104 protein-coding genes and 7 pseudogenes are annotated in these 114,175 nt (G+C 68.7%); 50 read left to right on the top strand and 61 right to left on the bottom strand.

All coding sequences use genetic code 11. The annotated features are described in order from the left end of the window. Nucleotides 1-12: 12 nt before the first annotated feature. Together AB0H42_RS15870 and AB0H42_RS15865 are read left to right on the top strand one after the other, a co-directional pair. Entirely contained in the window at nt 13-1,041 is a 1,029-nt protein-coding gene (locus AB0H42_RS15870) for an ABC transporter substrate-binding protein (RefSeq protein ID WP_357055868.1), read from the top strand. Nucleotides 1,042-1,077: 36 nt separating this feature from the next. Further along, entirely contained in the window at nt 1,078-1,845 is a 768-nt protein-coding gene (locus AB0H42_RS15865) for an ABC transporter ATP-binding protein (protein ID WP_357055865.1), read from the top strand. Between the two features lie 3 nt (nt 1,846-1,848). Here the strand turns inward: AB0H42_RS15865 and AB0H42_RS15860 are convergent, their stop codons facing one another. Next, complete coding sequence (locus AB0H42_RS15860; protein ID WP_357055862.1) at nt 1,849-2,559, bottom strand: SDR family oxidoreductase; 711 nt, start codon at nt 2,557-2,559, stop codon at nt 1,849-1,851. A gap of 116 nt (nt 2,560-2,675) precedes the next feature. On the opposite strand from AB0H42_RS15860, the gene AB0H42_RS15855 reads away from it, so the two are divergent. The 3 genes from AB0H42_RS15855 (at nt 2,676) to AB0H42_RS15845 (ending at nt 4,823) form a co-directional block, all read left to right on the top strand. After that, entirely contained in the window at nt 2,676-3,296 is a 621-nt protein-coding gene (locus AB0H42_RS15855) for a TetR/AcrR family transcriptional regulator (RefSeq protein ID WP_357055859.1), read from the top strand. Then, on the top strand, nt 3,293-3,826 hold the full coding sequence (locus AB0H42_RS15850) for a zinc-binding dehydrogenase (RefSeq protein ID WP_357055856.1): 534 nt from the start codon (nt 3,293-3,295) through the stop codon (nt 3,824-3,826). The genes AB0H42_RS15855 and AB0H42_RS15850 overlap by 4 nt, the downstream gene beginning before the upstream one ends. A 79-nt stretch (nt 3,827-3,905) precedes the next feature. Continuing rightward, nucleotides 3,906-4,823: an RNA polymerase sigma-70 factor gene (locus tag AB0H42_RS15845; protein WP_357055853.1), complete on the top strand. Its 918-nt coding sequence runs from the start codon at nt 3,906-3,908 to the stop codon at nt 4,821-4,823. Nucleotides 4,824-4,858: 35 nt separating this feature from the next. Here AB0H42_RS15845 and AB0H42_RS15840 read toward each other — a convergent pair whose 3' ends face one another. The 3 genes from AB0H42_RS15840 to AB0H42_RS15830 form a co-directional block, all read right to left on the bottom strand. After that, nucleotides 4,859-7,345 (bottom strand): DUF2156 domain-containing protein, encoded by a 2,487-nt coding sequence (locus tag AB0H42_RS15840; RefSeq protein ID WP_357055850.1) that lies wholly within the window; start codon nt 7,343-7,345, stop codon nt 4,859-4,861. Continuing rightward, nucleotides 7,342-8,673 carry an alpha/beta hydrolase-fold protein gene (locus AB0H42_RS15835; RefSeq protein WP_357055847.1) on the bottom strand — a complete coding sequence of 444 codons (1,332 nt, stop codon included), beginning with the start codon at nt 8,671-8,673 and terminating at the stop codon, nt 7,342-7,344. The genes AB0H42_RS15840 and AB0H42_RS15835 overlap by 4 nt, the downstream gene beginning before the upstream one ends. A 171-nt stretch (nt 8,674-8,844) precedes the next feature. Then, nucleotides 8,845-9,654: an AraC family transcriptional regulator gene (locus tag AB0H42_RS15830; RefSeq protein ID WP_357055844.1), complete on the bottom strand. Its 810-nt coding sequence runs from the start codon at nt 9,652-9,654 to the stop codon at nt 8,845-8,847. Nucleotides 9,655-9,704: 50 nt separating this feature from the next. Here AB0H42_RS15830 and AB0H42_RS15825 point away from each other — a divergent pair, with 50 nt between their 5' ends. Continuing rightward, nucleotides 9,705-10,136 carry a DUF2000 family protein gene (locus AB0H42_RS15825; RefSeq protein WP_357055842.1) on the top strand — a complete coding sequence of 144 codons (432 nt, stop codon included), beginning with the start codon at nt 9,705-9,707 and terminating at the stop codon, nt 10,134-10,136. Between the two features lie 383 nt (nt 10,137-10,519). On the opposite strand, the gene AB0H42_RS15820 is transcribed toward AB0H42_RS15825, so the two are convergent. Next, a complete protein-coding gene (locus tag AB0H42_RS15820) occupies nt 10,520-11,116 on the bottom strand; it encodes a hypothetical protein (protein WP_357055839.1) in 597 nt (198 codons plus the stop codon). A gap of 405 nt (nt 11,117-11,521) precedes the next feature. Here AB0H42_RS15820 and AB0H42_RS15815 point away from each other — a divergent pair, with 405 nt between their 5' ends. The 5 genes from AB0H42_RS15815 to AB0H42_RS15795 all read left to right on the top strand — a co-directional run bounded on the left by AB0H42_RS15815 (nt 11,522) and on the right by AB0H42_RS15795 (nt 14,876). Next, entirely contained in the window at nt 11,522-11,983 is a 462-nt protein-coding gene (locus AB0H42_RS15815; protein ID WP_357055836.1) for a VOC family protein, read from the top strand. A 280-nt stretch (nt 11,984-12,263) separates the two neighbouring features. Beyond that, on the top strand, nt 12,264-13,637 hold the full coding sequence (locus AB0H42_RS15810) for a glucose-6-phosphate dehydrogenase (protein WP_357055833.1): 1,374 nt from the start codon (nt 12,264-12,266) through the stop codon (nt 13,635-13,637). Beyond that, the gene (locus AB0H42_RS15805; protein ID WP_357055830.1) at nt 13,634-14,197 is read left to right on the top strand and encodes a gluconokinase; all 564 of its coding nucleotides are present in this window, start codon (nt 13,634-13,636) and stop codon (nt 14,195-14,197) included. Before AB0H42_RS15810 ends, AB0H42_RS15805 begins: the two co-directional genes overlap by 4 nt. Before the next feature lie 124 nt (nt 14,198-14,321). Next, nucleotides 14,322-14,612 (top strand): hypothetical protein, encoded by a 291-nt coding sequence (locus tag AB0H42_RS15800; protein WP_030519812.1) that lies wholly within the window; start codon nt 14,322-14,324, stop codon nt 14,610-14,612. Nucleotides 14,613-14,621: 9 nt separating this feature from the next. Further along, a complete protein-coding gene (locus tag AB0H42_RS15795) occupies nt 14,622-14,876 on the top strand; it encodes a hypothetical protein (protein ID WP_357055827.1) in 255 nt (84 codons plus the stop codon). A 172-nt stretch (nt 14,877-15,048) separates the two neighbouring features. Here AB0H42_RS15795 and AB0H42_RS15790 read toward each other — a convergent pair whose 3' ends face one another. Next, nucleotides 15,049-16,203 (bottom strand): lipase family protein, encoded by a 1,155-nt coding sequence (locus AB0H42_RS15790; RefSeq protein WP_357056034.1) that lies wholly within the window; start codon nt 16,201-16,203, stop codon nt 15,049-15,051. Between the two features lie 570 nt (nt 16,204-16,773). Continuing rightward, nucleotides 16,774-18,264 (bottom strand): NAD(P)/FAD-dependent oxidoreductase, encoded by a 1,491-nt coding sequence (locus AB0H42_RS15785; RefSeq protein ID WP_357055824.1) that lies wholly within the window; start codon nt 18,262-18,264, stop codon nt 16,774-16,776. Between the two features lie 40 nt (nt 18,265-18,304). On the opposite strand from AB0H42_RS15785, the gene AB0H42_RS15780 reads away from it, so the two are divergent. Continuing rightward, nucleotides 18,305-18,970: a TetR/AcrR family transcriptional regulator gene (locus tag AB0H42_RS15780; RefSeq protein ID WP_357055821.1), complete on the top strand. Its 666-nt coding sequence runs from the start codon at nt 18,305-18,307 to the stop codon at nt 18,968-18,970. Nucleotides 18,971-19,043: 73 nt separating this feature from the next. After that, nucleotides 19,044-20,210: an alpha/beta hydrolase gene (locus tag AB0H42_RS15775; RefSeq protein ID WP_357055818.1), complete on the top strand. Its 1,167-nt coding sequence runs from the start codon at nt 19,044-19,046 to the stop codon at nt 20,208-20,210. Between the two features lie 45 nt (nt 20,211-20,255). On the opposite strand, the gene AB0H42_RS15770 is transcribed toward AB0H42_RS15775, so the two are convergent. Continuing rightward, nucleotides 20,256-20,828, bottom strand: coding sequence for a TetR family transcriptional regulator (locus tag AB0H42_RS15770; protein ID WP_357055815.1), 573 nt, complete (start codon nt 20,826-20,828; stop codon nt 20,256-20,258). A gap of 95 nt (nt 20,829-20,923) precedes the next feature. Between AB0H42_RS15770 and AB0H42_RS15765 the strand changes: the two genes are divergently transcribed. After that, a complete protein-coding gene (locus AB0H42_RS15765) occupies nt 20,924-22,069 on the top strand; it encodes an NAD(P)/FAD-dependent oxidoreductase (protein ID WP_357055812.1) in 1,146 nt (381 codons plus the stop codon). Nucleotides 22,070-22,212: 143 nt separating this feature from the next. Here AB0H42_RS15765 and AB0H42_RS15760 read toward each other — a convergent pair whose 3' ends face one another. From AB0H42_RS15760 to AB0H42_RS15745, 4 genes are all read right to left on the bottom strand, one after another. Next, nucleotides 22,213-22,962, bottom strand: a complete 750-nt coding sequence (locus AB0H42_RS15760; RefSeq protein ID WP_357055809.1) for an SDR family oxidoreductase — start codon at nt 22,960-22,962, stop codon at nt 22,213-22,215. Nucleotides 22,963-23,086: 124 nt separating this feature from the next. Beyond that, nucleotides 23,087-25,810 (bottom strand): AAA family ATPase, encoded by a 2,724-nt coding sequence (locus tag AB0H42_RS15755; RefSeq protein ID WP_357055806.1) that lies wholly within the window; start codon nt 25,808-25,810, stop codon nt 23,087-23,089. Nucleotides 25,811-25,891: 81 nt separating this feature from the next. Then, nucleotides 25,892-27,349, bottom strand: a complete 1,458-nt coding sequence (locus AB0H42_RS15750) for an ATP-binding protein (protein WP_357055803.1) — start codon at nt 27,347-27,349, stop codon at nt 25,892-25,894. 12 nt (nt 27,350-27,361) lie between these two features. After that, the gene (locus AB0H42_RS15745; RefSeq protein WP_357055800.1) at nt 27,362-29,029 is read right to left on the bottom strand and encodes an FAD-dependent oxidoreductase; all 1,668 of its coding nucleotides are present in this window, start codon (nt 29,027-29,029) and stop codon (nt 27,362-27,364) included. 136 nt (nt 29,030-29,165) lie between these two features. On the opposite strand from AB0H42_RS15745, the pseudogene AB0H42_RS15740 reads away from it, so the two are divergent. Further along, nucleotides 29,166-29,417, top strand: a pseudogene (locus AB0H42_RS15740) (diaminopimelate decarboxylase); the annotation flags it as partial. A gap of 57 nt (nt 29,418-29,474) precedes the next feature. Here AB0H42_RS15740 and AB0H42_RS15735 read toward each other — a convergent pair. Beyond that, nucleotides 29,475-34,085, bottom strand: coding sequence for a cation-translocating P-type ATPase (locus tag AB0H42_RS15735; RefSeq protein WP_357055797.1), 4,611 nt, complete (start codon nt 34,083-34,085; stop codon nt 29,475-29,477). A gap of 325 nt (nt 34,086-34,410) precedes the next feature. Between AB0H42_RS15735 and AB0H42_RS15730 the strand changes: the two genes are divergently transcribed. The 3 genes from AB0H42_RS15730 to AB0H42_RS15720 all read left to right on the top strand — a co-directional run bounded on the left by AB0H42_RS15730 (nt 34,411) and on the right by AB0H42_RS15720 (nt 38,529). Next, a complete protein-coding gene (locus AB0H42_RS15730; RefSeq protein WP_357055794.1) occupies nt 34,411-35,919 on the top strand; it encodes an SDR family oxidoreductase in 1,509 nt (502 codons plus the stop codon). A gap of 84 nt (nt 35,920-36,003) precedes the next feature. Continuing rightward, nucleotides 36,004-37,074 carry a crosslink repair DNA glycosylase YcaQ family protein gene (locus tag AB0H42_RS15725; protein WP_357055791.1) on the top strand — a complete coding sequence of 357 codons (1,071 nt, stop codon included), beginning with the start codon at nt 36,004-36,006 and terminating at the stop codon, nt 37,072-37,074. A gap of 267 nt (nt 37,075-37,341) precedes the next feature. Then, entirely contained in the window at nt 37,342-38,529 is a 1,188-nt protein-coding gene (locus AB0H42_RS15720) for a zinc-dependent alcohol dehydrogenase (protein WP_357055789.1), read from the top strand. Between the two features lie 24 nt (nt 38,530-38,553). Here AB0H42_RS15720 and AB0H42_RS15715 read toward each other — a convergent pair whose 3' ends face one another. Further along, nucleotides 38,554-39,291, bottom strand: a complete 738-nt coding sequence (locus tag AB0H42_RS15715; RefSeq protein WP_357055786.1) for a sulfite exporter TauE/SafE family protein — start codon at nt 39,289-39,291, stop codon at nt 38,554-38,556. Nucleotides 39,292-39,627: 336 nt separating this feature from the next. Between AB0H42_RS15715 and AB0H42_RS15710 the strand changes: the two genes are divergently transcribed. Next, entirely contained in the window at nt 39,628-40,086 is a 459-nt protein-coding gene (locus AB0H42_RS15710) for a MaoC family dehydratase (protein WP_357055783.1), read from the top strand. 14 nt (nt 40,087-40,100) lie between these two features. Here AB0H42_RS15710 and AB0H42_RS15705 read toward each other — a convergent pair whose 3' ends face one another. The 6 genes from AB0H42_RS15705 to AB0H42_RS15680 form a co-directional block, all read right to left on the bottom strand. Further along, nucleotides 40,101-41,228, bottom strand: coding sequence for an NDMA-dependent alcohol dehydrogenase (locus AB0H42_RS15705; RefSeq protein WP_357055780.1), 1,128 nt, complete (start codon nt 41,226-41,228; stop codon nt 40,101-40,103). A 187-nt stretch (nt 41,229-41,415) separates the two neighbouring features. Then, complete coding sequence (locus AB0H42_RS15700) at nt 41,416-42,237, bottom strand: mycofactocin-coupled SDR family oxidoreductase (RefSeq protein ID WP_357055777.1); 822 nt, start codon at nt 42,235-42,237, stop codon at nt 41,416-41,418. 132 nt (nt 42,238-42,369) lie between these two features. Beyond that, nucleotides 42,370-43,083 (bottom strand): 3'(2'),5'-bisphosphate nucleotidase CysQ, encoded by a 714-nt coding sequence (locus AB0H42_RS15695; RefSeq protein ID WP_357055774.1) that lies wholly within the window; start codon nt 43,081-43,083, stop codon nt 42,370-42,372. A gap of 123 nt (nt 43,084-43,206) precedes the next feature. Beyond that, nucleotides 43,207-43,353 (bottom strand): DUF1059 domain-containing protein, encoded by a 147-nt coding sequence (locus tag AB0H42_RS15690; RefSeq protein ID WP_063814553.1) that lies wholly within the window; start codon nt 43,351-43,353, stop codon nt 43,207-43,209. Between the two features lie 458 nt (nt 43,354-43,811). Continuing rightward, nucleotides 43,812-45,086, bottom strand: coding sequence for a cytochrome P450 (locus tag AB0H42_RS15685; protein WP_357055771.1), 1,275 nt, complete (start codon nt 45,084-45,086; stop codon nt 43,812-43,814). Nucleotides 45,087-45,222: 136 nt separating this feature from the next. Continuing rightward, nucleotides 45,223-45,669, bottom strand: a complete 447-nt coding sequence (locus AB0H42_RS15680; protein ID WP_357055768.1) for a hypothetical protein — start codon at nt 45,667-45,669, stop codon at nt 45,223-45,225. A 140-nt stretch (nt 45,670-45,809) separates the two neighbouring features. Here AB0H42_RS15680 and AB0H42_RS15675 point away from each other — a divergent pair, with 140 nt between their 5' ends. From AB0H42_RS15675 to AB0H42_RS15660, 4 genes are read left to right on the top strand one after another with little or no spacing between them, the layout of a single operon-like run. Beyond that, complete coding sequence (locus tag AB0H42_RS15675) at nt 45,810-46,187, top strand: metalloregulator ArsR/SmtB family transcription factor (protein WP_357055765.1); 378 nt, start codon at nt 45,810-45,812, stop codon at nt 46,185-46,187. Then, nucleotides 46,184-47,275 carry an ACR3 family arsenite efflux transporter gene (gene arsB, locus AB0H42_RS15670; RefSeq protein WP_357055762.1) on the top strand — a complete coding sequence of 364 codons (1,092 nt, stop codon included), beginning with the start codon at nt 46,184-46,186 and terminating at the stop codon, nt 47,273-47,275. Before AB0H42_RS15675 ends, arsB begins: the two co-directional genes overlap by 4 nt. After that, the gene (locus AB0H42_RS15665; RefSeq protein WP_357055759.1) at nt 47,275-47,694 is read left to right on the top strand and encodes a low molecular weight phosphatase family protein; all 420 of its coding nucleotides are present in this window, start codon (nt 47,275-47,277) and stop codon (nt 47,692-47,694) included. The genes arsB and AB0H42_RS15665 overlap by 1 nt, the downstream gene beginning before the upstream one ends. Before the next feature lie 14 nt (nt 47,695-47,708). Next, a complete protein-coding gene (locus tag AB0H42_RS15660) occupies nt 47,709-48,116 on the top strand; it encodes an arsenate reductase ArsC (RefSeq protein ID WP_357055756.1) in 408 nt (135 codons plus the stop codon). A 50-nt stretch (nt 48,117-48,166) separates the two neighbouring features. On the opposite strand, the gene AB0H42_RS15655 is transcribed toward AB0H42_RS15660, so the two are convergent. The 3 genes and pseudogenes from AB0H42_RS15655 to AB0H42_RS15645 all read right to left on the bottom strand — a co-directional run bounded on the left by AB0H42_RS15655 (nt 48,167) and on the right by AB0H42_RS15645 (nt 50,992). After that, complete coding sequence (locus AB0H42_RS15655; RefSeq protein ID WP_357055753.1) at nt 48,167-49,252, bottom strand: NAD(P)/FAD-dependent oxidoreductase; 1,086 nt, start codon at nt 49,250-49,252, stop codon at nt 48,167-48,169. Continuing rightward, a pseudogene (locus tag AB0H42_RS15650) lies at nt 49,249-50,471 on the bottom strand (MFS transporter). The gene AB0H42_RS15655 and the pseudogene AB0H42_RS15650 overlap by 4 nt, the downstream one beginning before the upstream one ends. Then, nucleotides 50,468-50,992 (bottom strand): ArsI/CadI family heavy metal resistance metalloenzyme, encoded by a 525-nt coding sequence (locus AB0H42_RS15645; RefSeq protein WP_357056031.1) that lies wholly within the window; start codon nt 50,990-50,992, stop codon nt 50,468-50,470. The pseudogene AB0H42_RS15650 and the gene AB0H42_RS15645 overlap by 4 nt, the downstream one beginning before the upstream one ends. Nucleotides 50,993-51,088: 96 nt before the next feature. Here AB0H42_RS15645 and AB0H42_RS15640 point away from each other — a divergent pair, with 96 nt between their 5' ends. Both AB0H42_RS15640 and AB0H42_RS15635 read left to right on the top strand, forming a co-directional pair. Beyond that, nucleotides 51,089-51,448 (top strand): Rv2640c family ArsR-like transcriptional regulator, encoded by a 360-nt coding sequence (locus tag AB0H42_RS15640; RefSeq protein ID WP_357055750.1) that lies wholly within the window; start codon nt 51,089-51,091, stop codon nt 51,446-51,448. A gap of 250 nt (nt 51,449-51,698) precedes the next feature. Continuing rightward, nucleotides 51,699-52,727 carry an oxidoreductase gene (locus AB0H42_RS15635; RefSeq protein ID WP_357055747.1) on the top strand — a complete coding sequence of 343 codons (1,029 nt, stop codon included), beginning with the start codon at nt 51,699-51,701 and terminating at the stop codon, nt 52,725-52,727. A 21-nt stretch (nt 52,728-52,748) separates the two neighbouring features. Here the strand turns inward: AB0H42_RS15635 and AB0H42_RS15630 are convergent, their stop codons facing one another. From AB0H42_RS15630 to AB0H42_RS15610, 5 genes and pseudogenes are all read right to left on the bottom strand, one after another. Continuing rightward, nucleotides 52,749-53,630: an acyl-CoA thioesterase domain-containing protein gene (locus AB0H42_RS15630; RefSeq protein WP_357055744.1), complete on the bottom strand. Its 882-nt coding sequence runs from the start codon at nt 53,628-53,630 to the stop codon at nt 52,749-52,751. 166 nt (nt 53,631-53,796) lie between these two features. Continuing rightward, nucleotides 53,797-54,558, bottom strand: coding sequence for an SDR family NAD(P)-dependent oxidoreductase (locus AB0H42_RS15625; RefSeq protein WP_357055741.1), 762 nt, complete (start codon nt 54,556-54,558; stop codon nt 53,797-53,799). Nucleotides 54,559-54,807: 249 nt separating this feature from the next. Then, nucleotides 54,808-54,903, bottom strand: a pseudogene (locus AB0H42_RS15620) (ADP-ribosylglycohydrolase family protein); the annotation flags it as partial. A 62-nt stretch (nt 54,904-54,965) separates the two neighbouring features. Then, a pseudogene (locus AB0H42_RS15615) lies at nt 54,966-55,271 on the bottom strand (acyclic terpene utilization AtuA family protein); the annotation flags it as partial. A gap of 83 nt (nt 55,272-55,354) precedes the next feature. Next, complete coding sequence (locus tag AB0H42_RS15610; protein ID WP_357055738.1) at nt 55,355-56,581, bottom strand: oxygenase MpaB family protein; 1,227 nt, start codon at nt 56,579-56,581, stop codon at nt 55,355-55,357. 66 nt (nt 56,582-56,647) lie between these two features. Between AB0H42_RS15610 and hpnE the strand changes: the two genes are divergently transcribed. The 4 genes from hpnE (at nt 56,648) to AB0H42_RS15590 (ending at nt 62,598) form a co-directional block, all read left to right on the top strand. Then, nucleotides 56,648-58,024, top strand: coding sequence for a hydroxysqualene dehydroxylase HpnE (hpnE, locus tag AB0H42_RS15605; protein ID WP_357055735.1), 1,377 nt, complete (start codon nt 56,648-56,650; stop codon nt 58,022-58,024). Between the two features lie 248 nt (nt 58,025-58,272). Next, the gene (locus tag AB0H42_RS15600; RefSeq protein WP_357055732.1) at nt 58,273-58,791 is read left to right on the top strand and encodes an SRPBCC family protein; all 519 of its coding nucleotides are present in this window, start codon (nt 58,273-58,275) and stop codon (nt 58,789-58,791) included. A gap of 550 nt (nt 58,792-59,341) precedes the next feature. Beyond that, a complete protein-coding gene (locus AB0H42_RS15595) occupies nt 59,342-61,558 on the top strand; it encodes an acyl-CoA dehydrogenase (RefSeq protein WP_357055729.1) in 2,217 nt (738 codons plus the stop codon). An 83-nt stretch (nt 61,559-61,641) separates the two neighbouring features. Further along, a complete protein-coding gene (locus AB0H42_RS15590; RefSeq protein ID WP_357055726.1) occupies nt 61,642-62,598 on the top strand; it encodes a nitronate monooxygenase family protein in 957 nt (318 codons plus the stop codon). A gap of 6 nt (nt 62,599-62,604) precedes the next feature. Here the strand turns inward: AB0H42_RS15590 and AB0H42_RS15585 are convergent, their stop codons facing one another. From AB0H42_RS15585 to AB0H42_RS15575, 3 genes are all read right to left on the bottom strand, one after another. Further along, nucleotides 62,605-63,651 carry a hypothetical protein gene (locus tag AB0H42_RS15585; RefSeq protein WP_357055723.1) on the bottom strand — a complete coding sequence of 349 codons (1,047 nt, stop codon included), beginning with the start codon at nt 63,649-63,651 and terminating at the stop codon, nt 62,605-62,607. A 127-nt stretch (nt 63,652-63,778) separates the two neighbouring features. Continuing rightward, nucleotides 63,779-66,040 carry a glycoside hydrolase family 3 C-terminal domain-containing protein gene (locus AB0H42_RS15580; protein WP_357055720.1) on the bottom strand — a complete coding sequence of 754 codons (2,262 nt, stop codon included), beginning with the start codon at nt 66,038-66,040 and terminating at the stop codon, nt 63,779-63,781. 137 nt (nt 66,041-66,177) lie between these two features. After that, entirely contained in the window at nt 66,178-66,729 is a 552-nt protein-coding gene (locus tag AB0H42_RS15575) for a dihydrofolate reductase family protein (protein ID WP_357055717.1), read from the bottom strand. Nucleotides 66,730-66,948: 219 nt separating this feature from the next. On the opposite strand from AB0H42_RS15575, the gene AB0H42_RS15570 reads away from it, so the two are divergent. From AB0H42_RS15570 to AB0H42_RS15555, 4 genes are all read left to right on the top strand, one after another. Then, complete coding sequence (locus AB0H42_RS15570) at nt 66,949-67,983, top strand: phage tail tip lysozyme (protein WP_357055714.1); 1,035 nt, start codon at nt 66,949-66,951, stop codon at nt 67,981-67,983. A gap of 274 nt (nt 67,984-68,257) precedes the next feature. Continuing rightward, nucleotides 68,258-69,247, top strand: a complete 990-nt coding sequence (locus tag AB0H42_RS15565) for a transglycosylase SLT domain-containing protein (protein WP_357055711.1) — start codon at nt 68,258-68,260, stop codon at nt 69,245-69,247. A gap of 146 nt (nt 69,248-69,393) precedes the next feature. Further along, nucleotides 69,394-70,041 (top strand): hypothetical protein, encoded by a 648-nt coding sequence (locus tag AB0H42_RS15560; RefSeq protein WP_357055709.1) that lies wholly within the window; start codon nt 69,394-69,396, stop codon nt 70,039-70,041. A gap of 257 nt (nt 70,042-70,298) precedes the next feature. Then, nucleotides 70,299-71,024, top strand: a complete 726-nt coding sequence (locus AB0H42_RS15555) for an AraC family transcriptional regulator (protein WP_357055706.1) — start codon at nt 70,299-70,301, stop codon at nt 71,022-71,024. A 21-nt stretch (nt 71,025-71,045) separates the two neighbouring features. Here AB0H42_RS15555 and AB0H42_RS15550 read toward each other — a convergent pair whose 3' ends face one another. The 3 genes from AB0H42_RS15550 to AB0H42_RS15540 form a co-directional block, all read right to left on the bottom strand. Further along, complete coding sequence (locus AB0H42_RS15550) at nt 71,046-72,398, bottom strand: CoA transferase (protein ID WP_357055703.1); 1,353 nt, start codon at nt 72,396-72,398, stop codon at nt 71,046-71,048. Between the two features lie 90 nt (nt 72,399-72,488). Then, the gene (locus AB0H42_RS15545) at nt 72,489-72,872 is read right to left on the bottom strand and encodes a DUF2784 domain-containing protein (RefSeq protein ID WP_357055700.1); all 384 of its coding nucleotides are present in this window, start codon (nt 72,870-72,872) and stop codon (nt 72,489-72,491) included. Between the two features lie 40 nt (nt 72,873-72,912). After that, nucleotides 72,913-74,343, bottom strand: a complete 1,431-nt coding sequence (locus AB0H42_RS15540) for an SDR family NAD(P)-dependent oxidoreductase (RefSeq protein ID WP_357055697.1) — start codon at nt 74,341-74,343, stop codon at nt 72,913-72,915. A 231-nt stretch (nt 74,344-74,574) separates the two neighbouring features. Between AB0H42_RS15540 and AB0H42_RS15535 the strand changes: the two genes are divergently transcribed. The 3 genes from AB0H42_RS15535 to AB0H42_RS15525 all read left to right on the top strand — a co-directional run bounded on the left by AB0H42_RS15535 (nt 74,575) and on the right by AB0H42_RS15525 (nt 77,334). Continuing rightward, on the top strand, nt 74,575-75,720 hold the full coding sequence (locus AB0H42_RS15535) for an acyl-CoA dehydrogenase family protein (RefSeq protein ID WP_357055694.1): 1,146 nt from the start codon (nt 74,575-74,577) through the stop codon (nt 75,718-75,720). A 100-nt stretch (nt 75,721-75,820) separates the two neighbouring features. Further along, nucleotides 75,821-76,411: a TetR/AcrR family transcriptional regulator gene (locus tag AB0H42_RS15530; protein ID WP_030519867.1), complete on the top strand. Its 591-nt coding sequence runs from the start codon at nt 75,821-75,823 to the stop codon at nt 76,409-76,411. A gap of 170 nt (nt 76,412-76,581) precedes the next feature. Next, nucleotides 76,582-77,334, top strand: coding sequence for a hypothetical protein (locus tag AB0H42_RS15525; RefSeq protein ID WP_357055691.1), 753 nt, complete (start codon nt 76,582-76,584; stop codon nt 77,332-77,334). A gap of 26 nt (nt 77,335-77,360) precedes the next feature. On the opposite strand, the gene ligD is transcribed toward AB0H42_RS15525, so the two are convergent. From ligD to AB0H42_RS15490, 7 genes are all read right to left on the bottom strand, one after another. Continuing rightward, nucleotides 77,361-78,371 (bottom strand): non-homologous end-joining DNA ligase, encoded by a 1,011-nt coding sequence (gene ligD / locus AB0H42_RS15520; RefSeq protein ID WP_357055688.1) that lies wholly within the window; start codon nt 78,369-78,371, stop codon nt 77,361-77,363. Further along, complete coding sequence (locus AB0H42_RS15515; protein WP_357055685.1) at nt 78,368-79,453, bottom strand: ATP-dependent DNA ligase; 1,086 nt, start codon at nt 79,451-79,453, stop codon at nt 78,368-78,370. The genes ligD and AB0H42_RS15515 overlap by 4 nt, the downstream gene beginning before the upstream one ends. A gap of 106 nt (nt 79,454-79,559) precedes the next feature. Continuing rightward, nucleotides 79,560-79,940: a cold shock domain-containing protein gene (locus AB0H42_RS15510; RefSeq protein WP_357055682.1), complete on the bottom strand. Its 381-nt coding sequence runs from the start codon at nt 79,938-79,940 to the stop codon at nt 79,560-79,562. A 29-nt stretch (nt 79,941-79,969) separates the two neighbouring features. Beyond that, nucleotides 79,970-81,076, bottom strand: coding sequence for an SPFH domain-containing protein (locus tag AB0H42_RS15505; RefSeq protein WP_357055679.1), 1,107 nt, complete (start codon nt 81,074-81,076; stop codon nt 79,970-79,972). A gap of 23 nt (nt 81,077-81,099) precedes the next feature. Beyond that, nucleotides 81,100-81,327 (bottom strand): hypothetical protein, encoded by a 228-nt coding sequence (locus AB0H42_RS15500; RefSeq protein WP_357055676.1) that lies wholly within the window; start codon nt 81,325-81,327, stop codon nt 81,100-81,102. Nucleotides 81,328-81,393: 66 nt separating this feature from the next. Next, entirely contained in the window at nt 81,394-82,017 is a 624-nt protein-coding gene (locus AB0H42_RS15495) for a TetR/AcrR family transcriptional regulator (protein WP_357055674.1), read from the bottom strand. 72 nt (nt 82,018-82,089) lie between these two features. After that, nucleotides 82,090-82,410 carry a DUF6191 domain-containing protein gene (locus AB0H42_RS15490; protein ID WP_357055671.1) on the bottom strand — a complete coding sequence of 107 codons (321 nt, stop codon included), beginning with the start codon at nt 82,408-82,410 and terminating at the stop codon, nt 82,090-82,092. Nucleotides 82,411-82,504: 94 nt separating this feature from the next. Between AB0H42_RS15490 and AB0H42_RS15485 the strand changes: the two genes are divergently transcribed. Further along, nucleotides 82,505-83,188, top strand: a complete 684-nt coding sequence (locus AB0H42_RS15485; RefSeq protein WP_357055668.1) for a phosphatase PAP2 family protein — start codon at nt 82,505-82,507, stop codon at nt 83,186-83,188. A 9-nt stretch (nt 83,189-83,197) separates the two neighbouring features. Here the strand turns inward: AB0H42_RS15485 and AB0H42_RS15480 are convergent, their stop codons facing one another. Genes AB0H42_RS15480 through AB0H42_RS15465 form a run of 4 tightly spaced genes read right to left on the bottom strand, consistent with a single transcriptional unit; the run spans nt 83,198 to nt 88,579 of the window. Continuing rightward, on the bottom strand, nt 83,198-84,517 hold the full coding sequence (locus AB0H42_RS15480; RefSeq protein ID WP_357055665.1) for a pyridoxal-phosphate dependent enzyme: 1,320 nt from the start codon (nt 84,515-84,517) through the stop codon (nt 83,198-83,200). Further along, entirely contained in the window at nt 84,514-86,010 is a 1,497-nt protein-coding gene (locus tag AB0H42_RS15475) for a decarboxylase (RefSeq protein WP_357055662.1), read from the bottom strand. The genes AB0H42_RS15480 and AB0H42_RS15475 overlap by 4 nt, the downstream gene beginning before the upstream one ends. Next, entirely contained in the window at nt 86,007-87,284 is a 1,278-nt protein-coding gene (locus AB0H42_RS15470; protein ID WP_357055659.1) for a heavy-metal-associated domain-containing protein, read from the bottom strand. Before AB0H42_RS15470 ends, AB0H42_RS15475 begins: the two co-directional genes overlap by 4 nt. Continuing rightward, on the bottom strand, nt 87,281-88,579 hold the full coding sequence (locus tag AB0H42_RS15465; RefSeq protein ID WP_357055656.1) for an aminotransferase class V-fold PLP-dependent enzyme: 1,299 nt from the start codon (nt 88,577-88,579) through the stop codon (nt 87,281-87,283). Before AB0H42_RS15465 ends, AB0H42_RS15470 begins: the two co-directional genes overlap by 4 nt. Before the next feature lie 158 nt (nt 88,580-88,737). Between AB0H42_RS15465 and AB0H42_RS15460 the strand changes: the two genes are divergently transcribed. Continuing rightward, nucleotides 88,738-89,157 carry a pyridoxamine 5'-phosphate oxidase family protein gene (locus AB0H42_RS15460; protein WP_357055653.1) on the top strand — a complete coding sequence of 140 codons (420 nt, stop codon included), beginning with the start codon at nt 88,738-88,740 and terminating at the stop codon, nt 89,155-89,157. A gap of 4 nt (nt 89,158-89,161) precedes the next feature. On the opposite strand, the gene AB0H42_RS15455 is transcribed toward AB0H42_RS15460, so the two are convergent. The 3 genes from AB0H42_RS15455 to AB0H42_RS15445 all read right to left on the bottom strand — a co-directional run bounded on the left by AB0H42_RS15455 (nt 89,162) and on the right by AB0H42_RS15445 (nt 90,966). Continuing rightward, complete coding sequence (locus tag AB0H42_RS15455; protein ID WP_357056028.1) at nt 89,162-89,596, bottom strand: CBS domain-containing protein; 435 nt, start codon at nt 89,594-89,596, stop codon at nt 89,162-89,164. 120 nt (nt 89,597-89,716) lie between these two features. After that, nucleotides 89,717-89,938 (bottom strand): hypothetical protein, encoded by a 222-nt coding sequence (locus tag AB0H42_RS15450; RefSeq protein ID WP_357055650.1) that lies wholly within the window; start codon nt 89,936-89,938, stop codon nt 89,717-89,719. A 230-nt stretch (nt 89,939-90,168) separates the two neighbouring features. Further along, nucleotides 90,169-90,966, bottom strand: coding sequence for an SAM-dependent methyltransferase (locus AB0H42_RS15445; protein ID WP_357055647.1), 798 nt, complete (start codon nt 90,964-90,966; stop codon nt 90,169-90,171). Nucleotides 90,967-91,318: 352 nt separating this feature from the next. Here AB0H42_RS15445 and AB0H42_RS15440 point away from each other — a divergent pair, with 352 nt between their 5' ends. Both AB0H42_RS15440 and AB0H42_RS15435 read left to right on the top strand, forming a co-directional pair. After that, a complete protein-coding gene (locus AB0H42_RS15440) occupies nt 91,319-91,537 on the top strand; it encodes a DUF397 domain-containing protein (RefSeq protein WP_030519885.1) in 219 nt (72 codons plus the stop codon). 82 nt (nt 91,538-91,619) lie between these two features. Beyond that, a complete protein-coding gene (locus tag AB0H42_RS15435; protein ID WP_357055644.1) occupies nt 91,620-92,507 on the top strand; it encodes a helix-turn-helix transcriptional regulator in 888 nt (295 codons plus the stop codon). 77 nt (nt 92,508-92,584) lie between these two features. On the opposite strand, the gene AB0H42_RS15430 is transcribed toward AB0H42_RS15435, so the two are convergent. The 4 genes from AB0H42_RS15430 to AB0H42_RS15415 form a co-directional block, all read right to left on the bottom strand. Beyond that, on the bottom strand, nt 92,585-92,950 hold the full coding sequence (locus tag AB0H42_RS15430; protein ID WP_357055641.1) for a hypothetical protein: 366 nt from the start codon (nt 92,948-92,950) through the stop codon (nt 92,585-92,587). A 123-nt stretch (nt 92,951-93,073) separates the two neighbouring features. Next, entirely contained in the window at nt 93,074-93,733 is a 660-nt protein-coding gene (locus tag AB0H42_RS15425; RefSeq protein ID WP_357055638.1) for an SDR family oxidoreductase, read from the bottom strand. A gap of 17 nt (nt 93,734-93,750) precedes the next feature. Further along, nucleotides 93,751-94,257 carry a DUF2599 domain-containing protein gene (locus AB0H42_RS15420; RefSeq protein WP_357055635.1) on the bottom strand — a complete coding sequence of 169 codons (507 nt, stop codon included), beginning with the start codon at nt 94,255-94,257 and terminating at the stop codon, nt 93,751-93,753. 137 nt (nt 94,258-94,394) lie between these two features. Further along, the gene (locus tag AB0H42_RS15415) at nt 94,395-94,688 is read right to left on the bottom strand and encodes a hypothetical protein (protein ID WP_357055632.1); all 294 of its coding nucleotides are present in this window, start codon (nt 94,686-94,688) and stop codon (nt 94,395-94,397) included. A 353-nt stretch (nt 94,689-95,041) separates the two neighbouring features. Here AB0H42_RS15415 and AB0H42_RS15410 point away from each other — a divergent pair, with 353 nt between their 5' ends. From AB0H42_RS15410 to AB0H42_RS15400, 3 genes are all read left to right on the top strand, one after another. Beyond that, nucleotides 95,042-95,917, top strand: a complete 876-nt coding sequence (locus AB0H42_RS15410) for a helix-turn-helix transcriptional regulator (protein ID WP_357056025.1) — start codon at nt 95,042-95,044, stop codon at nt 95,915-95,917. Between the two features lie 216 nt (nt 95,918-96,133). Beyond that, nucleotides 96,134-97,165, top strand: a complete 1,032-nt coding sequence (locus tag AB0H42_RS15405; RefSeq protein WP_357055629.1) for a transcriptional regulator — start codon at nt 96,134-96,136, stop codon at nt 97,163-97,165. Then, nucleotides 97,162-98,193 carry an alpha/beta hydrolase family protein gene (locus tag AB0H42_RS15400; RefSeq protein ID WP_357055626.1) on the top strand — a complete coding sequence of 344 codons (1,032 nt, stop codon included), beginning with the start codon at nt 97,162-97,164 and terminating at the stop codon, nt 98,191-98,193. Before AB0H42_RS15405 ends, AB0H42_RS15400 begins: the two co-directional genes overlap by 4 nt. A 397-nt stretch (nt 98,194-98,590) precedes the next feature. Here the strand turns inward: AB0H42_RS15400 and AB0H42_RS15395 are convergent, their stop codons facing one another. Then, entirely contained in the window at nt 98,591-100,177 is a 1,587-nt protein-coding gene (locus tag AB0H42_RS15395) for a GMC family oxidoreductase N-terminal domain-containing protein (protein ID WP_357055623.1), read from the bottom strand. A 139-nt stretch (nt 100,178-100,316) separates the two neighbouring features. Here AB0H42_RS15395 and AB0H42_RS15390 point away from each other — a divergent pair, with 139 nt between their 5' ends. Next, nucleotides 100,317-100,958, top strand: a complete 642-nt coding sequence (locus AB0H42_RS15390; protein WP_357055620.1) for a hypothetical protein — start codon at nt 100,317-100,319, stop codon at nt 100,956-100,958. Between the two features lie 5 nt (nt 100,959-100,963). On the opposite strand, the gene AB0H42_RS15385 is transcribed toward AB0H42_RS15390, so the two are convergent. Beyond that, nucleotides 100,964-101,545 carry a TetR/AcrR family transcriptional regulator gene (locus AB0H42_RS15385; protein ID WP_357055617.1) on the bottom strand — a complete coding sequence of 194 codons (582 nt, stop codon included), beginning with the start codon at nt 101,543-101,545 and terminating at the stop codon, nt 100,964-100,966. 91 nt (nt 101,546-101,636) lie between these two features. Between AB0H42_RS15385 and AB0H42_RS15380 the strand changes: the two genes are divergently transcribed. Next, nucleotides 101,637-102,476: a thioesterase family protein gene (locus tag AB0H42_RS15380; protein ID WP_357055614.1), complete on the top strand. Its 840-nt coding sequence runs from the start codon at nt 101,637-101,639 to the stop codon at nt 102,474-102,476. Nucleotides 102,477-102,482: 6 nt separating this feature from the next. Here AB0H42_RS15380 and AB0H42_RS15375 read toward each other — a convergent pair whose 3' ends face one another. Next, nucleotides 102,483-104,201 (bottom strand): GMC family oxidoreductase, encoded by a 1,719-nt coding sequence (locus AB0H42_RS15375; RefSeq protein ID WP_357055611.1) that lies wholly within the window; start codon nt 104,199-104,201, stop codon nt 102,483-102,485. Nucleotides 104,202-104,318: 117 nt separating this feature from the next. Between AB0H42_RS15375 and AB0H42_RS15370 the strand changes: the two genes are divergently transcribed. Next, nucleotides 104,319-105,014, top strand: coding sequence for a WHG domain-containing protein (locus AB0H42_RS15370; protein ID WP_357055608.1), 696 nt, complete (start codon nt 104,319-104,321; stop codon nt 105,012-105,014). Between the two features lie 30 nt (nt 105,015-105,044). On the opposite strand, the gene AB0H42_RS15365 is transcribed toward AB0H42_RS15370, so the two are convergent. From AB0H42_RS15365 to AB0H42_RS15355, 3 genes are all read right to left on the bottom strand, one after another. Then, nucleotides 105,045-106,244, bottom strand: coding sequence for an AI-2E family transporter (locus tag AB0H42_RS15365; RefSeq protein WP_357055606.1), 1,200 nt, complete (start codon nt 106,242-106,244; stop codon nt 105,045-105,047). A gap of 85 nt (nt 106,245-106,329) precedes the next feature. Further along, nucleotides 106,330-107,655: a family 1 glycosylhydrolase gene (locus AB0H42_RS15360; protein WP_357055603.1), complete on the bottom strand. Its 1,326-nt coding sequence runs from the start codon at nt 107,653-107,655 to the stop codon at nt 106,330-106,332. Between the two features lie 625 nt (nt 107,656-108,280). Beyond that, nucleotides 108,281-108,778: a TetR/AcrR family transcriptional regulator C-terminal domain-containing protein gene (locus AB0H42_RS15355; RefSeq protein ID WP_357056022.1), complete on the bottom strand. Its 498-nt coding sequence runs from the start codon at nt 108,776-108,778 to the stop codon at nt 108,281-108,283. Here AB0H42_RS15355 and AB0H42_RS15350 point away from each other — a divergent pair. Further along, nucleotides 108,668-109,105: an SDR family oxidoreductase gene (locus AB0H42_RS15350; RefSeq protein ID WP_357056019.1), complete on the top strand. Its 438-nt coding sequence runs from the start codon at nt 108,668-108,670 to the stop codon at nt 109,103-109,105. The two genes, AB0H42_RS15355 and AB0H42_RS15350, sit on opposite strands and share 111 nt — an antisense overlap. Nucleotides 109,106-109,389: 284 nt before the next feature. Here the strand turns inward: AB0H42_RS15350 and AB0H42_RS15345 are convergent. Then, nucleotides 109,390-110,031, bottom strand: a pseudogene (locus AB0H42_RS15345) (phosphotransferase); the annotation flags it as partial. A gap of 141 nt (nt 110,032-110,172) precedes the next feature. On the opposite strand from AB0H42_RS15345, the pseudogene AB0H42_RS15340 reads away from it, so the two are divergent. Together AB0H42_RS15340 and AB0H42_RS15335 are read left to right on the top strand one after the other, a co-directional pair. Then, nucleotides 110,173-110,727 (top strand): annotated as a pseudogene (locus tag AB0H42_RS15340) (IS4 family transposase); the annotation flags it as partial. Between the two features lie 251 nt (nt 110,728-110,978). Further along, nucleotides 110,979-111,341 (top strand): annotated as a pseudogene (locus AB0H42_RS15335) (HTH domain-containing protein); the annotation flags it as partial. Between the two features lie 277 nt (nt 111,342-111,618). Here AB0H42_RS15335 and AB0H42_RS15330 read toward each other — a convergent pair. Together AB0H42_RS15330 and AB0H42_RS15325 are read right to left on the bottom strand one after the other, a co-directional pair. After that, a complete protein-coding gene (locus tag AB0H42_RS15330; protein WP_357055600.1) occupies nt 111,619-112,599 on the bottom strand; it encodes a class I SAM-dependent methyltransferase in 981 nt (326 codons plus the stop codon). 66 nt (nt 112,600-112,665) lie between these two features. Continuing rightward, complete coding sequence (locus tag AB0H42_RS15325; RefSeq protein WP_357055597.1) at nt 112,666-113,427, bottom strand: SDR family oxidoreductase; 762 nt, start codon at nt 113,425-113,427, stop codon at nt 112,666-112,668. Between the two features lie 60 nt (nt 113,428-113,487). Between AB0H42_RS15325 and AB0H42_RS15320 the strand changes: the two genes are divergently transcribed. Beyond that, nucleotides 113,488-113,841: a helix-turn-helix domain-containing protein gene (locus AB0H42_RS15320; protein ID WP_357055594.1), complete on the top strand. Its 354-nt coding sequence runs from the start codon at nt 113,488-113,490 to the stop codon at nt 113,839-113,841. The last annotated feature ends 334 nt before the right edge of the window (nt 113,842-114,175 follow it).

Genomic DNA, 114,175 nt, shown 5'->3' with positions numbered 1-114,175 from the left:
GAAGGAACAACTGTGTTCAAGAAGAGATCTCTGGCCGTTCTCGCCGGCGCGGTGGCGCTGGTCCTGGCGGCGACCGGCTGCTCCGGCACCGTCGAATCCCTCGCGGGTGAGGGCGGTGCCGCAGCCGACGGCCGCAGCGTGCTGACCCTGCAGGACAGCACCTCCTATACGCAGTTGCCGATCCGCTTCGGTGTGGAGAAGGGTTTCTTCGACGCCGAGAACCTCGACGTGCAATTCACCCAGGTCCAGGACGCGGTGACCGGTGTCGCGACCGGAGAGCTGACCTACGCCTTCGGCCCGACCAGCAACTATCTGCGGGCGGCGGAGAAAGGCGCACCGATCAAGATCATCAGTTCGGCGTTCCGGAGCAAGGGGCCGTTCTTCCTCATCGCGCGCCCCGAGATCAAATCCTTCGCCGATCTGCGCGGCAAGACCATCGGGATCGCCACGGCCGGTAGCAGTATGGAGACCTACACGCGCAAGATCCTCACCGCCAACGGTGTCGACCCCGACGAGGTGAGCTTTATCGCCAACGGCGTGAACGAGCAGGCCTACGGCACTCTCACCAGCGGTCAGGTGGACGCGACCATCATCCACCAGCCGTTCCCCGCGCTGGGCGAACTCCAGGGCAAATCGGTGACACTGGCCCGCGGCTGGGACTACCTGCCGACTTACCACACCGGCGTGCTGATCGCCGGAAACGATGTGATCGACAACGATCCGGACCTGCTGCGCCGCAGCCTGCGCGCCTACTTCAAGGCCTACACCTACGCGAAAGAGCACTACGACGAGTACCTGCCGTGGCTGAAATCCAAGCTCGGCACCATCGATCCGAAGGCGGTGGAACTCGCCCTGCGGCAGGAAGACGATATCTGGGACAACAACCCGGCCGTCGATCCGGTGGCCATCCGCGACACCCAGGACATCGAAATCGAAATGGGTCTGCAGGACGTGCGCTACGACGCCGACAAGTACATCGACACGCAGTTCATCCCGCAGGAGTACGTGCAGGATTTCACCTACCCCCGGCCGGCGCGCTGACCCGCGACAGCACGACACGATCAGCGAGGTATGTCCGTGGCAACCTTCGAAGTACGTGGTGTGGGCAAAGAATTTCCCACCGACCCGCCGGTCCGGGCGCTCGACGGAATCGACCTGACCATCGGCGAAGGTGAATTCGTCGTCCTCCTGGGTCCCAGCGGCTGCGGCAAGAGCACACTGCTCGACATCCTGTCGGGGCTCCAGGACACGACCGAGGGCGAGGTGCTCTTCGAGGGCGAGCCGGTCGCCGGTACGAACAGCCGGATCGGCGTGGTGTTCCAGGATGCCTCGCTGTATCCGTGGCGCACCGTGGCCCGCAATGTCGAACTCGGCCTGGAGTTCCGCGGGGTGCCGCGCGCCGAGCGCCGCGCGGCCGCCGCGGAATACCTGGCCCAGGTCGGGTTGGCCGGTTTCGAACGGAAGTATCCGCACCAACTGTCCGGTGGTATGCGGCAGCGGGCCGGGATCGCCCGGACGCTGGCGACCGAACCCGCGGTCCTGCTCATGGACGAACCGTTCGGCGCCGTCGACCATCTGACCCGGATCCAGCTGCAACGGGATCTGCTGGCGCTGTGGGAGAGCCGCCGCCGGACGGTCGTCTTCGTCACCCACGATGTGGGGGAGGCGGTGTACCTGGCCGACCGCGTGATCCTGTTGTCGCCGCGGCCGGGCCGGGTGTACCGGGAGTTCTCCATCGAGGTGCCGCGGCCGCGCCGCAAGGGCGGTATCGAACTGCTCGCGCTGGAGAGCGAGATCTATCAGGCGCTGAGCCGGATCGAGGAGCAGGCGGAGGCGGGGCTGTGAACTCTAGGCGTTGGCGCCGCCGTCGACCGTGAGGGTGCTGCCGGTGACGAAGGCACCCCCCTCGCCGGCCAGATAGGCGACGGCGGCGGCGATCTCGGTGGCCGCCGCGTACCGGCCGAGCGCGGTGGCCGCCCGCTGGGCGTCGGCAGGCGCACTGTCGGCGGGATTCATCTCGGTATCGGTCGAACCCGGCTGCACCACATTGACCGTGATACCGCGCGGGCCCAGATCGCGGGCGAGTCCTTTGGTGAAACCGATCAGCGCGGCCTTGCTCATCGAGTACAGGCTCAGGCCCGGGCGGGTGGCCCGTTCAGCGAGGTTGCTTCCGATACTGATGATGCGGCCGCCCGCACCGAGATGCGGGCTCGCCGCGCGCGCGGCCGCGAACGCGGCGCGGACGTGCAGGTTCATGGTTTCGTCGAACTGTTCCATGGTCAGCTCGTCGATAGTGCCGTAGGGGAAAATTCCCGCGTTGTTGACTACGATGTCGAGCCTGCCGAACTCGGCCACGGCCCGATCCACCGCGGCCGGGACCGCCGCCGGGTCCGTAGCGGGCGTGGGCACGGCCAGCGCGCGCCGGCCGGTATCGCGAATCCGTGCGACCACCTTGTCGGCGGGTCCGGCCGCGGTGTTGTAGGTGAGCACGATATCCGCGCCGTCGGCGGCCAGTCGCTGCGCGATCGCGGCGCCGATACCCCGGCTCCCCCCCGTCACCAATGCCACTTTTCCTTCTAGACCCATTTCAGCTCCCGATATTTATGCAGTGATCGTTGCACAAATAGGTACCGTGGATAGCATGGGCATGTCAACAGCGCAGAGTGGGAGGTGTGATGCCGGGTCCTGGCCGCCCGCGTGGCTTCGATCGGGACGCCGCGCTGCGCGCCGCCATGTACCTGTTCTGGGAACACGGGTACGAGGGCGTCTCGATCAGCGATCTCACCGCCGCGATGGGTATCGGCGCGCGTAGTCTCTACACCGCCTTCGGCTCCAAAGAGGAGCTGTTCCGCGAGGCCGTCGCGCTCTACGGGAGCGCGGCCCCGCGCCCTATGGACCGGATGCGCACCGCACGGGAAGCGGTAGAGGCGATGTTGCGGCAGAAGGTGGATGCCAACCTCGACCCGGCGACGCCGCTGGGCTGCATGGTGGTACTCGCGGCGACCAATGTCACCCCGGACAACACCCACGTTCGGGACTTGCTGGCGGAACTACGGGCCCGGGACCGTGCCGAACTGCTCGCCCGGCTCGAGCGCGGGCGCACCGACGGCGACCTACTCGCCGGTGCCGATATCGAAGCCGTGGCCTCGTTCTATCTGACCGTCCTGCACGGTCTGGCGATCCGCACCCGCGACGGCTGTTCGCGGGCGGATGCCCAGCAGGTGGTGGACCATGCGATGCACGCCTGGGACAGTGTCGCCGCCCCCGCTCCCGGCCCATCTATCGTGGCGAAGTGAGCACCGCTGACCGGCCGCAACGCGCGGCCGTCCGTGATCGGCGGCACACGGAACTCCGTGGGTTCCTACGCAGCCGCGGCGAACGGCCGACCCCCGCGGCGGCGGGGCTGCCCGATACGGGCCGGCACCGGACACCCGGGTTGCGCCGGGACGCCGCGGGCGAGTTCGATATGGTCGGCGGCCCCACGCGCCGGGCGAGCCTGGACCCGTTCGCGCCGATGAGCCGGGTGGTGGTGATGGGCAACGCGTCCGGCGCCGCCGATATGGGTCTGTTCCGCCAACAGGCTGTGGTTCACCAACAAGACGGTCTCCGGTTTCAACCCGGCCGCCTTCGCCGCCGCGCACCCCGTGGAAACCGGCGCCGCGCTGCGGCGGGCGGTCAACGCGGTGACCGCGGCGAACTGACTGCTCGGGTGGCCACACTGGGTTTGGACCGGGCGGTCGAGGCACACCGGCGCATCGAATCGGGTGCCACCACAGGGAGATTGGTTCTGGAGGTCGTGCCGTCCCGGCCCGGGGGTGTGGCGTGAACCACTGCGTCCCGGTGTTACGGCAGCGCTGTGCGCGGCGTCTGATGGTGACACTGTCGAGAGGAAGCAGGCGCCACCCATGGACGGTTCAGCGCAGACCACGCCCGGCGACGATCCGGCCGTCGGCGGGCCCGACCCCGCCACCGAACTCTTCGTAGCCCACCGCAACCTGCTGTTCACCGTCGCCTACGAAATGCTCGGCTCGGCCGCCGACGCCGAGGACGTGCTCCAGGAAACTTGGCTGCGATGGGCGGGCGTCGACCTCGGCGCGGTCCGGGATCACCGTGCCTACCTGGTGCGAATCACCACGCGGCAGGCGCTGGACCGCCTGCGTGCGCTCGGCCGGCGTCGGGAGTCCTATGTCGGCCCGTGGCTACCCGAGCCGCTGCTGACCGCACCCGATGTGGCCGAGGACGTCGAACTGGCCGACAGCGTATCGATGGCGATGCTGCTGGTGCTGGAGACACTCGCCCCCGTGGAACGCGCGGTGTTCGTACTGCACGAGGTGTTCGGACTGGACCACGCGGAGATCGCCGAGGCCGTCGACAAGACCCCGGCGGCGGTCCGCCAGATCGCCTACCGTGCCCGCGCCCATATCGCGGCGCGGCGTCCCCGCGGTGCGGTCTCGGCGGCCGAGACCCGCAGCGCCCTCACGGCCTTCCAGCGGGCGGTCGATACGGGTGACCTGCGGAACCTGCTCGATATCCTCGCCCCCGACGTAGTACTGCTGACCGACGGGGGCGGCGTCGTGCGGGCGGCGACGGCGCCGATGGTGGGCTCCGGACCGGTCGCCGAGGTCCTGGGCCGGATCGCGGGTGCCGCGGTGCTGCGTCCGGCCCGGATCAACGGTCATCCGGCGCTGATCGTCGAACTCGACGGTAAGGCCGACACCGTCGTGGCGATACGTATCGATGAGGGGCTGATCACCGGGCTGTACGCGGTCCGGAACCCGGTCAAGCTCGCGCGCCTGGATCGCGAGACCTCCCTGCGCCGCTGACAGCCGGGGTCCCTTCCCCGGACCACTGCGGTGGTTCAGCGGCGGAGCAGATGGGTCAGCAACTGCCCGCTCTCCTCCAGCGACAGATGCGGTAGGTACGCCCGGCCGACGGCGATCCCGATGGTCGGCAGTGCCGCGGCATCGGGGAACACCATGTACACGGGCCGGTGCCGCGGCTGGAACTTCTCCTTGAAGGCGAGCAGCGACCGGAAGCCGTAGACCGGTTCCAGGGTGCGGCCCAGCAGATCGAGCAAACTGTCGAGTGCACTGCGGTCGAGGTCGGGTTCGGTGCTGTCGGCGCCGGCCAGCGGTGCCCCGGACAGACCGAGGAACTCGAGTCCCTGCTCTTGGGCGGACAAGGCGGCCGAGGCGATGAGGAACTCCATCGCCACACGGAATCCGTCGGCGCGGCGCCGCATGAAATCCAGGGTGAGGCCGACGAGGGCGCCGTCCCGGTACACCGGCATCCAGGAGGTGACGGCGTGGACGTGGTCGTCGCGGTCCACGGCCAGCAGCAGCCGGACCTCGGGATCTTGCAGTTCGGCCAGACCCCCGAGGGTGAAACCCATCTCGGGCAGGCCCTTGTCCGCAACCCATTCCTCGGAGATCTCGACGATCTGCTCGGTGACCGCCAGCGGCGCCTCGGCGACTGTTGTCCACCGCGCCTCGATCCCCTCCTTGCCCGCTCGATTCAGGGCAGTCCGCACATCCTGGAACTTCTTGCCCTTGAACGCGAGATCTGCCAGGTCGACGATCGTCTCCTCGGCGACCTGCAGGCAACTCCAGCCGTGTTCCCGGGCGAGGGCCGCGGTATCGGGACCGACGGAGTAGAAGCACGGAGTCCACCCGTTGCCGAGACACCAGGTCGCGAACTCGTCGGCCGCCTCGGCCAGACCACATCGCTCACCGATCGGGTCCGTCGTGGTCAACGCGACACCGGAATGCACCCGATAGGCCACCGCGTGCCGGCCGTCCGCGCTGAACCAGTAGCTGTTGCCGGCCCAGGTGCTCATCCACGACAGAGAGCCCCCGCCCGGGTCGTGCAGCAGCTCCCGCACCCGGCGGACACTGCCGAGGTCGTATCCGGCCGGCGGGGTGCGGAAACTGCGCAGCATCAACAGACACAACGTCACCCAGACGAGCACGCCGATCCACTCGAACAGCAGGGTCGCCGCCGGGGTCAGCGGCAGGACCGGTGGTTCGAAGAGCTGGAGGTACACCGGCGGCAGCAGCCGCAACGGGGCATCGCGCAGCAGAGTGCCGATCCCGGGGTCGCGGTCGAAACCGCCGGCGAGCAGTGTCCCGGCCACCGCATAGACGGCGAGCGCGGCCCCGGCCGCGGCGAGTGTACCCAGCCAGACCCGGCGATACGTCCCGCGCGCGGCGCGCACATCGAAGAGCCACCGGGTGGCCAGTAACAGCACGAGGACCGCGATCAGGGCGAGCAGCGGAGCGAAATCGCGGTACACCGTGCTGTGCCGATGGAGGCCGTAGAGCACCCAGCGCGCCTCGTCCTGCTCGATGGTCCGCACGATCACACTGACGCCGGCGAGGCCGAGGAGCACGATATGCCCGCCGACCGAGAGCAGCCAGGCCGCTCGCCGGCCGCGACGCAGTCCCTCGGCCCCGACGAGCAGCAGCATCGTCGGCAAGATGTTCATGGTCAGCGGTCCGATACCGGACAGGCGCAGTGCCTGCTGCCCTTTTCGGCACTCGTCGTGCAGGGCCGGATCGGCACAGATGTCGAGGAGTTCGCGCGCACTGTAAGGCACCTGATCGAACAGTTCCCGCAGGGACGACAGGGGGCCGATGGCATGCGGGGAGAACGCGGCGAAGACCGGGCCCAGGACACTGGCCGCGACGACGAGAGCGACGAGGGTGCGGCGCTCCCGGATCGTTCCGCCGAGCACCGGGCTGCGTGCGGAGCGTCCGAACAACAGCGGTCCGATGAGCAGACCCGCCAGCGCGACACACAATCGCGTCATATCCGGCAGATGCCCGGCGAACAGGGCCGTGGTCACCAGGATCACCAGCAGCAGCGCGCGGATACGCCGGCGCCACAGAGTGTGCATCGCCGCGCTGGCGGCGAGCAGCGCCCCGAAGACCCAGGGCAGCGGGTCCGCCGTCAGATGGCCGTGCAGTTCCAGACCCCAGAAGTTCGGCACCGCCGACGCGAGCCGCGCCGCGGCGAGCGCCAGCGCGGCGCCCGCGCCCTGGGCGGCGAATACCGCGATCGCGAAACGCCGGCTGCCGATGCGCTGTTCCACCGGCACCGCGACAGCAAGGACGAGCACCGTCGCCAGCAGATAGCCGCCCGTCCCGGAGGCGAACAGTCCTGAGGTCCACAGGGTCCAGAAGTAGCCTTCGTCGAGGCTCGGGAGGCCGAGCGAGACGTGCGCGGCCAGCTCGTGCGACGGGCCCTTCGCCCACGCCCCGGTGATCACCGCGAGAACCCAGATCACCGCCAGCAACCCGAGGGATACAGGTGCGCGGGAGAGCCCCGTTACGACGCGGGTCGTCACGACGCGTCCAGACCGAGACGGTGGCCGAGCCACGGCAGCTCCTTCTCCAGACCGGCGGACCACACGGCGAAACTGTGCCCGCCGGGCAGTTCGGTGAGGTGGACTTCCATTCCGGCGGCGCGCGCGGCGTCGGCCAGCCGCTCGATCGCGGCGCGGTATTGGGTGTCGCCGAGACCCACGACGAACGCGCCGGCCGAGTCGGGGTAGCGATAGCGGGTCAGCAGATCGGCGGGGTTGTTCCGGGCGAAGGCGTCGGCGTCGCCGCCGAAGGCCTCCCGGATCGTGGTCGTGTGGTCCCCGAGTGTCGGTTCGGCCTGTCCGGAGAGATCGAGGAAGGTGGGATAGACCTCGGGGCGGGTGGTGGCGAGTTGTAGCGCGCAGGTGCCGCCGTAGGACAGCCCGCCCACCGCCCAGCCGCGCGGATCCGGGTTCACCTGCAGATGGGTGCGTACCCAATTCGGTACGTCCACGGCCAGGTAGGTCGCGGCGTTACCGAGCCGCGAGTCGGCACACAGTGGGTTGGCCAACCGGCCGCCGGTGCCGTCGGCGAGCACGACCACCGGCGCCAGCCCCCGGTGTTCGGCGGCATAGGCGTCCATGATGTGGGTGAGCCGGCCGCCGACGAGCCAGTCCTCGGTGCTGCCCGGTTGCCCGGCCAGCAGGACCAGCACCGGCAGGAAGGGCCGAGGCTCGGTGAAGTACGCCGGGGGCAGATAGATCCGCGCGTCACGGGCGGGGAACCGGGACACGGCACCAGGAACGGCGGCCCGGGTCACCGCGCCGGTCTCCGGCATATCGGCGGAGGGGGCCCAGTTCGCCGGTGACGGAGATCCGCCGGGCACCGATTGCGGTGCCAGCGCGGTATCGAACGGCACGGTCCGGTAGTCGGTCATGCCGAGCGCGGTCCGCACCGTCGGATACGCGTCGAATCCCGCGTTGATCCCGCCGGCGGCACAGAGCACGACCGCGACGGCCGCCGCGACGAGCCCGGCCGCGACCAGCGGCCGCGACCGGTCCCGGCGCCGGACGAACCCGCGGCCGACGGCCAGTGCCACCGCCAGCACCGCCAGCGCCGACCAGACGTAGACCGACCGGGGCAGGGGATCGGGAAAGGGCCGCCAGACCTTCTCGATGAGCACCGCGGCGAGTACCACCGACAGCCCGGCCGCCGCCACCACGACGGCGACCCCGGTGCGCATCCAGCGACGGTGCCGGCGGACCACCAGCGCCGCCAGGCACGCCGCCGTGACGGAGACGAAGACGAAGGTCGCCGCGGTCGTCGTCACGTGCAGGTCGAGTACCGCTTCGACGAGCCGGGACCACGACATGACGTCCAGTATGCAGGCCCGCCGGGCCGGTGAGCGGGACGCGCGCCCGCCCCGGAACACCGGAGGAAGTGGCAGGGGATAGGGGCCGTGGCCGCTGTGCGGAGTGTGCGCGCGAGGTCGTGTGATCGGGAGGTGGGCCGGCCGATCGCGCTTCCGCGCACCACATCGGGGTCAATGGTGGGGCGTTCCGGCCGGACGCGAGAAGGCGAACTGTTTCGGCGTCGTGCCGATCATTCGCTTGAAATGCCGGTTCAGATGGGATTGGTCGTGGAATCCGGCCGCGACCGCCACCTCGGCCGGTCGCCGGCCCGCGAGCAACAGCCGACGGGCCAGATCGATCCGGCGGCCGATCAGATACCGATGCGGTGCGATACTGAACTCGCGGGAGAAAACGCGAGCCAGATGTGCCGGGTCCGCGTAGAGAATATGGCCGGCCTGCGCCAGGGTGATCCCGGCGACCGAGTGTTCGTCGAGGAGCGCGCGCAGGTCACGGGCCAGGGCGGGGTCGCGGGGCGGCGGCGGGGCCGGATGCCGGCGGCGCAGCCGGCTCTGCAGGCGTTCGAGTACGAAGGTCAGGCGGGTCTCGGCTTCCAGCTCGTCACCGGGATACCGCAGCGTCTGGTGCAGCCGGTGGATCCGATCGCGCAGGATCGGGTCCCGGGTGCTCGGAGTGTCGACCGCCGGGCCGATACCCGAGAGCCGGGTGTCCTCGATGTAGAGCACGCGTTTGCGGAACCCCGCGGTCCCGGCCGCCCGGCCGTCGTGTGGCACATGCGGCGGCAGCAGCGTCACCCATTGCTCGACCGAGCCGTGTTCCCGGCCGTTCAACTCGTAGCTGATCGCGCCGGAGTCGACGATGAGCAGGGTCCACGCGTCGTGGGTGTGCGGGGGATAGGCGTGGTCGGTGAAGCGGGCGTGGAAGACTTCGTGGATGCCCGCGATCCGCGGGCGCCACGCGGTGATCTCCGGTAGGTGCACCACATCAAGAACGTACAAGACCAGCGGTGTGGGCGATCGGCAGGATCGGCGGAGTGGAGACAGACACCTCGCCCGTCCGATTCGAAACCAAGATCGCCGTACTGCTGCGCGAGGATCTCGCCGGCTGGCAACGCCTCAATGTCTCGGCGTTTCTCGTCAGCGGGATCGCCGCCGCGAATCCGGACCTCATCGGTGCGCCGTACGCCGACGCGGACGGCACCGGGTACCTGCCGATGTTCGGTCAGCCGGTCCTGGTGTTCGCCGGTACCAAGGAAACCTTGTGCACCGCACATACGCGGGCACTCGACCGCGGGCTCGCCCTCTCGATCTTCACCGCCGATCTCTTCGCCACCGGCAATGATCACGACAACCGCGCCGCGGTCGGGGCCGTGGGCCGAAACGACCTCGACCTGGTCGGTCTGGCGCTGCGCGCGGACCGCAAGCTCGTCGACAAAGTCGTGAAGGGTGCGCGTATGCACCCGTGACGATCCTGCCGTGCTCGCCTCACTCGTCTCACAGCGCAGCGAGGAAAGGATGCGGTGCGATCGTGCCCGGCCGGTCGCTGACCCGACCTCCACCCGGCTCCCCCGTGATATCCGGTCGGGCCGTGCGCGCGGATCTTCCGCAACGCGCTGTCCCTGCCGTCCGGTCGGCTCGGCGCGTCGTGGTCCACGAGGACCACGTCGAAGCCCGTGGCCCGGACGGCGTCGGCCCCGCCGGCGAAATGATCGCCGGCCTCGCAGGGCCGCAGTACATTGGCGGGAACGAGCAGGAACGAGTCCATACCTTGCTCGTCCCGCCGGGCCGGGCACCACGGATTGCCACGGTGGGGAAGCGCGGCCGGTCGACCGGCGAGCGGACTGCCGGTCTACCGGCTCGCGTACACGACGAGAAGGTCGCGCATGGCGCGGATCTCCCGGTTGGCCTCGTTCAACGCGGTGCGTAACCGGTGGTTCTCGTCGAGCAGGTCGTCGAGTTCGTGCACGGAGTCCACGGCGGTTCCCGCGGGACGTACCCGGACCAGTTCGGCCGTGGGCTCTGCGGTGGTCTCCGGTGCCGGCTCAGTGGTTTCGGCGGTGATTTCCGGTGCCGGTCCGGCGGTTTCCGATGCCGCCTCGGTGGGCTCGGCCACCACGGCCTCGGCCGTGTTCTCCGCCGGTTCCGTGGTAGCTTGCGCCGCCTCGGTCTCGGCGGCGGCGACCGGTTTCACGGTCACCTTGCCGGCACCGCGGGTGCGGCGCCGGGGTTTCGCGGGCGCCGGCGTGTCCGCGACCGGTGCGGTGGCGGCGCTTTCGGAAAGTCCCGCGGCGCGGACCCAATTGGCGAGTGTGTTCGTGGCGGGAAGCCCACCTTCACGTTCGGAGACCTGTGTGCACGCCGCATTGAGCGATTTACCCTGGGCGAGGAGTTTTTTCACTCGGTTGACGAGTTTGGTCTGTTCTCTTTTCGAGTAACGCATTGCCATTCGATTTCCTCCTGCACTCCGGGCCGTACGCCGGGAATTGAACCATTGCCCGGCCGTTCTGTCCTCATCGGGTGCGCCGGGCGTAACCGCAATACGCGCATCGAATCCGGCAGGAAACACGGAACTTGTTTCGCGCCAACGAATTCAGGGTGCGCGACCGATGGGTCGAAAACTCGGCGGGTGTTCGCGCCGCACCGACCGGATGCGGCGGCGCGCTCGAGACCGAACCCAAGGTGTGGGTGCGGTAGCCCCGGCAGAGGCACGCCGTTCCGGCCGGGCCCGGACCGGAAGAATCTGTCACGTCCCGCGCCCGGCCCGCACGGTATTGCGGACCGATTCTGTCCGCCCGCCCTGCCAGACTGGCCCCATGATGCACACTCATATCTCTGCGGACGGAGCAGTTCGATGAGCCGCGGTATCCAGATCACTTTCGATGCCCAAGACCCGCGGGCGCTGTCGTCCTTCTGGCGCGAGACCCTGGGCTATATCCATCCCGGTCCGCCGGGAGTCGAGCTACCGGCGGGAGCCGATCCGCTCGCCGCGTGGGACGACTTTCTCGCCGGGCTCGGCATCCCGGAGCAGCAGCGCAATTCGAGGTCGGCGCTCGAGGACCCGGACGGTAACGGTCCACGATTGTTCTTCCAAGAGGTTCCCGAGGACAAGGTCGCCAAGAACCGCGTCCATCTCGATGTCCGGGTGGCGCCGGAGCTGCAGGGAGAGGAACGGATGGCCGCGCTCGAGGCCGAATGCGATCGGCTCGTGGCGCTGGGCGGAACCCGGATCCGTCGCCACGAGCCCGCTCCTCCGTTGGAGACCGGCTTCATCGTGATGGCCGACCCCGAAGGGAACGAGTTCTGCCTGGACTGACCCGGACCGCCGGCCGGGTGCTCATGGGTAGGGACCGTCGGCGGGGCGTCGGGGCCGCATGCGTCCCGCCTCCCGGCCGTGATCCCATACGGCCCCTGGACCTCCTGTTACGTTGACACCGCTATCCGTCGGCAAGCCGTACCGATCATCCGAGCACGCGGGAAGGCAAAAGGATGCAGGTCTCGATGATTCACCGGCGATGCCCGGCCCGGCCGAAGCACTCGCGGCGGGACGGTACCCCCGCTGTTCGTGGTGACCGGAGTCGCGCGGAGGTGGCCCGGTGATCGACCGGCTGGTGATCTTCGGCGGCACCGGCGACCTGGCCGGCCGCTACCTGTTGCCGGCGCTGGCCGCGCTGCGCGTGGCCGGCGGTATCGACGACGATTTCGATCTGGTCTGTGTCGATCGGAAGGAGTGGGACGCCCGGCGATTCGGTGACTGGGCCCGCGACCAGCTCGATCGGCACGCCGGCGAGACCCCGCCGGAGGCGCGGCAGGCGATCGTCGCCGCGGCCCGCCACCGCCGCGCCGATATCCGCAATGCCGTCGATGTCGCGCAGGCGGTGCACGGCGATGCACCGGTCGCCGTGTATCTGGCCCTGGCACCGGCCCTGTTCCCGGCCGCCATCCAGACCCTGCACACCGCGAAGCTGCCCGCCGGTAGCCGGATCGTGCTGGAGAAACCCTTCGGCGAGGATCTGGCGAGCGCGCGGGAACTGAACCGGTTACTCGCGGATCTGCTGCCCGAGCAGGCGATCTTCCGGGTGGATCACTTCCTGGCGATGACCACGGTGCAGAACCTGCTGGGAAGCCGGCTGTCCAACCGCGTCCTGGAGTCGATCTGGAACAGCGCGCATATCGCGAAGGTCGAGATCGTCTGGGACGAAACACTGACCCTCGAGGATCGTGCCGGATACTACGACGGGGTGGGCGCGCTCAAGGATATGGTGCAAAACCATCTCCTGCAGTTGCTGTGCCTGGTGGCGATGGAACCCCCGATCAGTCTCTCCGAACGTGACCTGCGCGATCGGAAGGTCGATGTGCTGCGGTCGGTGCGTCCCCTTGCCGATGCCGATATCCCGGTGCGCACCAGGCGGGGACGATACTGCGCGGGGACCGTCGGGCAGCGGGCGGTGCCGTCCTATGTCGACGAAGCCGGGGTGGAGCCGCAGCGGCGGATCGAAACCTTCGCCGAGATCGAATTGGCCATCGACAACTGGCGATGGTCGGGTACCTCGTTCGTGTTGCGCAGCGGGAAGGCGCTCGCGCAGGACCGCAAGGAAGTGGCCGTCCATTTTCGTCCCGTACCCGCCATGCCGTTCGGCCACGACGGCACGACGGCGCCCAATGTCCTGCGCTTCGGCCTGGACCCCGAAAGCCTCACCCTCGCGTTGAACGCGGTCGGGACCAGCGTCGACACTCTCGCACCGCTCACCCTCACCGCGCGGATCGAGCCACCGGAACTGCCCGCCTACGGCATACTCCTGCGGAACGTCCTGCGGGGTGATCCCGCGCTGTCCCTTCGCGCCGACGAGGCGGAAGAGGCATGGCGGGTGCTGGAACCGGTACTGTCCGGGTGGGCGCGCGACCTCGTCCCGCTGGCGGAGTACCCGGCGGGCTCGCTCGGACCGCCCGGGATCGACAGGAATCGATGACGGTCGTGGAATCGACGCAACACCCCGTTTCCCGCGCCCCGTGCGTCGTGGTGATGGGGGTTTCGGGGACCGGAAAGACCACCACGGCCCGGCTGCTGGCCCTGCGACTCGGGGTGCCCTTCGCCGACGCGGACGATCTGCACCCCCGGGCCAATATCGACAAGATGGCGTCCGGGCTCCCGCTCGACGACAGCGACCGGGAGCCGTGGCTCGCCGGGGTCGGCGAGTGGCTGCGGGCACGCGCCGCCGAGGGGACCGGCGGCGTAATGGCCTGTTCGGCGCTCAAACGCCACTATCGCGACCTACTGAGGGCAGGGGCGCCCGGTACCTACTTCCTGCTTCTGACCGCCGACCGTGCGGAACTACTGGCACGGATAACGGGCCGGACCGGACATTTCATGCCGGCCGCACTGCTGGATTCCCAACTCGCCGCCCTCGAACCCTTGCAACCCGGAGAACAAGGCGTCGCCCTGCACGGCAGCCGCAATGCCCGGCACGCGGTGGAGGTGGCGATGCGGTCGCTTCGGGAGCACGCCGCGGAGCACCGCCCCGATCGATGAGCCGCGTTTTCCACCCGTGACAGCCGCCGCCCGGGTGGGTGATAATGGCCACGAACCGGTTCGACCTCGAAGTTCCGCCCGGGTGATGTGACGGCATTTTCGCCGATCTTTCCAGGGAGGCCTGATGGTCCAGGTTGTGCCACTGAACTGGCTCGGTTCATTCTGTAATTTCGGTGGTCCGCTGGCACCGGGGGAAACCGACCACTGGTGGACGGCCGGCGGCGATTGGGGCCGGGAGAACCGGCTCTACCTCTTCACCGCCTATTGCGACGGCGGCGCCGAGATCGCGGTCCGCAACATCACGCATTATCGCGGCGGTCACGACGAAACCCATTTCGAAATACACAACGACGGCGCGGGAGAACCGGTCTACTACTACTTCTACATAGCCTGGTCCGAGCCGATACCCGTCTGAGGGGGACCCGTGCGCGTGCAGATCGAATACGACCAGGACGGCCGGATCACCGCGGTATCGGGGGTCGTTACCGTCGTGCACCCCGACGGCGATCTCGGCCGTTCGGCGCGGTTCGTGCGGCCCGGGCACTTCATTCTCGATCTCGACACCGAGGTGATGGCCGATCGGATGGATCTGGCCGGATTACGCCGGCTCGCGACGCGGTACTCGATCGCCGGCCACCCCGATCATCCGCGGCTGGTGGAACGCGAAACCGACGGCTGAACCGGCGGTATCCCCACCGCCGGCGCCCCGGACACCGGTGCGGCCCGTCCGGTGAAGTGCACCGGACGGGCCGCATATCACCGGCGTGGCCGCATATCACCGGCGTGGCCGCATATCACCGGCGTGGCCGCTGATCACCGGCGTGGCCGCTGATCACCGGCGTGGCCGCTGATCAGCAGCCCTTGGCCAGTGGTTCACCGCGGAACCTGGCCTCCACGAAATTCCAGGCGTCGGCGAACCCCGCGGCGGCGGCGGTCATATGTTCGGCGATGTCGTAGGTGGTCAGTTTCACCGGCGCGCCCGCGCGGCAGTAGCGGTCGGCGAACTCGGCGACCCCGTCGTACGGGGTGAGCTCGTCGTAGCGGCCGTGCCACAGATAGGTCGGCGTGGTCGGCACCCCGTCGAAGTAGCGCAGGCTGTTCTCCCGCAGGACCTGGTGCGCTTCGGGGCTGTCCATCAGACTCTTCGACGCGGCCATCTGCTCCGCACTGCGGAAAGCGCCGTGGAACAGCAGGAACCGCCGGCAGGCGTCATGGGTGAACTCCCGGAACCACAGCCCGTTCTCGTTGAGCTGCTCCGAGATCGGCAGCCGGTCCGGGTACTCCCGTTCCAGACCCATTGCCGCGGCGAAGGCCAGGCCGAAACCCGGATGCGGGGCGAAACCGAGGCCCAGCGCCATCTGCTCCAGATCGGCCGGGATACCGCCCGCGGCGATGCCGGCGATCTTCAGCTCGGGTGCGTAGGAGGGTTGCAGTGCCGCGGCCCATCCGGTGGCCAGACCGCCCCCGGAGTAACCGGCCAGGGCGACGGGGGAGTCCGCGAGGCCGAGTTCGGCGGCCCGCTGGACGGCGCGGACGCTGTCGAGGGTGACCATTCCGCTGAGCCGCCCGGCGGCATAGGCGACATTCGGTCCGAGGTAATCGGGCACCGAGATGGCCCAGCCGCGCCCGATCGGCAGCATCGCGCCGACGGCGTCCTGTAGTTCACCGTTGAACAGCGACCGCGACGGATTGCATCGGGTGCCCAGCGAATTGATCAGCGCTTGATAGGAGACCAGTGGCGGATTCTTCACGCCGGCGGGCAGCAGCACCGTGGTCACACCCATGATCGGGTTGCCGAGGGAGTTGGTGGACCGGAAGGCTACCTGCCAGCCTTCGGTGCCCACGTACATACCGGTATCGATCTTGCGGGTGCGTACCACCTCGCCGGGCTGCAGTTCGGCGAGTTCGGGGGGTGCGGTGTAGAAGGGGTCCGGATCCGGTTGCGGGTACAGCGGTTCGGCGCTGGCGCCACCGCCGAGAATCCCGACCGAGACGAGGGTCAACAGCAGGACCAGGATGCGGGTGGAAACTCTGGACACGTTCTTCTTTCGGACAGCTGGAATCGACCGGCGCCCGGCCCGGCATTCGTGATGCCGCGACGGCCGTCGCCGTGGAGGGTGCGCGGTGGGGCAGCGAACGACATCGGTCGCTGTCACAGGTGAACCGCGGCGACGGCCCGCGAACGGCGGGTTATCGCTCGAAACGAACTGTCTGCGATGGCTTGTGGCCGCGCCCGGAGTTCGGCCCGACGAGCAACGATACGACGCTAGCGGGTGAAGCGGATGATCGTGTCCGAAGGGCCGAGAAAACTGCGCGAATTCATAATCATCGGCCGGTACGGCTGGACCGATCACAGGACTCGGGATCTTGCTTTCGGCCTCCGATGCCTGGATGCCCTGCCGAGTTCGGCGGACGGCGCGCGCGGTCCGATCGGGTGGTCCACAGGATGCCGGCAACGCGGTGGCCACGGGCCGGTGCGCTGAAGGTGCACGAGGCAGATGATCGAACCGCCCGGTCGCCGGTTTCCCCTGCCGTGATCCGGGGCGCGGCCGACGGGACGCGGTGGGGTAGTCGGATCAGCCGGCCCGGCCGTACAGATAGTCCCCGAGTGGGAACCGCACCGCCTCGCGATGCGCGTTGACCGTGCTGGTCGGGCGGAGCAGCGCCGCCTCGCCGTGCTGGTTGAAGTAGTAGCTGCGGGCAGTGGCGCAGTCGCCACCGTAGAACACCGAGGAGCCGAGCTTGCCGGTGACCCGGTCGAGGAATTCGGTGTTGGCGCGGGCACTGACCTCGAAGGTGGTCTCACCGCGGCGGGCCAGTTCCCCGAAGAGCCTGGCCATATGTTTCATCTGTGCCTCGATGGTGGTGAAGTAGGACAGGCCGCTGTAGGAGTAGGGGCTGTTGAGGCTGAGGAAATTCGGGAAATTCGGCACGGTGATGCCCTCGTAGGCCTGGAACCGGTTGTCCCGCCAGAATTTACCGAGGTTCACTCCGCCGCGGCCGATGATCTCGATCGCCGGGAAGTTCACATCCCAGAGGTTGAATCCGGTGGCCAGCACCAGGGTGTCGATCTCGGTCTTCGTCCCCGCGGCGGTGACGATCCCGTCGGGTTCGATCCGTTCGATACCGCCGGTCTCCAACCGGACGTGTGGTTCGTTGAAGGTCGCGAAGTAGCGGTTGGAGAAGGTCGGGCGTTTACAGCCGAAATCGTAGTCGGGGGTGAGCTGCTCCCGCGTCCGCTTGTCGCGGACCTGAGCGCGCAGGTGCGCCTTGGCCAGCAGGGCCGCCGCCTTGTTCAGGGGTTTGGCCTGCTTGTAGTGCAGGACACCGATCACCATGAGCGCTTCCAGCGCGGTGGTGTTGGCCAGCCGCGCGGCCTTCTGGGTGAGCGGGACCCGGGCGAACAGGCGCTGCACCGCGGGCGGGATCGGCATATCGACCTTGGGCACCACCCAGATCGGGGTGCGCTGGAACACGGTGAGTTCGCGGGCCCGGGCCGCGACCTCGGGGACGAGTTGCACGCTGGTGGCGCCGGTGCCGACGATCGCGACCCGGCGGTCGGTGAGGTCGTAGGTATCGTCCCAGGCCGTGGTGTGGATGATCTTGCCGGTAAAGGTACCGATACCGGGGAACGGTGGGGTGTAGGGCTGGGAGAGGAAACCGGTCGCGGTGAGCAGATAGCGCGCGGTCAGTGTTTCGCCGCCGGCGACGGTGACCACCCAGTACTGGTGCTCGGCGTCCCAGCGGGCGCTGTCGACGGAGGTGCCGAAACGCATCCGCTCGCGTAGGCCGTACTTGTCGGCGACGTGCTCGGCGTACTTCTTCAGCTCCGCGCCCGGTGCGAACAGGCGCGACCAGTTCGGGTTCGGTTCGAAGGAATAGGAGTAGGTCACCGAGGCGATATCGACGGCCAGGCCGGGATAGCGGTTGACGTGCCAGGTGCCCCCGAGATCGGATTCGCGTTCGAGGATCACGTAGTCGTGCAGACCGAGGCGGTCGAGCTGGATACCCGCCCCCATGCCGCCGAATCCCGCACCGACCACGACCGCGTCGTATCGAGGTGCCACGCCGAACCTCCTGCTGTTCCGCTGAACGATTCATCACAGAATGACACATCATTCCGATTGTGATGACAGTATCATCGGTGGCGTGACGAAGCCATCGACGCGGGCCGAACGCCGTAAGGCCGAGCTGCGCCAGGAGATCATCGATACCGCCTTCGTCTGTTTCGCCGAGAAGGGCTATCACGCGACCGGGATCGCCGATATCGCGACCCAGCTGGGCATCGGCCACGGCACCTTCTACCGCTACTTCAGCAACAAGCGCGACATCATCGACCATGTGATCGACGATCTGGCGGCCCGGATCATCGATGCGCTGGGGACCGACAACGCACCCGATGCCGCGACCTCCCTGGACCAATATCGGGAGCAGGTCGACCGGATCGGTGTCGCGCTCAGCCGCATCCTCCTCGAGGATCGGCGCGTGGCCCGGCTGTTGCTGTTCCACGCGACCGGTATCGACGACGAACTCACCAGGCGTCTCTACGGGCTGCTCGACACCGCCGACACGCTGACCGCCGGATATCTGGAGCACGGCGTCGAACTGGGTTATCTGCGCGCGGACCTCGACACGATCAACACCGCCCGGGCGGTGACGGGGATGCTGCTCGCCGGGGTGGCACACGGGCTGCGCGATCCGGACGAGGCGGCCATCGCCGCGTTGAACAAGGCGATCCGGCGGCTGCTGGTCGACGGGGTCCGCAAGGACTGATACCGCGCCGCTGCGGTGATTCTCACCGCCGCGCTACCCGGAGTACCGGCGCGGGTGCACATACAGTGGAGAGATGTCGCCGTTGGACGAATGGCATCCGTCCACCGTCGCGGACTGGAGTGACGAACGTCGCCGGGCCGGATTGCGCGAGACGCGTCCGGGCCACGGAGGGAAGACGTTACGCCGCACCAGACTGGCGTTGTTTCGGGTAGCCGCACTGCTGATGATCGTCGGGGTCGCGTTCGCGCAGTACTGGGAGCACGATGTCGAGCCGGAGCGCGTACGCCTCGCGCTGACCGAGCCCGCGCTGTTACCGATCGCCGAACCCGCGGACCCCGGTAAGCGCGATACCGCCGTCGTGGACCTGGTGGGTCTGGGCAATCTCAATGCCGGCGATACGGCCGCGGCGTTGCCGGCGCTGCGCGAGATGGGCGCGGTCTGGGCGATCCGCTACGACAATCGAGGTATCGACACCGAGGTGATCGCCGACCTGATCATCCGGGCCGCGACCATGGCGGGAGTGCGCGATATCGTGCTCACCGGGCACAGCATGGGCGGGGTGATCGCACTCGAGGTCGCCGAGCACATCCATATCGGCAGCGACCGCCGATTGGTGGGTGTGCTGCTGGACTGCACACCGCTGGACCTCGACGCGGTCCGTCCGGAGAGTCGCGGCCTGGGTGAGGACATGGTGCGCTGGATGGGCTGGCTCCCCGGTGCCCGGGAGAGCCGGGGATTGCGCACCGCAGTGGAAACCTATGCGCGCCGGGAGGGTTTCCTCGACCACAGCGGTGTCCCAGGTATCCGGTTCGCGGATTTCCGGAGAACGGTGGGACAGGTGTTGCACGACAAGATATTCAATGCCGACGCCGCCAGCAACGGCTTGATCGAGGCCCAGTTCCTGGCGATCGTGGCCGGTGGCGCGACCGACGATCTGCGGGCGGTGTCCGAGCCGGCGCACGGCAAACCACGGCCGGCCATCGTTTTCATCCGCCCGCACGATGGGAGCCGGGACCGGGTGGTGGATGTCGCGCGCACCCAGCAGGTCCTGATCGACAAGGTTGGGGGCGTGAACGGGAATCTGCTCGTCGTGAAACCGCGGGGCACCGGCCACGCGAATCCGCGGCAGTGTCCCGCCGAATACAACAAGGTGATCGCGCAGCAGGTGCTGCCGTTCGTGGAGCGGTACCAGGCGCGGATCAGCAGTGTCGCCGGCGCGGTGCCGGCCTGGCATCGGTAACGGCCCGCTCCGGTACCGGCCACTCGTCCGGAGCGCGACCGGCGATCACCGGGCCGGCCCGATTTCCGGAACCGGCCCGGTCAGATAGCGCTGGATAGTCGGCCCCAGCCAGGCGATGACCTCCGGTCCGGTCATGGCGGCCACCGGCGGAAAGGCGAGGACGAAACGGCACAGCGCCATACCCAGGATCTGGGAGGCCGCCAGACCGGCGCGCATGGGCGCTTCCCGGGGGTCGTCGTCGGCTTTTGCGAGCACCGGACCCAGCTGTGTCGCGAAGATCGATCGCATGCGGTCGGCCGCCGCCGGATTGGTGACCCCGGCCCGTAGCAGGATGAGCAGGGTTTCGTCGCGCTCCCAGCGATCCAGGAAGTGCGCCACCAGGGCCGGACCGATCCGGTCGCGTGGCACCTCCGTCAGATGCGGTAACTCCAGATCGAATTCGGCGGCTGCCGCGAACAGGCGTTCCTTGTTGCCGTAGTACCGCATCACCATGGCCGGGTCGATTCCGGCGTCGGCGGCGATCGCTCGGATCGTCGCCCGGTCGTACCCGTCGGCGGCGAAGCGCTCCCGGGCTGCGGTGAGGATGACCGCCTTCGTTTCTTCCGAGGTCCTTCTCATGTCAACAAGTGTAGGCCAACAACTGTTGACAATGTGCGCGGCTCGGCATAATCTTGATGCCAACAAGTGTTGACCTCCGGAGGGCAGGTAGAACGATGACCACCGAAATCGCAGATGTCCTGATCGTCGGCGCGGGCCCGGTCGGTCTCACCGCCGCCGTCGTACTGACCCGGCTCGGCCACGAGGTCGTGATCGTCGACAGCCAGGCCGAAGGTGCGAACACCTCCCGGGCGGCGGTGGTCCACCCGCACACCCTCGAGTTGCTGGAGCCCTACGGGGTGACGCGGCCGTTGGTCGGTCGCGGTCTGCACACTCCCGACTTCACCATCCGGGATCGGGATCAGGTGCTGATCGCCGTCCCCTTCGGCCGGCTCCCCACCGCCTACCCCTACACGCTGATGATCTCGCAGGCCGATACCGAGAAATTCATTCTGCAACGGCTCACCGAACTCGGCGTATCGGTGCGGCGCCCCGTCGAGGTGACCACGGTGGTCCAGGACGCCGATCTGGTGACGGTCACCCTCGCCGACGGAGAGCAGATCCGCGCCCGGTACCTGATCGGCGCCGACGGTCTGCACAGCACGGTGCGCGAACAGGTCGGTATCGGGTTCACCGGCGGCAGTTATGCCGAGTCGTTCACCCTGGCCGATGTGCGGGTCTCCGGTGGGGTCCCGAAGGACGAGGTGATCCTGTACTTCTCCCCGGCCGGGCTCGTCGTCGTGGCACCGCTGCCGGACGATATGTACCGGATCGTGGCCACCGTGGACGAGGCACCGCACGAGCCCGACGTCGCCTTCCTGCAACAGCTGCTGGACGAACGTGGTCCGAAAGCGCAACCGGCGGTGGTGGAGGAAGTGGTCTGGGGCTCACGTTTCCGCGTGCACCACCGGATCGCCGATCGTTTCCGGGACGGTCGCATCCTGCTGGCGGGCGACGCCGCCCATGTGCACTCGCCGGCGGGTGGACAGGGCATGAACCTGGGGATCGAGGACGCGGTCACTGCCGCGACGACCCTGTCCCGGGTGCTGCGCGGTGAATCACCGGACCTGCTCGACGAGCACGCGGCGGCCCAGCGGCGCGCTACGGAGTCGGTGGTCGCGATCGCCGGCCGGCTCACCTCGCTGGCGACGCTGCCGACCGCGGTGCGCCCGATCCGCAATATCGCCATGCGGCTCGCGGGCCGGACGGCACAGGTGCGCAACAAGCTGGCCTGGCGGTTGTCCGGTCTCGACCGTCGCTGATCGAGGGGCCCGCTCGAACAAGCGAACGTCGCCGCGCACGGCATCACCGCCCGGCCGATTATCTACCGCCGGTCGCATCGCGGTCCTCTCGCAGACAGAACAGTGCCGGTCCACTGCCTCGGCAGTGGACCGGCACAACCGGATCAGGCGCCGCTGGCGCCGCAGGAGATATTGATCTGGGTACCGGTGATCGAGCGGGCCCGGTCGGAGGCCATGAAGGCGGCGACATCGCCGATATCGGAAAGAGTCGCCGCCCGACCGAGCATGGTGGCGTCGATGATGCCCTGCCGGGCCGGTTCGGTCGCCGGAATATCGGGGAAGGTCTCCGGGATACCGCCGGTCAGCAGCGTGAGCACCCGGATACCGTGTGGCGCCAGTTCGCAGGCCCACTGGCGCCGCAGCCCCTCCAGAGCGTCGAAGCTGATCTGGACATTACCCAGCCCCGGGGCTTTGTTCGCGTGGTCCGACCCACCGAAGAAGAGGATCACGCCCGACTCCTGGCCGATCATATGGCGGGCCGCGGCCTTGGTCGTGATCAACTGGGACGTCAGGAATTCGGCCATGGTGCCGGCGAATTCGGGTACCGAGATATCGATGAGGGGACCGAAAACGCCGTTCAGGGTGATGACATTGACCGAGATATCGATACCGCCGTTCTCGCGCACCACCGAGTCGGCGTGGTCGTCGACCGCCGCCGCGTCGAGCGCGTCCACGACCGCGGTTTCGGCGCGGCCGCCGTCGGCACGGATCTTCTCGGCGGTGGCGTCGAGTGTGGCGGCGGTCCGGCCCACCAGATGGCAGTGGGCCCCCGCGGCCGCGAACCCGGCGGCCAATGCCGAACCGATGGCGCCCCCGGCGCCGTAGATGACGGCGGTTCTGTTCTCCAGCAGCATGATCGTCTCCTGTCGTGCGTGATCTGACAGGGAGAAAAGCTAGTGCGACGGTCGCGCCGGCCGCATCGGTCGGATGACCGGTGTCCCGGGCCGGCGGGGTACCGCCGAATCGGTCGCCGACTGCCTAGAGCTCGAGCTGGGCGAGCTCGATCCGGCGGGTGACCCCGAGTTTCGGGTAGGCCTTGTAGAGGTGGTGACCGATGGTGCGGGGGCTGAGGAACAACTGCGCGCCGATCTCCTTGTTGCTGTAGCCGGCCGCCGCCAGCCGTACCACCTGTGTCTCCTGGGGGGTGAGGCTCGCGAGAGGGTCGCGCCGCCGGGACACGGCCGGTTCACCGAGGGCGGCGAGTTCGGCGCGGACCCGTTCCGCCCAGAGCCGAGCATCGAGTTGATCGAAAATCTCCACCGCGGCCACCAGTTCGGTGCGGGCCTCTGCCCGGCGCCGCCGCCGTCGCAACCACTCGCCGAACAGGAGCCGGGTGCGGGCGAGATCGTAGGCGCCGCCGTGGTCCCGATGCCGGCGGATCGCGGCAAGGTAGTGGGTTTCGGCGTCCCCGGTATCGGCCAGCAGTGCCAGGCACCGCTGGAGTAGGGCCTCCGAGACGGGGTTCACCACGGCGGCGGCCCACTCCCGGAGGGGGCCGAGATGGTCGTGTGCGCGGGCTTTCTCACCGGCGCGGACAGCCGCCTCGATATGGTCCGGGATCGCCCGGACGAGGAAATCGTGGGCAGCCGGACCGCCGCAGACCCCGTCGAGCAGGGGGAGGGCGATATCGAATCGCCCCGCGGCCAGCTCACCGCCGGCCAGCCCCCATGCGGTGAGCGCGGCATGGGTTCGGTGGCGGGCGGTGAGGCCGGGCAGAATCTCTTCGGCGAGAGTTCGGGCGCCGGTGAGGTCGCCACCGGCCGCCGCCAGCCACACCTCGATCGCCCGGAGCACAGCGATTTCGGTGGTCATCTCGAGTTCCGTGGCGATCGCCAGTCCTTCGGCCACCGAGGTCCGGGCTCCGTGGAACCGGCCGCGCATAACCTGCGCGAGGGCGGCCACTTCGGCGGCGTACGGGATCCACTGCAGTGATCCGGTGGCGCGGGCCCGGGCCAGCGCTCTGTCCATGAGGACCAGTACCGTGTCGTCGTCGGCGAGCATCAGGCCGCTGAACGCCGCGACGATCTCGTAGAGATAGTCGGTTTCCGCGTCGCGCGCCTGGCGCAGTTGCCGCGCCATCGCGGCGACGGCTATATCGTAACGGCCGCTGAGGAATTCGGCCCAGGCCGCCTGGGCGTCGAGATGAGGGAGCAGCACGGAATCGGCCGGTAGCGGCAGCGCACGCGATATGGCCGCGACGCGGCCGAGCAGTCCGGCGTCGGCCGCGTCCCGGCCGGCGCATACCGCTTCGGCCAGCATCGAGACCGCCCGCTCGGGATCCGCGCCCGCGACCAGAGCCGCGGCCTCCAGCGCGAGTTCGCCGTCTGCCGCCGGTGAGGTGCGCTCGTACTCCACCTGGGCCCGGATATGGATCGCGTCGGCGGCGATACCCCGGTCGCCGGTGAGCGCGGCGGCTTCGGCGGCCAGCCGGGTCGCCCGGTCCGGTTTTCCGGCGTCGTAGGCGGCGCGGGCGGCGGCCAGGAAACGTCGCGCCCGGTGCTCCCGGTTCGTGCTCAGCCGCCCGGCCCGGTCGTAGGCCGCGGCGACGGCCATGGCGCCACCCCGGTGGGCGGCGCGTCGCGCGGTCCGTTCGAGCTCGGCGGCCACCTGCTCGTCCGGATCGCTGGTACCCGCCGCCAGATGCCAGGCGCGGCGATCGGCGTCCGCGCTCGCCACCAGGGTGCGGGCGAAGGCGAGATGGACCGCGGTGCGCAGATGATGGGGTGCGTGCTGGTAGGCGGCCGCGCGGATCAGCGGATGCCGGAACCGGAGACGGTCGGTGGACAGGGCGATGAGATCGGCCCGTTCGGCCGGTTCGAAATCGGCCGCAGTGAGCCCGAATCCGGATCCGACGCGCAGGATCGTTTCCAGCCCGGCACCAGTGTCGGTGGCCGCGACGGTCAGCAGGGTGCGGGTATCGGCGGGCAATCCGGCGATCTGGGTGCGGAAGGTTTCCTGGACCCGGCGGGTCACCGGCAGCGGGCCCACCTCGTGGCCGGGTTCGGTCCGGCCGGTGCGTTCGGAGCTGTGCCGGGCCGAGGCGAGTTCCAGGAGCGCGAGTGGATTCCCCGCCGACTCCGCGAGTACGCGGTCCCGGCCGGGGACGGTGAGGCCGGGGGCGTGCCGGCCGAGCAGTTCCGCTGCCGCGGCGGGCAAGAGGCCCGCCAGCGGCCTGATATCGATACCCGGTGTGGGGAACGGCACGGCCGAATCGCGGACCGCCAGCAGTACCGCGAGGGGATCGGCGTGGAAGCGCCGCGCCGCGAACAGCAGCGCATCGGAGGAACTCTGATCCAGCCACTGGGCATCGTCGACGACCAGCAGGGTCGGTATTTCGGACGCGAGTTCGGCCAGCAGGGTCAGGGTCGCCGCGCCCACCAGGAACCGATTGGTATCGGTCTCCTCGATATGGCCGAGCGCAGCCCGTAGCGCCCGCGCCTGCGGCGGCGGGAGTCCCGGCAGACGATCCAGATGTGGATACAGCAGCAGGTGCAGACCGCTGAACGCCAGTTCGGCCTCGGATTCGATACCCACACCGCGGATCACCCGCATACCGTCGGCGGCGGACACGGCGTAGTCCAGCAACGCCGACTTACCGATCCCCGCCTCGCCGCGCAACACCAGGGCGCGGCTGCGGCCCTCGCGCGCGTCCGCGAGCAGACCGTCTATCTCGGTGCGCTCGTCGTCGCGCCCCACCAACATGGCGTCAGCGTAACGACCGGCGGCCGGACTCCGCGGCCGACGCCCGGATCCCGTTGCCGGTAGTGGGTGACGGCCGCCGGTTCATGCGCCTTCCGCGTCGGCGGTGTCCGCGGGTTCGTCCTCGGCGCGGGTGAGCGGAAGCCACACCGTGAAACGGGTATCGCCCGGCCGCGAATCGACCCGGATGTCCCCGCCGTGCTTGTCGACGACGATGCGGAACGAGATATCGAGGCCGAGCCCGGTGCCCTCGCCGACCGGTTTGGTGGTGAAGAACGGCTCGAAGATGCGGCCCTGCACCTCGTCCGGGATACCGGGCCCGGTATCGGCGACCACGACGACCGCGCAGTCGTTCTCGAGCCGGGTGCTCAGGGTCAGCGTCCCGCTGCCCGCCATCGCGTACACCGCGTTGTCGATCAGGTTCGTCCACACCTGGTTGAGTTCGGCGGCGTAACAGGGCACCTGGGGCAGAGTGCGGTCGTAGTCCTTGACCACCTCGATCGAGTCACCGATCTTGCGGCTGAGCATCACCAGTGTGCTGTCCAGCAGTTCGTGCAGGTCCACCACCTGGAACGGAGCACGGTCCATCTGGGAGTACTGTTTGGCCGCGTCCACCAGGGTCGAGATGCGCGTGGTGGAATCGGCGATCTCGTTCATCAGTAACTCGGTCTCGATGGTGTAGTTCAGCCAGCGGAACGCCCCTTCGAGTACCTGGGGCGAACAGCCCTCGAGGGTGGCGGCCACGCGTTCGAGCCAATCCGTGTCGAAGCCCGCCTGGACGTAGTTCGGCGCCAGTTCCCAGCCGTCGCGGATCCCGTGGTCCTCGAGCCATTCGCCGAGCAGATCTTCCCGGTCGGCCGCCTCGAGCGCCGAGAGTTCCGGTGCCTTGGCGACCTGGGCGGCCGCCTCCTCTTGCAGCCGGACCAGTGTTTCCAGGACCGCGGTATCGAACTTTCCCTGCGCCATCATGGCGAGTTTGTGCCGCATTCCCGCGATCCGGTCGCGCAGGCCCGAGGTCGCCCGGACCGCGGCCGCGGCCGGATTGTTCAGTTCGTGGGTCAGCCCCGCCGACAGCGAACCGAGGGCGAGCAGTCGCTCCCGCTGGGCGATCCGCGCGTTGGTGTTGCGGTTACCGAAGAACGCGCCCTCGAGCAGATGGACCGCCATCGGGAACCAGCTGTGCATCATCCGGGCGAAGATTTGCGCGTCCAGCACGTAGAAACGCGATGTACGGGTCACGTAGAGCGAGGTGGCGTAGTGGGTTTCGGCCCGCTCGCCCAGATACGCCGTCCACGCTCCCGCGTAGGAGCCGCGATGGTCGGTGTGCACCATCTCGATCTCCCGCCCCCCGGACAGTTTGGTGAGTCGCACCTCACCGTCCATGAGCACATAGAAGCAGGTCGCCGGATCGCCCTCCTGGTACACCGGCCCTGGTTCGACGGTTTCGATGCGGCCGTCGGCGCACAACCAGTCCAGCTGCTGATCGTCGAGTTTCTCGAACAGGAACAGCGACCGCAGTTCGGCGGGATCGCAGATACTCATTCTCGGTCTCCTCTAGGCCAGGTAGCGGTGCACGAGCATGACGGCCATGGCGCCCTCTCCGACGGCCGAGGCCACCCGCTTGGCGGATTCGGCGTGGACGTCCCCGGCCACGAAAACCCCCGGCACGCTGGTTTCCAGATGGTGCGGCGGTCGCGGCAGCTCCCAGCCCTTCGGCCGGTCACCGTCGATCAGCAGATCCGGGCCCGCCAGGACGTAACCCGCGGCGTCACGGTGCACCACGCCGCCGAGCCACTCGGTCTGCGGGGCGGCGCCGATGAACAGGAACAGCCGTTCGGCGGGAACTTTCTCCTCGGCGCCGGTCCGGTTGTCGCGCAGGACCAGGGTGTCCAGATGGTCGTCACCGTCCACCGCGACCACCTCGGTCTCGGTGTGCACCTGGATATTGGGCACTTGGGCGATCTGCTGGATCAGATAGTGCGACATGGACTTCTCCAGCGCGTCACCACGCACCACCAGGTGCACCGTGCGCGCGTTGCGGGACAGGAACATCGCCGCCTGCCCGGCCGAATTCGCGCCGCCGACGATATAGACGTCGTGGCCCGCGCATTCGGCGGCCTCGGTCATGGCCGACCCGTAGTAGACCCCGCGACCGGTGTACTCGTGCACACCGGTCGCCGGATGGCGCCGGTAGTCCACGCCGGTCGCGATGATCACGGTATGGGCGGACAGAGCGCCGCCGTCGGCGAACCGCACGGTCCGGGCCGACCCGTTCACCTCCAGTCCGGCGACCTCGCGGGTGGTGACCACCTCGGCGCCGAACTTCGCTGCCTGGCGGCGCGCCCGGTCGGCCAGCTGTGCCCCGGACAACCCATCCGGGAATCCCAGGTAGTTCTCGATGCGCGAGCTCTGGCCCGCCTGGCCGCCGGTGGCCGTGCGTTCGACCAGGACGGTGCGCAATCCTTCGGAGGCGCCGTACACCGCGGCGCCCAGGCCGGCCGGCCCGCCGCCGACGACGATGAGGTCGTAGAAGTCGCCGGCCGGTTCGGTGCTCAGCCCCACGCCGGCGGCCAATTCCCCGTCACTGGGCTGGACCAGCGCCTGCCCGCCCTCGGTGATCACCACCGGGCAGCGGAGAGGGTCGGCGCCGGCGGCCTCGAGCAGGCGCGTGCCCTCGGGCTCGTCGGCCAGGAACCAGCGGTAGGGCAGCTGGTTACGAGCTAAAAACTCCCTGACCTGCGACGATCGGGGTGACCACCGGTTACCGATGACCTTGGTCCCGTGTACCGGCCGGTGCTCGCTGCTGCGCCAGGCATCCAGCAGGCTGTCCAGCACCGGGTACAGCTTCTCCTCCGGCGGATCCCACGGTTTGAGCAGGTAGTGGTCGAGATCGACGACATTGATCGCATCGATGGCGGCATTGGTATCGGCGTAGGCGGTGAGCAGTACCCGGCGGGCATAGGGGTCGAGGTCCATCGCCTGTTCGAGGAACTCGATACCGTCCATACCCGGCATCCGGAAATCGGCGATGAGTATCGCGATGGGCTGCCCCCGCAGTTTCATCTCCCGCAGCACCTCGAGCGCCTGCGGGCCGGACTCGGCGCGCAGGATCCGGTACTCGGCGCCGTACCGGCGCCGCAGATCACGCACGACGGCCCGGGACACCCCGGGGTCGTCGTCGACGCTGAGTATGGCGGGCTTGCTGGTAGCGGGAGAGCTCACCCGACGAGTATGCCGCGTCGGGGCACGGCCGTCGTCGGCGCGCGGTCAATGTCCGGTCAGGAACGGGTCGCGGGAGGTCAAGGTCACGTCAAGACCGCGTCCGGTACTCCGGCGGGCGCGTAGTCCTGGACCTGCCGTGGCCTACCGTCCCGGCGATGCCGAACTGAACCTGGCCGAACTGGCCGATATCGTCGACGACGCGCTCGACGCCGCCTGCGCCCGTCATCGTTTCCCGCGCCCGGCGATCGCGATGGAGCCGGACCGGGCCATCGTCGCGCGGGCCGGGGTCACGGTGTGCCGCGTGATGTCGGTCAAGCGGATCGAGGGCGGCACCACCTTCGTCACGGTCGACGGCGGGATGAACGGCGATCTGCGGGTCGCGCTGTTCTCCGGTGGGTCGACCCACCGGAGATCCGGGACCGTCCGGGTCCGGCGCCGCGAAACCTCAGGCGTACTGCGGCGACTCCGCTCGCGCCGGGGACTCATCGAGTTCGAGGGGAGCCGGGACCGCGTCGGCCTGTCCGTCCTGCTCCATCCCGGGCAGCAGTCGCGGCAGTACCGTCGCTCCCGCGGTCGCGGCCAGCGCCGAGGTGTTCGCGATCGTCCACCCGACCGGCCCCAGCGGAGTGCAACCGAAGTACGCCCCCAGACCGGGTGTCATCACGATCACCCCCAGCACCGCGCCGCTGGCGGCGGTGGTGAGCCAGACGAGCGGGCTGCGGTAGCCCGCTACCAGAGTCTGACCGAGCTGGGTGCCGATCAGCGCCACCAGACCGATGGTGTCCGCGCGACGCTGGGTACCGGTGTAGCGGCCGGCCATCCAGGCGACCGAGGCGCCGGTGGCCGTCGCGACCCCACGAACCCCGATGGTGCGCAGCAGATCGGCGCCGAGACTGGCCGGTGGAATCGCGGCCAGCTGATCCGCGCGCTGCTCGACCCAGCGCGGATCGCTGTCCGGCTCGGGGGTCTCCTGATCGCCGGCCAGGGCGAGCGCGAGCGCGGGGAACATATCGGTCAACAGGTTCACCAGCAAGAACTGGCGGGTCCCCAGTGGAGCGCGGCCGCCGACGGCGGTACCGAACAGCGTGAACGCGACCTCGCCCGCGTTACCGCCCACAAGGACGGCCACCGCGTCGGCCACCCGCTGCCACATACTGCGGCCCTCGACCAGCGCGTGCAGCAGTGCCCGCGGATCCGGTTCGGTGAGGACCAGGTCGGCGGCATTGCGGGCGGCGGCCGAACCGTGCGCGGCGATCCCGATCCCGATATCCGCGGTGCGGATCGCCGCGGCGTCGTTGCTGCCGTCGCCGGTCATACCCACCACATGTCCGGTCCGGCGCAGCGCGGCCACGATACGCACCTTCTGCTCGGGGTCGACGCGGGCGAACACGGTGCTGCGTTCGATGAGTGCGGTCTGCGCGGTGTCGTCGAGTTCGTCGAGGTCGGCGCCGGTGGTGACGGTGTCGACGGTAATACCCAGCCGGCGCGCGACGGCCGCCGCCGTGACCGGATGATCGCCGGTGATCATCCGGACCCCGACACCGTTGTCCTCGAGCGCACGGACCAGATACGGAGTCTGCGGCCGGGGCGTATCGGCGATCCCGAGGAATCCCATCAGGGTCAGCCCCTCGACCACGTCCTCGACATCGTCGGGCGGATCGGAGAGGTCGCGCCGGGCGACCACCAGCACCCGCAGACCCTGTTCCGCGAGATCGTGCACGGTGGCCTCGGCCCGTTCGCGCTGACCGTCGGTGAACGCCCCATCCGTCTTACCGGACGCGCCGCCGCGGACCCGGGTGCATCGGGGCAGTACGACCTCCGGCGCACCCTTGACCACCAGGCGCAGTTTGTGCGCGGTCCGGCCGAATGCCGCCGCGTACCCCCGGTTGGATTCGAACGGTATCTCGTCGATCGGGTCCCACCGGTGCGCGTCCTCGCCCAAGATGTCGGCGGCAGCGTCCAGCACGGCCCGATCCGTGGCGTGCAGGACCGGCCCGTTGTCCGGGTCGGGGCAGGCGCGCGCCGCGGCCCGCAGCAGCCGCCGGGCGGCATCGCTGTCGCTGCCGGGCTCCCACTGCTCGTCCAGATCGGCGAGCGCGGTCAGCCGCAGTCGGCCCTCGGTCAGAGTGCCGGTTTTGTCGAAGCACAGGGTGTCCACCCGGCCCAGGGCCTCGACCGCGCGGTTGGCGCGGACCAGAACGCCGTAGCGGGACAGCCGCCGTGCCGCGGCGAGCTGCGCCACGGTGGCGACCAGGGGTAGCCCTTCGGGTACCGCCGCGACCGCGACCCCGACCCCGTCGGCGATCGCCGCCCGCAGGGTGCGGCCGCGGAGACCGCCGAGCGCGGTCACGATCGCGCCGCCGGAGAGCGTGAGCGGCAGCGCGCGATCGGTGAGTGCCCGCAGCTGCGCCTGGACGCCGCCCTTCTCCGGCGGTACCGCGCCCGCGGTGGCGCGGCCCGCCTGGGTATCGGCACCGACCGCGACGACCACGGCCACCGCGGATCCGCTCACCACCGTCGTGCCCTCGAAAACGAGGCAGGCGCGGTCGCCGAGCGCCGCACCGGGCGTGGCCTCGACCTGTTTGGGTACCGTCACCGACTCGCCGGTGAGTCCGGACTCGTCCATTTCCAGATCCTCGGCGCGCAACAGCCGGGCGTCGGCGGGCACCACTTCACTGGCACGGATCGTGAACACATCGCCGACCAGCAGGCAGTCGGCGGGCAGATCCGCGCCGGCCGGGTCCTCCGCATCGATATCGGCGCGGTCGATCACCCGCCCGGACAATCGCTCGCCCTCTATGAGATCGAACAGCTCGTTCTCGGCGGCCTGGCGCTGGCGCGCGGAGATCATGGCGTTGACGGTGAGTACCGACGACAGCAGTACCGCGTCGGAGGGTGAGCCGAGAATCGCGGTCGCCGCGGCGCCGACACCCAGGATCGGCGTGAGCGGATCGGCCAGTTCCCGGCGCATATGGCCGAGGAAATCGCTCAGCGACGACAGCCGGGCCGCCACCGCGCCGCGGTCCGCCGGTTCGTCGGTGGCGCGGTCGGTCGCCGGTGCCGGTTCGGGCAGCCGGGCCAGCACCTCGTCCGGTTCCAGCGCGTGCCAGGGCAGCTGTGGCGCGTGCTCGGCGGACGGCCGGGCCCGGACCGCGCGCGCACCGGCCACCGCGCCGTTGAACAGGCCGGCGAAATTCGCGGCGATCATGGGTGCGGTCCGGGAGCGGGAGGCGGGCGAGGCCGCGAGCAGTAACCCGGTCAGACTGCACGCCGACAGCGCCAGCGTGCGGCCGCGTTCGCTGACCTGCCGGGCGGGCCCCACCAGGGCGAGGGCGCGCTGCACCTGGCCGAGGTCACGGCACAGCAGATCAGCCGTCCAGGGCACATGGATACCGCCGCCTTTGCCGCCGATGATGCCGACCGCGACGTCGGCGTGGTCGAGTGCCTTGTGCGCGCGGGTGGCCAGCACGGCGACCACATGCCCCTGCTTCTGGAGGCGGTGGACATGGGAGCTGATCGAACCGTGGGCGTTGACGAACTCGTCGGCGAGGCTGCGGAGTTCACCGGCGTCCCGGTGGCCGGCGAGCACCACCCGCAGCCCCGCCCGCCGCGCCGTACCGAGCACATCGTGTGCCCGCGGGTCGAGCTCCCGCCCGATCAGTACACGGCCGAGGATCCGTTTGCCCTCACGTAGCTCACGCCATACCGGGCGGCTGGTGGTACCGCGGTCGGGAGCTCCCGACTCGGGGCGGACCAGCCGCACCGCCTTCTTTTCCCCTGGATCGGCCTCGTCGGTGCCGGCCCACAGCAGCCGTTGCGCGGTGCTCCAGACCCGCGCCTCCGGCCAGCCCTCATCGGTCGTCTCCACCTCGAGCACCACTCGCCCGGATGTGGCCAGTGCTTCGCCGTCGACCACCAGAGCGGTGAGCCTGTCGAGCCGCCGCCACACCGCCGGATGCAGAGTGAGTACCCCGGCGCCGGCGAGCGCGGTGGATACCGTCGCAGCGAACACCTCCCGGCCGGCGCGGGCCGTTTTCGGTGCGCCCAGCAAGAGGGCGTCCGGCACGTCACCGATCCGGCCCAGACCGGCCAGCGTGGCGGCTCCCGCCAGCGAGGCGGCCGCCGTTTCGTCGGCGACCCGTTCCACCGGGCCCCGCGGCATGTCGGCGGGCCGGGTATGGGACGGGAGCGGTTCGGCGACCCCGAAATGCTCGGCGTCGACGATATCGGTCTCCCACTGCTGCCACTGCCCGCGCCGGGCCAGTGCCTCGGTGAGGATGAAGCCGCGCTGGACGGTATCGGCCAGCAGGTTGGTGACGCCACCGGCCGCGCCCTCACCCAGCGCGGCCCCCGCGGCGTTGGCGATGGCGAGGAGCAGGTCGGCGCGGGAGCGGCCCAGCCGCTGTTCCAGATGTGTGCGCAGCCGGGGCTGGGCGTCGATGAACGCCGCCACCGCGCGCACACTGTGCATCACACCGCGCAGTGGCGGAACCGTACCCGCGGCCGACACCGCGATGGCACACACGTCACCGGCCACTTCGATGGCCGCGGCCAGGACCGGTTCCCGGTCGGCCGGAAATTCGGCGGCGCGACTCCAGTCGGTGTCGGCGACAGCGGACTCCTCTTCGACCTCTTCCACCACCGCCAGCAGTTTCTCCAGGTCGGCGCCGCTGGACAGCGCGGTGACGATCCGGCCGGTGACCGCGTTGACCCGCCACCACTCCACGCCGCGTAGCCGGCCGAGGTGCTGTTCCAGCGAGCGGGTCACCGCCGACCCCTGACCGTTGTCCAGACCGCGCACCTCGATGGTCGCGTGATCCTCGGTCACCTCGACCCGGCGCTGGGCGCGGCGGTCACGCGGGTCGATCAATGCCGCCAGATCGTCGCGCAGACTCGCCGCCTCGTCGGATTCGAGCGTCGAGAGACCGGAGGCGACGGTCGTGACGATTTTCTCCGCCGCCCGCCACGGCACCTCGACCGCCCGGACACCGGTGTCGACGGCACGGCCGGTTCCGGTGCGCACCACCGCGGCCGCCGTGGAAACCGGAGCGGTCAACAAGCGGGGAGACAGCATGCTTCGCACAGAGGGACCCATAGGTGAGCGCCTACCCTGCGCAGGCCCGGTCAAACGCTGCCGACCGGCATATCCGCTGCTCGGAGCGCGGTCGCGGCGGCAGGTATCGAGTGCGAGTCGGTGCCCGGGTGCAGCGGTGTCGGCATGCCCGCAGCGCCGCCCCCGGGCTAGCCTGCAAGGGTGCGGTGGGCAGGACCCCCGTACTCGGCAGAGCACGGCGCGGCCGCGAGGCGGGCGGTCGCGGTGAGCGCTCAGCAGCGGTTCTCGCCGGGCCGCGATCACAGGCGACCCCGACGGAGGAGGTCCCATGCGCTGTGTGGTGTTCGGGGCCACCGGTTATCTCGGTGGTCGCCTGGTTCCGGAACTCCTGCGCGCCGGTCATACGGTGCGGGTGCTCGCGCGGACTCCGGGCAAGCTCACCGACGCGCCGTGGCGTGACCGGGTGGAGATCGTGCGCGGTGATGTCACGGTCGCCGCGGAGGTGCGTACGGCGCTGGCCGACCAGGAGGTCCTGTACTACCTGGTCCATTCGCTGACCCGCTCGGATTTCGACACCGTGGACCGCGAGGCGGCGACCATCGTCGCCCGGGAGGCCGCGGCGGTCGGGCTCGGCCGGATCGTCTACCTCGGTGGGATAGCGCCCGTCGGACAGGGCCTGTCCCGGCACCTGTCCTCGCGCGCGGAGGTCGGCCGAATCCTGCTCGACGGGGCCGTGCCCGCGCTGGTGCTCCAGGCGGCGGTGGTGATCGGCTCGGGTTCGGCCAGTTTCGAGATGCTGCGCTACCTCACCGAACGCCTGCCCGCGATGGTCACCCCGCGCTGGGTACGGTCGCGGATCCAGCCGATCGCCGTCCGGGATGTGCTGTACTACCTGACCCGGGCGGCGGAACTCCCGGCCACCGTGACCGGCGCCTTCGATATCGGGGGGCCGGATGTCCTCACCTACGAACAGATGATGCGGGTGTACGCGCAGGTGGCCGGGCTGCCGCGGCGGGTGATCGTCCCGGTGCCGGTGCTGACGCCGTGGTTGTCGGCACAGTGGGTGAACCTGGTGACGCCGGTACCCCGGGCGATCGCGGTTCCTCTGATGGAATCCCTGGTCCACGATGTTGTATGCGCCGAGCACGAGATCGCCGCACACATCCCCGACCCCGACGGAGGTCTCATCGGGGTCCGGCGCGCCGTGGAACTGGCGTTGACCCGCATCCGGGATGCGGATGTGCCGACCCGCTGGTCGGATGCCGGGCCCGCGCCCGCCGAACCGTTGCCCACGGATCCGGCGTGGTCCGGCGGATCTCTCTACCAGGACCTCCGGGAACGTCCGACAACCGCGGATCCGGCCGCGCTGTGGACGGTGATCGAGTCGATCGGCGGCGAACACGGCTGGTATTCGTTCCCGCTGGCCTGGTCGCTGCGCGGCTGGCTGGATCGCCTCGCCGGCGGGGTCGGACTGCGCCGCGGCCGGCGCGACCCGCACCGGCTCCACGAGGGGGAGGCCCTGGACTGGTGGCGGGTGGAACAGATAGAACGGCCTACCCTGCTGCGCCTGCGCGCGGAAATGCGGGTGCCGGGCCGGGCCTGGCTCGAGCTGGAAGTGCGGCCGGGCAACGGCGATACCGGCGCGATCTACCGGCAGCGAGCCGTATTCGAGCCGCATGGACTGGCCGGGCATCTGTACTGGAAGTCGATCGTCCCCTTCCACGCCCTGATCTTCGGTGGGATGACCCGCAACATCACCGGCGCGGCCGAGAAGACGGACGGTGGTCGCGGCGGCGTGCCGAGTTCGCTGCGCCGACCGGGCCGGGGAGAACGCTGAATCCTGCCTTTCACGACCTAGTTCGAGGCGGGCGGGCGCAAGCGGCGCGGCACGCTGTCGGAGAGCGCCGATACCCTCGGGCCCATGTCACTGGCATGGTTGCGTTCCCACGCCGTCGCCTGGTCACTGCCGCGCAGTCCGGGCTCACTCGCCACGGCCCTGGCCGAACTGGAGTTCGTGCAGGCCGACCCCATCCGTTCGCCCGCCCGGGCGCAGGACCTCATCCTGCGGCACCGGGTGCGCGGCTACCGGGCCGGCGATCTCGACCGTGCCTACCGCGCACTCGGAATCGACGAGGATCTCCTCTACGCCTACGGCTACACCGTCCCCCGGCTACGCCCCTACCTGCATCCCCGCCACCACCCGCGGGGAACCGACGGCGAGTTCCCGCACACCGGGCAGTCGTCGGCGGTACTCGATTTCGTCCGGGAACGCGGCGTAGTGCACCCGCGCGAGCTGCAAGCGCAATTCGGGCACCGCGGCGTGGTCAACGCGTGGGGCGGCACCTCGTCGGCCACCACCGTCGCGCTCGAGGAGCTGCACCGCTACGGGCTGCTACGGGTGGCCGACCGCGTTTCCGGTATCCGCCGCTACGAGATCGCCGAGCTCCCGGACGTCATCCTGGACCCGGCCGAGCGCCGGCGGGTCCTGGCGCTGCGGGTGGCGCGCACGCTCGCCCCCGCCACCGAATCGACCCTCGCCGCCACGGTCAATCGCATCGTCCGGCCGATCGGCGGCGCGACCGGTTCGGCGACTCTCCGCGAACTTTTGGCCACCGGCGAACTGTCCGCCCTGACCGTCGACGGAGTCCGCTACCTGTGGCCGTCGGATCTGGAGTCCGCCGACCGTGCGCCGCAGGCACGGGTCCGCTTCCTCGCGCCCTTCGATCCGCTCGTCTGGGACCGGAAACGTTTCGGCCGGATCTGGGGCTGGGATTACCGATTCGAGGCATATACCCCCGTCGCCCAGCGGGTCCGCGGGTACTACGCGATGCCCATGCTGTGGCGCGACCGCGTGATCGGCTGGGCGAACTGCGCGGGTCCGGGCAGCGCGGTCGAGGTCGGATACGTGGACAGCCCCCCGAAGGGCCGGGCCTTCGTCACCGCCCTGGACGCGGAAACCCAGCGCCTGCACACCTTCCTGGGCCCGAACTGATTCGGCGGCGAGTTCCATCACCAGCGTGACCTCCGCGGTCGAAGACTTCTACGGAAAGGTCGTACAGCCACTTCGGGAGTGGACCCGCGGCCCCGAAACAGGCCGAGCCGCTGCTGCCCGCGGCGGCCGGCGTCTGAGGCGTTGCGCGTTTGTCCCCGAAGGTCGCGGGTAGCCGCTGACGGATCGGCCCCGGCAGTCGCGGCCCGACCGGATCGCGGCCCACTCGTTCTGCCGGGGCGGCAGTACTCGAGTCCGGAGGTGGCGGAGATGAAGGCGGTGACCTGGCAGGGAAAGCGGAATATATCGGTCGAGGAGGTGCCGGATCCCGGGATCCGGGAGCCGGGCGATGCGGTAATCCGGGTGACCTCCACGGCGATCTGTGGCTCGGATCTGCACCTGTACGAACTGCTCGGTGCCTATATGACCCCGGGCGATGTGCTGGGCCACGAGCCGATCGGCATCGTGGAAGAGGTGGGGCCCGATGTGCGGAATCTGTCGGCGGGCGACCGGGTGGTGGTGCCGTTCCAGATCAGTTGCGGCCGGTGCGAGATGTGCCGGCAGGGTTTGATGACGCAGTGCGAGACCACTCAGGTCCGGGATCAGGGCTGCGGGGCGGCGCTGTTCGGCTACTCGAAGCTGTACGGCCAGGTGCCCGGCGGTCAGGCCGAATACCTGCGGGTACCGCACGCGGATTTCACCCATATCCGGGTGCCGTCCGACGCGGGCGATACGCGCTACCTGTTCCTGTCCGACGTGCTGCCGACGGCGTGGCAGGCCGTGGAGTACGCGGGCGTTCCGGAGGGCGGGTCGGTGACGGTGCTCGGGCTGGGGCCGATCGGCGATATGGCCGCCCGGGTGGCGCATCATCGCGGGTTCCGGGTGATCGGGGTGGACCTTGTTCCCGAGCGGCTGGACCGGGTCGCCGCCCGCGGTATCGAAACCATCGATCTGCGGGCGGTCGGTGACGGCCTGGCCGATGCCATTCGCGACCGCACCGAGGGCCGGGGCACCGATTCGGTGATCGAGGCGGTCGGGATGGAGGCGCACGGGTCGCCGCTGGCCGCTACGGCGCAGCGTGTGGCATCGTTTCTGCCGACGCGGTTGGCGCGGCCCGCGATGGAAACCGTCAGTGTGGACCGGCTCGCGGCGCTGCACACGGCGATCGATATCGTCCGGCGTGGGGGCACCATCTCGATCATCGGTGTCTACGGCGGAACGGTGGATCCGATGCCGATGCGGATCTTGTTCGACAAACAGATCCAGTTGCGGATGGGTCAGGCGAATGTGAAGCGCTGGGCCGACGACATCCTGCCGCTGCTCGACGACAGCGATCCGCTGGGCGTGGATTCGTTCACCACCCACCGGATGCCGTTGTCGGCGGCGCCGGAGGCCTATCGGATGTTCCAGGCCAAGCAGGACGGCGCGGTCAAAGTGGTGCTCGACCCCGCCGCGTGAGCCGGGCCCCGGCCACCGGCCCGGTCAGCTGATCGCGAGATAGCCGGCGAGCCCGAATCCGCACAGGGCGACACCGATGCGCATGGCGGTCGGCGGCAGGCGGGCGACCAGCGGTGGCCCGTACCATCCGCCGGCGAACGCGCCCAGGCCCATAGCCAGCGCGGCAAGCCAGTGCACCGGCCCGAAGACGGCGAAGCCCACGGCCGCGACCAGGTTGGCGACACCGGTCAGCACGCTCTTGAGCACACTGGCCCGCCAGATGGTCTCCGAGGTGCAGACGAGGATCAGGGCGAGGAACATGATGCCCACCCCCGCGCCGAAGTAGCCGCCGTAGAGGGCGACGACGGCGGTGGCGAGCGGGTAGAGCCGGGGAAAGGTCCGGCCGCCGGCGAGTTCGCGCAGTGTGGGCTGGAGCAGCAGGCTCGTCGAGGCCATGGCGATGAGGAAGGGGACGACGGCGGCGAAGACCTCCGCCGAGGTGGTGAGCAGCAGCGCGGCGCCGCCGAGCCCGCCGAGGGCGGCGCAACCGGCGTGGACCAGCAGCGCCCGGGAGTTGTCCTTGACCGCCGCGCCCGCCTTGGCGGTCGAGCCGACTCCGACGGCGACCATGGCGACGGTATTGGTCACATTGGCCGAGACCGGCGAGAGTCCGGCGGCGAGCAGGGCCGGATACGAGATCAGCGAGGCGATCCCGGTCACGTAGCCGACGAGCCCGGCGAAGAATCCGGCGACCGTGACGAGGCAGAAGGTGAGCACGGTCAAGGGTGGATCTCCTCGTGGAACGGAGGCCGGCGGGCGGCGCCGCCGAGGTCGGGGGTTGGACGGCCGGGGCACCCTCGGTGTGCCGGTCGTCGCGGCGCCGTTGCCGGATCGTGCCGGGGACGATCTGCCGCAGCATAACGGTCGTACGGGTTACCGGGGTGACGGCCCGCGGCTGTCCGATCGTCGGGGGCGGGGCGTATGGTGTCGCACCACGGAATTTGCGACGAATAGAGAAATTGTCTCTTAAAGGCTTGAACTCGTGCCCGAAGTGCGGAATACCTATTAGGGGAACAGGTGACGCCGCGACCGCGCGGCACAAATCCGAGGAGACGGACAGTGCGCACATTCACCGGCAAGGATGAGATTCTCGCCGCGGTAGGGGAGACCCTGGGCACGAGCGACTGGGTGGAGGTCACCCAGCGGATGGTCGACCAGTTCGCCGAGGCCACCGGAGACCATCAGTGGATCCATGTCGATCCCGAGCGCGCGAAACGGGAGAGTCCGTTCGGCGGGCCCATCGCGCACGGCTATCTGACGCTGTCGTTGCTGCCGCTGCTCGGCTCGCAGATCTTCGGCTTCGCGAACGCCAAGCTGGGCATCAACTACGGCTCGAACAAGGTCCGGTTCCCGAGTCCGGTGCCGGTCGGCGCGAAGGTGCGGTCCACGGCCGCGCTGGCCGATGCGACCGAGGTATCCGGCGGTGCGCTGCAGTTGGTCGTGCAGCACACGGTGGAGATCGAGGGTGGGTCGAAGCCGGCCTTGATCGCGGAGGCGGTGAGCCGGGTCGTGTTCTGACCCGGCGCCACGGGTCAGCGGTCCGCGTCGGTGAAGCGAATGATTCCGCGGATATTGCGGCCCTCGAGCATATCGGCGACACCCTCGTTGATCTGCTCGAGGGTGTATTCGCGGGTGATCATATCGCCGAGCCCGAGGTCGCCCAGTTTGTAGAGCGCGAGTACCTCGGGAATGAGGAGTTGCGGGTTTCCGCCACCGAACAACGTGCCGCACAGACTCTTCTGCTGGAAGGTGAGCGCCGAGAGGTTCATGCGCGGATTGGTCTCCGCGGCATCGCCGGTGGCGGCGAGGACGCAGCTGCCGCCCTTGGCGGTGATCCGCATCCATTTCGCCAGATCGTGGCCGTCGCACCGCCCGACCGCGACGATCACCGTACGGCACATCTGGCCGCCGGTGACCTCCTCGATGCCGCCGATCGCGCTGTCGATCGTCGGATAGATATGGGTGGCACCGAATTTCGCCGCCTGCGTCCGCTTCGATTCGATCGGGTCCACCGCGAAGATGCGGCGGGCGCCGGAGATGACCGCCGCCTGGATCGCCGCGGTGCCGACCGCGCCCGCGCCGACCACCGCGACGTCCTCGCCCGGGCGGACCGTCGCCGTATTGACCACCGCTCCGTACCCGGTGGTGACACTGCAGCTGGCGAGGCAGGCGATATCGAAGGGAATCGACGGGTCGATCTTGACGACCGAACTCTTGTGCACGACCGCATAGGGGGCGAACGCGCCGATCAGCGAGGTGGGGTGCACATTACGGTCGCGGGCACGGATGCGGAAGGTGCCGTCGGACACCGCGCCCCGGGTGAGCAGATCCTGGCCTCTGTCGCACAGATTGTGATGACCGGATAGGCAGGATTGGCATATCCCGCAGGCCGGGATGAAGGAGAACACCACGTGATCGCCCACGGCGAGCTGCTCCACCCCGGCGCCGACCTCGATGATCACACCCGCCCCCTCGTGCCCGCCCAGGATCGGGAATGCGGCGGTGGGCACATCGCCGCTGGCCAGGCGCTGATCGAACTGGCACAACCCGGCGGTCTCGACCCGGACCTTCACTTCGCCGTCCTGGGGGTCGCCGATCGCGATCTCCTCGACCGACCACGGCTGCGCGTAATCCCAGATCAATGCACCCTTGGATTTCATCGGCTTCCCTTACTGTCGTGGCGGTGTCGCGCGTCGGTTCGCGGCAGTACCCAGATTGCCCGATAATGGCGTTCTCGAAAAGTGTTATATCGAATTTTCCCTGCACGGTGTCCGCCGGGCCCGGGGTCACGGCCGCACCGCCCACGGGCCGCGCGGATCCGTGGGCGGTGCGCCGCGAACCGGCGGCTCAGTACTGCGCCGCGCCCAGATCGACCGAAATACTGGTAGCGGTGACGAACCGGGATTCGTCACTTGCCAGCCAGCACACCGCGTCGGAGATGTCCTCGGGCTGTGCGATACCTTCCGGCAGCAGGGGAGTGTTCATCCGCGCCAGGAGTTCGTTGGTCTCCGCGGCCCGGGTGAGCGCGCCGACCATGTCCCCGGAACCCATCGGCGTGGCGACCGGCCCGGGGGCGACACTGTTGACCCGGATCGAATGTTTGCCGAGTTCGGCCGCCAGGGCGCGGGCCATCCCGGTGACGGCGTGTTTACTGGCGGTGTAGTGCACCATGAACGGCTGCATCGCCACCCCCGAGGCGGAACTGATCAGGATGATCGAGCCACCCCGCCCACCCTCGATGATCCGGTGCGCACCGGCCGCCACGGTGTTCCAGGTGCCGGTGACATTGGTGTCGAGAACCGCCTGGAACGACTCCGGGGTGATGGCGTCCCAGGGTTCGGGGATGCAGATCCCGGCGTTGGCGACGATCACGTCGAGCCGGCCGAACGCGGCCATCCCGGCATCGACGGCGGCCCGCAGTGCGGCCGGGTCTCGGGTATCGGCCGCGTCGGCGACGATCTTGCGTCCGGTTTCCTCGACCAGTCCGACGGTCTCGTCGAGATCGCCGGGAGTCGCGGCGTCGTAGGGGACCGCGGGCGGCAGCGGACCGCACAGGTCCACCGCGATGATATCGGCGCCCTCGGCCGCCAGCCGGACCGCGTGGGCCCGGCCCTGACCGCGCGCCGCGCCGGTGACGAAAGCTACTCTGCCGGATAGTCGACCGCTCACTTGCCGTTCTCCTGTCGTTGCGAACACATCCGACCATTGTGTGCCGACCGGGACGCGCTGCGCACGCACCGGAATCACGTGCGGGCCAGGACCGTGCGGATGTGCGCGGCGGGCCGGGGGCCGTCGGGCGTGCTACTCCGACAGCGCCTTCAGGGCCAGTTCGGCCAGTTCGGGGCGGCAGATCAGCAGATCGGGGAGATAGGGATCGGGGCGGTTGTAGATCAGCGGGCTTCCGTCCAGACGGGAGACATGTAACCCCGCCGCGGCCGCCACCGCGACCGGTGCGCAGGAATCCCATTCGTACTGGCCGCCCGAGTGAGCGTAGATATCGGCGATGCCCCGGACCACCGCCATCGCCTTGGCGCCGGCCGAGCCCATCGGCACTTCGGTCGCCCCCAGCCGGGCCACCAATCGCCGGACCTCGAAGGACGGCCGGCTGCGCGAGAGCGCCACCCGCACGGTCCCGGGCGGCGGTGGTGGCGGGAGGACCGGCGGCCGGCCGGTGTGCAGCACCAGACCCTCGGCCGGGAGCGCGACCGCCCCCGCGGCGGGCTTTCCGTCCACCGCGAGCGCCACGTGTACCGCCCAGTCTTTTCGCGCGGGTTCGCCGTACTCCCGGGTCCCGTCGAGCGGGTCGACGATCCACACCCGGGAGTGCCGGACGCGGTCGCCGTCGTCGGGTGATTCCTCCGAAAGCACCGCGTCCGCCGGGCGTTCGGCGGCCAGCCGCCCGAGCAGGAAGCTGTCGGACCGCCGGTCGCCGACAGCGCCACCGAGTTCCCGGATGCCGAGCAGCAGTTCCCCGGCTTCGCCGGCCAATGTCGCGGCGAGTGTGTGGTCGTCCATGAGGATCCTTCCCGGCGAGCGGTGCCGCCCAGATCCATATACCACGGTGCGTCCGGTGCACTCGTCACACGGTTCCGCGGACCGGACCGCGGATCACCGGCCCGGACGGGCCGGCGTGCCAGGTCAGTAGGCGATGAACAGGATCTCGTCGCGCGAGTAATCGTGGCCGGGATGGTTCTCGGTGAGATGTTTGCGCACGACGTCGACCAGTTCGTCCTCGGTGGCGCCGGTCAGGTGCTCACCACAGGGGCAGTTGAGCCTTGTCTTCACAGGAATTCCTCTCTTCGCGTTGCACGATCGGGAACAGCGTACGTCTCCGGTGGCCGGCACGACGGCGATCGGAGGCTGCCGTGACCGTGTCCGGGGTCCCCGGCGCACGGGTCACCGGGGGCGATCCGCCCCCGGGATTTCTGTGCCGTTCGGCCCCCGGGTGGCCGCGCACTGTGCCACGCCGGCCGATGTACACAGTAAGACGGCCCGGACCGCGGCGCACCCCGCCGCCCGGTTGTCGCGGCATGCCGGCACGGGGGTGGAGAGCATGGCAACACCGGTTATCGTCGGCGCCGCACGGACCGCCATCGGACGATCCTTCACAGGTGCCCTCACCAATGTCGCGACCGAGATCCTCGCCACCACCGTGCTGCCCCGCTGCGCCGCCGCGGGGGGATCGGGGTGGCGGCGATGGCGCCGGTGGTGGTCAGGGCGGCGCGGTGATCCTCGAGGTCTGATCAGGCGTGCCGCACGAGCATCCGTTTGATGCCGTGGACGAAATCGCTGTGGACGTACTCCGGGTCGCCGAGCACCACCTCGGGGATCCGGGGCAGCAGTTCGTGGAAGAGCAACCGCAGTTGCATCCTGGCCAGCCACGCGCCCAGGCAGAAGTGGGCTCCGCCGCCGCCGAAACCGGAATGCGGATTGGGGTCGCGGGTGAGGTCGAAGATATGGGGCGCGTCCAGTGCGGCCTCGTCGCGATTGGCCGAACAGTAGAACAGCACCAGTTTCTCGCCCGCCCGCACCCGGGTGCCCGCGACCTCGGTATCTGTCACCGCGTGCCGGGCGAAATGAACGACCGGCGTCGCCCAGCGGATGAACTCCTCGACCGCGCCGCCGAGCCGCGCCGCCGGATTCTCGAGTAGCCATTCGCGCTGCGCCGGATGGTCGATCAGCGCTTTGAAGCCGTGGGAGGTGGTCTGTTTGGTGGTGTCGTTCCCCGCGGAAGCGAGCAGGACCATGAACGCGCCGATCTCCTCGTCGGCGAGGCGGTGGCCGTCCACCTCCGCGGCCACGATCGCGGACATCAGGTCGTCGCGTGGTGCGCGGCGGCGGCGCGCGGCGAGTTCGGTTCCGGCGCCGTGCAGGATGGTGAATTGGGACACGAAGAAATCGGCCCGTTCCTCGAGGCTCGCGTATTCCTCGTCGGTGGAGCCGAACATCGCCTCGGCCGCATACGCGACGGTCTCCCGGTCGGCGCGGTCGATGCCGATCATGTCCGAGACAGTGCGCATGGGTAGTTTTCGGGAGAGGCTGTCCACGAGGTCCACCGGCCGCTCGCCGCGCAGGTCGGCGAGGAACTCGTCAACGATTTCGGCGGCGTTGGCACTGATCTGGGATTCGATGCGCCGCACCTGTTTCGGGGTGAACGCGGCGCTGATGAGGCGCCGGTACCGGGTGTGCTGCGGCGGGTCCATGGTGAGGAAGAAGGTCGTCGGCCGCTGCAGCTCCACCGGCATCGGGTCCATGCTGATACCCAGGCCCGAGGTGAACAGGTCCGGGTGGCGGCTGATGTAGGCGATATCGCGCTGCCTGGTCACCGCCCAGAATCCGGGTTCGGAGTGCGGGAAGACAGCGGGTGCCGGTGCGTGCCAGGTGAGTCCGGGTTCGGCGCGCAACCGAGCGAACACTTCGTCGCGAGCCGCGAAGTCACGGGCCCAGAACTCCGGTCCGGAGATATCGAGCCGGTGGAAGCGGCGGGTGGTGGCCGGGGCGCTGTCGGCAGGGTTCATGAGCGGCTCCGAGCTCGGCAGACCATGGGTACCGCACGCGGAGCAGGCCGGGGACGAGCGCGCGCCGGTAGGAATACTGTAGTGCGCGTGCCGATTCCCGGCGGCTGCTTCCGGTGAATCGGACGACGCCCGGCGCTCACTGCGGGAGGACGTCGGGTGGCGCCTCGACGGACGCGGCCGACGGCGCGGCGACCGCCCGGACGGTGTCCGGCCATCCGGCCGGACCGGACGAGAACGAAATCTCTCGCGCACCGGAGCGAAAACTGTATCGATGCGAGACATTCGTCAGTTCCCGTCGCCTTTTCCGCATTCCGAACTCGAACTCTTGGCGCAGTCTGTCCAACTCGGCTGCTCTTGCCTCGAGCTCCAGCCGACGGGCTCTTCTGTCGAAGGCTCTGTCTTCAGCGTTGTCAGCGGACTCCTCGCGACTACGAGCCTTGTGCTCCAACCGTCGATAAGCGGTGAAGGTCGGCGCACCGATGCCTCCGAGTAACCCGGCCGGCCACCAGCTGTGCTGGGAGATGCCAACGATAGGTCCTACGATTCCCGCGCCGATCGTGAAGACCAACATCAGATCGGCCATGATGTGATCGACCCGCGCGGACCGAATTCGGTACCAACGAGACGGGCTCCTGGGCCGCAAAGATGCCGTGCTCCTGCAGGTGGGGCTGTTCACCGGGTGTTCGTTTGCGTCTCGACATAGATGTTTGTCAATATCGATTCATGTCTAAGTCGCAGTTGCCGGTGATACCGGTCGAGGCCTGCAACCCCGCCCCGCGCGTGCGGGAGTCCCTGTCGGCGCAGGACGCGGTGGAGTTGGCCACGGTGTTCAAGGCTCTGTCGGATCCGGTGCGGCTGCGGCTGTTGAGTTCGATCGCGTCGCGGGCCGGGATGGAGGCGTGCGTGTGTGATCTGTCCGAGGGCATCGACCTCACCCAGCCGACCATCTCCCACCACTTGAAGGTGCTGCGCGGCGCGGGGTTGCTGACCAGCGAACGCCGTGCGTCCTGGGTCTACTACCGGGTGATCCCGCAAGCATTGCAGCGGGTCTCCGACGCGCTGCTGCTGGAAAGCGGCGAGATCGCCGCGGTGACCGCGTGAGCACCACCGACACCACCACCAACGCCGCGGAGCAGGGTGTGGTCGGCAAGCTGTCGACACTGGATCGGTTCCTGCCGGTGTGGATCGGCGTGGCCATGGCCGCCGGGCTGTTGCTGGGCCGGTTGATCCCCGGGCTCGGCGACGCGCTGGCGGCGGTGGAGATCGACGGGATCTCGCTGCCGATCGCGATCGGCCTGCTGATCATGATGTACCCGGTGCTGGCGAAAGTCCGCTACGACCGCCTCGACACCGTCACCGGCGACCGCCGCCTCCTGGCCGGGTCACTGGTGTTGAACTGGCTGCTCGGACCGGCGCTCATGTTCGCCCTCGCGTGGCTGCTGCTTCCCGATCTCCCGGAGTACCGGACCGGGTTGATCATCGTCGGTTTGGCCCGCTGTATCGCGATGGTAATCATCTGGAACGACCTGGCGTGCGGTGACCGTGAAGCCGCCGCCGTGCTCGTCGCGTTGAACTCGATATTCCAGGTCATCATGTTCGCGGTCCTGGGCTGGTTCTATCTCTCGGTCCTGCCCGGATGGCTCGGGTTGGAGCAGGCCGGCATCGAGGCCTCGCCGTGGCAGATCGCGAGATCGGTGCTGATCTTCCTCGGGATTCCGCTGCTGGCCGGGTATCTCACCCGCCGGTTCGGGGAACGGGCCAAGGGGCGCGACTGGTACGAATCCACCCTGATCCCGAAGGTCGGGCCGTGGGCGCTCTACGGGTTGCTGTTCACCATCGTGCTGCTGTTCGCCCTGCAAGGAGACCGCATCACCTCCCAGCCTCTCGACGTGGTCCGGATCGCGGTGCCGCTGCTCGCCTATTTCGCGATCATGTGGGGCGGGGGCTATCTCCTCGGCGCGGTCATGGGCCTGGGCTACGAGCGCACGACCACACTCGCGTTCACCGCGGCGGGCAACAATTTCGAGCTCGCCATCGCGGTCGCGATCGCCACCTACGGCGCCACCTCCGGGCAAGCCCTGGCCGGTGTGGTGGGTCCGCTGATCGAGGTACCGGTTCTGGTCGCGCTGGTCTATGTGTCACTGGCACTGCGCAACCGATTCCGCGCCACATCCGCGGTGGGGTCGTGATGAGTACGGCCCCGACGGTGCTGTTCGTGTGTGTGCGCAACAGCGGCAAATCGCAGATGGCGGCCGGGCTGATGCGCCGGGCCGGCAGCGGGCAGGTTGTCGCTTTGTCGGCGGGCACCGATCCGGGTACGAAGCTCAATGCGTTGTCGGTGGCCGCGCTCGCCGAGGTCGGGGTCGATATCGGCGGTGAGCACCCGAAGCCGGTGGATCCGTTGCTGTTGCACGCCGTGGATCTGGTGGTCGTCCTCGGCCGTGAAGCCGACCTCGATATCGCGCCCGGTGTGCGGGTGCGGCGGTGTGATACCGACGAACCGTCGCGGCGCGGGATCGAGGGGATCGAGGGGATGCGGTTGGTCCGCGACGATATCGCCGCGCGTGTGCGCGGATTGCTCACCGAACTCGCTACTCCCTCCGTGTGAAAGAGGCTGCTGCTGTGTCCGAGCCCAGTGTGTTGTTCGTCTGCGTGCACAACGCCGGCCGCTCCCAGATGGCCGCCGCGTTCCTGGCCCACCTGGCCGGCGGGACGGTCGAGGTCCGTTCCGCCGGTAGTGCTCCCGCCGAACACCTCAATCCCGCCGTCGTGCAGGCGATGGCCGAGGTCGGGATCGACATCACCGGCCAGGCCCCGAAAATTCTCACCCCTGATGCGGTGCAGTCCTCGGATGTGGTGATCACCATGGGCTGCGGTGACACCTGCCCGGTGTTCCCCGGCATCAGCTACCGCGACTGGGACCTGCCCGACCCGGCCGGCCACGGCATCGAGGCCGTACGTCCGATTCGTGACGAGATCCGCGCCCGCGTCCAGGCTCTGATCACCGAACTCGTTCCGGCCGATACCTGACATACGGCGCGGGCCCGACCAGATACTGGTCGGGCCCGCGTTGTTGCCGGTCAGCGCACCCGCACCGCGTCCGCCTCCGTTGCGGCGGGTTGCAGGCGTCGCACCAGGTAGGCCGCATCGCGGCCGACCCCACGCAGTGAGTTCGACGACGGGGTCCGCTGCCACTCCAGCCCGAGGAACCCCAGCCCCGGGTGCGTGGTCGACAGACCGTGGCGCTGGTGCGGGATCCCGGTCTCGGTGAGCGCCCCCGTTCCGGCCAGGTAGGGCAGGTGCGGGCGGTACCCGGTGGCGAAGACGATCGCGTCCACCGAGGTGCGGGTGCCGTCGGGCCACACCACACCCTCGGGTGTGAACGCGGTGAACATGTCCCGCCGCAGTGGTTTCCCGGCCGCGAGCGCGGCGCGGTAGCGGCCTTCGTCGAGCACCGGTTGCGTCGGTGCCTCCTTCACGAGTCGGGCCAGCGGGGCGGCATCGAATCCGGTGACCGTGAACCAGAAATGCACATCCCGGCCCAGCGGCCGCTGCGGCACGAAATTCACCGGTGCCCGGCTGGCCAACACCACTTCAGTGGCCTCGGCGAGCTCGGTGGCGATCTGCACCGCAGAGTTTCCCGCACCCACCACGACGACCCGCTGACCCGCGAACTCACCCGGATCGCGGTATTGGCTGGCGTGCAGGATCCGGCCCTCGAACTCGTTCTGCCCGCCGAGGATCGGCAGGAATGGGGAGCCGAAGGACCCGGTCGCCGCGATCACCCGTGGCGCGGTGAACACCGCACCCGTACCGGTGGTGACCGTGAATCCGTCGCTGCCGGTGGAGGTGACGGTTTCGGCGGGGGTGTCGGTGTGGATATCGGCGTCCAGGCCGGCGGCGTAGGAGCGCAGGTAATCGATCACCTCATCACGGTGGGGATAGCGGTCCGGATCACCGGGGAACCGGCGCCCGGGCAGGGCACTGTAGCGGGCCGGGGAGAACAGGGTCAGGCTGTCGTAATACCGCGGCCAGGACCCGGTCGCCTCGTGGGCGGCTTCGAGGATCGCGGTGTTCAAGCCCTGGTTGGTGAGGTGGTGGGCGGCGGCGAGGCCGGATTGGCCGCCGCCGATGACCACTGCGTCGCAGGTGTATTCGGTTGTCACAAGGTCTCTTTCTCCGAAACGGCGACCCCGGTCAGGGTCGCGGTGAGCGCGGCGACGGCGGCGACCGCACCGAGGACGAGATAAGCGTTGGCGTAGCTGCCGGTCCACGCCGAAAGCACGGTGCCCGCCCACGGGGCCAGTGCCGACACGATCACCACCGGTGCGGACAACAACCCGTTCAAACGGCCGTAATGGGTGGCGCCCCACCGTTCGGTGATCGCGGTGGCCTGGATCAGGGTGATGATTCCGCGCACCAACCCGGCGCCGATCGCGACCGCGATCAGCACGATCACGGCCGACACCATGCCGAGCAGGGCGGTGGAGGCGGCGAGCGCGGCCAGGACCAGCACGGTGCGGGCGGTGACACCGGTGTAGCGGGCCAAGGGCAGGTACCCGATCCGGCCCAGCACCTGCCCGGCGCCGCCGAGCCCGAGCGCGGTCGCGGCCAAACCCGGGCCGAAGCCCCGTTCCTGCAGCAGGGCGACGAGGTTGAAGATGCCGGCGAAGCCGGCGAACGCCGCCAAACACATGGTCACCACCAGGGCAGCGAAGCGCGGGCTACGCGCGATCCCCGAATGATCGGCGTGCGCGGCGACGGCGGGCGCCGGTGGGTCCGGCCATGTGTCCTGTAACCCGAACCAGTGCACCGGCACCGTCCCCACCGCCAGCACGACCGCGAGGACGAGATAGGTGACGCGCCAATCGGTGTGCGCGTCCAGAGCGGCGGTCAGCGGCGCGAACACCGTGGACGCCAGCCCGCCGGCGAGGGTAAGATCATCAGCGCGGTCACACTGTCGGCACCCCACCATCGGGTCAACGCCGCGAACGCCGACGGATACAACACCGCGCCCATCGCCACCCCCGCCGTCAGCCAGCCGAGATAGAACACGGCCAGATTCGGTGCGGCCGCGATCGCCACCAGGGCGACCGCCCCGAGAACAGATCCTGCGGTCATCACCCTCCGTGGGCCGGTCCGGTCGATGACCGCACCGACCGGGATTCCGGTGAGCGCGGTCGCGAGCTGGCCGAGCGAGAACGCCGCGGTGATCACCGGCGCCGACCACCCCGTCTCGGCGGTAATCGACACCGACAACACCGGGAACGCGTAATACAGAATCCCCCAACTAGAGATTTGGGTCAGGCACAGCACCGCCAACACCCGGCGGCGCCCCGCCCGCGGCAACCCCACTACCGCGGGCGCGGTCTCCACCTCGGTCACTCCGAGATCCGAGCTCTACCGGGCGGCGGCAGGCGCGCAGCACGCCACCTTCGACTCCGCTTCGCCTCGGCCTCGCCGCGGCCGTCGGTGCCGCAACACGCCTGCACCGCCGCATCGTCGTCCTTTCCGGCGAACCGCGGTTCGGTGCCGAAATGCTCGGTATCGGCGAGGACCGTGTAGACCTCCCACCGCTCTTTGCTCGGTCCGGTGACCCAGACTTTGTCCTGGGTGGCGAAGCAACACGTCGTCGCGATCTGCTCCTCGGTGAACAGACCCGCCTCCGACAGGCGCGCGATCTCGGCGTGCACCTTCTCCGAGGACTCCACCTCCACCCCGAGGTGGTTCACACTGCCGCCCCGGCCCGGGTTCTCGATGAGGACCAGCTTCAGCGGCGGCTCGGTGACCGCGAAGTTCGCATAGCCGGGCTTGCGCTTCGCGGGCTGGACTCCGAACAGGGTCGAGTAGAACTCGACCGCCTGGTCCAGATCGTCCACATTGAGTGCGAGCTGAACACGTGACATCATGACCACCACCTGTGTGACATATATCGAAGGGTTGACAGCGCCCAGTGTGCCACCTTTTCGACATAAGTCAACGTCGTAGGTAGGATGGATTTCATGCCCAAAGCGCTGCCCGTGATCGACATGACCACCCCACTCTGCTGTCCGCCGGTAGCGGCCGGCCCGGTCGACGACGAAGCGGCCCTGCACGTCGCACTGCGGCTCAAAGCCCTGGCCGACCCGGTGCGGGTGAAGCTGATGTCGCTGCTGTTGGCCAGCGCCGAAACCGGCCGCAACGGTGGCGAACTCGCCGACGCGGTCGGGTTGTCCGAGTCGACGGTCAGTCATCACCTCGGCCAGCTCCGCAAAGCCGGGCTGGTGAACTCTGAACGCCGGGGAATGAGCGTCATCCACCGTGTCCACCGCGACGCTCTCGCCGCGCTCTGTGTGGTCCTCGACCCCAACTGCTGCCGGTAACGCGGCGCCCGCTTCGGCTCGGTCACCCGGAGCGCGACTTGTCGGGTGGAAGGGGGAGCGTTCGGCGACGGACGGTCCGGTGGCTCTGCTCGGGGCCGGGTGGGTGTGGCGCCGGTCGATCTCCTCGGCCGTTTTCGGAAATATCATTCTCATTAGAGAGAATTGCTTTATACTTCGGCTGGACAGGCTGCCCTCGGCAGGTGACCATCCGGGTCGAGGGGGCGGCGTGAATCGGGACTGGAGAGATACCGTGAGCTCTTCGAACGAACCGTGGACAGTGGCCGACACACCTGACCAGTCGGGTCGTATCGCCGTGGTGACCGGGGCGAACACCGGCATCGGACTCGAAATCGCCCGGGGCCTGGCCCGCCGGGGCGCGACGGTCGTGCTCGCCTGCCGCAACGATATCGCCGCCGCGACGGCGAAGGCCGATATCGAGGACTCGGTACCGGGCGCCGACATCCGGACCGCGCACGTGGATATCGGTGATCTGGGCTCGGTCGCCGCCTGCGCGCGGCGGTTGCACGGGGAACTTCCCGGGATCGACCTGCTGATCAACAACGCCGGTGTGGTGGCCGGTAGCTGGACGCCGACCGTCGACGGATTCGAAAGCGATTTCGGGATCAATTTTCTCGGGCATTTCGCGTTGACCGCCCGGCTGACCGATCTGATCACCGCCGCCCCGGCCGGCCGGATCGTCAGTGTGGGCAGCCTGAGCCACGGTCGCCGCAACGCGGCACTGGATTTCGAGGACCTGCAGTCCGAGCGCAGCTTCGGCCGGCTGGTGACCTACTCGCGCTCGAAAATGGCCTCCATGACATTCATGGTCGAATTGCAGCGCCGGCTGGCGGCCGCCGGTTCGCGAGCGCTGTCGGTCGGCGCCCACCCCGGCGGGGTGCGGTCGACCATTCTGCGTGATCAGAGCCTGCTGGTCCGGATCGCCTACAGCGATGTAGTGATGACGCTGGCACGCCTGGTCACCCAGACGCCCGAGGCGGGCGCCCAATCCGTACTCCGGGCCGCCCTCGATCCGGGGGCACCCGGTGCCGGGTTCTACGGTCCGGTGCAACGATGGGGACTGGTCGGCCCGCCGGTGCGCTTGTCCACGCCGGCCGGAGCCGCGGACCCCGCGGCCGGGCGCCGGCTGTGGGCGATCGCCGAAGAGCTGACCGGCGTCGAGTTCGGGCTCGGATCGCCGCACCGCCCGGCCGCGGGTGATGTCCCGGCGACCGGCGCCGCGGCGGCCCCGCGGGCGGAGGCGGCCGGCGAGAGCGCGTAGCCGCGCGAAGGGGTACCGGAGTCAGCGGGACGTCCGGGGACGGATCAGTCCCTCCTGCATCGTGGTCGCGCACAAGCGGCCCGCCCGGTCCAGGATCTCGCCGTGCGCGAGCCCGCGGCCGCCACCCGCCCAGCGCCCGTGCTGATCGTGCAGGAACCACTCGTCGACCCGCAGCGGCGCGTGGAACCAGATCGAGTGGTTGACCGTGGCGACCTGGAGTTCCCGGTCGCGCAGGGCCGCACCGTGCGGACCGGTGGTCGCCGAGAGCAGCAATAGATCGCTCAGATACATCAGGCACGCGGCCTGCTCGAGGCCCGTATCGGGTACCGGCACCCGAGTGCGCAGCCACACCCGCTGCCGGGGACCGGAGACGGCTCCGCGCATGGCGTGCGCCCGGGCGGGCGGATCGGGGAACCGGGCGTCCACGCCGAGCGCGTCGAGGAAGGTGGTGGTCCAGCGCAGGGCTTCGGGATGCTCGCCGAAGGCCTCCGCGAGATCGGGCACTTCGTCGGGGCCGGGGGTGTCGAGTGCGGCGACCTGATGGGCCAGGCCTTCCTCGGGGCGATGGAACGACGCGAGCATCGTGAAGATCACGCGACCGTGCTGGATGGCCTCGACCCGCCGGGTGGAGAACGAGCCGCCGTCCCGCACCGGCTCCACTACGAACTCGGTGGGCACGGTGGTGTCGCCCGGGAGCAGGAAATAGGTCTGTGCGGAATGGATGGGCCGGTCCGCCGGTGCGGTCAGCCCCGCCGCCAGCACCGCTTGTCCCGCGACTTCGCCGCCGTAGCTGCGGTGTGCGGGTCCGTCGTGGGTGCGCCCGCGGAAGCGATGGTCGCCGACGCGTTCGAGAGCGAGCCGGTCGGCCACCGATTCCGCGGGCCGCACGCTCTCCAGGGTCATGGCCACCTCCGTGGGGCGCGATACGGCCATGTGCCGCGGTGTCGGACAAGGTCGCATCCATTATGGTGTGGGCGCCCGCCGCGCCCGCCGCGGCCGGGCGCCGGCTCCTCACACGACTCCGGGGCACTGCCGTGCCGCTGGGGGCAGTGCCCCGGTTCGCGGTGATTCACTTGGGCGCGAAGCGCATTCCGGCGTCCAGGCGCAGACACTGGCCGTTGAGCATGCCGTTCTCGACAATGGCGGCGGCCAGCTTCGCGTACTCCGCCGGACGTCCCATCCGCTTGGGGAATGCGTTGCCGGCGACCAGCGGGGTGACCATCTCCTCGGGCACTCCGGCGAGGATGCCGGTATCGAAGAGCGACGGCGCGATGGCCAGCACCCGGACACCGACCGAGCCGAGGTCGCGCGCCATGGTCAATGCCATGCCGGCGATACCTGCCTTGGCGGCGGTGTAGGCGACCTGCCCGATCTGGCCCTCGAAGGCGGCGATCGAGGCGGTGTTGATGATGACCCCGCGTTCGCCGTCGGCGTTCGGTTCGCCCTGGCTCATATGCCAGGCCTGCAACCGGTTGAGGTTGAAGGTGGCGATCAGGTTCAAATTGATGATCTGGGTGAACGATTCCAGATCGTGCGGGCCCGTTTTGGACAGCGTGCGTTTGGCGATCCCGCCGCCGGCGGTGTTGACGGCGATATCGAGACCGCCCAGTTCGGCCGCCGCGTCGGCCAGCACGGTTTCGACTCCCGCGTGGTCGGTGACATCGGCCTCGAAGAAGGAACCACCGAGATCGGCCGCGACCTTGTTGCCCTCACTTGCGGTCCGGTCGATGATCACGACTTTTGCTCCGCGCGCGGCCAAGAGCTCGGCGCTGGCCCGCCCCATCCCGGAGGCGCCTCCGACGACGACTGCACGTGTTCCCTGAATCTCCATTGTTCCTGTCTTTCTCGGTGTGATGCTCGGTCGTCGCACACGTATACCGGCCTACGTTATAGCGGCGGGGTACGACCGGACCACGGTTTTCGTAGAAGTCTCGGTGATAGTGCTGGTCATGTGCTCAGAGTCGTTCGGCTGTATCGAGCGGATAGCGTTGATCGGCCCGATCCTGGTAGCCGTAGTGGAAGGTCACCACGAGTTCGTCGGCCACCTGGATCAGTAATCGCGGCCCTCCACAGTCCGCGCCCATTCCGCCGGGAGCGCGGACAGCCCGTACCCGGCCCCGAGTAGGTTGCCGGCCACAGCCCCGGTGGAATCGGAGTCGCCGGAATGGTTCACCGCCGCCGGCAGAGCACCGCGCAGATCCCCGGTCCGTTCGGCGCCCCGCCGTCGCCACAGCGCTGCGTGTCCACGGTGACCTCTCCGTCGTCGCCGGCGTGTTCGGTGATCACGCTGCTACCGTCCGCGGCGATCTCCGCGCTCGGGAATCCGGGAGTCGGCAGGTGCTCGACGGAGGCGAATCCGGAGAGGTTCCCGCCGCCCGCCTGGGGCCCGCACTCGATGATGTGCCCGGCGAGCGCCGCGCCGGCGAGCCGATCCCAATCGGCGGGCGTCCAGCTGTGCCACCACACGCCGGGGCCGACGGTCGGCGCGGCGTCGGTGCCGCGCCCGCAGACGACGATATCGGCGCCTTCGCCCAGGGCGCGCGATACCGGGTGGTGTGCCGTCCGCCGGCCGCGGCACCGGATACCGCCCGGCGAGATGATCGCGACCGATGCGCCGCCGTGCGGTCTCAGGCGCTGGTTTGGAGGTTCTGTGCGGAGAGCCCGACGGTCGCGGGTCCGGAGCCGACCAGCATCCGCTGGAATGCTTCCTGCTCTCGCGTGCCCCGCACTTCGGCGCGTGCCCGCGCACCCGGGCTGATCCGGGTGGCCGCGCTGCGGACGAGATTGACCGGCAATCGCAGCATCGGGTACCACGGCGGCATATACGGCCACAATCCGAGCTTGCGCATGGCGCCGGGCCCCAGGTACATGGTGGCGATCGAAAGGTGCTGGGCGCGGGCGATTCTGCCGCGCAGCCACGGCAGGTTGGGGTAGTTCCAGGTGAGCGGGTCGTTCGCCATCGGCAGCGCGAGCTGGCGGGTGGTCTCGTCCGGATTGGTGATGGCGGTCATGCAGTGGTATAGGATTCGCACGCTGTCGCGGAATCCGGTGGGCAGCCATTCGTCGGCGACACCCATGAGCCACCCCACGTAGCGCGCGAGATGAGCGGCCGCTTCCCGATCCGCCCGCGAGGGCAGGATTCCCATCGCCATCCCGCCGATGAACGGTGCGATGAGGGCGCCGACCAGTGTCGCCGCCATATCCGTCTGGTTGATCGGCAGCCCCCAGGCATCGCCGTCCCAGTCCGGCATGGCGCCCACGTGCCGGCGGACCAGCGAGTGGACGAATCGCACGTGCAGGGTCGAGCGGTAGCCGGGGCCGAACTTCTCCATTCCGTTCTGGACGTCCAGCGCCCACTGCATGGTTTCGGCGAACCGCTGCGCGGGACCTTTCTCCAGAGCTCCGGTACGCAGCAGGGTTTTGTTGAAACCCGAGGCGAGATAACCACCGAGGAAGGAGACATCTCGCGCCAGGTACAGCCCGTCGAATCCGCCGCGGCGCAATACCTGTTCGCCGCGGCGCAGCGCCTGCTCGTCCAACCAGACCGGCGGGGTCTCCACGGCGGTGAAGAATTCGCGCAGCGGGGCGGGGGCATCGGGGACCGAATCGATCCCGGCGTGCAGGGCCTGTTCGAACAGCGGCCGGGTAGTGCCCATCCCCGTCGTGATCATCCAGTCGACCAGCGAATCCATCGGCTCGTCCCCGACCAGGAGGGAGGCGCCCATGGCCTCCCACTGCTCGGCGTCGGGCGCGCCGATGCCCATCAGCAGGGCGAACGGTCGCAGTCCGGGGACCCGGACCGGAGCGGCGGGGTGACGGGTGGGAATCGCGGCACCCGTGTTGTCGGAACCCATGAAACGAATGTATGGACTGCGTTACATTGTGTCAATCATGGGGTTCGCGAGGTCCGGGAGAAGTAGATGAACGATGCCGGTCGATATGTTGTGATCGGGGGCGGGCTCGCCGGTCTGGCCGCGGCGGTATGGCTGGCCGAGGCCGGCAAGCAGGTGACCCTGCTCGAACGGCGGGCCCGGCTGGGCGGCCGCACCCAGGCGATGGAGGTCCCCGAGGTCGGCGACGCCCCCGACAACGGGCAGCACGTGGTGGCCAGCGGCTACCGCAGCCTGTTCCGCTACCTCGAAAGCGTGGGAACCCGCGACCACCTCGAATTCCCGGGCGCGGGGACGCTGCGCTGGCCGGGTGGACGCGCGGTCCTGTTGCACACCAAGGGATTCCGCGCGGTGCGCACACTGCTCGGCGCCCACCCCGACGCGGGGGTACTCGACCGGCTCCGGGCGCTGCGCGCGACGATCCGGCTCGGGCGGCAGGCCCTGTACCAGCCCGCGGATCTCGCCGATATCACCACCGAGCAGTGGTTCGAGCGGGTGGGCATGCCCGCGACAGCGCGGGAGGCGTTGTGGGATTGGCTGGCTCTCGGTATCGCGGCCGAACCGGTCCAGCGGGAGTCGGCGAAGGTGTTCGCCGACGTACTGGCGACCGGTATCCGCATCGGGGCGCAGGACCGGGTCGGCGTCACCATCGGCTATCCGACCGTGGATCTGGACACCCTGTACATCACCGGCGCCGAGCGGGCCTTCGCCCGATACGGTGTCGATGTCCGGTTCCGGACGGTGGCCCGCCGAATCCTGATCACCGACGGCCTGGTGACCGGGGTGCAACTGGCCGACGGCACCGAGATTCCGGCCGACGCGGTGGTGTGCGCGGTACCCAATTCGCGGATCCACGGTCTGCTCGACGAACTGCCCGAACACGCCGAGATCTATGCGGCCGCCGACAAACTGGGCGTTACCCCGATCGTCAGCACCAACCTGTATCTGGACCGGCCGCTGCGGACGAAGTCCGCGATGGAAGTGCTGATCGGCGGGACCGGCGTGATCGACGAGGTCTTCGACCGGCAGCGTATGCACGGCCGGACCCCCGACGGCGCCTGGCTCTACTGCCTGACCACCAGCGGCGCCTACGAGCAGATTCACAAGAGCAACGACGAGATCGTCGAGGAGCAGCTGGCGCTGATCCGTCGCTACTATCCGGAAGCCGAGGCGGCACGGCTGGTGCACGCCCACGTCGTGAAAATGCCGAAGGCCACCTTCTCTCAGGTGCTGGGCACCACAGGTCTGCGCCCGGACCAGCGGACCTCGGTGCCGAATCTGGTCCTGGCCGGCGACTGGACCCGCACCGACTGGTCGGCCACGATGGAAAGTGCTGCCCAGAGCGCGGAGCGGGCGGTGGCGGCACTGCTCGAACATGCCGACGCGGCCGACCGCGACCGTCGATGACGCCGGGATCGGCGCCCTCCGATCGACCTACAGGGGGGGTTGCCCCGGGTGCCGGTGTCGGCTCCGGCAGACGAGGACGTCGCTCGGGCTGATCCGCACGCTGTTTGTGCCGCCGCGGCGGACGGGGCCGGATCCGGTCCGGACGAGACGGTGAGCCCGGGCGCGGGACGGCGGTCCGCCGATCTCGCGACGGACGCCGCGGTGCCTACGATCGACGAGTGATACGGGGCCGAGAAGGAGTTACGACCGTGGTGAAGATTTCCCGGACCACCCAGGTGTCCGACAGCATCGTGGTGGACATCGATCCGGAGACTGCCTACGACGCAGTGACCGATGTGACGCAGATGGGCAGGTGGAGTCCGGAGAACACCGGGGCGGTGGTCCCGGAGCCGGGCCGACCCGTCTATCCGGGAATGGAGTTCGTGGGCGCCAACCGGCGCGGCGCCATGCGCTGGCACACCGGATGCACAGTGGTGGTGGCCGAGCGGCCGAGCCGGTTCGTCTTCGAGGTCCGCCGGTGGGGAGTGTGGAAGCCGTTGCTGCCGGTGGCCGTGGCCACCTGGGAGTACCGGTTCGAGGAGGTGGCCGGCGGCACCCGGATCACCGAGACCTGGTACGACGATCGCGCCGGCTGGCCGGACACGCCCGCGCTGTGGTTCGACCGGATCGCCACCGGAAAACGGGGCTTCGCCGAATTCCAGAAGGGCAATATCCGGCGGACCCTGGAGCGGATGAAGACCGAACTGGAGACGGTTCGCGAAATCTGAATCGGCCCCGCCTGCGGTAAACAAGGGTCCGGGTTGATGACACTCGTCCCGACAGATGTCTAGTTTTGACCTCGCCCGCGGACGATTCCCCGTACTCCGCTTGTCGGCTGTCCCGGCCGCCGCGTTCCGGGGCGCGGCGGGGCGGGGCGGCTGTCGCGCGGAGTCGTGCACAGCCGTTCGGAGGTCGTCCTTGTCCGCATTCGCACGGCGCACATTCCTGAGTGGTACCGCGGCCGCCGCAGCGGGTTTCACCGTCGCAGGCCCGACCGCGGCCTCCGCGATAACGCCGCCGCGTGCAATCCGTCGATGACCATCGCCGCGGTGGCCGAACGGGCTATGGACAACCTGGTCGCTCAGGATGTGGGGTCGGTGTTCCGATGGTCGCCGGGCCCGGTACGGCCGGCCCCGCGACAGCGGCCGAGCCGGCGGAAGCGGCGCGGGCCGGGTACGGGTTGTGCGAATCGCTCCGCCGCGAGTAGAACGGGTTCTAATCTAGGATTCCCGTACCCGATCGGGAACGAGACCGTGCCCCTCGACCGGAATGAGAACCGTGCCTGTAGCGCTGACCGCCGACCAGGCGGCACTGGCCGAAACCGTGACCGGCTTCGCCGACCGCCGCGCCGGTCGCGGATACCTTCGTGAGAACACCGAACGCCTGAAAGCGGGTGCGCGGCCGGATTTCTGGCCCGACCTCGTGGCGCTCGGCCTGGCCGGGGTCCATCTGCCGGAATCGATCGGCGGGCAGGGCGGCACCCTCGACGACCTCGCGGTGGTGGTCGCCGAATCAGGGCGGGCGCTGCTGCCGGGCCCGCTGCTGCCCACCGTGGTCACGAGCGCGGTGCTCGCCGCAGCGGCGGGGGAGGACCGCGTCGACGCCCTCCTGCGGAAGTTCGCCGTCGGGGCGACCGGCGCGGTCGTCGTGCCCGAGCACGCGATCACGGTGGACGGCGCCTCCGGCGATACCGCGCGACTCGACGGCGCCACCGGGCCGGTGCTGGGGGCCGCGTCGGCCGAACTGTTCGTGGTGGCCGCCGCATCCGACGCGGAGACCAGGTGGTTCGTCGTCGATCGGACGGCCGCGGGACTCGAGGTCGAGGTGCAGGACGGGGCCGATCTGGGCCGCGATATCGGGAGGATCCGGTTCACCTCGGTCGCCGTCGGCGCACCGGTCGCGCTCGATACCGAGCGGGCCGTCGCGGTCGCCGTGGCGCTGTCGGCCGTGGAGGCGGCGGGGGTGATCCGCTGGTGTTCGGACACCGCCACCGCCTACGTCACCTCGCGCACCCAGTTCGGCCGGCCGATCGGCGCCTTCCAGGCGGTACAGCACCGCACCGCGCAACTGCTGATCACCAGCGAACTCGCCACCGCGGCGGCCTGGGACGCGATGCGCGGCCTGGACGACGATGCGCAGCAGCGGACGCATGCGGTCGCCGGTGCGGCGCTCACCACCCTCGGCAACGCGGTACACGCGGCCGTGGAATGCCTGAGCCTGCACGGCGCGATCGGGTTCACCTGGGAGCACGATCTGCATCTCTACTGGCGGCGGGCCATCGCGCTGGCCGCGCTGGCCGGGCCGGTGGAATCGTGGGAACTGCGGCTGGGCGCGGCGGCCCTGCACGGGCCGCGTACCTTCGCGGTACCCTTGCCCGAGACGGATTCGTCTTTCCGGGAACAGGTTTCGGCGATCCTGGACCGGGCGGTGGAACTGGATAACCCGGGTCCTTCGAAGATCGGCGATACCGACGCGGTGAACCCGGGCCCGCGCCGGACACTGCTGGCCGACAACGGCCTGGTCTCGCCGCCGATGCCGCGGCCCTACGGGATCGAGGCCGGGCCCCTCGAACAGCTGATCCTGCAGGACGAATACGACCGGCATGGGATCGTCCAGCCCTCCATGGGAATCGGCCAGTGGGTGGTACCCATCGTGCTGCACCGGGGCACACCCGAACAATTGGCCCGGTTGGCGGCTCCCGCACTGCGTGGCGAAGAGATCTGGTGCCAGCTGTTCAGTGAACCGGAAGCCGGATCCGATGTCGCTTCCCTGAGCCTGCGGGCCATCCGGGTCGAGGGCGGATGGGAGTTGACCGGACAGAAGATCTGGACCACGCTCGCCCATCGCGCCGACTGGGGGTTGCTGCTGGGCCGCACCGATCCGGACGCCGAACGGCACCGCGGACTCACCATGTTCCTGGTCGATATGCACGGCGCCGGGGTGACGGTCCGCCCGATCACCCAGGCCAGCGGCGATGCCGAGTTCAACGAGGTCTTCTTCGACAACGCTTTCGTGCCGGATTCGATGGTCCTGGGCGAGCCGGGACAGGGCTGGACGCTGACCCTGGAGACGCTGGCGCAGGAACGGCTGTTCATCGGCGGTGTCCGGGATCCCGGACACAACAAGCGGATCAAAGAGATCATCGAGCGCGAGGAATACGCCGGCAGCCGGGACGACGCGCTGCGCACACTCGGCCGTATCAGTGCTCGGGGCGCGGCCGTCTCGGCGTTGAATCTGCGCGAGACGATTCGGCGGCTGGACGGTCAGCCGGTAGGTCCGGCCACGAGTGTCGCGAAGGCGGCGGCCTCCATGCTGCACACCGACGCCGCGGCGGCCGCCCTGAACCTGATCGGCCCGGCCGGGGCCCTCGGCGAGGCGATCTCCGAACCGGTACACCACGAACTCGATATCCCGACCTGGATCATCGGCGGTGGGACGCTGGAGATCCAGCTCAATACCATCGCGACGCTGGTGCTCGGGTTGCCCCGGAAATAACGCGCGGACCGTCCGGGCCGGTGTGCCCGGGACCACGGATCGACCCGCAACTGAGGGCGGGTGCCTTTGTTACCGTCGGTAGCGTGACCGAGCGACTACCCGCGATCCTGCGCGCCGACCTGCGCCTACCCGTTATCGCCGCCCCCATGTTCATCGTGTCCGGCCCCGAGCTGGTCCTCGCCCAGTCGAAGGCGGGGATCATCGGCTCTTTCCCGGCGCTCAACGCGCGGAGTACCGACAAGCTGCGGGAATGGCTCGCCCGGATCACCGGTGAGCTGGCCGCGACCCCGGGTGCGGCGCCCTACGCGGTGAACCTGATCGTGCACAAGAGCAATGCGCGCCTGCGGGAGGATCTGGCGATCCTGGAGGAGTTCCGGGTACCGATCGTGATCACCTCGCTGGGCGCCCGCGCCGATGTCAACGAACGGATCCGCGCCTACGGCGGGGTGGTGCTGCACGATGTCATCAGCGATACCTTCGCCCGCAAGGCCGTGGCCAAGGGGGCCGACGGACTGGTCGCGGTGGCCGCCGGAGCGGGGGGCCACGGCGGGACGGTGTCGCCGTTCGCGCTGGTCCGGGAGATCCGGGAGTGGTTCGACGGCCCGCTGGCACTCTCGGGCGCCATTGCGCACGGCGACAGCGTGCTCGCGGCCCGCGCCGCGGGCGCCGATTTCGCCTATGTGGGCTCCACATTCATCGCGACGGACGAGGCCGCGGCGGTGCCCGAGTACAAGAAGATGATCGTCGCCGGCACTGCCGGAGATATCGTCTACACGGATTTCTTCACCGGCGTCAAGGGTAACTACCTGCGGCCCAGTATTGTCGCCGCCGGTATGGACCCCGATGCGCTGGGGGCCCCGGGTGCCGGCTCCGGGTCGCTGGAATTCCTGAACTCCGGTGAAGCCAAGGCGTGGCGCGATATCTGGGGTGCGGGGCACGGTATCGGCGCGGTGACCGAGATCGGTCCCACCGCGGCCGTGGTCGACCGGCTCGCCGCGGAGTACGAGCGGGCCCGGGAGCGGCTGGCCGCGCTGGGGTGAGCGATATCAGTTCAGCGCGTGCGCGCGGAAGAAGTCCCAGATGAGCGTGGTGGCGCTGATCGACTCGGTATCAGTGCCGACCAGGGCTACCGGGAAGATCTCCGATGGGGTGCCGAACCAGAGATGACCGCCCCCGATCACCGACCACAGCTGCACCTCGGCCCCCGCCGGGCACGGATAGGCCGACCGGACCACATCGCCGGTGACCTGCTGCTCGACCGGCTCGCTCGCACATCCGTTGCGCCGGGCCCAGGCGGCGGCATTCGCCGGAACCGAATGCGGGCCCGGACCTTCCACATCGGGTGCCCGATGGGCGGGGTCGGCCGAACCGAATCCGTCCGGCGAAGGGAGCAGCCGCGCGTTCGGTCCGGTGCCGCCCTCGTAGGCGACGATGGGGTCCGCGGTGCCGTGCAGGGCGATCACCGGCATCGGCCGGGCCGGCGTGCACCAGGCGAAATCGGCCAGGCCCGCGACCGGCGCGATGGCGGCAATCCGATCGGCCAGCTGGCAGCCCAGTGACGACGTGGTGAAGCCGCCCATGGACAGCCCGGTGGCGTAGATCCGCCGGGTGTCCACGCAAAGTGTGGACTCCACCTCGGTGAGCAGGTCCGCCAGATAGCCGATATCGGGCGAACCGGGGCCGAAGTCCCAGCGGGGCAGGCCGGGGCGCAACAGTTGCGGGGTGACGGTGACGAAGCCGTGGCTGCGTCCGTAGGCACCGAGTTCGGTGCTCGTGTACTGGATGAACGCGGGTTCGAGATATCCGTGCAGGTCCAGAACCACGGGCAGGGGCCGGTCCGGGCCCGCGGGAATATCCCGGCCGTAGACACCGGAGATCCCGCGGGAGCCGAACAGTACCGCCTCGGTACCGGGTCGCGGCTGCGGTGCCGAACAGCCCGCCGAGGGGAGCGGAGCCGGGGTCGCGGGTTCGGCGTGGGCGGGGCTCGCCGTGAGGCCGAGTGATACGACGACCGCGAATACGGCCGGCACTGCTCGCGATCCGGCGAAGCGCCGGAGTTGCTCGCGCACGGCGGAAATGGCATTTCTGTTCATGCAGAAGATCATGGCAAACAGAGGTAATCCGCTTGCCCTAATTCCGAATTCACGCAGTTCGGACCCTGGACGTGGTCGCGGCACGCCCCCGACCGACAGCGGGCGCGCCGCGAAATCGCCTCGTGTTTCAGCCGTTCGCGCGGGCCAGCAGCTCGTCGAGTTCCTCGGCGGTCATCAGCCCACCGAGGTTCAGCGCGATGCGCCCGATGGGGATGGACCCGATCATGCGCGCCATATCCACCCCCAGATCGGTACCCGCCGAACTACCGGGCTCACCGATCAGCGGCCCGAGTTTCGCGCCGAGTTCCGGCCCCGCCACCGGATTCGCCATGACCTCGGCGAATGCCGACTCCCGGGTGAGCGGCAGTCGAACCTCGTCGCCGTCGACCCGGACGGTCGCGCGCACCGGCAGGTCCCGGCTGGAACGCCCGATGAACAGAATGTATTCGCCGCCTTCGACGATCCAGCGACCGGCGGGTACGTGCCAGCGGGCGAATTCCCGCCGGGGGATCCGGACGGTGACCTCGTCCGCCGCACCGGGTTCCAGCGCCACCGTCGCGAATCCGGCGAGCTCCCGCGGCGGGCGCAGCATCGACGAGGTCACCGGGCTCGTATAGACCTGGACGACCTCCCGGCCCGCCCGTGCGCCGGTATTGATCACCCGTACCGTCACCGTGACGCCGTCGGCGTCGGCGACCGCGTGCGGCTCGGCGTAGGCAAAGGTCGTATAGGTCAGTCCGTGGCCGAACGGGAAGCTCACCTCGAGTTCACGACGGTCGTACCAGCGGTAGCCGACGAAAATACCTTCCCCGTACCGGACATGGCCCTGCTCACCCGGGAAATTGTCGTAGGCGGGCACATCGGCGAGCCGTAGCGGAATCGTTTCGGTCAACCGGCCCGTCGGTGCGGCGATACCGAACAGCAGATCGGCGACGGCGCCGCCGGCCGCCTGGCCCAGCAGCGCGGCGTCCAGGATCGCGTCCGCGGCCCCGACGACGGGCGCCAGCCGTAGGACACCGCCGTGCGCCAGGACGACGACGACCCGGCCCTGCACCGCGCGAACGGCGTGCAGCAGTTCGAGCTGGTCCGCGGGTAGTTCGATATGGTCGCGATCGAAGCCCTCGGATTCCTGTGCGGCCGCGAGCCCCAGAAAGAGTACGGCGACATCGGCCCGCGCGGCCGCCTCGACGGCCTCCGTACGCAGATCCGCTGTTGCGGAATCGGACCCGGTATCGAATCCGCGGGCGTAGGTGACCGCCGCCGATCCGGCATGGGCGCGGATCTCGTCCAGCGCGATATCGACCCGGGTGGCGTTGACATGAGACGATCCGCCACCCTGGTAGCGCGGTTCGGTCGCGAATTCGCCGAGCACCGCGATATGCCCGCCGGGGGACAGGGGCAGCACGTCGTGGTCGTTCTTCAACAGCACCGCGCAGCGGCTCGCGACCGTACGGGCGAGGGTATGGTGCTCGTCGGCATCCCAGCCGGTCGCCGGATCGGCATTGCCGGCGGCCCGGACGGCCAGGGCGGCGATACGACGCGCGGACGCTTCCAGGACCTCCGGGGCCGGCGAGCCGGCGGCGACCGCGGCGGCCACGCGCCGATCACCGGCCTCGTCGGCGCCGGGCATCGTCAGATCCAGTCCGGCGGCGACCGCGGCGACCCGGTCGTCGACCGCGCCCCAGTCGCTCACCACCACGCCCGTGAAACCCCACTCCTCGCGGAGGACCTCGGTGAGCAGCCAGTGGTTCTGCGCCGCGTACACGCCGTTGATCTTGTTGTACGAACACATCACCGTCCAGGGAGCGGCCTCCCGTACCACGTGCCCGAACGCGTGTAGATAGATCTCGCGCAGCGGGCGCGGATCGACATCAGAACTCGACGTCATCCGTTCGTGTTCGGTGTTGTTCGCCGCGAAGTGCTTCAGCGACGCGCCCACACCTTGCTCCTGGAGTCCGCGGACCCAGCCCGTGGCGAGCGCGGCGGTCAGCCGGGGATCCTCGGAGTAGTACTCGAAGTTGCGGCCGCAGCGCGGATCTCGCTTGATATTGATCCCGGGCCCCAGCACGATGTGCACACCCGCGGCCCGGGCCTCCCGGCTGATCGCCGCCCCCACCCGCGCGGCGAGCTCCGGGTCCCAGCTCTGCCCCAAGCCCACCGCGGGCGGAAAACAGGTGGCCGGAATACTCGGGCCGATGCCCAGCGCGTCACCGGCATGGTCGGGATCCTGATAGCGCAGGCCGTGCGGGCCGTCGGAGACGGTGATCGACGGGATATCCCCGATCGGCTCGGTCGACCAGAAGTCGCGGCCACTGCCCAGCCGGGCGCGCTGCTCGACCGACAGTGGGGCGACGAGGTCTTCCGGGGTGGACGCGATCGGGTCCGGCATACGACTCCTCCTGGTGGTTCGGCACTGCTGTCGAACCTAGCCGCTGGGAGCGGTGCGGTGGTGGATACGACCAGCGTTGCGGGACAACCGGCCGCATGGCCGGTACCGGGCCCGCCGGACCGGTACCGGCCACCGTGTCAGGACGCGGCCGGTCCGTAGTCCAGGTGCACCACTCCGTTGGCGTATACGTCATGGCCTTTGAGGACGAACTTCGTGGTGTCGACCCCGTCGGTGAACAGTTTCTCCCCTTTGCCCAGGGCGATCGGATACACGAACAGGTGTAGATCGTCGACCAGTCCGTCGGCGAGCAACGCCCGAACCAGGGTGCCGCTACCGCTGATATAGATGGTCCCGTCGATCTCGTCCTTGAGCGTGCGGATCTTCTCGGGATCGTAGGCGCCGAGGGAGGTGCTGTTGGCCCATTCGGCCTGCGGCTGCTGCGCGCCCACCACGTATTTGGCGGTGTCGTTGAAGAACGGTGCGCCCGGATCGTCCACGACGGTACGAGTGGACCACGCCGGTGCGAACATCTCGAAAGTGTTGCGACCGAGCAGGATCGCCTTCGCCTCGCCGGTGATCGCGGCGAGGGTTTCGCCCATCTGCGGATCGAACCCGAAGTCGAAGGTGAACGACGGGTCCTCGTACGATCCATCGAGGGAGACGAACTCGTGCACGGCGATAGTTCCCATGGTGATGTCCTTTCTGACAGCGGCTCGGTGTTGCCACCGGTCTATGGTCAGCCGCTGGGCTTGTCGGTCTTGTTCGGGTAGACGTGACACGAGAGGCTCTCTCATCGGTGCCCCGCCGATCTCGCTCCGGCGTGCATTCTCAGTAGCGGGAGGGTGACGCCGGGTCGCGGAATGGAATTCTGTTATGCAGGTGGCGATACGGGTTGAGGAAGGTGGACGATGGCTCCGACGAAGGAATGGGCGCTACATCGTCCGGACAACGCTCCGATCCTCAATCCGTATATCACTTATATCGAGAAGGTGCTGAAGGCGCTGGAAGACGGGCTGGGGGACAAGAACGCGCAAACGCTGAACGCGGGGAAGCTGGTGAAGAAAGCGACCGAGCGTCCCGGCGAGAGCGCGTTGCGGCAACAGTACGACCTCAACATGAAGCAGGTCGATGGCTATCAGGACGACTGGGAGTCCCTCGACGACCAAATCGGTTTCATCGCCGGCTTCGCGGCCGAAGACGCCAACACGGTGAGCCGGGAGTTCGACGACCTCCGCGACCGTGCCGTCGACATCTCCTCGGCGGTACCGGACGATCCCACTCCGGCCCGTCAGATCGATGCCGTGAACGCGCTGGACAACGCGGTCGGCGTCGCCTATGAGGCGATCCTGCGTGCCTACGCGAAGCTGGAGGGCAAGTCCACCGAGGTTCCCGCACAGAACTGGTCGGGTAACGGTGGGGCCGCGCCGTACGTTCCCGGCCTCACCAACACCAGCGGTGCCTACAGTGACGCATCGGCCCAGCCCATCGGCGAGGGCGAGAAGGCGCAGGTGGAGGAGATGTATCAGTACCTGCTCGAGAAGGGCTTCACCCCAGCGCAGGCGGCCGGTATCCTCGGGAACCTCCAGGTGGAGTCGGGCTTCGACACCGGTGCGTACAACCCGGGCGAAGGCGCGATCGGTTTGGCGCAGTGGCTGGGCGGGCGCCGGGCGAACCTGGAGGCGTTCGCGGCGTCTCAGGGCAAGCCGGTGACGGATTGGAAGACACAGATCGACTTCATGGTGCACGAGCTGGACAACGGTGAATCGGGGGCGATGGGCAGACTGAAGAACACCACGACCGCCGGCGACGCAGCGGCCGTCTTCGACCAGTACTACGAACGAAGCTCCGGCGAGGCACGCGGGCAGCGGATCGCCAACGCCCAGAGCATCGCGAACAGTATGGCGAACTCCACTCCTACCACCGATCCCTCGGTGCTGGCATAACTCGGCGCACATTCGATCCGCACGACGCGGAGCCGAACCGGCTTACGCGCAGAACGGCAAGGGTGCAGAACCGCCGACGCCGACTCGTCCACGCCCGCCACCGTGTCTCCGCGCAGGTTCTCGTCGCGGTACCGCCGAGATATCGGTACAAACTTCTCACCAGCGGGGATGTTCGGCAACGCGCCGGATGGAACTCTGTTGAGAAAGTGGTGGTGTACTGGGCGCGGGACGGAGGGCGATGGTCGTCGCAAAGAGCTGGACACTCCGTCGTCCGTTGAACGCTACGCTCCTGAACCCCTATATCGACTATGCCGAGAAGGTTCTGAAGAAACTGCAGAACGGCCTGGGTGACCGTACCGCGGCGAGCCTCACCGCCCAGCAGTTCGCCCGCCTGGCCGGCGAGCGGCCCGGCGACGGTGATCTCGCGGAGAAGTACGAGCTGTTGGATCAGCAGGTCGCGGCCTACATCGAGGACTGGAATACCCTCGACAACCAGATCGCCGAACTCGCCGCCCTGGCCGCCGACGACGCCAACGGTGTCAGCGGCTATTTCGAGGATCTCCGCGACGCGGTCGTCGAGATCACCAACGGCGTGCCGGACAACCCCACCTCACGACAGCAGTTCGACGCGGTCGTCGCGATAGACAACACCATCGGCGCCACCGTCCGCAAGGTCCAGTCCGCGCACACCGAACTGGAGAACAAGTCCCTGCAGGTGCCGCAGGAACGGTCGGGAAGTACCGGCGGTTCCCCGGCGAGTGCCGGTTCCCCGGCGAGCCCCCTCATGGGCGGCGGATCCTCGGGCGGTGGTGGCTCCGGAGGTGGTGGTGACCCCGGATCCGACGACGATTCCGGGTCCGGCGGCGAGATCACCGGTACCTCCGGCAGACCGACCAAGATGCCGACCGGCGATCTGGCGCAGTGGATCGATCAGGCGATCGAGATACTCCAGCAGAACGGGTACGACGTCACGGACTCGGACGCCGCCATCATCGCGACGATGATCGAGAAGGAGTCCAGCGGCGATCCGAACGCGATCAATCTATGGGACAGCAACGCGGAGGCGGGCACTCCGTCCAAGGGCTTGATGCAGACCATCGATCCCACATTCAATGCCCACGCCCTGCCCGGTCACACCGATATCTGGAATCCGGTCGACAACATCTGCGCGGGCACCGCCTACGCTATCGAACGGTACGGGTCGCTCGAGAATGTGCCCGGAATCGTCAATATGTCCCACGGTGCCGGCTATGTGGGGTATTGATCGTAATTTGCCGGGTACGAGGGGATTCCGGATCACCGGCGTTGCCGGGAGTCGATGTTAACGCCGGCTCGTTGTGGGGGAATTAGGGTTCGGACGCGGCGCCACTCCGGTGACGCGCAGGAGAGCAAGGATCACAGGACATCCGTATGGGTCATCCGCAACAGCCCAATCCGTATCAGCACCAGCAGCCGTATCCGGGACAACCCGTGCCGGGACAGCAGCCTTACCCGGGGCAGTACGGTCAGCCCTACCCGCCCGGTCAGCCGCAGTACGGAGCCCCCGGCGGTTATGGGGCCCCGCCCCCGCGTTCCGGTGGGAACGGCGGCCGGATCGCGCTCATCGTCGGTGGTGTCGTGGTAATCCTGATCGCTGTCGGGGTGGGCGCCTTCTTCCTCTTCAGCGGTGGCGGTGGTTCGGTCGTGGGTGGCGGCTACGACGACCCCCGTGATGTCGCCCAGGCCTGGGTGGACCAGAAGGGCGACCCGGAGGATCTGGTCTGTGCGGCCGATCTGGACGAGATCTCGCAGTACGAGCAGCAGAACCCGACGAAGCCGACCGATGTACCCGATGTCGACCTTCCGGAGTCGACGACCACGCTGAAGAGTGTCGACGTCCCCGCGGGCAGCGATAAGGGCACGTTCACCATGGAGATGTCCATGGAGGTGATGGGCACCTCGACCACGACCACCATGACCTACGACCTGGTCGAGGAGGACGGTGGCTGGAAGGTCTGTGGCATCCTCGATCCGGAAATCGAGATGGACGATTCGGGCTTCGGTCTGGGCGGCCGCTAGGCCCCCGGCTCGATACTCCAGCGGAACTCGGCGACGCGGGGCGGTCCCGTCGCCGAGTTCCGCTGTGTCGCGGCGGCTCGTCTCCGTGGCGCCCGGCGGCACGAACGGCCCGCGCCGCACGGCAGACGTGTGCGCATGCATGGCTGCGGGGCACCCCCGCAGCGCCGCGGCCGTGCATTCCCACACGCCGGGTCGGCCCCCAGTGGTACCTCGCCGTGGGGCCGCGGGCCAGTCAGGCACCCTATGTGATACCCGAGGTGGTGGCCCGCGGGAGTTCGCTGATCGCCGGTTACGAACGATGGGTGCGCGACCATCTGTCGGAGCAGTTCCTGATCGCCACTGCCGCGCGTGAACTCGGTGTCACCGAACGCAGCCTGCAGCGGGCGCCCCGCGCCGCGCTCGGCATGTCACCCAAGGATTTCGCCGACGATATCCGGCTCGATCGGGCCACTCGGCTGCTGCGGTCCGGCGGGCTCACCGTGGGCTCGGTCGCCCGCGAGGTCGGATGCCTCAACGCCAGCGCATTGCGTACCCTCGCCCGCCGCCGGCGCGGTCTCTCCCTGGCCGAGATCCGCACCCACCGCCTCCCCTGGGAAGGCGATTCGTCCGGTTCCGGTGGCGGTGCGCGGGGTGATCCCTACACTGTCCGCATGTCTGTTCGACGGCTGATCGCCGCCCTCCTGCTCAGTGCTGCCGCGTCGCTGGGGATCTCGGCCTGCACCACGACGGGACCGGGGGCGCGGAGCGAATGCGAGGTCAGCGGTTGCACCGTGACATTCGAGCGCGGTGTGCAGGCGAAGATCAGCGTGCTGGGCGTGGATACCGAACTCACTTCGGTCCAGGGCGATCTCGTCACCCTGTCGGTGGCGGGCCAGCCGGTCACCGTTCCCATGGGGGAGTCCGGTTCGGTGCAGGGGCTGAACCTGACGGTGCAGGAGGTCACCCAGGACACGGTCGTGGTGCGGCTCGCCACCGGCCTGTGAGCCCGCGCGCGTCCTGCGAGCTCAGTAACGCTCGGGCACTCGCCGCTCCACCCAGCGGGGTTCGGCGCGTCCATAACCCGGCGCCGGGAACGGGTAGTCCGGGAATTCGGCCAGGGCCGGCGCCGCGCTGACCACCTGTCCATGGGTCACGGTGTTCCCCGGGCCGGGTACCGCCGGCGCCGCATGATCGGGTGTGCGGCCTCGTTCGGAGAGCAACCAGGTCGCGGTGCGGGCCAGCGACACCCGCACATCCCGGCCGCGGCCGTCGCCCGCGCGGGCGGCGAGCGCATCGACGATTCCGGCCGCGAGCAGGTAGCCGGAAGCGTGGTCGAGTGCCTGCGCGGGTAGCGCGCCCGGCACCGCGGACGCTCCCTCGATCACCGCGATCCCGGTCGCGGCCTGCACGATGCTGTCGAACCCGCGCCGGCCCGCCCACGGCCCGGTGAACCCCCAGGCACTCACCCGGGCGTGTACGAGCCCAGGCCGCCCGGTGAGGCCGAGCCGTTCCAGCGCGCCCGGGCGATATCCGGTCACCAGCACGTCGGCGGAGTCCAGCAGTGCCTCCCGGTCCGCCGACGCCGACCGCAGGTCCAGCAGGGTCGAATATTTGCCCTGGCAGGTGTCGGTGTACTGCCAGGAGATCTCCGGCAGATCCGGCGGGTCGGCCCGCAGGACTTCGGCCCCGAGCAGTGCCAGCGCCCGGGTGGCCACCGGACCGGCGATCACCCGGGTCAGATCCAGTACCCGTACGCCCTGGAGCGGCTGGTACGGGGTCCCCGAGACCGGCAGCGTGTACCGGCGCCGGTCACCGCGTTCCACCAGTGCGACCAGCGGGCCCGCCCCGGCCGCCGCGGCCTGCGGTCCGGCCCGCCACCGCGCTTCGTCGCGTACCTGCGCCACGATCGCGCCGCGGGCCGCGGCCAGCTCTTCGAGATCGGCGGCGCGGATCATCGCCATCTGGGCCTCGGCCAGTTCGCGCGGTGCGTCCGCGGGAAGTTCGAGGGCGGCCAGCAGCCGGGCACGGTGATGCGGGTAGTTGGCGTGGGTGCGGACCCAGCCGTCGAACGTGGGAAAGAAACCGGACAGGTCGGCAAATCCCTCGACGGGGGCACCGTCGATCCGCAGCAACCGGTCACTGGCGAAGGACGCCGCGATACGTTCGGGGTTCAGCCGGTGGCGGATCGGTGTGGTGCCGGTGGCCTGCCGGTACCGATCAGCGGCCGCGACGAACGCCTGGATCGATCCCGCGGCCAGCCCCCACACCGGGAGGGTGGCGGCGAGATACTGCCCCGGGTCGGGCCAGTCCACCGGCTTCGACTCGGCGACGCCTGCCCCGTCTTCGTAATCACGGACCAGCCGTGCGCCCACGTCCACCGCACCGAGAGTACTGGGCCGTGGTCGCGGCGAACGCTCGGTCATCCGATGGCACAGCGATTTTCATCACACCGTCACCGACGGGCGTGATCAGCCGGCGACCCTCGCGCTTGGCCCGTGCGGATGGCGGGTGCGCCACCACAGTCCGGCCCACGACACCAGGACACAGGCCGCGACCAGCAGCTGCACCTCGATAAGCATGCTCTCCGGATAGATCACGCCGGTCAGGTAGTGGTCGATGAAGCCCTCCGGCGGCAACCCCGAGACCCCGGCCCGGTGCCGGGCCCAGTTCTCCGCGTAGGTGAGCGGGCAGTCGTAGCCGACCAGCACCGTGCCGAAACCCCAGGCCGCGGCGGCCCCGTGCCACCAGATCGTGCGCGGGAAACGCCACGCCAGGAAGCCGCCTGCCAGCACGTAGCCGATGAACAGCAGATGCAGGGCGGCAACCAGATCCGCGATCAGCCGGTACCACACCCTTCCAGGGTATGTCCTCGGATGGGTCGGGGCACCGGGTTTACCACGGCGAGGGGCGGTAGTCCTTCAGGAAACAGCCGTAGAGGTCCTCGCCGGCTTCGCCCCGCACGATCGGGTCGTAGACCCGGGCCGCGCCGTCCACCAGGTCCAGTGGGGCGTGGAAGCCCTCGTCGGCGAGCCTGATCTTGGTGTAGTGCGGTCGTTCGTCGGTGATCCAGCCGGTGTCCACCGCGGTCATCAGGATGCCGTCGGTTTCCAGCATTTCCTTCGCACTGGTCCGGGTCAGCATGTTCAGCGCCGCCTTGGCCATATTGGTGTGCGGATGGCCCGGCCCCTTGTAGCCGCGGGAGAACTGGCCTTCCATCGCCGAAACGTTCACCACATATTTCCGGCGTGCGGGCGCCGCGCCCAGCGCGGGCCGCAACCGGGAGACCAGGATGAACGGGGCGACCGAGTTGCACAGCTGGACTTCTAGTAGTTCTGTCGGATCCACGTCGCCCACGGTGTGCACCCAGCTGTTGGTGTGCGCGAGGTCGGGCACCAGCCCCCCGGCATCGATCGCCACTCCGCGGGCGATGCGTTCGGGGGTGGCCGACCCCGCCACGAGCGCCAGTTCGGCCACGTCGGCGGCGGCCAAGCTGGGAGTCAGCGAGGCGGTCAGCGCGGTCGGATGGGCGCGGGTGGTCTGCCCGAAGGTCACCTTCTCGGGCAACTGGCCCGACGGCAGCGGCCCGTCCTCGGCGGCGGCCAATGCGCTGTAGGCGCCGGGGGAGCGGCGCACGGTCTGCGCGGCGTTGTTGATGAGGATATCGAGCGGTCCCTGGGCCGCGACATCGTCGGCCAGCGCCACCACCTGGGCGGGATCCCGCAGGTCGATACCGACGATGCGCAGCCGGTGCAACCAGTCGGCACTGTCGGGCTGGGCGGCGAAGCGGCGGATCGCGTCGTTGGGAAAGCGGGTGGTGATGGTCGTGTGCGCGCCGTCGCGCAGCAACCGCAACGCGATATACATCCCGATCTTGGCGCGCCCGCCGGTGAGCAGCGCGCGACGGCCGGTCAGGTCGGTGCGGGCCTCGCGGCGACTATGGCTCATGGCCGCGCAGTCCGGGCACAGCTGGTGGTAGAACGCGTCGACGCGGGTGTACTTCTCCTTGCAGATGTAGCAGCCCCGGGGGCGCAGGAGCGTGCCGGCCGACGCGCCGGAGGTGCGGGAACTGATCGGGATACCGGCGGTCTCGTCGTCGATCCGGTTCGGCGAACCGGTGGCCGTGGCGGCGACCACCGCGCGGTCCGCGGCGAGTTTCGTCTGCCGGGCGGCGATGCGCCGCTGTCGTTTCAGCTCTTTGAACATCCGGCCGACCGCGCGCTGCACGGTGGTCGAATCCGGATGGCCCGGGTCCAGCTGTCCTGCCTGGTCGAGAACGCGCAAACAGGTGGCGAGGTCGTTCGGGTCGATACTGGGCGCGGCCATCGGTGCGGAAGAAGTCCTTCGTGAGCTGGGAAAGCGTGCGCACCATTGTGGCAAAACCATCGCGGCGCGACCGGAGCCGGGCCACCGAAACCGCCGGGCAGGAGCTCGGGCCGCGTCGCCACAAGTGGGAATGCTCCTCGTTGACATCGCGCCAATAGTGCGGAAAAGTCGTTGCCGGACGATCCGGTGCGTCGGCGCCGGGCTGGGTGATCACGAACAGAGGACGCGGATATGGCACGCCCCGCATGGAGCGACGACGAGGTCGAGGCGGTACGGGAACTCGCGCGCAACTACTTCGAGAAGGAAGTGGTCCCGCACGAGGAGAAGTTCATCGAGCAGGGCCATCCGGACAAGTCGCTCTACCGGCGCGCCGGGGAACTCGGCCTGCTGTGCCCGGCGGCCCCGGAAGAGTTCGGCGGTGGGGGCGGCAGCTTCGCCCACGAGGCCGCGATCATCGAGGAACAGGTGCGCGCCGGTGACGGGGCCCTCGGTATCCCGGTGCACAGTTCGATCATCGCGCCCTATCTGGCCGAATTCGGCTCCGAGGAGCTGAAGAAGCGGATTCTGCCCAAGGCGAGCAGTGGCGAGATGGTGCTGTCCATCGGGATGACCGAGCCGGGCACCGGATCGGACCTGCAGGCGATCAAGACCCGTGCCGTCCGCGAGGGCGACGAGTACGTGATCACCGGTTCGAAGATCTTCATCTCCAACGGCTGGCTCTGCGACGGCATCATCATCGCCGCGAAAACCGACCCGGAGAAGGGCGCCGCCGGTGTCTCGCTGCTCTTCGCCGAAGTCGGTGACGATACCCCCGGCTTCACCCGCGGCCGCATCCTGTCCAAGATCGGCGGCAAGGGCCAGGACACCGCGGAACTGTTCTTCGACGGCCTGCGGGTACCCGCGGCGAACCTGCTCGGCGGCGCCGAGGGCCAGGGCTTCTACCAGATGATGCAGCTGCTGGCCCAGGAGCGGCTGGTCACCGCCATCATGGCGGTGGCGATGATGGAACGCGCGGTCGAACTGACCGTCGAATACACCAAGGGCCGCGAGGCCTTCGGTAAACCGCTGTTCGCCATGCAGAACACCAAGTTCGAACTGGCCGAATGTGCGACCATCGCCCGGACCAACCGGGTCTTCCTCGACGACTGCATCAGCCGGCACCTGCGCGGGGAACTCGATATCCAGTCGGCCGCCATGTCGAAGTACTGGTCCACCGATCAGCTCGGTGTGGTGGTGGACCGCTGCCTGCAGCTCTTCGGCGGCTACGGCTATATGACCGAATACCCCATCTCCCAGCTGTACACGGGGGCCCGGGTGCTGCGCATTCTCGCCGGCAGCAACGAGGTGATGAAGGATCTCATCGCGCGTGGGCTCTGACCTCGAACCTTCACCCGATCCCGTCACCGACCTTCCCGCCGTCCCCGGATCGGCCGTCGCCGGCGGGAACGACACGGACGAGCAGCCGCGGCGCCGTCGGCTGGAACCGGACGAACGCCGCGCCCAAATCCTCGCCCAGGCCATCGAGATGTTCGGGGAACGTCCGTACGCGGCGGTGTCCACGGCCGAACTGGCGCAGCGTGCCGGTGTGGCCCGCGGCCTGATCAACCACTATTTCGGCAATAAGCGCGACCTCTATCTCGCGGTGGTCCGCCGGATGGTGACCCTGCCGCGCGCCGACGAGTTGGCGGTGCCCACGGGTACCACCCGGGAACGGGTCGAGGCCAGTGTGCGCTGGTTGCTGGACACGATCTCCGAGCACGGCAGCACCTGGGTCAAGGTGACCAGCCACGAGGGGGTCGGCGACGATCCGGAGGTGCAGCAGATCCTCGACGCGGCCGACGACGCGGCCGCGCAGCGGCTGCTGGTGATGATCGGCCTCGCCGACGGTGCGGCGTCGGCGGAGCCGCGGCGGGCGATGGTCCGCGCGTACGGCGGCCTGGTGAAGGTCGCCGGCCGGGAGTGGCTGACCCGCGGCACCATGACCCGCGATCAGGTCCACGCGCTGCTGGTGGACATGCTGAGCACTCTGGTCACCGAATCGCTGCCGCGGGTGCGTCGCGGGAACTGAGCCGCTGGGGCCTGCCACAGCGGACAGGCCGGGTGTCTCGGACGGTGTCCAACCGTACCCCGGCCAGGGGGATTTACCGGAACAGCCGGCCGGTCGCGGCTTATTCTTTCGGATGCCGGGCACAGTCCACTGCTCCAGGATGCGCCGACGGCGGCTCGAAGGGATCGGTCATGGCATATACACAGCGCTGGGCGGGTGAGCGCTGGCCGGAAGTTCCGCCGGACCGGGACGAGGAGCCGCCGCGCACCGGTGGGCGGCGCGACGAATACGACGACTGGTCCGAGAACCCCGCTCTCCACGACGAACGTCCGATCGTCAACCCCTACGCGATCGTCGCACTGGTGGCCGCGCTCATCCTGGTCTTCCCGGTGGCGATCGTTTTCGGGCTGATCGCGTTCGGGCATCCCCGCGGCCGGTTCATGGCCTGTACCGCAATACTTCTCGGCGTCGGCGAGGTGGCACTGCTGGCGGCGCTGGTCCTGTCGCCGCGGGATACGCCGGGTGGCGTGTTCTCCCGGGTCGGCAACGCGGTGGGCGCGGTCACCGGCGGGCAGCGGTCGGCCGAGCCCCCGGCTTCGTCCGCCGCCGGCACTTCCGAGAGCGCACCGACCTCGTCACCCGGCCGGAGCGCGCCGGCCCAACCCTCGGCGCCGGCGAGCGGGGCTGCCGCGGCCCCACCGGCGGCCGAGGTGGACACCGCCTGTCCCGAACCGGCACTGCTCGGTGTCGCCGCCGACGGCGGCACCCTGCTGTGTCTCACCGATTCGGCCTCGGTTACCGGTTATCAGTGGTCGGGCCCCTACCGGGTGGCCGAGACCGTCCGAGCCGAAGACGCGAGCTGTACGGGTACGGCCACCGCCCGCACCGCCGCGGGATACGCCCTGGTCTGTGAAAACGGGACCTGGACGCTCTGGAGCTCCTGAGCCGGGCCGGTAGCCGCCCGGCGTGTTCAGCCCTCCGTTGCGGGTTTGCGGGCCCGGCTGGGCTGCACCCGGGGCGGTTCGTTCGGCATCTTCGGATACTGCGGCGGCCACGGCGCGTCCATGAGACCGGAGGCGAGATCGCGTTCGGACATCCGCAGCAGCGGCTCGATACTCTGCGGTGTGCGGTGCTCCCACGGATCGCCGTACTCCGCGAGACGGGCCGGGACCGTCGCGATCGTGAGATCCTCGGGGACCAGGGAATCCAGTTCGTCCCAGGTCAGCGGAGTGGATACCTGCGCGCCGACCTTGGGACGTACGCACCAGGCACCGAATACGGTTTTGTGCGGAGCGTTCTGGTTGTAGTCCACAAAAACCCGCCGGCCGCGTTCCTCTTTCCACCAGTGCGCGGTGATGTCGTCGGGGTGCCGGCGTTCTAATTCCCGCGCCAGAGCCACGGCCGCGGCGCGGACCTCGTACCCGTCCCAGTACGGTTCCAGCGCGATATAGAGGTGCAGCCCGCGCGAACCGGAGGTTTTCACCCACGTCTCGATACCGAGCTCACCACACAGCTCCCGGGTCCGCAGAGCCGCGAGGCGCAGTTCGTCGAAACCGATACCGGGGGAGGGATCGAGATCGATCCGGAGCTGATCGGCGATCCGCAGATCCGGCACGGTGTTGGGCCAGACGTGGAAGCCGAGGCACCCCTGGTTCACCGCCCACAGCACATGCGCCAGATCGTGCGCCACCAGCGCGTCGCTGGTGGTTCCGTTCGGGGTGGTGACCTCCACGGTGTGCAACCAGTCCGGGGCGGACTTCGGGACCCGCTTCTGGAACCAGGACTTACCGGACGCGCCGTCCGGGTACCGCTCCAGCAGGAGCGGACGCCCGCCGTTGACCCGGAGGAACGGTTCGGCGACGCTCTCGTAATAGCGCACCAGATCCAATTTGGTTTCGCCCCGGCGGGAGAAGTAGACCTTCGCCGGGTTGGTGATGAGGAGCGCCCGGCCGGCGGCCTCGATCTCCACCGATTCGCTCATTTCGCCACCGCCGTCCCGAAGATTTCGCGCAACTCGGCGGGTGCGGCCTCTTCGAGCTGGGCGTAGGTGCACGACTCGGGGGTGCGGTCGGCGCGGAACCGGACCAGCCGTCCACCGTGCCGGAACCGGCCGGACTGGAGATGCTCGTATCGCACCTCGGCCACCAGTTCGGCCCGCAGCGCCTCCCAGGACAAATCCTTACCACCGCTCCAGCGACTGACCCCGCCGGGCATGGAGCCGCCGGACTCGGCCTGGGCCACGGCATCGGCCCATTCCCGCCACGGATGGTCGACCAGGGCGTTCTCCCGGTACGGGTCGAGCTCACCGATCAACTCGGTGCGCCGCGCGGCGGTGAAACTGCTCGCCACACCCACATGGTGCAGCCGACCCTCGTCGTCGTACAGGCCGAGCAGCAGGGAACCCACCCCCTGACCGTCCTTGTGCCAACGGAAGCCCGCCACCACACAGTCGGCGGTGCGCTCGTGCTTGACCTTGAGCATCACGCGCTTGTTCTGCTGATACGGCTGATCGTCGGCCTTGACCATCACCCCGTCGAAGCCCGCGCCCTCGAATCGGGTGAACCAGTCGCGGGCGACCGCCGCATCTCCGGTGAGCGGGGTCAGCTGGACCCGGCCGGGCTCGGTCCGCAGGATGGTTTCGAGCAACCGACGGCGTTCGGCGAACGGCGCCTCGGTCAGATCGCGGTCGCCGAGGGCGAGCAGGTCGAAGGCCACGAAACTCGCCGGCGTCTCCACGGACAGTTTGGCCACCCGTGACGCCGCCGGATGCAGCCGCTGCTGCAGGACATCGAAGTCGAGACCGTGTTCGGTGACCACGACGATCTCCCCGTCCACGACGCACCGATCCGGCAGCGCGGCGCGCAGCAGTTCGGCGACCTCGGGAAAGTACCTGGTGAGGGGCCGATCGTTACGGGACCCCAGCTCCACCTCCGCGCCGTCGCGGAACACCACGCAGCGGAATCCGTCCCATTTGGGTTCGTAGCTCAGGCCGGGCCCCGGGGGTATGTCGGGGGCGGACTTGGCCAGCATGGGCCGGATGGGTGGCATCACCGGTAGATCCACATGATCCTCCTCGGGTCGATCCTCACCCGTAACGACGCCGCGGCCGGCGCCGAATCATCGCCCCCGATGATAGGAGTTCGAACCGAAAGATCGCCGGATCCGGCTGTCAGCCGTCGATCCAGCCCTGTGCGACCGCGAAATCGGTGAGCCGCTCCCGGATGGCCACGATCTCCCCGGCGGTCAGCGCCGGGGAGGCGTCCAGTAGAAGTTCGGTGACCAGCCGGGTGTGTTCCTCGGCGGTCAGCCGGGTCCCGTCGGCGACCGGTTTGGGTCGCGTGTGCTGCCCACGCGGGGGCCGGAGGTTGATCGCCTTGGGGCCCCGATCGCCCTCGGTGACGTCGAATTCGAACACCCGGCCCTGCCGGAGTTCGTCCTCTCCCAGACCGATATCGTTGACGTGCACGAACACGTCGGGTCCACCGTCCTCGGGCCGGATGAAACCGAAACCCCGCGATCCGTCGAACGACACCAATTTCCCGCTGCCCACCACACCGCTCCTCGCCGCAGTTCTGCCGGTCACTCTATATCCGGTTTTTCCTCCTCGGTGGCCGAAAGCGCCTTTTGCAGCGAGTTGAACACGGTGAGCCCCTGCCCGACCATGCCGTTGAGCAGTTCGCCCACCCCGTCCGGCCCGTTGAGAACGGTCAGATTGGCGTTGGACAGCCCGCGCGCCGCCTGCTCCACGATGAGAGGCAACTGCTCGATGAGCATCTGATCGAGCGCGATGCGGTTGTGGGAGGCCGCCGCCTCGGCCTGGATCCGGGTGCGGTCGGCCTCGGCCTCGGCGAGGATCCGCACCCGCGCGGCCTCGGCCTGCGCCGGTTTCACCACCTCGGCCTGCAACTGCTGTTCACGCAGTTCGGCTTCCTTGCGGGCCTGGGCGGCCTGGGCGCCGAGCACTTCCTGCTGGGCGAGCGCGGCGGCGAGCGGCCCGGCGGCCGCGGCCTCCGCCTGGGCCTTGTCGATATCGCGCTGGTAACCGGCCTTCAGGATCGCCGTCTCCCGGGCGTACTCGGCCTGTTTGCGCAGGGATTCCTGCTCGGCTTCGGCGGAGCGCTGCGCGGCCTGCGATTCGGCGATCTGCGCGTCCCGGTGTACCGCGGCGTTGTGCGGCGCGGCCAGGGCCGTGATATATCCGAGGTTGCCGTCGTCGATGGACTGGATCTGGAACGAGTCGACCCACAGGCCGATATTGCTCATCTCAACTTTCGACGCGACGAGGACCTCGTCGGCCAGCCGCTGACGCTCCCGGATGATCTCCTCCACCGTCATGGAGCCGACGATGGACCGCAGATGACCGGAGAAGATCCGGCCGGTCAGCACCGACATCTCCTGCTCCTGTTCGGAGAGGAATCGCTGGGCCGCGTTCACGATGGACGCCGTGTCGTTGGCGACCTTGAAAGCGATGACCGCCCGTACTTGCAGCACGATGGCCTGTTTGGTGACGCAGCGTTCGCTGATCTCGGCCTCGAACATCGCCAGCGACAGATATCGGACCTTGCGGAAGAACGGCATCACCCACGTACCGCGGCCGATGATGACCCGAAAGGGTGTGGCGTCGCTGCTCTTGGCGCCGCTGACCAGCATCGCCTCGTCGGGATCGGGCACGTGATAACCCAGCACGAATGACTCCTCGCGTCGTGTTGCTACGGCGCCGGGTCCGGTGCGAGGGGTATCCAGGGCACCACATCGGCGATACGACCGGAATCGACAGCGATGACCAGCACGGTGCTCCCGGCCGGGATCGCTTCGGCGGCGCGCGCGATATACCCTTCGTTCCCCCCACGTACGGCCACCAGGACCTCACCCAGCGTCCCAGGGCCTCGGATCGGCGAGCTCAGCTTACCGGTCGATCCGACAACTTCGTCGTGCATTTCTCTCGAACCTCCTTGCCCGGCGGTGATTTCCGGGCACCGACCGTTTCGCCGCCGGGCCCCGGTCTACCGATAGAGACGGCGGTAGGCGCCCAGCATGGCGACGAGGTGATCGACGATCTCCGCCCGGGTGGCGCGCAACGACCCGTTCAGCCAGGCCGAGAACATTCCCGCGTTCCCGCTCGCCATGGTGACGGCCGCGAGGCGGCGGCGGACCGGATCGTCGATCTGGGAGAAGAGATGGTCCTGAATGAGCCGCGTGAAGGCGGGCATGACAGCGATGGTGGTCTGGCCGAGACCGGTGCTGGAGTACGGCTCCACCAGGAACAGGCGCGATTTGCGGGGGTCCTCGAGCACCTTGTCCACCAGCGCCTCGGACAGCGCGCGGTCACGCGAGGCGTCGTCGGCGACCGCGAAGGCGGTCATCGGATCGAGGAAGTCGTCGGCGATCTGCCGGTACAGGACATCGAGCAGTTCGTCCCGGCCGGCGAAACTCTCGTAGAAATATCGATCGGTGAGATTGGCGCGGCGGCACACCGCCCGCATGGTGACGCCGGCGGCACCGGATTCACCGATCAGATCCAGTGCGGCCTCGAGCAGTGCGCTGCGCCGTGCCTGCTTCCGCTCGGAAAGCGTGGTACCACCCCAGATCCGGGGTCCGCTGTCGTCCGATCGCTGATCTGAATGCACCCGTCCACAGTAGTGGGCTCGCGCCGTGGGCCGTGCCGGGTGGTCACGATGCCACACCGCGGGTGCCGCAGGTCAGCTCGGGGCGTCCCGGTGGTGCGGGCGGGCCACGAGCACCGCCCGGCCGGCGGTGAGATCGATCCGGTCCCGCGGCGGTGCTCCGTCGGATTCCTCGTCGCGCAACATGGTCTGCGCGGCGCGGTGGTCCAGCTGGTCGCGTTTGCTCCCATACCAGAAGGCGGTGATCTCCTCGACCCCCGCGGCCGCGAGCCGGGTGGAGGTGTGGTCGCCGGTCGAGTATCCGGCCTTCGGGAAGCGGGTGTACACCCACCGCAGCGCGGCGGCGGCCCCCAGCAGCAGCATGGCGATGGGCGCGCCGAGGAAGAGGACATCCATGGATCTCAGGGTAGCGGCGGGGCGGGTGGCGCCCGCCCGTTCGCGGCCACGCCGAGCCGGGGCCGGCAACCGGTGGGCGACTAGGCTGAAACGCGTGGTCGTGCTCGCTGTGCTGCTGTTCGCCGTGGTCGCCGCGACGACCGGTTACGTTGTCGCGGGCGACGCCACGACCCAGGTGGACTGCCCGCTGCACGAGTGGGCGCTGACCCTGCGCACCGATCCACTGACCCCGGCCGCCACGGTGATCACCCATCTCGGCGGATCGGTGGCCATGTGGACCCTGGCGCTGCTGGTCTGCGCGGTGCTGCTGCGGCGCGGCGCGTACGCGGATCTGCTGCTCGTGGCCGGGGTGGGCGCGGCCTCGGCGGTTCTGGTGCCCGTATCGAAACAGCTGATCGGCCGGTCGCGGCCGCCGGTGGCCGGGCAGCTGGTGGAGGTGAGCAATCCGGCCTTTCCCTCGGGGCACAGTGTCGGTTCGGCCGCCGTGGTGGGCGTACTCGCCGCACTGTTCTGTCTGCGGACCGCGCATCGCGTCGCCAGGGTGATCGTCGCGGCCGTGGCTGCCGTTTTCGTGCTGCTCGTGGGGCTTTCACGGATCTACTTGGGGGTGCACTGGCCCACGGATGTACTCGCCGGCTGGGCGCTCGGTGGCCTGCTGGTCGCGATCGGGGTGGCGGCGCGGACCCGGGCCGAGGACACGCCGGCGGGCCCGGACCGTTCCGGAACCACCATCGGCTCCGTGACCGCGGACCCGGCAGTGCGGAACATCCGCCGCTGACCGGGTCGTTCAGGCGCCGCGTTCCAGATCCAGGCCCGCCGCCCGCCAGCCCGCGATACCACCGTCCAGGCTGTAGGCGGTGTGGCCGGTCCGGCGTGCGGTGGCGGCGAACTGCCGGGAGATATCGCCGGTGGGACAGGTGAAGATCACCGGTTCGGCCCGGGAGAACGGTGTCCCGTGCGCGAACAGCTCGGTGAGCCGGTCGTCGGGGATATTGATCGCGCCCGGGATATGGGCGACCCGGTATGCCATGGCGCCCCGGGTGTCGACGATCACCGGTCGCGCCGTGCGGAGCAGTTCGGCCATATCGGTGGGGGTGAGTCGTGGTGCGGCGGCGATCTCGGCGGGGTCCGGTGGACGTGGGCCGGCGTCGCGGCCGAACAGTTCCGGCCGGCGCTGCTCGATATAGGACAGGTACGGTTCGAGCCGGTCGCAGACGATGATCACCGCGACGGTGCGTTCGCCACCGCGGTCGCCGCCTCCGAGCACCTCGCGCGCGGCGGCGTAGGCGGCGCCGCTGGTGGGTCCGGCCAGGACCCCGTATCCGGTGGCGAGTTCGAGCGTGGCCTCGATCGCCGGGCCCGATCCCACGGTCCGGATCTCGTCATAGAAATCGGGCTGGAACAGGCCCACCTCCCACATCTCCCGTTCCGACCGGATCCCGGGAATGAAGTCCTCGCGTTCGGAGACCACCGCGACCGTCCGCAACTCCGGATGGAACTTCTGCAGGTAGCTACCTGCTCCGCGGCTCGACCCGGTGGTGCCCAGTCCACCGAACAGATAGTCGATCCGCTCGATCCCGGCAGCGGTGAGATCCTCGTGGATCTCCCGGCCGGTGCCGTCGTGATGGGCGGCGATGTTCTTCTCGCTGGTGTACTGGGACAGATGGCGGAATCTGCCGGGCTCGGCGGCCATGGCCGCCTCGATCGCCGAATACACATCGTTGGGCGTGGTGGGGTCCGGGCATTCGGACAGGCCGGGGAGCTCGACGATCTCGGTGCCGATCAACCGGAGCAGATCGCGGACCTCGCCCACCTTGATCCGGTTGGTCATGGCCCGCAACCCGATACCGTGGATCGCGCCGAGGATGCGCAGCGCTTTGGCGGTGTTTCCGCTGGATGCCTCGATCAGTGTCTGCCGCTGTGCGCGCAGCGTATCGAGTTCGTCGCGCAGCATCGCCCAGGCCACCCGGTCCTTGACCGAACCGAACGGATTGTGCGATTCGAGTTTGGCGTACAGGTCCACCCCGTCGAGGCCGTGCACGGCCGGGTCCAGGCGGAGCAGGGGGGTGTCACCGATCAACTCGGTGATGTGCTGGTGGATCGTCACGGAACCTCGGGTGCGTCGGAGTAGGCGGCGGGGGAGGCCGGTGGCCGGTAGTCCGCGTCGGGCGTCGCCAGGAAGCGCCCGCCGTGGCCGACCACCGCCACTTTCTCGGTCGGGGGATGCATGGCGGCCGCGGCCGCCGACAGATCCATGTGATACCCCGCCGTATTGGGGAAAACGATCAGGTCTCCCGGCCGCGGCAGCCATGGCAGCCAGACCGTATGTGTGGTGACGAGATCTCGTTCGAGGCAGAGCCGACCGGCCAGGAAGACACCGACCGGATGCCCGGCCGGCTCGGCCCCGTCACCCGGCAGCAGAAGGGGATCGACCATCACTTCCTGATCGGCCGGTGTCACCGTGTCCCGGCTGATGTCCAGGTGGACGAGCAGACTGCCGTCGGCGGCCTCTTTCGCGAATTCGACCCGGGCCACGGTGATCCCGGCGTGGTCGGCGAGCGCTTTACCCGGTTCGAGCCAGATGTCGAGGAGGTTGTCGGCGGCCACCCGGGCGACACTGCGGCCGCCGTGGTGGGTGAGCGGGGCGGCCAGGAAACCGGCCAGCATCTCGGCGGCGGTCACGGTGTTCGCATATTTGTGGAAGACCGGTGTCCCGCGTACCGCGCCGCCGTCGACCTGATAACCGAAGGTGTTGTTGCCCCAGCTCATCGCGGCGCCGTCACCGGCGAGCGCGGCGCGCAACCGGTGCACGTAATCGTCGAACCGGGCACCGTCGGCGGTGAACACCTGGCGCAGTCCGCCGCCGATGTCGAGGACCGACGGTGCGAGTCCGGCGGAGTACGCCTGTTCGAGTAGCGCGAAACAGGTGTCGGCGGCGCGTACCCGTTCGGCGGTATCGCCGGTGTCCAGGTGAAATGCCGTACCGCGGAACAGGAGCCGATCCCGGTCCCGAAACAGCAGCTCGAGCGCGCGCTGCACCCGGCGCACCGGGATCCCGAAGCGGCTCACCTGCGAACCCGGGAATCCGCTGACCCGGAGCAGCACCGGGACCGGCGCGGACGGGTCGGCGAGGTCGGCGAGGGTGTTCAGTTCCCATTCGTTGTCGACGTTCACGGTCACCCCGGTGCGCACCAGTTTCCGGAGGAACGCCTTGCCTTTGGGGCCGGTCACCTCGATCCGGCCGGGGTCGAATCCGGCCGTCAGCGCCGATTCCAGTTCACCGGCCGACGCCACGTCGACGCCGATCCCGTGCGCCGCGGCAGTGCGTACGAAGGCCCGGGACCGGTTCACCTTGTGCGCGTAGCAGATGCGATAGCCGGTCTGCGCCTCGTCGAGTACCGCGGTGAGCAGGTCGATATTGCGCGCGAACACCTGCGGGAACAGCAGATGCAGCGGTGTCCCGAAGCGGCGCAGCACCTCGTCGAACGCGCGGCGATCGGCGAGGAAGGCCGCGACCTGTCGATCCCAGTGTGCTGGTAGGGCGGGTGGTCCGGTGTGCTCGAGGGGTTCCGGACGGTCCGGGCGCATCCGCACGGTCATCCGAGGGTTCCCGGGCGTCGCGGTTCGGGCCGCTCGCCGACCGGGTTGTAGCCGCCGTCGCGCAACGCCTCGAAGGCGCGGGCCCGGTTGCGCGGGCTGCGGAATTCCGCTACGACCCGCTTGCTGTCGAGGTCGATGTCCACGACCCGGATGTCCATCGACTCCAGCACCCCGCCGATCGTGCGGACGCAGTGCTTGCAGGTCATATCGGGTACATAGAAGACCCGGTCCTCCGCCGCCGCCGGACCGGTGCCGAGGTCTTCCCGAGCCGGCACCGCCACCGGTTCGCAGCGCCGGGCGAAATCGGTGAACACCTCGACGAAGCGGTGCACCACCTCGGCCAGGACGCTGGAGTTCGCACCCCTGTCGCGGTGTACGACCGCGGCCGGACAGGAGGGCTGTTCCCCGTGCGGTAGCAGGGCGTACTGCCGGGAGATGAGATCCAGATCGTCGTGGTACCGGGCGATCGCCGCGGGGACGGTCAGTCCCTCCTCGGTGGTCGCCCGGACCATCACCCGGTGCGCGTCGGCGATGGTCGCGTCCTTCATCGCCCGCAGCGTGGCGATCGACTCGGCGGTGTAACGCACCGATCCACCGGGTTCGGCCCGTAGGCTCACCGGAATCATGCCCCGTCGATAGGTCGATGCCTGCAGTTCCCAGAACCACCGGGTGGCTACCGCGGTGAAAATCCCGGAATCGTGTAGTCCGCGGGCGAATTCACCAGGGGTCCGGTACGGCGTCTGCCGCGCGATGAGTGCGTGCTGGGCCAGCGCCCGGCCCGCGGACTCGACCCCCACCCGGAAGATATCGAGGGGTTCGTGATCGGTGGTGGTGCCGGCCAGCACCGCGAGCGCCGCCGCGTCCAGACGCGCTATCCGATCGACGAGACCGGTGTTGTCGTCGATCGAGCGCCAGAGCGCGAGCACGGCTTCCCGGGTGGCGATCGGCACGAGCGGACCCGGTCCATCGGCCCGGTAGAACCCGGTATTGGGTATCCCGGCGCTATCGGTCCAGGCCATCCGGTGGGTGGCAGAGGTGACCGCGCCGGCAGGGCAGGGACGCATGAACCGTTCCAGGTACAGCCGTTGCGAGAAAGTGAGATGGCTACCGGGTTCGGGGCGGAGTTCGGTCGCGGTGTACTCGAATCGGGCCGCTCCCGTCGGCCGATGGGCGGTGAACAATCCCGGCCGGGCGAGCTCGGCCAGGATCCGTGCGGTGGCCCGCCGGTCGTACCGGGTAGCGGTGTCGGTGGATGCGCTGATCTCTGTGCTCATGGCAGCTCCTCGGCGAGGGTCCGGACGCAGTCGACGAAGCGGTCGATATCGTCGAGGCAGGTGTAGATGTGGGTGCTGACCCGCACCGATTCGGGGTCGCCCCCGGTTTCGGGCATACAGTGGGCGCCGGTGCGGACGAGGAAGCCGTATTCGGCGAGGACGAAACCCAGGTCGGCCGCGGCTATCCCGTCGAGGGTGAACGAGACGATGCCGTACCCGCTGTCGTCCCGGGCGTAGGCGGGCCCGGGCAGGAACGTCAACCCCGGCACCGCCCGCAACCCGCTGATCAACCGCCGGGTCAGCGCTCGATTGTGCGCCGCGACGGCGGGCATACCGTATTCCTCGAGAACCTCCAGTGCGGTGCCCAGCGAGAGGATGCCGGGAATATTGGCGGTACCGCCCTCCAGCAGGCCCGGCATGACGCCGGTGCCGAATCTCTCGGCGGTCAGTACCGCGTCGGTACCGCCGCCGGGCAGGAACGGCCGAAGTTCCGCGTGTGTCCGGTGCCGGCAGTACAGGATTCCGGTGCCCGGCGCCGCGAACATCTTGTGGGCCGCGAAGGCCGCGAAATCGGCCCTGAGGGCGGTGACGTCCAGCGGGAGGTGACCACCGCTCTGGCTGCAGTCGAAGCACAGGCGCACCCGTGGGGGGATTCGGTCGCGCAATTCGGCGAGGGTGGTGCGGGCGCCGAATACATGATGCAGGTGGGTCACGGTGAGCAGCCGGGTACGCGGGCTCAGTTTCGCGGCGATATCGGCGGTATCGGCCTGCCCCGCCGGGGTGACCCGGTAGGGCACGAGTTCGATCCGGCGCCCGAAGCGTGCGAGGGTGTCCCGCAGCAGGAGCCAGGGCGAGATATTGGCGGCGTGGTCGCGCGGGCTGTAGAGGATCTCGTCCCCGTCCGCGAGTGCCGTGAGACCCCAGGACAGTGCGACGGCATTGAGCGCCGCGGTCGCGCCACCGGTGAAGACGATCTCGTCGGTCCGGGCAGCGCCCACGAAGCGGGCGGTCGCGGCCCGGACCGCGGCGATGCGCTGGGTGAGCGCCGTGGACCAGGGGTACGTGCCGCGGGCGGCGTTGGCGGTAGCGGTCGAATGGTAGGCGCGGACGGTGTCGATCACGGCCCGCGGCTTCTGCGTCGTGGCGGCACTGTCCAGGTAGGTCTCCCGGCTGTCGCCCAGGGCCGGAAAGGACGCGCGGATCTCCGGCGGGAGCAGTCCGGCGGTCGGCCGCACCGGTGCGGGAGCTCCATCGGAGAGGGGCGGACGATCCGGTCGGCGCAGGGGTGATCCCATGTGATCGCTCCTTCCGCCGATCCACCCGGACTGCGAACAACGATACTCATTATCGGAAAGTTCGCCCAGTGCGCTTGGTGCGCATACGGTTTCGCCGGCGCAGAGCGCCGGGTGACGAGCTCCCGGGAGATGTCGGTGTCCGGCGTTATGGTGCCGATATGCCACTCACACTCGACGAACGTCAGGCGTTTCTGGCCGAGCCGCATATCGGCGCGCTCTCGGTATCGGCGGGTCCGGAGCGGGGTCCCCTCACCGTGCCCATCTGGTACCAGTACGAGCCGGGGAGTGATCTCTGGGTGCTCACCGGCCCGGAGTCGGAGAAGATGCGCCGGATCCGGGCGGCGGGACGGTTCAGCCTGCTGGCCGAGCGCGTCGAGCCGACCGTCCGCTATGTCAGCGTGGAGGGTCCGGTGACCCGGGTCGAGCCGCTGACCGACGAGCGGCATCGCGAGATGGTGGCGCGCTACCTGCCGCCCGAGCGAGTGGAGGAGTACCTGTCCTTCGCCGCGGCCGAGCTGGGTGAGCAGGTGGTCGTGTTCATGCGCCCGCACCGATGGTTGTCCGCCGATCTCGGCTGAGCGATCAGTAGCCGCCCTGTAGATATTCGACGAGCTGCTCGCGTTCGGTGGCGAGTTCGGAGATGGCGCTCTTGACCACGTCGCCGATGCTCACGATGCCGACCAGTTCACCGCCGGACACCACCGGCAGATGCCGGACCCGGTGATCGGTCATGATCCGGCGCAGCCCCTCGACGTGGTCCTCGGGGGCGCAGGTCCGGACGTCGGTGGACATGATCCGCGAGACCGGGGAATCCAGTAGTGCCGCGCCGTGCCGGTACAGGGCGCGGACGATATCGCGTTCGGAGACGATTCCGGCGATCCGGCGGCCGTCGGGGGAGACGACGACGGCTCCGATGTTGTGTTCGGCGAGCAGCGCGAGCAGCGCGCGGATATCCAGATCCGGACGCGCGGTCGTCACGGCGCTGCCCTTGTTGTGCAGTATCTCGGCGATTCGCATGGTCACCATCCACTCGAGCGCGGGATTCCAGAATCTCGCGCTCGACCCGTCGACGCCAGCACGAATTGGCATCGACGGCCTTTTTTTCGAAGTCGTGCGGTGAGCGGAGCCGTCGATCGGCTACTCGTCGTCGAGGCCCGCGGAGAGATAGGCGGCGGCGGCCAGCCACTGGCGGCACTGCGGGCCGTGCACATCGTGGATGTGCAGGATCTCGCGTGCCTGCCGATAGGTGAGTACCGGCGGTTCGGAATTGCAGTCGGTACCGGCTTCGGGGGCCGCGTAGCGGCGTAGCGGTTCCGGGTGGTGCCCGAGTGGATGACCGCCGCCGGGGGCGGCGCCCACGGCATTCCGAGGGGGACTTCGGAATGGTTGGATCATTCGGTTGCCCCTCACATGCGACGTTGCGGGGCGATACCTCCGGCCGGTGAATCCGCCGAGGAAAATGCTGTGTATCGCCCCTCCTGTGCGCCTGAGTCTAAGCCGCCGTCGCTTACAAATGCAAGTACATCTGCAAACAACAGATGAAGTCGCACGAACCCCGTTTCCGGTGTTTTCCGCGGGCGGCTTGGGCTCTATGGTGTGCGGCCCACCCCGCCGTACGCGGAGATCGCCGGCCGGGATTCGCCGCCGGAGGTGTCCGGGCGCCACCGGTCGATCGGGACGACGCCCGGTTCCACCAGTGTCAATCCGTCGAATACGGCTCGGATCTCCGACTGGGGACGGGGGGTATAGGGCACGCCCCCGGTATCGGTGTAGTTCCGGCACAGCGTCACGTACGCCGCACTGTCGTCCGTACCGTCCCACAGGACGAGATAGCTGCCGGACGGGGTGGCCTCGAGTACGGTGTGCACGATCCGCCGCATCTCCGCGAAGGATTCCGCGTGGCCGAGCACGCCCATGAACATCACGGCCACCGGCTCGGTGAAATCGAGGACGTGCCGCGCGTCGGAGACGATGAGCTCGGGCCGGTGATAGTCGGAGTCCAGGTAAACGGTGACACCCGCGTCGGTGGTATCGGCCAGCAGCGCGCGGGCGTGGGCGAGGACGAGCGGATCGTTGTCCACGTAGACGATCTTGGATTCGGGTGCGACGCGCTGGGCCACCTCGTGTGTGTTCTGCATGGTCGGCAGGCCGGTGCCGATATCGAGAAATTGCCGGATCCCTTTCTCCGCGGCCAAGAATCGCACCGCCCGGATGAGGAATTGCCGTGACTGGACGGCCATGGTGGTGATCTCCGGATCGACCGCGATCCCCGCGTCACCGGCGATGCGATCGACCTCGTAGTACTCCGTACCGCCCATCCAGTAGTTCCAGATGCGGGCGGAGTGCGGGATATCGGTGCGGATCGCGGGGCGGTGCTCTTCGGACATGGCGGACTCCTGGGCGGTCATGGTCGGAACGCGCCGGCACGGAGACCGGCGGTGGGCCCGACGGCTGGTGAAACCGATGTCCACTGCGACAGTACAAGACTCGACGCGGCCATCTTCGGTGGTCGGCGCAGTCCGATTCGGCTCCGGCGCTCCCTTCGAGGGCGGCCCGCGGCGTGGTCACCGGTGCCCGCCGGGGCCGTGCGCGGGCGCCGGGGGCCCGTGAACGCGGTGTGGCGAACTTCGTGCTATCGTCCTGATGTCGGTGCAGATGCAAGAACACCTGCGTTTGCATCTGTAAGGACCGACGGTATGCGACAGTGGCGTCAGCGACCATGAGCAAGGAGTGGGTCCTATGTCGGAAGTAACGAACCAGGTGATCGGAGCCTGGCGGAAGAGCACCTTCAGCAACCCGAGCGGGAACTGTGTCGAGTTCGCCGAGGCGGCCAACAATCTGGTGGCCATGCGTAATTCGCGCTTCCCCGACGGCGGGGTGATCTTCTACACGCGCCCGGAGATCGAAGCTTTCCTGCAGGGTGCCAAAGCCGGAGAGTTCGACGATCTGGCAGGTTGAGAGGTAGCATGGGCCGTCGGCGTGGTGCGCCCGATCCGATGAGCGGCGCACCGAGGGTTAACCCGAAATCGGAGACGACTCCATGATCGCAGAGCCCGAGAACCGTGGTGGCGCGCAATCCGTCGAGGCGGAACGCGGCCCCACGGTTCTACGTATCGCTCTGGGCGGCCAGTTACGAAAACTGCGCGAGAGTAAGAAGATCACCCGAGAAGCCGCGGGTGACGCCATCCGCGGCTCCCACGCCAAGATCAGCCGGCTCGAACTGGGCCGGACGAGTTTCAAAGAGCGTGATATCCGGGATCTGCTGACGCTGTACGGCGTCGACGACCCGGCGGAGCGGGAGAGCTTTCTCGAACTCGCGCGTAAAGCGAACGAACCAGGATGGTGGCATCGTTACGGCGATCTGCTGCCACCCTGGTTCGGCACGTATCTGGGTCTGGAGCAGGCCGCCAGCAAGATCCGTACCTATGAATCGCACCTGGTGCCCGGCCTGCTGCAGACACCGGATTACGCCCGGGCGGTGGTGACGCTCGGCTACGAGGATTCCGATACCGATCGCCGGGTGGCATTCCGCCAGCGCCGGCAGGAAATACTGCATCGTGCCGATCCGCCGGTCATCTGGGCGGTACTCGACGAAGCGGCACTGCACCGTCCGGTCGGTGGCCGGGATGTGCACCGGGCGCAGATGGAACATCTGCTGGAGCTGACCCGGCTGCCGAATGTGACCATCCAGGTGGTCCCCTTCTCCGCGGGTGAACACGCTGCTGCGGGAAGCTCTTTCACCATTCTCCGCTTCGCCGAGACCGAGCTGCCCGATATCGTCTACCTCGAACAGCTGACCAGCGCGCTGTATCTGGACCGGCGTGAAGATCTGGCGCTGTACCTGTCGGTGATGGACCGGTTGAGCGTGCAGGCGGCGCCGCCGGAAGAGTCGCGCAGGATCATCGCGGACTATACGAAAGGCCTGTGAGGTCGGGTCGAACGGCGAAAGCCGCGGCCCGGCTTATCGTCTCGGCACCGAGACGCGATAAGCCGGGCCGACGCGCGTCAGGCCCGGATGAAGGTCGACGCGACGCGCCAGAAGGTGTCCGGCCGCAACGACCGGAAGTCCCAATCGTCCGCCAGAGCGTGCGCGGTGGTGACGATCTGGTCGATATCGAAATCGTCCCGAGTCGCCGCACCAGTGGATTCGATTGCGTCGATAACGAATTCCACGGCGCTCTCGCGCGTCGAATCGCCGAGCGGGTGGCCGCTGTGGAGGCCGAATGTTGTCATCTCAATACCGTTCGCCGGCTTGCCGATCGGGGCGGGATCGATTCTTGCTGGAGTAGTTGCGAATCGGGTCGGATCCGCCGGACTCTCCCGCAGGTGCGGCAGTAAACCACTGGCGAATGGTGTCGTCGGCTCACTCAACGCGGCCTCCCCTTGTTTTCCCCTGTATAGCGGTGTGGGAAGAGTCTAGGTCGCTGGTGCTTTCAAATGCAAGTACATCTGCACGATCGATTCTTTGTGTGCGAACGGTTTTCGATGCCGGAATCAGCGTGCCAAGGCGGCGACCGCGACCTCGATCGGTGTGCTGCCGGCGACCAGATCCAGGGTGAGACCGGCGGTATGGTCGGCTTCCAGCAGTGCCGCGGACACCGCGGCGACATCCGCGCGCGGGATATCTCCCCGGTCGAGCCGCGGCGGCGCCAGGGTGACCGAACCGGTGCCGGGGGAGTCGAGCAGGTGACCGGGCCGCAGGATGGTCCAGTCGAGGTCACGGCCGCGCAGATCGTCCTCGGCCTGGGTCTTGGCGTCGATATAGGCGGCCCACACTTCGTCTGTGCCGGCGGCCGGGGCGAGACCCGCCCCCATCGCCGAGATCTGCAGGAAGCGACGGGTCCCCACCCGTTCGGCGGCCTCGGCCAGCAGGACGGAGCCGTCGCGGTCGACGGTGTACTTGCGGGCCACCCCGCTGCCCGGCCCGGCGCCGGCCGCGAAAACCACCGCGTCCGCACCCTGGACGGTCGCGGCCAGGTCGGTCACCACTGCCTGCTCCAGATCCAGGACCACGGATTCGGCGCCGGTCGCGTAGACCTCCGGCGCATGGGCGGAATTGCGGATCAACGCGATGACGCTGTGGCCACGGCCGGTGAGGAGTTCGGCGAGCAGGAGGGCGATCTTGCCGTGTCCACCGGCGATGACGATGCGCATACGGGGTCCTTTCGGGGTCAGCGTTCGGGTCCGCCGGGGTTGCAGGCGGCGTCGACGGTCGCGTCGTAGCCCACCGGCGGCCGCCAGGGTTCGAGGTTCCAGGTGGGTTTGTCGGGGGCGATGAGGCGTGCCCAGTCCCAGTGGCAGCGGAACTGGTCCCACATGCCCGGGGTGTCGGCGGCCGGATCGGCGGTACGTACCTCCTGCCAGGCGCGGAGGTCGGATCCGGGATAGGTGGTGTCGCGGCCCGCCCGGGTCGGGTGGACCTTCAGTCGTGGGCCGTCGGCGTTCTCGGTCCATTCCAGGTGATAGATCAGGGGCTGCCCAGCGTACGGATCGACCGTGGGAGCGGGGCGGGGGGTGCGGGTGACTGCGGTCGCCGGCGCCGTGATCGTGGGCGTCGTGGTGGCCGCGGGCGCACTATCGGACCTGATATCGGAGTCCGAACTCGCGCAGCCGGTGGTGGCCAGGGCCGAGAGCATCGCCAATACGCCGGCCGCGCGGGCCGCGGAATCGATCGGCATACTCGCTCCTGCGCCTCGGAGCCGGCCCGCCCGTCGCGCCGGCTGCTTCCGAGCCTAGAGGGTCGCGCCGCTGCGGTGCGGATCTGCCGGTGAATGTGGCGCGCGCCGGAGTGCGCGCACCGCGCCCGGCCGGCCGCTCAACGCCACAGGCTGTGGCAGGGTAGCCGGCGCAGACCGGGTCTGATCTTGCTGTCCACCGTGACGGTGAGCCCGGCGTGCATTGCCGCGGAGGTGAATTCCCAGGCTTCGGCATTGGTCGCCGCGTACTCCAGGACAAGGGCGCTGTCTGCGGTGGTGCCGTTGAAGTAGACCGTGATCCGGCGGGTGAGGTGGTCGCGGGCGATGTCGTCGCGTTCGGCGGTGGCCGGTGTCGTGGCGTCCAATATCCGCGTCTCCTTCCAGGCGTCCCCGACGGCGCCGTTGTGTGCCACAGTAGGTTCGCACCATTGCTGAGAACATGTTCCGGTGCTGGGTCTGGGGAATTCACAGCACGCCACGGAAGGGGCTCGGGGCGATTCACACCGGTGCGTACCCGCTCCTGTAGCCGGGGTCGCGGGCATGAACCGCGTCGCAACGACCCGGTTCGGCGAGTCCGATTCCGGGTGCCCCCGTCGGTGAATGTCGTTCACGCCACGACTCTTTCGTTTGGTCTCCGGCACGGCTCCCATGCGAAACTCGAATAATGGGTGCTTCTGGAATGCGAGCGGCGTTGGAGGCGGAGACCTCGGCCGTCCCGGGGTTCACGGCGCGAGCCGCGGCCGACGGCGGGCCGACAGTGCTGCGGATGGTGCTCGGCGGCCGGTTACGGCGGCTGCGCGAGGCCAGCGGGTTGTCCCGGGAACAGGCCGGTGACCATATCCGGGGTTCGGATTCGAAGATCAGCCGGCTCGAGCTCGGGCGCACCAGTATCCGGGAACGCGATCTGGTGGATCTGCTCGAACTGTACGGGGTTACCGATACCGAGGAACTCGACGCGTTCCAAGAACTTGCTCGGCAGGCCAATACCTCCGGGTGGTGGCACCGGGACAACGACTGGCTGCCGAAATGGTTCGATATGTACCTGGGTCTCGAGCAGGCCGCGCAGGTGATCCGCTGTTACGAACCGCGAACCGTGCCGGAGCTACTACAGACCGCGGACTATGCGCGTGCCCTGCTGACGCTGGCGCATCCGGGCGAGCCGGAGGACGCGATCGAACGCCGGGTGGCGTTGCGGATGCGCCGCCAGCACATTCTCGACCGGCCGCATCCGCCGCATCTCTGGCTGATTGTGGAGGAGGCCGCCCTGACCCGTCGGATCGGTGGCTCGAGGATATGGGGTGCGCAGATCGACCGGCTGCTGGCCGCTGCCCGGCAGCCGCACATCACGGTGCAGATCCTGGCCGATCACGTGGGCGGTCCGGCGCTGGCCGACGGCGCGTTCACCTATCTCCGGTTCGCCGAGGCGGATCTACCCGATATCGTTTATCTCCAGCAGCTCACGGGCGCTCTTTATCTCGACAAGCAGGCGGACCTGGACGCCTACCGCGCGGTCGCCAATCAACTGTCGGTGCACGCGGCGCCGCCGGAATACACGCCGGGCCTGCTGACGGCTCTGCGCCGGCGCCAGCCGAGGATCATGGACCAGCCGGCCCGCCGGGAACAGGGCGGCACGGGTCGCTGACCACCCGCGGGGCCGGGCGGGTGGTCGCCGGCCGTCGCGCGAATTGTTCGAGTATTGAACTCGCGGGGGATAACTCGTTACCGTCTTGTGATCGAACCCAAACCGCGGGCCGGTCACTGATGAACTCTCCGGAGTACCGGTAGATCGTATCGACCGGCCCGCGGAAGAGGTTACTGTCCGGTAGTTATGGTGGGCAGTAGGGCCGATTCCGGGAGTATGGACCTGGAAACCGAACTGGTGGCGCATCTGCGGCGCCCCGATCGATTCGGCGGAACCGCGGATGTGGGCACGACGGTGCGGCGGTGTCTCGCCGATATCGCCGAAGTCCTCGCGCCCGAACCCGCCGCTCCCGCCGCCGCGCCACCGGCGGTCGTGGCCGCGGCGGTGCGCTGGGCCCGGGAGGGGGTAGCACTGGAAACGGTGCTCACCGCCTGCCACGAATGTGCCCGGGACGCTGTGGAATTCCTCGCGGAACGGATCGCCGCCGCGGCATTGCGGGCCGAGGCGATGGTGGACGGGGCCCGGCTGCTGGTCCGGGTGGTGGAGGTGGTGAGCACCGCCGCCGCGGCGGCGTATCTGGACGAGCACCGGGTCGTCGCGCGGGAACATCAGACCTCGGCACAGACGATGGTGGCCGCCCTGCTGAGCGGGCACGGGGTGGCCGCACTGGCGAAACGGTCCGGCTTCCGGGTGGCGTCGGCCTATCAGGTGGTGGCGCTGGCGCTCCCGCCGCACGCCGAGGAGCGCGCGGGCGGCCCGGAAGCGGTGTCGGCGGCACGTCGGAAACTGCGCCGGGTGCAGGCCGCGCTGGGCACTCCGCTGGGGTCGCGGTCGCTGTCCCTGCTGCGTGCCGACGGCGGAACTGTGCTGATCCCGCTGGAAACGGACCGGTCCGGGCCGGGCGGTCGCGCCGCTGCGGGGCTGATGAGCGCCGAGGTACTGCAGTTGGTGGCCGAGGCCGCGGAAGTGCGGCCCACCGCGACGGTCGCCGCGGGCGCCACCGCGGAGGTACCGGAGTTGGCGGGGCGCACCCACGACGTACTGGACCGGCTCCGTACCAGCGGACAGCCACCCGGTCTGTACCGGATAACAGGCGAAGCCACCGCCGAACAGGACGACGCGGTCGCGGACGCGCTGCGTGTGCACCGGCTGCCATGTCCCGTCGCCGCGCCGGGCCCGTCCGGGCACACCGGGAGCCGCGTGATGGGTGAGCCGGGTCTGCGAGCGTTACTGCGAGGTACGAGATGAAATCACGGGTTCCGTTCCTGGCCGTACTGGCCGTACTGGGCGCGGTCGCCGCCGCGATGCCCCCGGCCGCCGCCGGCCCCACGGGAAACCCGCCGCCTCCGGCACCTGCCATGAGTGCGCAGGAGTCCGGTGGCCGGTTGCTGCGCGTTCAGGTACTCGACGACCGGCGGATCCGGCTACACATCCGTTCGGCCGCCATGGGCCGTGAGATCGCGATCGACACCCTGATCGGTTCCGGTCCGGCGCCCCGGCCCACGCTGTATCTGCTCGACGGCGTGGACGGCGGCCCGACCTCGGGCTGGCTGACCAAGGGTGGGGCGGCCGCATTCTTCGCCGACAAACCGGTCGACGTGGTGCTGACCACCGGTGGTACGGCCAGTATGTACGCCGACTGGATCCGAGTGGACGCCGCGCTGGGCCTGAACCGCTGGGAGACCTTCCTCACCGAAGAACTCCCGCCCATTGTCGAAAAGTATCTGGGCGCCAGCGGAACCCGGGCGATCGCCGGGGTGTCCATGGGCGCGCAGGCGGCGATGATGCTGACCCAGCGGCATCAGGGCTTCTACCGTGGCGTCGCCGGGATGAGCGGCTGCTATTCCACTTCCGACCAGCTCGGCCGTGCGGTGACCACCATGACGGTGGCCTCGCGTGGCGGCAATCCGGAGAACCTGTTCGGCCCGCCCGCTTCGCCGGAGTGGCTCGCCCACGACAGTCTGCTCGGCGCGGACACATTGCGGGGCACCCGGATCTACGTTTCGGTGGCCAACGGCTCGCCCAGCAACGCCGCACTGATGTCGATCGGTGACAGCCCGGAAATTCTGGCAGTTCTCCTCGGCGGCGGCTCCCTGCTGGAGTCGGGCGCGCACCTGTGCACGCAACGATTCGCCACCCGACTCACCGAACTCGGAATTCCCGCAGTGGTGGATTATCTGCCCGCGGGAATGCATTCCTGGCCGGATTTCGAAGTGCAATTGCATCGCAGCTGGCCGACCTTGCGCGCCGCTCTGGAATTACCGCAGAATCCGTGAATGCCCGCAGTCCCGCGCGACTGTCCCGGCGGCCGAGCCGGTCGGGTCTCGTAGCGGTCTCAGCAATGCCGGGTGACGGGTGCCGGCGGTCACGGCGACGACGGGGCCGGTGACCACGATCGCAGTACCGGAACCCCGGGTCCGGTGTACAGACCGGCATCGCACCGGCTGATTTCGGAAAAGGCGGCGACAACGGCCGCGGGCAGGCGATGCGGTCGTGCCGGTGTGGACGGGGCCGCGAGCGGAGCGGCGACGGCGGCCGGAGCCGCCGGGTGAGTCGAACAGGGAACGCGGCGGCAGGACGCCCACCGGGTGGCCACCGCTCGGATCACTCGGTGGGCTCGGCCGATCCGGTTGCCACCGGCCCCGTACCGCGTCCGGGCCGGTGCACCGCGATCTATGCGCGGGTGAGGAAGTCGGCCGCCTGGGCCCCGATGAACATGCTGGGCGCGTGGGTGTGCCCGCGTACCAGCACCGGCATGATCGAGGCGTCGGCGACGCGCAGGCCCCGCACGCCGCGTACCCGCAATTGCGGGTCCACCACGCTGGTCTCGTCCGAGCCCATCCGGCAGGTGCCGGCCGGATGGTAGAGGGTGTGCGAATAGCCGTTGAGTGCCAGCGCGCGAGTGGCTTCTGCCGCTCCGTCGGCGGGTGCGTCCGGGGGATAGCAGAGCGGACCCAGCACCTCTCGCATGGCGGCGGTATCGGCGATCTCGGCGCAGTACCGCAGACCGGTCATCAACGCCGCCCGGTCGATACCCTGCTCGTCGGCGAGGTACTTCGGATCGATCACCGGCTTGGCCAGCGGATCGCCGGAGGCCAGAGTGATCGTGCCGCGGCTGTGCGGGCGCACCAGGACGGTCGCCAGGATGACGCCGTGGGCGGTCGGCTCGATCAGGCCCTCGTGGTAGAAGGGCGCGGGCGCGTAGACCAATTCGAGGTCCGGGTGTTCCAGCTCGGGGCGGCTGCGGACGAATCCGTACGCTTCACCGACGTTCGAGGTGAGCATGCCGCGATGGCGCAGCAGGTAGTTGATCAGCTGGGCCGGTTTCTCGGCGTCGAACAGGGAATCGGTGTCGACGCCGTAACCGAGTCCGGTGACGAGATGATCCTGCAGGTTGGCGCCGACCTCGGGCGCGTGGTGGCGGACCGTGATCCCGTGGCGTTCGAGTTCGGCGCGATCGCCGATACCCGAGAGCATGAGCAGTTGCGGGCTGTTGATCGCGCCACCGCAGAGCACGACCTCGGTACGGGCCGTCACCTTCTCGATCCGGCCGCCACGCGTGTACTCGACACCGACGGCGCGGTCGCCGTCGAACAACACCCGGGTGGCGGTGGCTTCCGGGTACACCCGAAGATTGCGCCGCTTCAGCGCCGGTCGCAGATACGCGTCGGCGGTGCTCCAGCGTCGCCCCTTGTACTGGGTGACCATGGTCTGGGTGAAACCCTGCGGTTCGGGCAGGTTCGGTTCCTCGACGGGGTAACCGCGTTCGGCCACGGCCCGCAGATAGGCGGTGGTGGACGGTCGTGGGCTGCGCTGATGCGAGATGTGCAGGGGCCCGCCGGTGCCGTGGTCGGGGGCGGTCGTGCCCTCGACGTTCTCGATCGAACGGAACTGCTCGACCGCCCGGTCGAAGCCCCATTCCGGGCCCCCGGCGACCGACCACTCCTCGTAGTCGGCGCGGAAACCGCGCACCCACATCTGGGCGTTGAGTGAGGACGAGCCGCCGAAGGTCTTGCCGCGGGGCCAGTAGATCTGCCGATCGTCGAGCTGTGGCTGGGGTTCGGTGAGGTAGTCCCAGTCGTAGGGGGTACGGAAGAGTTTGGCGAAGGCGGCCGGTATGTGGATGAATTTGTCCTTGTCGGCCGGGCCGGCCTCCAGCAGGATCACCGAACGGCCCGAATCCGCGCTCAGCCGGTTCGCGAGCACGGCTCCCGCCGATCCCGACCCGACGATCACATAGTCCGCACTGACTTCTGTCACCTTCGCACCTTTCGATCTCGTGTACCCGCAAACATACGAGAGTGGGGCGGGATGCGGGGCGTCTTCGCCGCGGCGTACGAATCGATCGGAAAACCTCGTTTGCGGGTGACTTCACGCGCCACCGGGGTATAACCGGCGCATGAGTTACCCGGTGGATTTCGGGGTGCTGCAAGCCGGTTCGATCCTCGCGATCATCCTCGGTGTGGCCCTGCTGGTTTCGGCGTTGTTCGCATTGCGCAAGAGGGGGCCGCGGGCCCTGATCGCCCGGGGCGCCGGTGGGGCGCTACTTCTGGCCGCCGCGGCGCTGGTGCTGTGGATCGCCACACTCGTCCAGACCTACCTGGGCCTGACAGGGGAGGTCCGGGCGGCGCACGTGGTGGTGGCACCGGTGTCGGGTGCGGAGCATCAACTCGAGGTACAGCTGACGCTGTTCGATATCGACGGTGGTACCACCGAGCGCAGTACGCACCGGGTCGAGGGCGATATGTGGGTACTGCAGGCGCAGTTGGTGGAGCTGGAACCATGGGTCAACGCCCTCGGCTTCCATTCCGGGTACAAGGTGTCGCGCCTGTACGGGCAGCGGCTCGACGGGGTGGCCACCGCGCAGAACCACATCTTCCTCAACGGCGGGGATCGCGACTTCTTCGAGGATATGAGCGAGAACCGCTGGTTCACCTCGCCGTTCGTCCGGTCGGCCTACGGGAACGCGGTGATCGCGACGCCCGGCGAGTACGACGTGTTCATCTCGCGCGACGCCATCAAGACCCGCGCGGTGGAGTGAGCGCGCTACCGGTCCTCGACCGCGGCCCGGCAGATCTCGCTCAACTCCTCGACCACCGTGTCCAGCGCGGCCGGTCCGCGTTCGGTGCGGGCGACGATCAGCGCACCCTCCAGCGCGCTGATCACCAGTAGCGCGATGGAGCGGGCCCGCTCCGGCCGCGCCCCGTCCTCGACGAGTTTGGCGGCGACGAGTTCGCGCAACGTGTCGAATGCCGCTCCGGCGGCGGCGACAGCGCCGGGTTCGTTGCCGAGCGCGGCGGCGGCGATCGGGCACCCGAGCGCGTAGTCGTGTTTGTCCAGCCCGCGGGCCAGCATATCGGCGAGTGCGCGCAGGGCCGTCGAGGACTGCGGCGCCGTCAGCGCTTCGGTGACTCCCGTGGTCACCCGGCTGCTCGCGGCCTCGGTGGCCTCGGTCATCAGTTGTGCCCGGCCGCCGGGGAAGTGGTGGTACACCGATCCGCGGGGTGCGCCACTGGCCTGGAGTACGTCGGTGAACGAGACGGCCGCGACGCCACGCCGCCGGATCAGCGATATCGCGCTGTCGATCATGGCCGCCCGGGGCCCCTCGGGATCCTTCGGTCGTGGCATGCGCTGCTCCCTCTTGCCCGTGATTGCTATGTATGTTGTCATACTTACCATCGCCTCGCCGTGTCAGCGGCCTGATTTGTCTGGAGGATTCGTGACCGGTATCGACGCGCCGCCCCACCCCTTCGATACGGCCATCGCCGTGGAATACACCGACGCGCACCGGCTGGCCGGTCACACCTGCCCCGATTACGCCAATATGGTCGGCCCGTTCGGCGGCGTCACCGCGGCGGCGCTGTTGCGCGCGGTCGAACGGCATCCCGAACGGGCCGGTGATCCGCTGTCGCTGACGGTGAACTACGCGGGACCGATCGCCGACGGGCCCTTCGAGATCACCGCGCGGCCGGTGCGGACCAATCGCACGAATCAGCACTGGCAGCTCGAACTCATCCAGGACGGCACGGTCACCACCACCGCGACCGCGGTATTCGGCATCCGTCGCGACACCTGGTCGGATCTCGAGCTGAGCATGCCGTCGGTGCCGGGGCCGGACGCCGAGGGCGTGGAACCGCAGATCTTCCCGGATTTCATCGCCTGGGGCCGCAACTATGATCTGCGGTTCGTCGCCGGCGCCGTCCCCGATGTCGAGCCCACCGCCGAGATCCCGGAGAATCCCGACTCGGTGAGCACCCTGTGGCTCCGCGACACCCCGGCCCGGCCGGTGGACTTCGCCTCGCTCACCGCCATGTCGGACGCGTTCTATCCCCGCGTATTCCTGCGGCGCGGGCGCTACCTACCGGCCGGCACGATCTCACTCACCGTGTACTTCCACGCCACCGCCGAGGAACTGGCCGCCCAGGGCGCCGAATTCCTGCTGGGCCGCGCCCGCGCGAACCGCTTCGGGCACGGCCACTTCGATCAGATCGCCCACCTGTGGGGCCACGACGGCACCCTGCTGGCGACCAGCCATCAGCTGGTCTACTTCAAGGGCTGAGGCCGTTCAGCTCGCGGCCGGGTCGGTCACCGGTGTGATCGGCAACCGCAGCGCGCCCGGCGCCGATTCGGGGACCACCGGGGATTTCGGTACCACCGGGGGGATCCGGCGGTACGGCGTGTCCTGCGGGGGCCGGGGATCCTGTTCGCCCTTGTTCGGCCAGTACGCGGCGGCGCGCTCGGCTTGGGCGGTGATGGTCAGGGATGGATTGACCCCAAGGTTCGCCGAGACCGCGGCGCCGTCCACTACGCTCAGGGTCGGGTAGCCGAAGACCCGGTGGTAGGCGTCGATCACCCCGGTATCGCGGTCGGCGCCGATTGCGGCGCCGCCGAGGAAATGCGCGGTGAGCGGGATATTGAACACTTCGCCCCAGGTACCGCCCGCGGTCCCGCCGATCTGCTCGGCGACCCGGCGGGTGGCCTCGTTGCCCGCCGGGATCCAGGTCGGGTTGGGCTCGCCGTGCCCCTGCTTGCTGGTCAGCTTGCGGCCGAAGAGTCCGCGGGTGGTGTAGGTGGTGATGGAGTTGTCCAGATGCTGCATCACCAGCGAGATGATGGTCCGTTCGCTCCAGTTGCGGACGCTCAGGAAGCTGAGCAGCAGCAGGGGGTGACGCAGCGCGGTACCCAGGAACCGCAGCCACCGCGGAATACGGCCGCCACCGTCGACCATCAGCGTCTGCAGCAAGCCCATCGCGTTGGAGCCCCGCCCGTATCGCACCGGCTCGATATGGGTGTCGGGGGTGGGGTGGATCGACGAGGTGATCGCGACGCCCCGGGTGAAGTCCTGACCCGGGGCGAGTTTCTTGGTGGCAGCGCCGACGATGGATTCGGAGTTGGTGCGGGTGAGCAGGCCGAGCCGGTCGGACAGTTCCGGGAGTACCCGCCGGTCCCGCATCTCGTGTAGCAGACGCTGGGTGCCGAGGGTGCCGGCAGCGACCACGACCTGGCGGGCGGTGTAGGTGGTGCGCTGTTTACGAACCCAGGCACCGGTGCGCTGCGCCGAGACCACCCAACTCCCGTCGGGTTGCGGCCGCAGTTCGGTCACCGTCGTCATCGGCACCACGTGCGCCCCGGCGCGTTCGGCCAGGTACAGGTAATTCTTGACGAGGGTATTCTTCGCCCCGAACTTGCATCCGACCATGCAGTCGCCGCATTCCAGGCACCCGGTGCGGGCCGGGCCGACGCCGCCGAAGTAGGGGTCGTCCACGGTTTCGCCGGGTTCACCGAAGAACACGCCGACCGGGGTCCGGACGAAGGTGTCGCCGACGCCCATATCCTCGGCGACCTGTTTGAAGACTTCGTCGGCCGGCGTCATATGCGGGTTCTGCACCACGCCGAGCATGCGCTTCGCCTGCTCGTAGTAGGGGGTGAGTTCGCCGTGCCAGTCGGTGATATCGCGCCACTGCGGGTCCTGGAAGAACGGTTCCGGCGGGACGTAGAGGGTGTTGGCGTAGTTGAGTGACCCGCCACCGACCCCCGCGCCGCCGAGGATGAGCACATTGCGCAGGGGATGGATGCGCTGGATGCCGTAGCAGCCGAGTTTCGGCGCCCACAGGAACTTGCGCAGATCCCAGCTGGTCTTGGGCAGCTCGTCGTCGCCGTAGCGGCGGCCGGCTTCCAGGACGCCGACGGTATAGCCCTTTTCGATCAGCCGCAGGGCGGTGACACTGCCACCGAACCCGGAACCGACGATGAGGACATCGAAATCCGTGGCCGCCTCGGACATGGGACTTCTCCTTGGGTTCGGATGGTCAGCAGTGACTTGCGGTAACATTAACACAGCCGAATCGGAGCAATGCTCACTACTGTTGACAGTGCTCTCTGAATTGGTCAGGGTGGTCCTATGACCACCCCTCGTGCCCGCGCCCGGGCCCAGACGATGATCGATATCAAGCGGATCGCGCGCGAACATCTTGCCACCGACGGCGCCGCCGCCCTGTCGTTACGCGCGGTGGCCCGCGACCTGGGCGTGGTTTCCTCCGCGGTCTATCGCTACGTCCGCAGCCGGGACGAACTGCTGACCCTGCTGGTGGTCGACGGATACGATGCGCTGGGCGATGCGGTGGACGCCGCACTCGCCGCCGCACCCGACGACCCGATCGAACAGTTCCGGGTCACCGCGCGTACCGTCCGCGCCTGGGCGCTCGCCGAACCGGCCTGGTACGGCCTGCTGTTCGGTACTCCGGTACCCGGCTACGCCGCCCCGGCCGATCGCACGGTCACGCCCGGCACCCGGGTGATCGTGACGCTGATGGGGCTATTCGCCGCGGCCCATCGCCGCGGACTGCTTGTGCCTCCGGCGACGGACCGGCCGCCGCTCACCGGGCCGCTCGCCGATGATTTCGTCCGGATTGGGGCCGAATTCGGGCTGGAGGTGCCGGACTGGGTGCTGGCGCGCGGGCTCACCGTCTGGTGCGCGCTGTTCGGTGCCGTGAGCTTCGACGTCTTCGATATGTACGGTGCGGACACCTTCACCGACCGCACGCAGGTCTTCGAAACTCATATCGCCGGCCTGGAAACGCTGCTCGGCGTGGCGTGAACCGGGTCTCGGGGTAGCTCGAGCTCGGCGCTACCGGCCGGGTTCCGCGGACTTTTCGGTATCCACCTCGGGCGACGCCGGATCCGCCGCGACCTTCTCGGCCGGATCTCCGGCCACGGCCACATCGATCTGTTCGCTGATGTAGCGGACCACGACCGCCACCACGGCGACCACCGGTACCGCCAGGAACGCGCCCGTGATGCCGTACAGGGTGCCGCCCCCGGTGACTGCCAGCAGCACGACGACCGCGTGCAGTTTCATGGTGCGGCTCTGCAGTACCGGTTGCAGCACATTACCCTCGAGCTGCTGCACCGCGATGATGATGACCAGCACGATGATCGCGGTGGTGAACCCGTTGCCGACCAGCGCCACGAGCACCGCCAGCGCGCCGGCGACGAACGCACCCACCATGGGGATGAAGCCGCCCAGGAATGTCAGTGCGGTGAGCACGCCCCACAGCGGCACGCCGAGCAGTACCAGCCCGAGCCCGATGAAGAACGCGTCGATAAAGCTGACCAGCGCCTGGGTGCGGATGAACCCGCCGAGCACATCCCAGACCCGCACCAGCACTTCCTCGAAATGCCGGCCGCTGCGCCCGCCGGTGAATTTGTGCATCCACGGGACGAATTTCGGCCCGTCCTTGACGAAGAAGAAGCTGAGGATCAGCACGAGGAATATGGTGACCAGTACGGAGGTGGCGGTGCTGACTCCGGTGAAGACACCGGAGGCGATCTGCTCGGCGCTGGACTGCATCCGCGACACCACCGCATCGACGGCCGAGTTCAGCTGTTCGTCGCGGATGTTCAGCGGTGGGCCCTGCAGCCAGTCCCGGACCGTGTTGATACCCGTGGTGGCCTTATCGGAGAGTTCGGGCACCTGATCCACTACCGAGGGCACGATCAACGCGATACCGCCCGCCAGCACGCCGATGAACCCGATGAGTGTGAGCGAGGCCGCCGCGGCCGGCGGCAACCCGGCTTTCACCAACAGGCGGGTGGGCGGCCAGAGCACCGTGGAGACCACGATCGCGAGCAGCACCGGCAGCAGGACCACCCACAGCCTGGCCGCCAGGAACCCCAGTACCCAGGCGCCCGCCGCGATGGCGACGACGCATGCCGCCCATTTGGCCAGCCACAACACGCCGGAACCGAAGACGTCCCCCCGATCTGGAGGCCGTGTGGCGCTTGTGGAGCGAGTACGGTCGGCGCGGACTTTTTTCTCCCCGTTCACCCGGCCAGTCTCGCACGACCCGCTCGCCGCGGCATCGTACCGGCCCGAGTCGGACGGGTCACAGCATCAGGTCACCGTGCGCGGATCAGCGCGGCACGGTGACCTGATCGGTGCAGCTGGTGAGTCCGTCCACGATCGAACAGGTGGCCGGCGCCCGGGTCGGCCGGTAGTCGCCGGGGACGCCGCCGCGCCGGGTGACGGCCGTATAGGCGGCCACGGCGTCGGTGGGCCGGCGGGTGAGGGCGGGATCGCCGAGCACATCGACGGTGTACAACCCGAACCTCGGTGAGTAGGAACCCCATTCGTAGTTGTCGGTGAGGCTCCAGTAGTTGTATCCCATGACGTTCATACCGTCGGCCACCGCGCGCTGTATCCAGTACACGGTGTCGCGCAGGAGATCGGCGCGGGCGTAGCCGTCCGCCCGCGGGCGCCCGTTCTCGGTCGGCATCCCGTTCTCCACGATGTAGAGGGGTTTGCCCGGGAACCGCCGCGCATAGTGGTCGAGCGCGTAGTAGATACCCTCCGATTGCAGCGACAGTGTCCACATCTTGCCGGGGTCGGGGATCCGGGCGAGGATCTCGGTGGGGGAGAACCCGTAGTAGTAATCGATCCCGATGTAGTCCAGTTTCGCGCCGATCCGGCCGATGAACGCGCCGTTCACGGCGTCTTCGGCGGCGGGGATATAAGCGACATTGCTGCTCACCATCGCCCCCGGCTGTACTCGGTGGATGTGGTCGTAGATCGCATTGTGGGCGTCGGCCAGCCGGTCCTGCATCGCCGGAATATCCGGGACACCGATCCCGCCGTGACGCACCTCGTTCATGAGGTAGGCGGCGGGTTCGTTGAAGGTGATCCACAGCGGTTCGTACCGGGCGTACCGGTCGACGACCCGGCGGGCGTTGCTGAGCCAGTCCTCGACCATTCCGGCGCGTCGCCACCCGCCGCGATCGACCTGCCAGCCCGGATAGACCCAATGGTCGAGGGTGAGCATGGGGCGCATACCCGCCGCGCGAATGGCCTGGACGACCTCGTCGTAGAACCGGAAACCGTCCTCGTCCCATTCGCCCGGACGCGGTTGTATCCGGGCCCATTCGATCCCGATCCGGTAGGCGCGCACCCCGAGTTGCTCGGCCAGGGCGATATCGGACCGGTAGCGCGAGTAGAAATCGACCGAGTCGAGATACGGGTCCTCGGTTTTCCCGGCCGCGATATAACGGGTCCAGTTGCTGTCCGGCGCATGCCCTTCGGACTGGAATCCCGAAGAGGCCACCCCCCACAAGAAGTCGGCACCCAGCGGGGCAACCTCCACCGGGGGAGTAGGGCGCGCACCGGCTCGTCCCGTTCCCAGGACGACAGCGCCGGCGGCTACCGCGCTGGTGATCAGAAATCGGCGACGGTTCACCGGACCCATCGGATCGGTCTCCTGTCCTCTGTTCGTCTCCGTCTCGCGGCGTTCGCACCAGACTAGCGGCGCGGCATCGGATTCGGGCCGGACCGTTCGCATCCCGCCCCAGCGGCCTCGGCCGGGTGTAGTGCCGGGCCTGCGCCTTCCCGGAAAGGTGCGTGCTGTGGTCGGCGAACAAATCGGAGTTCGATGGCCGATTCGGGCTACCGGAACTACTGGGTGTCCGTTACGCTCGCGTGCCACCAACGATTGATTGATCTGTCGCTATCTAGATATGCGCATCTAGCTATGTCGAAACCATCGGACAGCAGATCCCTATCGACTTCCATGTGATTAACTCGATACAAGGGAGGAGGGGCGCACCCTGCCGACCGCGGGTCAGCGCCGTCCCCGGAAGGTGCGACGTAGATCGCTCGTCCATTCGTCAGGGATTTCCCAGGGTATGAAGTGGCCGCCGTGGTCGTGGACGGTGAGGTTGACGTGGTTGTACCACTCCGCGAAGGCCGCCGGCCTCGGTGACATCGAACGCCGCGCCGCCCTGTCCGCGGCGCACTTCCTCGAAGGTCCGCACGGCGGCAGCTCCGCGTGCCCCTCCAGCACTTGGTGCCGGTGTACGAATTCCGGCTTCGGATCAGGCTGGTCGATCGGAAGTGTAGCGAGCGAGCATGGTCTCTACAGCCTGCTCGACGGCGTAGCAGATGTCAGAGGCTGCGGGGTTCCAGTCGGTCAGCAGCATGCGGGGCCACAGGAAGTAGTTGGCGATCATCCCGAGGAACTGGTTGGCGGCGCTCTCGGCGTCCGGGACGTCGGCGTTGCCGGCCTCGTGCTCCGACTCCAGATAGTGCTGGACTGAGGTGAAGTAGGGTAGCTTGCCGAGCTGGAACTGCATCCGCCCCAGTTCGGGGAAGCGGGGCAGCTCGGCGATGACGATGCGGAACAGAGCTGTCATGCCGGGCCGGCCTATCAGGTCGGCGTAGCGGCGGCCGATGGAGGTCAGGCCGGAACGCAGGTCTCCGGCCTGAGGCCGTGCGACAGTGTCTCCGGCGTCGCGCTGCCAGGACTCGGTGACGATGGCTTCGAAGAGGGCTGCCTTGGTGGGGAACTGCTTGAACAGAGTGGACTTCGAGATCGCCGCCCTTTCGGCAATGCGGGCGAGGGAAGTGCCGTCGTAACCGCGGTTCAGGCCATCGAGGCCCTGAGCCGCACTCTGGCCGCAGAACTCGGCCCCCGCGGCATCCAGGTCAACTTTATTGCCCCGGGGCCGACCGCCACCGACTTCAACGGCGGTGCCATGCGGGATGACGCCGAGATGCGCCGAGGTCTCGCCGGGCAGACCGCGCTCGGCCGCGTCGGCGAACCTGAGGAGATCGGCGACGCCATCGCCACGCTGGCGTCCGAGGGCCTGCGCTGGATGACCGCCCAGCGCATCGAGGTCTCCGGCGGCGCCCTCCTCTGACCAATCGAGTATGACCCGCAGCCCGCGGCCGGCGAGCAGCCGATGTTGTTCGATCCAGTCCTCGAGGCTGCGCCCGATTCCGTGGATCGGCAGCGTGGGGACCCCGGTCCCCTCATCGAGGTAGCGGGTCCGCCGGCCGCGCACGGCGATCTCCTGTGTCCCGTCAGTTCCTTGAGTATCGGAATTACCCCCTTTTATGGACACTGTTGGAGCGGTGATGGAGGAGCGAGGCGCTTGATCACTTATGGCCGGTGCGCATCTCGCTTCTCGGCTGCGTTCGGTGGTTATCGGTTGAGGGCGGTCACTGCGGCCGCGGTGTCGAGGTCGCCGTAGGCCGCTGAATAGCGGTGGGCGAGGGCGATCGCGATATCGGGGCGTTGCCAGAGTTCGCCGGCGCTGGCGGTGCACAGCCACAGGGTCAGGCCGTGGGCGACCGAGGCGCGGTAGCCGAACCGGATCTGTTCGCGGGTGGGCATTTCGGCGGCGGGTAGTGCGAGCGCGTCGCGGTATCGGTCGAGCAGGTCGTTCTCGTGGCGGCGGCGATCCTCGGTGGTGAGCGCGCCCTGTAGGAAGTAGCCGAGGTCCAGTGACCAGTTGCCGCGGCGTGCGACCTGCCAGTCCAGGAATCCGACCTGCCCGTCGGCGAGTAGGTAGATGTTGCCTATGTGCGGGTCGCCGTGCAGCAGAGTCTGTGGGCCGGTGGTCAGGGTGTGGATATAGGGCTTCCAGATACCTTCGATGAGGTGGTCGATGGTCAGTGAAGCGACCTCGGCCGGTGCGTCGTCACCCAGGCGGTCGAGCGCTTCCTGGAGTGGGGCGATTTCCATACCGTCCCAGGGCAGGAACGGTTCGAGCCAGGCCAGCGCAGGTTCGTCGCGCACGCGATGCCCCCAGTACCGGCCGTGCATCCGGCCTAAGCCCAATACCGTTCAGTTAGTGAAGTCTGGGTTATTATGAGGCGTGCCTCGTAGTGGATGGGTGAAGCCGGTCCCGGATCGACGGTTATCGGATGTGGTGTCGGTGGGGCTGTTGACCAGGGTATTTCCCGCATCGCTGGTCGATGAGGTGATCGCGGCATCTACGGATTCGACATGTGGACCCGGGTCGCCGCCACCGGCGCTGATCTGCTGTGGCGGGTCAAATCCACTCTCTCACCTCGGCATCTCGAAACCCTCGACGACGGATCCTGGCTGGCGCGAATCGTCGCGACCTCCGGGAAGGATCGACAGCAGCGAACACCGCTCACGGTGCGCGTGATCGACTAAACCCTCGACGACGGGCGAGAGAACCCCGAGCAGTACCGACTGCTGACCACGATCCTCGACCCCTCCGACGCACCTGCCGAAGAGTTGGCGCTGGCCTACGCCCAGCGCTGGGAGATCGAGAACACCTTCGACGAACTCAAAACCCACCAACGCGGACCACGAGCCGTGCTGCGGTCGAAATCCCCACCGCTGGTCCGGCAAGAAATCTGGGGGCACTTGTGCTGCCACTACGCCATCCGCACCCTGATGCTCGACGTCGCGACCGCCGGCAGTCACGACCCCGACCGGATGTCCTTCGTCGCCGCCTTGCGGATCACCCGAAGATCCCTGGCCCACAGCCCATTTCCCCCTTCATAACCACAACGCCGCCACCCGATTGTGGAACCATGGCATCGCCAAACTACTGCGCCGCGTCAACCCTGCACGCCGACACCGCGCCAACTCCCGCGTCGTCAAACGCAAAGTCCTCAAATGGGCCGCCAAACGCGCGCACCATCAACATCATCCGCAACCCACCCAGTTGCCGATATGCACCATCCTCAGACACTAACTGAACGGTATTGCCTTTAGGACCGAACGCGTCCGCAAGCCGTGGCAAGCTGGTTTTCATGACAACAGACATGCCGGCGCGGATGCTGCGCCTGCTGTCGCTGCTGCAGACCCGACGGGAATGGTTCGGTGCCGAACTCGCCGAGCGGCTCGGCGTCACCGGCCGCACCGTGCGACGCGATATCGACCGGCTCCGCGAACTCGGATATCGCATCGAGGCAACCACCGGCACCGCCGGCGGCTACCGGCTGGCTTCCGGCCAGAAATTGCCACCGCTGCTACTGCACGACGACGAGGCCATCGCGGTCGCCTCAGCATTGCTGACGCTGGCAGGCAGCGGCGTCGGCGGTAGCCCGGACATCGCATTACAGGCCCTGGCCAAACTCGAACAGATCTTGCCCGTCCGGCTGGGCAGGCGCGTCGCCGCACTCACCGACGCGACCAATACCCGGCCACCAACACCCCGTTCCACGCGCCGACTCGGAAACACTGGCGACCATCGCACTACTTGGTGCAGTCCACCGGTGCTGTTCAAAAACCGGTGCATTCCTGGACATTGGAGAGGCGCATCATCGCTGTTCAACGATGCTTTAGGCTCCGAAATGCCCGCGAATCTCCCTTTGATGAACAGCGGCTGTGGCACACCGGTGCAGGCCGGACCCGAACTCGCGTGAGTGCGCCGGCCCCGACCCGATCGCCCTATGGCCGCGTGGCCGTCAACACCTCCAGGGTCACCGGTTCGGCGAACCGTCCACTCGAATCGATCGTGAGCAGTTCCGCGCGGACGGTGTGTTCGAACGCCGTCCGCTCTTCGCCCAATACTCGGCGAAGAGGTAGCGATGTCGAGTACAGGTAGCCGATAGCCTGTTCGACTGTCCACACACGCTCGAATTCGTAGGTCCGCCGATCGACCCTGCGAAACTGCGATCGACCCAGTACCTCCTCGTGGGTCAGATGTCCGTCGTCGTCCGCACGGCCCGATGGCGGGACCGGCGGTACGAAGTCCGCGGGGAGAAACCGAGCTTGGATTCGTTCGATCGCTCGCTGCCAGACGGTGGCCGGCCGCACAAGGCAACTATCGTTGGCGATTATCAATCCGCCACTGTCGTCGACCATGTCTTCCAGAAGCGCCAGTACTCGGCCGCGGTCCATCCAATGAAACGACCGGCCCATCGTCACCAGTCTGAAGCGCCCATACCCGCCCCCGAGATCTGCTGAGCTGCCCTGTGCCCAGGTCACGTTGGTGACGCCCGTTTCGCGGGATCGCTGTGCGGCCTCTGCGAGCATCTCCGGATCGGGGTCCACGCCGACTGCTTCGTCGACGTGCGCCGCCAGGGGCAGGGTCAGTTGACCTGTACCGCAGCCCAAGTCCAGGATTCGGCCGGTGCCGTCGAGGCCGAATCGGCGGATCAAGTCATCGAAGAGCGCTTCCGGATAGCTGGGCCGGTAGCGCGCATAGTGCCAGGCCGTCCCCGCGAACAAGCCTTGGGTCCCGTGGATCGAATCGGCCACTCTCACCTCACTGCTCGCTGTCACAGCGACACCAGATGTGAAGCGCCGCCGATGACAACTACTACCAACTACGACCCGACGGGGTCCCGCGTTCGACGGACAACCCGAAGATGTGTTCATCAACGGATGCATTCCTGGACACGGACGGGCTAGATCATCGCTGATCACGATGATTCTTCTGAACTACTTGTCCATCAATGATCCATTGTGGACACCGCCGCGCGGGTCGGTGGTTCAGCGCATCGTGGTGGTGAGGTAGTCGTGCCCGCCGACGAGGAAGGTGTGCCCGTTGGCCGCGGGGGCGTCGATCGCGGCGACGATGGCCGCGGCGAAGTCGTCGATGGTGGGTAGGGGCCCGTGAGTTCGGCGGTCGGCGACCGCGTCGGGGTCCCGGCGTTCCAGCAGCCGGATGATGATCGTCCCGTCGATCATGTCGCCGGAGACCACGACGAACCCGACACCGCGGTCGGTGAATTCGGGGATGAGGGCGCGCAGGGCGTCTTCGCCGGCGCGTTTGCTCGTGGCGATCGGCTCGTACCCGTCGGGCAGCGGACCACCGTCAGCATGAAAGTGCGCCTGGTGGCTGGTGACGAACACGATCCGCCCGCCGGGCGGTATGAGGGGCAGGGCGAGGGTGGCGAGCCGGACCTGGGCGTCGCGGTTGAGGCGCAGGGCGTAGCCGGGGTCGGCGCCGCGTTCGAGTCCGCCCGAGGCGTTGAGCACGAGCGCATCGAGCCGGCCGTACCGGTCTCGGATGTGGTCGATCATCTCGGTGACCGCGGTGTCGTCGGACAGGTCCGCCCCGACCGCCGAGGCGCTGCCGCCGACACGGGTGATCACATCGACCACCGTCTGCGCTCGTTTGATCTTCTCGCGGTAGTTGACCAGGACGTGGGTGCCCGGGGTGGCCAGTTGCTGGGCGGTGGTAGCACCGATACCGCGTGAGGCTCCTGTCACCAGCACGATTCGTCGCGGGGATGGGTCCGCTTGGTCCATCGGGTGTTCTCCTCACTCGGCCGGATGCTTCTGATTGAGAAGCAACTATGGTGCTTCGAAATGAGAAGCGCAAATGATCGCGAGTCTGCCGGGTCGGCCGATGAGTTCAGCAACGCACCGGTTCTGGCGGCGATCGACCTGCTGGGGCAGCGGTGGATGCTCCGGGTGGTGTGGGAGCTCGAACCCGGACCGCTGGGGTTCCTGGAGCTGCGGCGGCGGATGGGCAACTGTTCGTCGAGCATGTTGTCGAACCGGCTCCAGCAGCTTCAGGCGGCCGGGCTGCTGGAGAAGCACGGTCCGAAGGGTTCGTACGAACTGACCATCGCCGGGGTCCGTCTCGGGGAAGCCCTGCAACCGCTGTGGGACTGGTCGGAAATCTGGACCGATCGCCCCCACGACTTCCGCTGGCCCTGAACCACCTCGGCGAGGTCGGTTGTTGTGGGTCAGATGCCTGGCCCGACCGCGTAAACGGTTGGGCCGCTGAACTCGAGCCGGTAGATCGCAGGCATCGGCATCGCCTGTTGGAAAGCCCAGCTGACGCCAGAGCATCCGAGTCCGATCAGGGTTCGCGCGATGAACGTGCCCTGACTGCCGATGATGGCGGGTTGACCTTGAAGGTCGTCGACGATATCGGTCAGGGTGTGGACCGCACGCGAGAGTGTCAGAATTTTTGTGGGCGGAACAGTGACCGTTCCGTTTAATTCCCAGTTATCCGCTCACCATAAAACAGCGCGAGCGTGTTGAGTAT

The organism is Nocardia sp. NPDC050799, from assembly GCF_040654015.1.
Taxonomy (GTDB): Bacteria; Actinomycetota; Actinomycetes; order Mycobacteriales; family Mycobacteriaceae; genus Nocardia.
Note: the sequence above shows the minus strand (reverse complement) of the source record. Positions and strands in the feature narration are given on the sequence as shown.

Excerpts from the sequence above, each read along its gene's own strand:
- AB0H42_RS15410 (WP_357056025.1), top strand. The coding sequence starts at position 95,042 with ATGGTGCTCGGCGGCCGGTTACGGCGGCTGCGCGAGGCCAGCGGGTTG.
- AB0H42_RS15675 (WP_357055765.1), top strand. The coding sequence starts at position 45,810 with ATGTCTAAGTCGCAGTTGCCGGTGATACCGGTCGAGGCCTGCAACCCC.
- AB0H42_RS15385 (WP_357055617.1), bottom strand. The coding sequence starts at position 101,545 with ATGCCACGACCGAAGGATCCCGAGGGGCCCCGGGCGGCCATGATCGAC.
- AB0H42_RS15720 (WP_357055789.1), top strand. The coding sequence starts at position 37,342 with ATGAAGGCGGTGACCTGGCAGGGAAAGCGGAATATATCGGTCGAGGAG.
- AB0H42_RS15725 (WP_357055791.1), top strand. The coding sequence starts at position 36,004 with ATGTCACTGGCATGGTTGCGTTCCCACGCCGTCGCCTGGTCACTGCCG.
- AB0H42_RS15425 (WP_357055638.1), bottom strand. The coding sequence starts at position 93,733 with ATGCGCATCGTCATCGCCGGTGGACACGGCAAGATCGCCCTCCTGCTC.
- AB0H42_RS15420 (WP_357055635.1), bottom strand. The coding sequence starts at position 94,257 with ATGCCGATCGATTCCGCGGCCCGCGCGGCCGGCGTATTGGCGATGCTC.
- AB0H42_RS15695 (WP_357055774.1), bottom strand. The coding sequence starts at position 43,083 with ATGGACGACCACACACTCGCCGCGACATTGGCCGGCGAAGCCGGGGAA.
- AB0H42_RS15680 (WP_357055768.1), bottom strand. The coding sequence starts at position 45,669 with ATGGCCGATCTGATGTTGGTCTTCACGATCGGCGCGGGAATCGTAGGA.
- hpnE (WP_357055735.1), top strand. The coding sequence starts at position 56,648 with ATGAACGATGCCGGTCGATATGTTGTGATCGGGGGCGGGCTCGCCGGT.
- AB0H42_RS15460 (WP_357055653.1), top strand. The coding sequence starts at position 88,738 with ATGCCACTCACACTCGACGAACGTCAGGCGTTTCTGGCCGAGCCGCAT.
- AB0H42_RS15800 (WP_030519812.1), top strand. The coding sequence starts at position 14,322 with ATGGTCCAGGTTGTGCCACTGAACTGGCTCGGTTCATTCTGTAATTTC.
- AB0H42_RS15685 (WP_357055771.1), bottom strand. The coding sequence starts at position 45,086 with ATGAACCCTGCCGACAGCGCCCCGGCCACCACCCGCCGCTTCCACCGG.
- AB0H42_RS15405 (WP_357055629.1), top strand. The coding sequence starts at position 96,134 with ATGGACCTGGAAACCGAACTGGTGGCGCATCTGCGGCGCCCCGATCGA.
- AB0H42_RS15705 (WP_357055780.1), bottom strand. The coding sequence starts at position 41,228 with ATGAAATCCAAGGGTGCATTGATCTGGGATTACGCGCAGCCGTGGTCG.
- AB0H42_RS15805 (WP_357055830.1), top strand. The coding sequence starts at position 13,634 with ATGACGGTCGTGGAATCGACGCAACACCCCGTTTCCCGCGCCCCGTGC.
- AB0H42_RS15760 (WP_357055809.1), bottom strand. The coding sequence starts at position 22,962 with ATGCTGCTGGAGAACAGAACCGCCGTCATCTACGGCGCCGGGGGCGCC.
- AB0H42_RS15625 (WP_357055741.1), bottom strand. The coding sequence starts at position 54,558 with ATGGAGATTCAGGGAACACGTGCAGTCGTCGTCGGAGGCGCCTCCGGG.
- AB0H42_RS15470 (WP_357055659.1), bottom strand. The coding sequence starts at position 87,284 with ATGAGCACAGAGATCAGCGCATCCACCGACACCGCTACCCGGTACGAC.
- AB0H42_RS15455 (WP_357056028.1), bottom strand. The coding sequence starts at position 89,596 with ATGCGAATCGCCGAGATACTGCACAACAAGGGCAGCGCCGTGACGACC.
- AB0H42_RS15325 (WP_357055597.1), bottom strand. The coding sequence starts at position 113,427 with ATGGACCAAGCGGACCCATCCCCGCGACGAATCGTGCTGGTGACAGGA.
- AB0H42_RS15440 (WP_030519885.1), top strand. The coding sequence starts at position 91,319 with ATGTCGGAAGTAACGAACCAGGTGATCGGAGCCTGGCGGAAGAGCACC.
- AB0H42_RS15500 (WP_357055676.1), bottom strand. The coding sequence starts at position 81,327 with ATGCACGACGAAGTTGTCGGATCGACCGGTAAGCTGAGCTCGCCGATC.
- AB0H42_RS15390 (WP_357055620.1), top strand. The coding sequence starts at position 100,317 with ATGAGTTACCCGGTGGATTTCGGGGTGCTGCAAGCCGGTTCGATCCTC.
- AB0H42_RS15820 (WP_357055839.1), bottom strand. The coding sequence starts at position 11,116 with ATGGCAATGCGTTACTCGAAAAGAGAACAGACCAAACTCGTCAACCGA.
- AB0H42_RS15435 (WP_357055644.1), top strand. The coding sequence starts at position 91,620 with ATGATCGCAGAGCCCGAGAACCGTGGTGGCGCGCAATCCGTCGAGGCG.
- AB0H42_RS15320 (WP_357055594.1), top strand. The coding sequence starts at position 113,488 with ATGAGAAGCGCAAATGATCGCGAGTCTGCCGGGTCGGCCGATGAGTTC.
- AB0H42_RS15855 (WP_357055859.1), top strand. The coding sequence starts at position 2,676 with ATGCCGGGTCCTGGCCGCCCGCGTGGCTTCGATCGGGACGCCGCGCTG.
- AB0H42_RS15540 (WP_357055697.1), bottom strand. The coding sequence starts at position 74,343 with ATGGCCGCGCCCAGTATCGACCCGAACGACCTCGCCACCTGTTTGCGC.
- AB0H42_RS15845 (WP_357055853.1), top strand. The coding sequence starts at position 3,906 with ATGGACGGTTCAGCGCAGACCACGCCCGGCGACGATCCGGCCGTCGGC.
- AB0H42_RS15535 (WP_357055694.1), top strand. The coding sequence starts at position 74,575 with ATGGCACGCCCCGCATGGAGCGACGACGAGGTCGAGGCGGTACGGGAA.
- AB0H42_RS15490 (WP_357055671.1), bottom strand. The coding sequence starts at position 82,410 with ATGGATGTCCTCTTCCTCGGCGCGCCCATCGCCATGCTGCTGCTGGGG.
- AB0H42_RS15765 (WP_357055812.1), top strand. The coding sequence starts at position 20,924 with ATGACCACCGAAATCGCAGATGTCCTGATCGTCGGCGCGGGCCCGGTC.
- AB0H42_RS15610 (WP_357055738.1), bottom strand. The coding sequence starts at position 56,581 with ATGGGTTCCGACAACACGGGTGCCGCGATTCCCACCCGTCACCCCGCC.
- AB0H42_RS15575 (WP_357055717.1), bottom strand. The coding sequence starts at position 66,729 with ATGGGAACTATCGCCGTGCACGAGTTCGTCTCCCTCGATGGATCGTAC.
- AB0H42_RS15750 (WP_357055803.1), bottom strand. The coding sequence starts at position 27,349 with ATGAGTATCTGCGATCCCGCCGAACTGCGGTCGCTGTTCCTGTTCGAG.
- AB0H42_RS15400 (WP_357055626.1), top strand. The coding sequence starts at position 97,162 with ATGAAATCACGGGTTCCGTTCCTGGCCGTACTGGCCGTACTGGGCGCG.
- ligD (WP_357055688.1), bottom strand. The coding sequence starts at position 78,371 with ATGAGCGAATCGGTGGAGATCGAGGCCGCCGGCCGGGCGCTCCTCATC.
- AB0H42_RS15360 (WP_357055603.1), bottom strand. The coding sequence starts at position 107,655 with ATGGGTCCGGTGAACCGTCGCCGATTTCTGATCACCAGCGCGGTAGCC.
- AB0H42_RS15665 (WP_357055759.1), top strand. The coding sequence starts at position 47,275 with ATGAGTACGGCCCCGACGGTGCTGTTCGTGTGTGTGCGCAACAGCGGC.
- AB0H42_RS15640 (WP_357055750.1), top strand. The coding sequence starts at position 51,089 with ATGCCCAAAGCGCTGCCCGTGATCGACATGACCACCCCACTCTGCTGT.
- AB0H42_RS15375 (WP_357055611.1), bottom strand. The coding sequence starts at position 104,201 with ATGTCCGAGGCGGCCACGGATTTCGATGTCCTCATCGTCGGTTCCGGG.
- AB0H42_RS15475 (WP_357055662.1), bottom strand. The coding sequence starts at position 86,010 with ATGACCGTGCGGATGCGCCCGGACCGTCCGGAACCCCTCGAGCACACC.
- AB0H42_RS15465 (WP_357055656.1), bottom strand. The coding sequence starts at position 88,579 with ATGGGATCACCCCTGCGCCGACCGGATCGTCCGCCCCTCTCCGATGGA.
- AB0H42_RS15525 (WP_357055691.1), top strand. The coding sequence starts at position 76,582 with ATGGCATATACACAGCGCTGGGCGGGTGAGCGCTGGCCGGAAGTTCCG.
- AB0H42_RS15570 (WP_357055714.1), top strand. The coding sequence starts at position 66,949 with ATGGCTCCGACGAAGGAATGGGCGCTACATCGTCCGGACAACGCTCCG.
- AB0H42_RS15560 (WP_357055709.1), top strand. The coding sequence starts at position 69,394 with ATGGGTCATCCGCAACAGCCCAATCCGTATCAGCACCAGCAGCCGTAT.
- AB0H42_RS15780 (WP_357055821.1), top strand. The coding sequence starts at position 18,305 with ATGACACATCATTCCGATTGTGATGACAGTATCATCGGTGGCGTGACG.
- AB0H42_RS15730 (WP_357055794.1), top strand. The coding sequence starts at position 34,411 with ATGCGCTGTGTGGTGTTCGGGGCCACCGGTTATCTCGGTGGTCGCCTG.
- AB0H42_RS15585 (WP_357055723.1), bottom strand. The coding sequence starts at position 63,651 with ATGAACAGAAATGCCATTTCCGCCGTGCGCGAGCAACTCCGGCGCTTC.
- AB0H42_RS15630 (WP_357055744.1), bottom strand. The coding sequence starts at position 53,630 with ATGACCCTGGAGAGCGTGCGGCCCGCGGAATCGGTGGCCGACCGGCTC.
- AB0H42_RS15645 (WP_357056031.1), bottom strand. The coding sequence starts at position 50,992 with ATGTCACGTGTTCAGCTCGCACTCAATGTGGACGATCTGGACCAGGCG.
- AB0H42_RS15755 (WP_357055806.1), bottom strand. The coding sequence starts at position 25,810 with ATGTTGGTGGGGCGCGACGACGAGCGCACCGAGATAGACGGTCTGCTC.
- AB0H42_RS15445 (WP_357055647.1), bottom strand. The coding sequence starts at position 90,966 with ATGTCCGAAGAGCACCGCCCCGCGATCCGCACCGATATCCCGCACTCC.
- AB0H42_RS15580 (WP_357055720.1), bottom strand. The coding sequence starts at position 66,040 with ATGCCGGACCCGATCGCGTCCACCCCGGAAGACCTCGTCGCCCCACTG.
- AB0H42_RS15835 (WP_357055847.1), bottom strand. The coding sequence starts at position 8,673 with ATGTCGTGGTCCCGGCTCGTCGAAGCGGTACTCGACCTGCACGTGACG.
- AB0H42_RS15815 (WP_357055836.1), top strand. The coding sequence starts at position 11,522 with ATGAGCCGCGGTATCCAGATCACTTTCGATGCCCAAGACCCGCGGGCG.
- AB0H42_RS15370 (WP_357055608.1), top strand. The coding sequence starts at position 104,319 with ATGACCACCCCTCGTGCCCGCGCCCGGGCCCAGACGATGATCGATATC.
- AB0H42_RS15770 (WP_357055815.1), bottom strand. The coding sequence starts at position 20,828 with ATGAGAAGGACCTCGGAAGAAACGAAGGCGGTCATCCTCACCGCAGCC.
- AB0H42_RS15775 (WP_357055818.1), top strand. The coding sequence starts at position 19,044 with ATGTCGCCGTTGGACGAATGGCATCCGTCCACCGTCGCGGACTGGAGT.